Genomic DNA, 113,219 nt, shown 5'->3' with positions numbered 1-113,219 from the left:
CCTGCCGGGCCTGTTCCAGTACCGCCGACCGCAGGGCCGACGGCCACGACCACGTCCGTGTCTCGTCCGCCTCGTCGACGACGAGCAGGCCTCGCGCCTCGAGACGGTCGAGCAGCGCGGCCGGCTCGGGCCGGCCGGTGAGCTCGGCGGCGAGTTCCGCGTCGAGATCGCGGGCGGCGACCACGCACATCGCGAACGCCCGCTCCTCGGCGGTGAGCGTGTCGAGCAGGCCGGACGCGAACCCGGCGATGGCGACGGCCAGGTCGGGGGACGGCCGGCCCTCCTCGTCGACGGGTGCGCCCCGGTGCAGCCGTGCGACGTTCAGGGCGCCCGAGATCAGCTGTGGCAGCCCGCCCAGGGCGCGGCACAGGTCGCCGTACTCGTCGGTCCCGAGTTCCACCCCGGCGGCGCGGAAGAGTTCCGCCGTCTCCCGGGGCGTGAATCGGAGGTCGTGGGCGGAGACGAACGTGCAGTCGAGGCCCGCCGCGGCCACGGCGGCGGACGTGGTGCTGCCGCGAAGACAGACGGCGACGTCCACGGACGGGCAGCGATCCAGCAGCTGCCGGATCGTCGGCAGCAGGTCGTCGAGCGCGGTGCCGGGGAGCCCGTCGAGGACGAGCAGGGACGGCGTTCCGCCGAGGGCCGAGGCGAGCCGGTCGACCGGGTCGCCGGCCACGACATGGTCACCCAGCACCGCGCACGCGTCGGACCAGATGCGGTCCGGTGTCCCGTCGTCCGTCGCCGCCGGCACCCACGCGACGTCGCGCCCGGGTACGCCGCCGCCGTGCAGCCACGTGGCGAGCAGTGTGCTCTTGCCGAACCCGCCCGGTGCGTGGACCACCGTCAGTGCAGACCCGCGGTCGAGCATCTCGAACAGGCGAGAACGGGGCAGGGCGGTGGCCAGTGCCCGCCACGTCGGTACCCCCGTACGGCCGGCGCCGGGGACACTCACGGCAACTCCTCTCGATCGGTCGGTCCACGCAAGCCTGCATGTGCGGTCTCCACCGATACCCCGGTGTCCCCGACAGACCCTTCGGCACGGGCAGACTACCTGGTCTCTTACGGATCGAGGGGAGGGATGTCCGGTATGCGTAGTCCCACCAGGTGATATATGCGACGAGGGGGAGGTTGTCGACTGCGGCACTCGAACGATGCCGCGACAACCTCCCCCTCGGGGCGAGAAGTTCCCTATCGGGTGGCGCTGAGCCGGGCCTTCTCCAGGGCGGCCAGGGTGCGCAGGACGGTGGCCTTCTGCTTCTCGAGGTCACCGCGGCGGGCACGGGCGGCGAGGCCGGACTGCTCGGCGACGAGGGCGAGCTGCGCGTCGATCGCGGAGAGCTGGTCGAGCAGCGCGAGGGCGCGGTTCTGGATCTCGTCGACGTCGACGGCGCCGGTGCGCACCGGCGCGGGGGCCGGCTCGGCGGCGGCGCGCTGCGACGGGCGCGACGAGGACGTGCGCGGCGTGGCGGTCCGGCGCGCCGGGGCGGTCTCGGCGACGACGGCGGCGGCGCGGGGGCGCAGGGCCTTGCGGACGAGGGCGGGGTCGGGCTGTTCGGCGAGCCGGATGTCGTTGAGGACGCGGCGTGAGTCGCGGGCGGCCTTGCGGTGCTCGTACTCCTCCTCGTCGTCCGACTGCAGGGTGCCGCCGATGGGACGCAGCCCGTACATGCCGACGAACTTGCGCGCCTCGTCGATGATCGACTCGTGCGTGCGGCAAGTGGCGCAACGGGGTTCGTTGCGGAACTCCTCGACGGAATCGGTGTCGCCGCACCAGACGCAGGCTCCCGGCCTCCACCGCCGGACGGTCTCGAGTTTCGCGTTTTCGGTGGGGGCCTCGAGGGTTTGAGCGTCGATCACGAGGAGCCACCTTAAGTCAAAGCCGGCCTGGTCGGTCGGGGGGGGTCCTGCACGACCTGCGGCTGAGGGATGTCGGAGTGATGAAGATCATGTTAACCGTCGGCGTCCGGGCGGCAAAGTCTTGTGCCACACGACTTTCCATACCGATCGGTTTGCCGAGGGGGCTCGGAATCGACCGCGATGCGAACGCTTTTCAGGCGGCGGTGGCGGCGGTCAGCCACTCCACGAGCGGCCGGACGTCGCGCCAGGCGGTGCGCACCTCGTCGAGGGTGCGCGGCGTGTCGAGCCACTCGGGCGACGGGTGCTCTCGCGCGGCGGTGAGGGACTTGTGCCGCAGCAGGTCGAGGCGGGGGTGGTCCTCCGCGACGCCGCGCGGACGGGTCTTCAGCCGTTCGCCACCGATCTCGTACCCGGCCCGGCGCAGCCGCCGCACGAGCGTCTCGAGCCGGGGGCCGTGACGCGAATCGTCCACGGTGGCACGGTATGCGGAGACCTGCGCGGACGAGCCCGCGTAGAAGCCGCCGGCGATCCGCAGCCCGGCGGCGTCGATCTGCACGTAGAACCCGACACCGGGCCCGGTCTGCACGAATCCGCCCTGATGAGTCTTGTACGGCGACTTGTCCGCGCTGAAGCGGACGTCGCGATGCGGACGAAACGCCTTGCCCGGGCCGAACTCCGGTTCGAGTTCCGCGAGCAGGGCAAGCATCGGGCCGCGCACGCAGTCGTCGTAGACGGCCTTGTGCGCGGCCCAGAACGGCTTGCTGTTGTCCGCCTCGAGGTCTTCGTAGAAGTCGAGGGCGGCAACGGGGAAGCCGGTGAACATGCCGGGTGTCCTTTCGGTCCTGTGACGGTCCGAAAGTACACCGCCTTCCGCGACTACGCGGAACCGTTGAACAGCGACGTCACCGAGCCGTTCTCGAACACCTCCTGGATGGTGCGCGCGAGCAGCGGCGCGATCGACAGGACGGTGAGCGTCGGGAACCGCTTGTCCTCGTCGATCGGCAGCGTGTTGGTGACGATGACCTCCTCGGCACCGCACGCGGCGAGGCGCTCGGAGGCGGGGTGCGAGAGCACGCCGTGGGTGGCGGCGATGATGACGTCTCCCGCGCCGGCCTCCTTCAGAATCTTCACGGCCCCGGCGATGGTGCCGCCGGTGTCGATCATGTCGTCGATGAGGATGCAGGTGCGGCCCTCGACCTCACCGACCACGCGGTTGGACTTGACCTGGTTCGGGACGAGCGGGTCGCGGGTCTTGTGGATGAACGCCAGCGGGGCGCCCCCGAGGGTGTCGGCCCACTTCTCGGCGACGCGGACGCGGCCGGAGTCGGGGGAGACCACGGCGATGTTCTCGACGCCGTACCTGTCGCGGATGTACTCGGCGAGCTGGCCCTGGGCGTGCATGTGGTCGACCGGGCCGTCGAAGAAGCCCTGGATCTGGTCGGTGTGCAGGTCGACGGTGATGATGCGGTCCGCGCCGGCGGTCTTGAGCAGATCGGCGATCAGGCGGGCGGAGATGGGCTCACGGCCGCGGTGCTTCTTGTCCTGGCGGGCGTACGGGTAGAACGGCAGGACGGCGGTGATGCGCTTGGCCGATCCTCGCTTGAGCGCATCGATCATGATGAGCTGTTCCATCACCCACTGGTTGAGCGGGAACGGGTGGCTCTGCAGCACGAACGCGTCGGAGCCGCGCACGGACTCCTCGAACCGCACGAAGATCTCGCCGTTGGCGAAGTCACGCGCGGTCTGCGGGGTGACCTGGACGTCGAGCTCCTTCGCCACCTGCTCGGCCAGCTCGGGGTGGGCCCGGCCGGAGAAGAGCATCAAGTTCTTCTGGTTGTCGATCCAATTGGAGGTCACTGGTCCTGGCCGTCCTTATGCCGTTCGATCTCTTGCTGCTGCCGTGCAGCAGACGCTGCCTCGGCCGCGGGGGTCCCGGGTCGGTTTCGCTGGACCCAGCCTTCAATATTGCGCTGTGGCGCACCCGACACCGCAAGCGCCCCCGGCGGAACGTTGCGGCGCAGGACCGTGCCGGCGCCGGTGTAGGCTCCGTCGCCGACCGTCACGGGCGCCACGAACATGGTGTCCGACCCGGTCCGGACGTGGGATCCGACGACCGTGCGCGACTTGTGCACGCCGTCGTAGTTGACGAACACGCTCGAGGCCCCGATGTTCGAGTACTCGCCGATGGTGGCGTCGCCGACGTAGGTCAGGTGCGGCACCTTCGAGTGCGCCCCGATCTCGGCGTTCTTGGTCTCCACGAACGTGCCTATCTTGCCGGATTCGCCGAGGTCGGTGCCCGGCCGCAGGTAGGCGAACGGCCCGACGGTCGCGCCCTCGCCGATCACGGAGTCCGACCCGTGGGTGCGCACGACCGACGCCCCGGCGCCGATCCGCACGTTCGTCAGCGTGGTGTCCGGGCCGATCACCGCGTCCTCGTCGACCACGGTCCGGCCGTGCAGCTGCACCCCGGGGTGCAGGGTCACGTCCCGGGCGAGGACGACGTCGACGTCCACCCACGTGCTGGACGGGTCGATCACGGTCACACCCGCGCGCATCCAGTGCTCGAGGGTGCGCCGGTTCAACTGCGCTGCGAGCGCCGCGAGCTGCACCCGGTCGTTCGCGCCGGCGACCTTCGTCGGGTCGGCGAGCTGGGCGGCGAACACCGGCAGGCCGTCCTGCCGGGCGATCGTGACGACGTCCGTCAGGTACAGCTCGCCCTGCGCGTTGTGGGCCCGCAGCCGGGTCAGCGCACTGCGGAGGAACTTCGCGTCGAAGGCGTATATGCCGGCGTTGACCTCGTTGATGGCAGCCTGCTCGGCGTCGGTGTCGGTCTCCTCGACGATCTCGCGGATCTCGCCGTGGCCGTTCCGGACGATGCGGCCGTACCCGGTGGGGTCGTCGGCGAGGAACGTCAGGACGGTCACCGCCGATTGCGCCGGTTCGGCGAGGTGCTCGGCTTCGAGAGCCTCGAGGGTGTGGCCGTCGAGCAGCGGGACATCGGCGTTGGTGACGACGACCACGCCGGAGAAGTCGCCGGGCAGCGCGTCGAGCCCGCACTGCACCGCGTGCCCGGTACCGAGCTGCCGGTCCTGGACCGCGATCGACACCTTGCGGTCGAGCGTCTCGGCGATCTCGGCGGTCGCGGCGGAAACCCGCTCGCGCTCGTGCCCGACGACCACCACCAGGTGGCTCGGGTCCAGCTCTGCGGCCGCGTGCAGCGAATGGGCGAGCATCGTGCGACCACCGAGTGTGTGCAGCACCTTCGGGGTCTTGGATCGCATTCGCGTACCCGCTCCGGCCGCCAAGACGACAACTGCGGTCTGCACTTGCATGAAGCTCCCTCGACGTTCGACATGCGCAGGTTCGGCACCGGCAGGGGAGCTCGCCGGCCCCGACTGCCCCGCTCCGCCGCCAGGACTCGAACCTGAACTATCTGAACCAAAATCAGAGGTGCTGCCGATTACACCACGGCGGACTGCCGCATTCCCGGCGCCGACGCCCCGGTCATGCGTCTGTGATCCTCGCATGCCGCCACACCCGGAGTCGAACGCGGGGCCGGGCGCGTCGCCGCCGCGGATAGGCTGATCGCAACCCGCCGCGCGTCGTCCTCGGTGTTTTCCGGTGGCACAGGGTCCGGCCGGGTGCCGGAAAGGATGTACACGTGTCGAAACCGTCGCAGAACCACACCGACCGCAGCCCCCGGGTCCGGATGACCGGGACCCAGCGCCGGGAACAGCTCATCGAGATCGGGCGGGCGATCTTCGCCGAGCGCGGCTACGAGGCGGCGTCGATCGAGGAGATCGCCCAGCGGGCCCAGGTCTCCAAGCCCGTGGTCTACGAGCACTTCGGCGGCAAAGAAGGTCTGTACGCCGTGGTCGTGGACCGGGAGATGTCGACCCTGATGTCGATGATCAGCGCGAGCCTGACGCAGAACCGCTCGCGCATCCGGGTCGAGCGGGTGGCGCTCGCCCTGCTCACCTACGTCGAGGAACGCACCGACGGCTTCCGCATCCTCGTGCGGGACTCCCCGGTCGCCGCGGAGGAGGGCACGTACTCGTCCCTGCTGAACGAGGCGGTGCGGCAGGTGGCGTACATCCTCGCCGGCGACTTCTCCCGCCGGGGCTTCGACCCGGACCTGGCCCCGCTGTACGCGCAGGCGCTGGTGGGCATGGTCGCGACGGCCGCCACGTGGTGGCTGGACGAGCGCAGCCCGTCGAAGGAGGTCGTGGCCGCCCACCTGGTGAACCTGTGCTGGAACGGCCTCACCCACCTGGAGGCGAATCCGCAGCTCGGGACCGACTGACCGGGCGATGCGAACTCCCGATCGCGCCCCTACCAGGTGGTATCGTTGCCCAGCCGACTCGACGAGCAATTGCGAGGTGATCGTGGTACCCAGCGGAGCGGCGATCGGCGCCGATCGTCCGGGTCGCCGGGCGGCGCCGAGCCCGCATCGAGGGGGATGAATGGCCCGGCAGGTTCGCGCCGAGGTGACGCGCGACTCCGTGTTGCGCGGCGCCGCGGAAGTGTTCATGAATCTCGGCTACGCCAACGCCAGCCTCAACGAGATCATCCAGCAGTCCGGTGTCACCAAGGGCGCGCTGTACTTCCACTTCGCCTCCAAGGAGGAGCTGGCCCGCGCGGTCATCGACGAGGGCTTCGCCCGGCTGGGCTCGGCCGGGCTGAGCGCGATCAGCGACCGGACCCCCGCCCTCGAGACCATGATCGAACTGTCGGTCCTCACGGTCGACGTGTCCCGCGCCGACCCGATCGTGCGCGCCATGTTCCGGCTGGTGATCGAGATCGGCGACTACCGCGGGTCCGGGGAAGGGGTCTTCGCGATCTGGCTCTCGACGGTGCAGGATCTCGCCAAGCGGGCCCTCGCGGAGGGCGACCTGAGCGAGGAGCTCGAACCGGACGCGGTGGGCCTGCTCGTGCTGCAGGCCCTGACCGGGGCTCGCGCGGTCGCGGCGGCACTGAATCGTCGTGACGAGCTCGTCGAGCACCTCGAGAACATGTGGCGCCTGCTGGTGCCCGCGCTCGTGCCCGCCGACAAGGTCGAGTACTTCCGGCAGTTCGTCTCGCGCCGGCTACGGGTGTAGCCGGGCGATTGCGTTCGGTGCCTCCGCCTGACACGATCGCCGCCGTGACCCTGGGACCGTTCGACGCGGACGCGGCCGGTGCGGCACTCGCCCGCACCCTGGACGAGCTCGGCGCCGCCGCCGCCGTGACCATCACCCCGGTGCCGGCGATGCTCACCACCGCCCAGGCGGCGGACGTGCTCGGCGTCGGTCGCCGGCATGTGGGCCGCCTCGTCGACGACGGCACCCTGCCGTCCCGGTTCCGCGGCCTGCACCGCCGCATCCGCCGCGCCGACGTCCTCGCCTATGCCGAGCTGCGCGCCGAGACCCGGACCCGGGCACTGGACACCGTCGCCGACCTGGGCCGCCGCGACGGCCTCTACGACGACGACTTCTAGGGGGAACGGTCGTGCCGATCCGAGCGGTACTCGACGCGCCGGCGCTGACGCCGCCGCGCGTGCGCGACGTGCTGCTCGCCCTGGCCGAAGACGCGCTGTTCCAGCCCTATTGGAGCGACGGCATCGTCGCCGAGGTGGAGCGGCGGCTGCCGTCGCACATGTCGCGCCCGGCGCGGGACTTCCTGTTCGCCGAACTCGAAACCGCCTTCCCCGAGGCCCGGGTGACCTGGCCGGCCACGGTGCTGCGGGAGGTGCCGTACGTCAGCGATCCACGCGACGCGCACCTGACCGCGGTGGCGCTGTTCGCGCAGGCCGACGTCGTCGTCACCACCGACGCCGGTCTCGCTCGCTCGCTCGAGCGAGCCGGGGTCGAGCCGCAGACGCCGGACGCGTTCGTCGCGTACGTGCTCGACGCCGAGCCGCAGCGTTGCCGGCGTGTGCTGCTGCGGATGGCGCGACGGCGGTGGCTCGGGCCCGGCGAGGAGACCACCGACGCCGCCCTGCAGTCCCGGCTGGCCGCGTGGGCCCGTCGCGATCTCGGCGACAACAGCGCCGATCTGCTGGCCGCGGACCCGGTCCGACCGTGACCGGACGCGCCCGGTGGTCCTGGCAGCCCGAACCGGACACCGCATAGACTCGGACGGTCCTCTTCTCGAACCCAGGAGCGCCCTTCCCGTGTCCGACGTGTCCGTCACCCCCCTGTCCGGATTGGCGCGGATCGCGCTGGCCGACGCTCAGCTCGAACGTGTGGCCGCCCTCGCCGGGACCGCCGAACAGGCCCTGGTGGCCCCGCCGTCGGCCCGGCCGTTCGTCGCCGCCGCGCTGGCCGCGAAGACGCCGCTGCTCGTGGTGACCGCGACCGGCCGCGAGGCGGACGACCTGACGGCCGAGCTGCACGAGATGCTCGGTGACGTCGTCGCGCAGTTCCCGTCGTGGGAGACGCTGCCGCACGAGCGGCTCTCGCCCAGCGCCGACACCGTCGGCCGCCGGTTGCAGGTGCTGCGCCGGCTCGCCCACCCCGAGGACCGCGACTACGGCCCCGAGCTGCGGGTGATCGTCGCGACCGTGCGTTCGCTGGTGCAGCCGATGGCCCCGCGTCTGGGCGACATCGAGCCCGTCACCCTGCGGGTCGGCGCGGAGCACGACTTCGACGAGCTGATCGAGCGGCTCGTCGAGCTGGCCTACACCCGCGCCGACATGGTCGGCAAGCGCGGCGAGTTCGCGGTGCGCGGCGGCATCCTCGACGTCTTCCCGCCGACCGCGGACCATCCGGTGCGTGTCGAGTTCTGGGGCGACGAGGTCACCGAGCTGCGCCCGTTCTCCGTCGCCGACCAGCGGTCCATCCCCGAACTCGAGGTGGGCACCCTCATCGCCCCGCCCTGCCGGGAGCTGCTGCTCACCGAGCAGGTCAAGGAGCGCGCGGCCCGGCTGGCGCAGGACAACCCGGCCGATGCGGCGCTGGTGGAGATGCTCGACAAGATGGCCTCCGGCATTCCGGTCGAGGGCATGGAGGCGCTGCTGCCGGTGCTGCAGACGGGCGAGCTGCAGCTGCTGACCGACGTCGTGCCGGCCGGCACGCACGTGCTGCTGTGCGATCCGGAGAAGGTACGCACCCGCGCGGCGGATCTGATGCGCACCGGCCAGGAGTTTCTCGAGGCGTCGTGGACCGCGGCCTCGCTCGGTGGTGCCGCGCCGCTGGACACCGCCAACATGAAGGGCGTGGATCTGGCCGCGTCGGCGTACCGGTCGCTGACCCAGGTGCGGGAGACGGCGGAGGCGGCCGGCCGGCCGTGGTGGACGCTGAGCCCGCTGGCGTCGGGCGCCGACACCGAGGTCGTGCTCGACGTGCAGCCGGCGCCGGAGGTGCGCGGCTCGGAGGAGCTGCTGACGATGCTCTTCGCGAACCTGCGCGCGCACGTCACCACCGGCGGGCGGGCGGCGATCGTTGTCGCGGGTGCCGGCACCGGTCAGCGGGTGCTCGAGCGCCTGCAGGAGAACGACGTGCCCGCCGCGTGTCTCGATCCGGGCGCCGAGCCGGTGCGCGGCAAGGTCGGGGTGCTGTGCGGCGCGCTGCACGACGGCGTGGTCCTGCCGGGCGACGGCGGGGACGTGCCCGGCCTGGTGCTCGTCACCGAGTCCGACCTCACGGGCAACCGGGTGGCCGCCGCCGAGGGGCGCCGCACGCCGGTCAAGCGTCGCAACCAGGTCGACCCGCTGGCGCTCACCGCCGGGGACATGGTGGTCCACGACCAGCACGGCATCGGCCGTTTCGTCGAGATGGTGGAACGGACCGTGGGCGGTGCCCGCCGCGAGTACCTGGTCATCGAGTACGCCCCGAGCAAACGCGGGCAGCCGGGTGACCGGCTGTTCGTGCCGATGGAGTCCCTCGATCAGCTCTCCCGCTACGTCGGCGGCGAGATGCCCGCCCTGAGCAAGCTCGGCGGCTCCGACTGGGCCAACACGAAACGCAAGGCGCGCAAGGCTGTTCGTGAGATCGCCGGGGAGCTGGTGCAGCTGTACGCGGCGCGCCAGGCCGCGCCCGGGCACGCGTTCGCCCCGGACACCCCGTGGCAGAAGGAAATGGAGGACGCGTTCGCGTTCACCGAGACCCAGGATCAGCTCACCGTCATCTCCGAGGTCAAGGCCGACATGGAGAAGGCGGTCCCGATGGATCGCGTCGTCATCGGCGACGTCGGCTACGGCAAGACCGAGATCGCGGTGCGCGCCGCGTTCAAGGCCGTGCAGGACGGCAAGCAGGTCGCGGTGCTGGTGCCCACCACACTGCTGGCGCAACAGCACCTGCAGACCTTCACGGAGCGGATGGCGTCGTTCCCCGTCACCGTCAAGGGCCTGAGCCGCTTCACCGATCCCGCCGAGTCGAAGGAGACGATCGCTGCCCTCGCCGACGGCGAGATCGACATCGTCGTCGGCACCCACCGGCTGCTGCAGACCGGCGTGCGCTGGAAGGACCTCGGCCTCGTGATCGTGGACGAGGAGCAGCGATTCGGCGTCGAGCACAAGGAGCACATCAAGGCGCTGCGCACGCACGTCGACGTGCTGACCATGTCCGCAACGCCGATTCCGCGCACCCTGGAGATGAGCATGGCCGGCATCCGCGAGATGTCGACGATCCTCACCCCGCCCGAGGAGCGGCACCCGGTGCTCACCTACGTGGGCGCCTACGCGGACAAGCAGGTCGCCGCCGCCATCCGCCGCGAGTTGCTGCGCGACGGGCAGGTGTTCTACGTGCACAACCGGGTCAGCTCGATCGACAAGGCCGCCAAGCGGATTCGTGACCTCGTCCCCGAGGCGCGGGTCGCGGTGGCGCACGGGCAGATGAACGAGGACACCCTCGAGAAGACCGTGCAGGGCTTCTGGGAACGTCAGTACGACGTCCTGGTGTGCACCACCATCGTCGAAACGGGCCTGGACATTTCCAACGCCAACACCCTCATCGTCGAACGCGCCGATTCGCTCGGCCTGTCGCAGCTGCATCAGCTGCGCGGGCGCGTCGGCCGGTCCCGCGAGCGGGGTTACGCGTACTTCCTGTATCCGCCGGAGAAGCCGCTGACCGAGACGGCGTACGACCGGCTCGCCACGATCTCCCAGAACTCCGACCTCGGTGCGGGCATGGCCGTGGCCATGAAGGACCTCGAGATCCGCGGCGCGGGAAACGTGCTGGGTGCGGAGCAGTCCGGTCACGTCGCCGGCGTCGGGTTCGATCTGTACGTGCGGCTCGTCGGCGAGGCGGTGGAGGCCTTCCGGGCCGCCGCGGACGGCCGGCCCGTCGCCACGGAGGAGGCCGCCAAGGAGGTGCGCGTGGACCTGCCGGTCGACGCCCACATCCCGCCGGACTACGTGACCTCCGACCGGCTGCGGCTCGAGGCCTACCGCAAGCTCGCCGCGGCGCATGACGACGACGCGATCGCCGCGGTGGTCGAGGAACTCGTCGACCGCTACGGCCCGCTGCCCGAGGAGGTCGGCCGGCTGGTGTCGGTAGCCAAGCTGCGCCTGTTGTGCCGCGAGTACGCCCTCGAGGAGGTCGCGGTCTCCGGCACCCAGCTGAAGATCTCGCCGATGCATCTGCCGGATTCGAAGCAGATGCGGCTCAAGCGGCTCTACCCGGCGGCGCAGTACCGGGCCACGAGCGGCCTTGTGCAGCTGCCGTTGCCGCGGACCGGTGGGGTGGGCTCCGATCGGGTGCGCGACGTCGAGTTGCTGCAGTACATCGCGGACTTCCTGCTCGCCCTCGACGGCAAGGCGCAGGGTTCGGTGGATGTGCGCGTGCCGGCCGTCGCGAGCGTGTGACCGGGGCGAGCGGAGCGACGGGGAATGTGACCGGGGCGAGCGTAGCGACGGGGAATGTGACCGGGGCGAGCGTAGCGACGGGGAATGTGACCGGGGCGAGCGTAGCGACGGGGAATGTGACCGCGGCGAGCGCAGCGACGGGGAATGTGACCGCGGCGAGCGAAGCGACGGGGAATGTGAGGCGACGGCCGTGACGGTGATTCTGCTCGACCCGTACCGGCCCGGATCGGTGCCGCTCGAGGCGGTGCCGCTGCTGACCGGGCCGCTCGCCTGCACCGACGACGTGCCGGCGGCGGTTCGGGAAACGCTCGGCGCGACAGCGGGATCCGATGCCGAGACGTTGGTGGCCGTCGACGCCGGGCACGAGGCGGTGCGTGAACGCGTGCGGCGGGGTGAGCGGGTGATCGCCGCCCCGCCCGCGCCGGGGGAGCGCCTGCTGCGTGCCGTGGACGTGATGGACCGGCTGTGGGGATTCGGCGGCTGGGAGGTCACCCAGACGCACGATTCGTTGCGCCGCTACCTGCTCGAGGAGACCTACGAACTGCTCGACGCGATCGAGGAAGGTGACCCGCACGGCCTGCGCGAAGAACTGGGAGACCTGTTGCTCCAGGTGCTGTTCCACTCGCGGATCGCCCAGGAGTCCGGCACCGACCCGTTCACCGTCGACGATGTCGCCGACACGCTCGTCACCAAGCTCGCGCTGCGCAGCCCGCACCTGACCAACGGTCACACCGGCCCGATCGACGTGGCCGAGCAGGAGGCGGCGTGGGAGGTGGCGAAGGCGGCGGAGAAGGCCCGGCCCTCCTGCCTGGACGGCATCGCGATGGCGCAGCCGGCGCTGGCGCTGACCGAGAAGGTGCTGACCCGCAGCGCCAAGGCGGGATTTCCGTCGGATCTGGTACCGGAATCGCTCGGTTCGGTACGGATCTGCGGTGAGGGCAGCGCCGAGCAGACGCTGCGGACCGCTGTGGTGGCTTTCGCCGGCCGGATCCGCAAAGCCGAAGACGCCGCCGAAGCCGCTCGAGGCGAGCGAAGACCATTGTCGAGCGACGACTGGCGCAGGTATTGGCCGCAGACGTGAGCGGCGACGCCGGTCGGGGTCGCCCGACCGGGTAGGATGCGGCAGCCCGCCGCCCGCGGCCTAACCTGCCTGGCGACGTCCTGCACGTTGGCGGGTCATCAGCGCGAGCTTGCGGCCGACTCGAATCAGCAAGTCCTGCTGGCGCCGTGCATACAATTGGGCCACTGCGCGCCGGGCCCTGCGCCGCTGCTCGGCGCTCAGGTCGTACTCGGCCAGCGATCGCACCATTTCCCTGCACTCCAGTGTGGTCGCGATGTACGCCTGCCACGACGGTACGTCGAGCTTGCGTGCCAGCATCGACGGTGTCGCATGCGTCAGGTGCCGTCGCGCCAGCACCTCCGGCACGTGCCCCCACGGCCCGGCAAGCGCCAGCTTGGCGGCGAACACCTCGTCTTCGCGCAGCATGTTCCGACGCTCGATGCGTACCGCGGGTTCGCGTCGGATCAAGCTGTACAGCGGGTCGACCAGCGGGATGGCCTCGTTCAGCATCCCCAGCATCGCGGTGAACCGCGTAACCGGGTCGTCGGAAGCGAGGGCCGTGCCGTGGTACGGGCTGAGTCGTGTCAGGCCGTCCGGAGCGGTGTACTCGATTCGGTTCGTCACCAGCATCAGCCGGTCGTCGGCTGCGAATGCCTCCAGAGCCCTGGAGACGCAGCGCGGTGCAAGCCAGTCGTCATCGCCTACCCACCGAAAGAAGGTGCCGGTGGCCAGCCGGAGCGCGCTGATGTAGTTGTTGAGCAGGCCCACGTTCACGGGGTGCCGGTGGTAGACGACCCGGCTGTGTTGCTCCGCCAGGCTGCGGCACAGCTCCTCGGTCCCGTCGGTGGAGGCATTATCGCAGATCACGAGTTCGATATCGGTGTGGTCCTGGGCGAGCACCGATTGCACCACGGCCTCGAGGCGATCCGCCCCGTCTCGAACGGGCAACCCGATGGAGACCAGTGTGTCGGTGTGGCCCATCGGGCACCCCCTCGTCGCTCGACTCGTGCATTACACCGCGCCTCCACGCCTCGGACGGAATGCTCGGGCCGGGGCGACGACAGGCCTGGCGGCTTCTTCGATCAGGCCGGTAATCGGTGGACCGGACACCGAGTCCGGCTCTCAGATGCGTTCGAGCCAGATTTCCCGCCAGAAAGGCACGAATTCGCGGGGGCAGTTGGCGTTGTACGCGCCACTGCAGACGACGTCCTCCAGCACGATGCAGGGGTTCTTCATGGTCAGCAACACGCCGGTCTTCTCATCTATACACCTGGTGACCCGGGCCTGCACTCGTGCCGTGCGGCCGCAGTAGCGGGCCATCTCTTCCTCGAAGCCCATGCCCCGGTTCAACCGATCTTCGTTGAGCGTCAACATGATCTGGTCCTTGGTCTTGATGCGTACCATCTCGCCCGGTTGGAGGTTCAGGTGGGCGGTAGGCGTCCTTCCGACCGCCTTGCCCGCGACGAAGCCCCAGGGCAGCCCGTCGCGGAACCACAGCTTGCGCGGTAGCCGCCGCCTGCTGGCGTCCTGCAGGCGATTGAACAGGCTTACGAGAAAGGCCTTGATCGAGTCGATGGGACCGGCGTTTCCGGTCTTCACGTCCGTCACATACTGGCCGAGGTCGCGGAACGGCAGGCACGTCGGCGCGGCGCGCATCAGCTCGGTAGCCTGGCACGAATAGCGTGGTCGGCCGTCCGGTCCCGGTTCCTTGCGGGTGTTGACCTCGAGCAATGGAATCTCGATACGGCCGGAGACGGACGACGTCGGCGTTCCGGGGCCGACGCGTTTGAGCCAGGCTTCCTTCCAGTACAGGGAACACGCTGTCTGGCAGCCCCCGTGCGCGGAGCCGTCACAGCGCGAATCGGTCAGGTGGACCGCATTGTCCATCTTGTGGATGCCGCTGCCCGAAATGGTGTCGCAGAGCTTGTGCGCAACCTTGTGCACGGTCAGCCGACGACCGCAGAACCCGAGCATCTCCGGCATGAAGGGCAGGTTCTCGAGCTCGCCCTGCTCGTCCAGCGTCGCGAGGATCTCTTCGGCGCTTCGGACCTCGACCAGGTCGCCGACGCGCAGGCCCGGAATGGTCGCGGACTTCGTCATCGTGAGTGTTTCCTTCCCTCCCGGGGGCTGCAGCGCGCCCTCCCGGGGGCTGCAGCGCGTCGGATGTCTGGGTGTACGCGGTGGACCACGATTGCAACGATCCGGGACGTCCTCCGCGCTGCGCTACCGGGCGAACGGGCGATTCGTGTTCGGGATCGCCATCGGGACCTGTTCCGTTTCGATGCTACCTCCGGCCGTGCCGTCGAATCTTCGACTCGGACGGAGCGCTCTGTCGGAAAGCACACCAGGATTTCGGGTCGAATCCGGTGTCGGGCGTGGCATCCGTCAGCCCACCGCGATGATCGATTTGGGGACACCCAGTATCCGTTCGCGCAGAATGGTCGCCGTGGGGAAGTAGTCGCGCATCTCTGTGATGCTCACCAGTTCGGTCCACAGAACCTCGTTGCGCGCCTCGTCGATGTTCGCCGGCCTCGTGTGGACCAGGGGCCAGTGGGCGGCAATAGCGACTCGGGCAGCGGCAGGCAGGAACTGCATTCCGGGAAAGAGCCAGTGCGGTTCGAGGGGGAAGTAACGATATGGTGTCTGAATCCAATAGTGCGGCGCGAGGTGGCGGACCTGTCGCGCCAGCTCCGCTCTGCGGGCATGTCCGCCCACGTGCTCGATGAGCGAATTCGAGAACACGATGTCGAAGCGGGAGTCGACGTCCGCTTGTGCAAGGACGCGGGTCGCATCGCACGCGTCACCGAGGACGGGAACGATCCACCCGTCGTCGGACTCACCGGGCTCGAAGAGGTTGAGTACCGTAACGTGCTCGGGCCTGACCGGGGCACGGCGCCATGCCTCGATCGTTCCGCCGAGATCCAGAACCCGCATGTTCTCGATCGCCGGGAATGCCTCACGAAACATCTGCCAACGCCGCATCCTCGTTCTGGCGCCCAGAGATGTCGGAGAATCCACGAGTATGCGTCGCAGTTGGGTGCCGGCCACGGATCCCCCTCCGGTGATCAGGCTCTCGACGTTCGCAAGACGCCTATGCTATCACCGCCGTGCGACGACAGGGCCGATCTCGATCCGGTTCGATGCGCCGTTTGCGTGGTTCACGCGTACTACTCTCGGTTCTCATGACCGGGCCGAAGGTTCGTATCGCGATTCTGGGCATCAACTTCGCCCCAGAGCCGACCGGGATCGCGCCCTACACGACCCTTCTCGCGTCCGGATTGGCCGCGCGTGGGCACGAAGTCGAAGTTCTGACCGGTTTCCCTCATTATCCGCAATGGAAGCGCCTCGACGGAGGTTTCCGGTTCCGATCCGACGAAATCGAGGATCGCGTTCGTATTCGTCGCTTCGGCCACCACGTCCCGCAGGGTGCTACGGCAGCCGGTCGAGCGTTGATGGAGATGAGCTTCGGGCTGCAGCTTCTGCTCGCGCGATGGAACGGACCCGACGTCGTCCTCTGTGTGAGTCCACCATTGCTGGCGGCAGGACTGTCCGTGGTGCGCGCGCGGCTGTCATGGCGGCGACCTGCAATCGGCGTCATCGTCCACGACCTCTACAGCCGAGGGGTCGTGGAGGCGGCGGCGCTGTCGGGCTTGTCCGCCTGCGTGGCACAGGCGGTGGAATCTGCATTTCTTCGGTCGGCGGACGGCATTGTGGTAATCCACGAGGGATTCGCGCAGATCCTCGAGGAGCACCTCGGCGTCGACCGCAGAAGAATACGCACGATCCGGAACTGGAACCATGTCGCACCACCGGATCCCGCGGCCAGCTCCGCATTCCGTGCCGCACACGGCTGGGATTCCGACGAGGTGGTGATCTTGCATGCTGGAAACATGGGCACCAAACAGGGCTTGGAGAACGTTGTCGCGGCGGCCCGGCTGGCAAGTCGCGAAGGCCGCCGTGTGCGGTTCGTCCTGCTCGGTGACGGCAACCAGCGCGTTCGTCTGGAGGCTGCGGGCGCCGGTATCCCCACACTGCAGTTCCTGGCGCCGGTCACAGACGAGAACTTTCCTTCGGCGCTCGGAGCTGCGGATGTGCTTCTCGTGAACGAACGACCCGGCGTCGCGCAGATGGCGGTACCCAGCAAGCTGACGTCCTATTTCAACTCCGGCAAGCCTGTCCTCGCGGCGACCGACGCGGACGGATTCACGGCGACCGAGATCGCCGCATCAGGGGCCGGTATCCGTGTCCCGGCCGACCGACCGGACCTGTTGCTCCGTGAGGCGGTCCGATTGGGCACGGACGGGGCGCTCGCCGCACACATGGGGGAGCAGGGACGTCGCTACTGCGCTACAACCTTGTCCACATACGAGGCCCTGGAGCGCTACGAGGAGTGGATCCGGGATCTCGTGCGCGAGTCGCGCAGGCAGAGGTCGCGCTGATGGTCAAGCGCGCACTCGTGACCGGGATAACCGGACAGGACGGGTCCTATCTCGCGGAGTTGCTGCTGAACAAGGGCTACGAGGTCCACGGAGTCATCCGCCGTGCCTCGACGTTCAACACCCACCGGATCGAACATCTGTATGTGGACTCTCACGTACCCGGCGCGAGGTTGTTCCTGCACTACGGAGAACTCGTCGACGGGGCACGGCTCGCGGCGCTGCTGTCGGCGATTCGTCCCGACGAGGTGTACCACCTGGCGGCGCAGTCACACGTTCGCGTGAGTTTCGACGAGCCGGAATACACCGCCGAAACAACAGCACTCGGAACAATTCGGCTGCTCGAGACGATTCATCAGATCGGACTCGACTGCCGCTTCTACCAAGCGTCGAGTTCGGAGATGTTCGGCGCATCGCCGCCGCCGCAGAATGAGGACACGCCGTTCCATCCCCGCTCGCCTTACGGCACCGCCAAGCTGTTCGCCTACTGGACGGCACGCAACTACCGGGAGGCATATGGTCTCTTCACAGTCAACGGCATCCTGTTCAACCACGAATCACCCAGACGGGGGGAAACCTTCGTCACGCGAAAGATCACCCGTGCGGTGGCTCGCATCCGGGCCGGCCTGGATCGGCATCTGTACATGGGCAACGTCGACGCAGTCCGTGACTGGGGTTACGCACCCGAATACGTCGAGGGGATGTGGCGGATGATGCAGGCCGATACCCCGGACGACTACGTGCTGGCGACGGGAGAAGGCTATTCCGTGCGCGACTTCCTTGCCCTCGCATTCGACCACGCCGGTCTCGACTGGGAGAAGTACGTGCGATTCGACGAACGCTACCTTCGCCCCGCGGAGGTCGACTCGGTGATCGGCGACGCAGCGAAGGCCGGAGCGATCCTCGGCTGGAATCCTCAGGTGCGCACTCCCCAACTCGTGAAGATCATGGTGGACGCCGACCTCTCGGCACTCGAATCTCGAGGCGGTCACTGGATCGACAGACCCGAGCTGCCGGGGTGGGGCACCTCGTCGAACTGACCGCGTCGGATCAGCTGCGATAGGTTCCCTGATGCGCGGCAAACCACTCGTATGTCGTCCGGACGCCCTCCTCGAGCGGGGTCTTCGCGGTCCATCCGAGATCCGTGAGGCGTCGGACGTCGAGCAATTTGCGCGGGGTGCCGTCCGGCTTCGACGGATCCCACCGAATCGCCCCGCGGTAGCCGACCACCTCGGCGACAAGGTGCGCGATCTCGGCGATCGTTATGTCACTACCAGTGCCCACATTGACGGGCCGGCAGTCGTCGTAGTGGTCCAGCAGGAAGTGGCAGGCATCCGCGAAGTCGTCGACATACATGAACTCGCGCCGGGGCCGGCCCGTGCCCCAGCACGTTGCAAGCGGAGCGCTGTTCCGTGCCGCGTCATGGAGGCGACGGATCATGGCGGGCAGGACGTGGCTGTCGTGCGGGCTGAAGTTGTCGCCCGGACCGTAGAGGTTCGTGGGCATCGCGCTGATGTAGGGCAGGCCGTGCTGGCGGCGGATGGCGGTGACGTGCGCGATCCCGGCCAGCTTCGCGACCGCGTAGCTTTCGTTCGTCTCCTCCAAGGGACCTGTGAAGAGTGCCTCTTCGCGAATCGGCTGTTCTGCGAACTTGGGGTAGATGCAGCTCGACCCCAGGAAGAGGAATCGCTTCACGCCACTCGCGACGGCGCTGTCCAGCAGGTTCACCTGTATCCGCACATTGTCGGAGATGAAGTCGGCGGGTCGACGAGCGTTCGCTGCGATCCCGCCGACCCGTGCTGCTGCGGCGATCACCACCTGCGGGCGGGTCGCCTCGAAGAACTCCGCGGTAGCGCGGGCGTCGCGCAGATCCAATTCGGCCGAACTACGTCCGATCAGATTCTCGAATCCGTGCTTTGCGAAGTGGCGCCACAGCGCCGATCCCACCAGCCCCCGGTGACCCGCGATGTAGATCCGGGTGCTTCGAGGTATGGGGTGAGAGTTCGTCCCGGGATCACGACCTCCGACGCGGGGGGCCCGATCGGACAAATCGACATGGACGTTATCCCGTGCAGGGTCGGTATCCGACACGGCCACCTCGATCCTCCGGTGGGGATCCCGAACGCTCCGGTGATGTCCGGGAGAGGGTGGCACATGCACGCACCGCAACTTCCTCCCACCGATCACCCCGAACCGGAACCGGTACCGGGTTCGAAGGTTACCACTTGCTCGTTCGTCGACGCGCGGAGATTCTCAGCGCGTGCCCGGTGTACGGGCAGGACTGCGACTGAGCCGACGGAACGCGACAAGGCCGGCACGTGCCGGCGAGCTCACCGCGTCGTCGGGTGTTCCGATCTGGCCGCGCACGCACGTATCGGGCCCGAACTACATGCAGCTCGGGTAAAATTCAACGGAACAACGACGCCTCGAGGGGTGCGAGTTGGGTGGGACGAGTTGGGATCACGGACAGCGAGACCTGCGCGGTCCGGCGCACCCATGCCCGACGCCGTGGCCTCGAATGGTTGTGGATGCCGTTCCGATCGATCTGGTCGATCGAGAGCTCGCGATGGCCCTGATCGTCGATGCGCTCCGCTTACCGGACCCGCTCGCCGTCGCATCGGCCAACCTTGACCATCTCCATCACTTCGAACGCGACAGCTTCTGGACGGACCGTCCACCTGCGGTTTCCATCGCAGAGCCGTCCAGGGGGCTGCGCTGGCTCACACTGCTCGACGGAGTGCCGCTCGTCCGGAAAGCCGAGGCGCTCAGCGGTCGGCCGTGGCCGAAGCTTTCGGGCAGTGACCTGATCTGGCCGATTCTGGAGTACGCGGCGAAACACGGCACGCGGGTGGGGTTTCTCGGCGGGACCGCCGAGACACACGAGCAACTCCGCAAGACGCTGAGGATGCGCCTTCCCACCCTGCAGGTCGCGGGCACCTGGGCGCCGGCGCGATCCGAGATACTCGACTCCCGAACGTCGGCGGGAATCGCCGCCGACATCCGTTCGGCCGAGGTGGAAATCCTGATTGTGGGGCTGGGAAAGCCCCTGCAGGAGAATTGGATTGCGCGATTCGGCCCGGACACCGGAGCGCGGGTGCTGCTCGCGTTCGGTGCCGTGGTGGACTTCCTTGCCGGCCGCGTGAGCCGGGCGCCGAGGTGGATGGCGGACCACGGCTTCGAGTGGACGTGGCGACTGATGCTGGAGCCACGACGGTTGAGCCGTCGCTATCTCGTGCACGATCCGCCGGAATTGCTGCGGTTGATGCGCCGAGAACCGACCCTCCAGCACGAAGCGGCGATGGCGCATCCCGACAGGAGTGTGGGGCGCGGTGCATTCGTCGGGCCCCGCCGGCGGGCTACCGTTGCCGTGGTGGTTGTGACGTACAACAGTGCGTCCGATCTGCCCGGGCTGATCGACGACCTGCGTATCGCTGCTCGCGACCAGCCGATCCGCGCCGTTGTCGTCGACAACCAGTCGTCCGACGGCACAACCGATGTAGTGCGCTCGCACACCGACATCACGTTGGTCGAGTCCGGGGGGAATCTCGGCTATGCCGGTGGCATCAATGCGGCGATGCCGTTCGTGGAGCCGTGCGAGGCCGTGCTGATACTCAATCCTGATCTGTCGTTGGCCCCTGGAGCGGTGACCCGCTTGATGACATCGCTCCGTGGCGACGACCGAATAGGGGCCGTGGTACCGCTCATTCTCGACGCAGACGGCGCAGTCTACAACTCGATTCGACGCGAGCCCTCGCTCTCGCGTGCGATCGGGGACGCATTGCTCGGCCGCAGACTTCGTAAGAGGCCGTCCTTGCTTTCCGAAATCGATTACTGTCCAGCGGATTACCTCGAAGCTCACGATGTGGACTGGGCAACCGGAGCCGCCTTGCTCATTCGAACCCCGGTTGCGCACGAGGTAGGCCCCTGGAACGAGGAGTTCTTTCTCTACTCCGAGGAGACGGACTACTTCCGTCGCATCCGCGAGCGCGGTCATTTGGTTCGGTTCGAGCCGTCGGCGGTAGTGCAACACCGCCAGGGAGGCTCGGGGACATCGCCGGCTCTCGCACGGCTCATGGCCGTGAACCGTATTCGATACGTGAAACGACACCACGGAGCCGCGTACGCGGTGCTTTTCCGCGGAGCTGTGGCACTGGCCGAAGCGCTGCGCTCCTACGATCGGGAGCGCCGACGTACGCTCGCAGCTGTGCTGAACCGCAGGAAATGGCGAGATCTCCCGCACGCGACCTCACATGGCTGAACGACTGTCGGGACCGCACCGACGCGGCGCAGTGATCGTTCCCGCGTACAACGAAGCCGCGGTGATCGAGCGGACGCTCCTGCCGCTCAGCCACGCTGCAACCGAGGGGTATATCGAGCTGATTGTGGTGCCCAACGGCTGTACCGACGACACCGCCGCGGTGGCCCGACGTATCCCGGGCGTGCACGTCGTCGAGTTGCGGGAGGGGTCCAAACCTGCGGCACTGAATACCGGCGACCGGATCGCCACGATGTGGCCCCGGCTGTACCTCGACGCCGACATCCGGATTTCGGCCGGTGCGGTACTGGCCGTCCTCGATCGACTCGCCCGCGGTGACGTGCTCGCCGCCCGTCCCGAGTTCCGTTACGCGTTCGACCGCTCCGCTCCACTGGTCCGCAGCTACTACCGTGCCCGGCAGCGGATTCCGCAGCGAGAGCCCATACTGTGGGGTGCCGGTATGTACGGCCTGAGCAGAGAGGGGCATGCGAGGTTCGGATCCTTCCCGGATCTCACGGGGGACGATCTTTTCGTCGACTCTCTGTTCGACGCCGATGAGAAATCCGTGGTGCATACGGAGCCGGCCGTGGTCACGACCCCCACCGATGTCGCAAGTCTGCTCGCAATTCTGCGTCGCAGTCATCGGGGCGGCACCGAAGCTCGCGTCGCCGATCGGAGTCGCGTGCGCCGCACCGGCCCGGCCACCGCACGCGCGGTGCTGCGGTCGATCCGGGGACCTGGATCGGCTGGGGATGCAGCGGTGTACATCTCGGTGGCGCTCGCGGCCCGACGGGGTGCACTGCATCCGAACGTGCCGTGGGAGCGCGACGAAAGCAGTCGAGAGCCTCGGTGAAGGGTCATGAGGGGTGCTACTGGAGGTCGCAGTCGGCAGTCCGGTCGATCCGATAAAGATGAACGGCGTTCCCGTCCTCGAATGTGTCGCGGAATGTGTTGCCGGTGATGGGTATGTTCCGACCTTCGTCCAAGACCTCCACCCGGTCCGCATTCCCGCATGCAAGGGTGATCGTGGCGTCTCCGCCTTCGTTCCGCGTGGATCCGGCGAGTACGTAGAGGCTTCCCTCGTGATACTTGGCAGCCAGATCGACGGGTCCGTCGGATCTGGCAAATCCGTCGACGAACGGTGCATTGAGAACTGGGGCCAGTCGGTTGATCTGATCGTTGACTGCCCGGACATCGTCGCGGATGTCGTCCCCGCACCGGTCCCGGAAGATGTTGTACGACAGGCACGACCCGCCGAAGTTGTGGGAGAAGTAGACGATGCCGCGTGCGCCGTTGATGATGCTGCTCCAGACCGCGGCTCGAATCTGCGGGCCCGTGATCGTGCCGCCCGTGTCCTCCTCGAAGGGATGACCCACCTCCACGAAGTTCCACACCGGCATCGCCGCACGCGGCTGGACCAAGGAGCGGACGTATCGTGTTGTCACACCGTAATTGGCCGCCAGATGGCACTCCGCGGGGGAGAGGTCGGCCTGCCCGTCCTTCGTGAGCACACCGCCCTGGTCGGCCTGACAGATCGTCTCGTCGGTGAACCAGTAGTTGTCTGCGGATACGACATCCTGAAAGTCGTTGACGAATCGCTCGGCTGCGTCCCGGGGTTCCCAGAAGGTGACGCCCTTGCCGTAATTCGTGAACGTCATGACGCCCGACGGTACCTTGCTCCTGAACGCATACATCACCGTGTAACCGCACTTGGCTTGTTCGGGTACGCAGATCGGTCGATCGTCAGGCATCCGACCCGTCCACGGCGCATCTCCGGCACCTGCCCACATGTCCGCCTCGTCTGTTGTCAGTTGACCGGACGCGAGCGGGTCCGGTCGGCTGGGAACGGCGAACATCCCGCTGTCACGAATCACCCGCACGTTGCTGTCTTCGGTCAGTTCGACGTAGGTATTGAGTCCGAGGGTCCGATCGGCGGCAGCCTCCTCAGGGGAGGTCACGCGCGCGAACCATACTGCGAGAGGGAAGTAGTCCGGCGACGTTGGTAGCGAATTCTCGAAGGTGTCGTAATATTCCTCTCCGCCGTCGACCGATCGCAGCGACGGACCCGCCGGCTCGAACACGACGTCGACGAAATAGGCGGCACCGTTTCCCGACTGGTCGGGGATTCCCTCGCCGTAGGTGAACCGTCCGTCGCGCGCGGTCAACCATCCGCTCTTCACGGTTGCGCCCAGGTCGAAGGTGTTCGGATCCGTCGGATAGTGCCCATTCGAAGCGCGGTAGGAGATCACGTAACTCCCGTGCGCTTGTATCGGAATCGGTTCGTCGAACGGTATATTCCGCCAGCCGCTCGGGCCGGTGGTGATCGGGACGGTACCCAGGGCGGTGCCGTCGGACGACCACAAGGTGGCGGTGACCGCGCCTGTGTCCTCCGGCCCCTGATAGAACCGCGCGGCGGTGACGACTCCATCGCTCGTCGTCGTGAACTCGGTGCCGACTTCGATGGACCGAGCGGCGGGATCGCCGAAGACCGCCGGGACGGTTTCGTCGGACCACAGGCTTCCTGCCGGCGAGCCGGAACGTTCGGCAGTGTCGGGGGAGCCTTGCGTGCACGATCCCGCAAGCACCATCACCGCCACGAGCAGCGGGGCGACGAGGGAACGTGCTGTCCGGCGCTTATCGAACACTGTCGTCAGCCTGTGGCGCGGATATGTCGCGTTCTGCGTCGTGTCGGTCGGGCGAGTCGATTTCCGGCACCGAAACGCTGAAGGTGGACCACAGCAGGCCGAACACGATGAAGAAGATGAAGGTTGCCTGCTGGTAGAAGAACAGGTCGAAGGTAGTGCTGGAGACCAGAATGCCCACCAACACTGATCCCATCATGTAGGCCTGATCGCGTTCGCGGGGCGAAGTGGCGCGGCGCAATCCCGCCGAGATGCCGAAGATTGCTCCTCCCGTCAGCAGAATCATCGCGACGAGTCCTACGACACCGCCCTGCACGATCGTCCGTAGCCACTCGTTGTCCAGCAATTGGTACGCGCTGGGAGGAGCTCCACCGAGGCCGACACCGAAGACGGGATTCTCGCGAAAAGTCTGCGACACTGCGGCATAGTCGGCTGTCCGCGTCAGGATACTGTCATCCTGTTCCGAACCCGTGATCGTCCTCCACAGCGCATTCAGTGTCTCCGGGAAGGCCACGGCATAGCCCATGATCGCGGCCGCCCCGGCGACGGCGGCCAGGACCAGCTGCCGAACCTGGAACGCGAACATGTAGACGAGCAGGCACGCGAGCAGCGTGAGCACGCCCGTGCGGGAGATGGCGGCGGGCATGGACACCAACGCCACACCGCACGTGGCGACTGCAGCCCAGCGGGCGCTCCGATGCGCGGCGTAGCGCGCAAAGTGGATGGTCATCGGCACGGTCACTGCCGCCAGAACGGAGAATTCGATCGCGTGCTCGGAGGTACCGACAACACGCACGGCGCCTCTCCGCTCGGTGAACTGCAGGTACTCGGGATCGAGGTTCACGACGAAGCCCGGGGGCATGAACAGGAATCGCAGATCGATCGAGGTCAGACTCTGGAGTAGTCCGACCGAACACGCGAATGCCAGACCCACGGTGAGGCAACCGAGAATGATGGTCCGCTGCCGTGTGCTCTCGATTCTTACCAGAACGTAGAGGGACACCCCCACGTTCGCGACCAGGGTAATGATCGCCCGGGTCTTGTTGGCTTCCACCAGGGCATCGCCCGTCCGGAGCAACCCGACTCCGTAGACCAGGGTCAGCAGCAGGAAGAACAGGAGCATGACGACCACCCCAGGGTTCACCGTGGGGCGAGTTGTGGTGCGTCGGACCGTCAGGAATCCGAGGACAACGAGGCCGAACAGCAGGACCGCGGCCATCCGCGCAGGTGAACCGTTGCTCTTGAGCGGGCCCGGCAGGGTGGCGAAGGCCGGCAGGCAGGGGATCAGGAGACACAGGAAGGCGAGAAACCACGTGGTGCGGTCTCGCTGTTCGGCACCGCGGACCGCACCGTCGAAGGGATCGCCCGGCCGTCGGCGCGCAACGAAGACCGTAGTCTTCATCGGGCATCCACGGCACCGTCTGCAGGCACACGTCCGCCTTCGCCGTCGGGGTTGTACGAGGATGTGCCGGGGCGCGGACCTGCCGGCGACGGAGGTTGGGCTCGTGTCTGCCTGCGTGATTTCAGCCGCGTCAGCAGAACGTCGACCAACACGGTGAACAGGATCGATAGTCCGACCCCGGTGGCAAGGATCGCGACGGTCGAGCGTGTGCGGGTGGGCATCGCGGCCGTCGGGACGCCGGGCGGTGTCACGACGAAGGATGTGACCATCTGATCCTCCGGCACACGTGCTTGCTGCTGCAGGGTCCGCAGCGTCACTTCGGCCTGTGCGGCAACAAGCTCCAAGGTCTTCGTCACGTCGGCAGGATCCGACGCCGTCTCCTCGACGAACACCAGCGGCAGCTGCGGGTTGGGAGATGGGGTCGGGAAGGCCTTCGCGCCGTAATCGGACAAGCCACCGGCCGCCACGACCCGGTCCACCACGGACGGTTCCCTCAGCCCGAGTGCGGTCAGATTCGCCAGCAGTGACGCTCCACCGACATCCAGGAGACCATTCCGCCGGATCTCGCCGCCAGTCGAGGGCGTGTCCTGCCGGACACTCGGCGGAGCCAAGCCGATGACCGCGCTTGCGTAGTAGACCGGTTTCACGGAGCTGTAGACGCCGTAGCTGTACCACGCGGTGATCGCCAGAAGTGGAAGTACGACATACCAGCGGCGGAAGCACGACCGCACGACATCGAACAGATCCATGTCAATGCCCCCTCATCATCGGATGAACCGACGTGAGCTACCTGCCGAGGACGAACCGTGCTCGACGACCCGCAGACTCGCCGACCCGAGCAGTTCAACCCTACCGACTGAAACCCGTCGATTGTGACTTTTCTGCTCCATCCGACAGCACCACGCCGGTCACAGGCGCGCCGACAGTGCGCAGGCACTCGACGGCGCGACTCAAATCCCGCCGTCGCGTCACGTCCAATACGGCCGCGAGGAGGATGCCGTCGGCGTGTTCGCCCGCAATCGAGGCCGTACACGTCGACAGGACGGCGGGCGCGGCCACGATGACCTGCGCGTAGTCCGGTCGCAGACGGTCGATCGTGACAGTCGGATCGGTCGCATCGGTCGCGATGGTCGTCGGCGGGTCGGAGGGGTAGCCGGTGAGTCCGGGCGTGGAGTCGGGCAGGCCGGGCGCGCCGTCGCGTTGCGGGGATTCGGTCCACGCCGGCCCCCTCGTCCCGGCTTCCGCCCGGCTCCCTCTCTCGTCGGTATGGACGACGAGCGTGCGATCGCCGGTCGATGCCGTGACACGCCCCAGGTTCGACGCCAGCGTCGCTGTGTCGGCCTCTCCTGCAGCCGACGTCACGACCCAGACCTGTGCCCGATCACCAGGCTCGGCACGAGGGTCGGGGCGCAGCCGCAGCCGGAGCCGCAGCCGGCGATACCCGTCCATATCGCTGTCCGTTGCGGAATCCACCCCGTCCACGCGTCCGAGCACCGGAACTCCCGACACGGTGACGGCGCGGTCGGCGGTTCGCACTATGGGGTCGGTTCGGGATCGGATCCACACCGCGACGGCGCCCAGGAACGGTCCGGCGAGCAGGATGGCGGCAGCAGGACCTGCCCGCTCGACCCACGCCTGCTGTGGCTCGGACGCGGAAGAGGCGATCCTCGTGTTCACTTTCTGACCGTCGTCGCCGGTCGGTGTTTCCAGCGCCTCGACGTACCCGACGAACTCGCGCGCGAGCGCGTCGGCGATGAGCCGAGCACGATCCGGATATCGGTCCGTGACCGTGATGTCGATGATCGACGTTCTCGGCGGCACGACCGTTGCGCTCACCTTGCCGGCCACTTCTCGGGCCGTCTCCGGCAGGCCGAGTTCATCCACAACGAGCTGGTTCACGACGTCGCTGGTCAGCAGGACTACATAGGAGTTGACCCGTCCCGCGACCACCTCGTCGTTCTGGTATGCGGCGGCGGTCGTCGATCCCTCGATCGACACCATCAGCTTGGTGGTCGACACGTACCTGTCCGGGGCCAGGAGAAGCCAGGCGAGACCTGCAACGAACACCACAACGGTGACGACGAGAAACGTCTTCCGGTACAGCTTCAGCTCGGCAAGGAACCTGTCCAGTCTCACTCTGCCGCCTCGGTGTTCCTGTCGGGCTCAGACCTTCCGCCGGGACTCCAGTGGGTGTCCATGTCGAAGACCACGACCGCGTCCCTCGGCAGCAACGCCGAGGCCTGACGTAGCTGCTCCTCTGTCGTCACATTCTTTCCCACCGCGAGCACGACCACGTCCGATTCGGCCCCGATTTCTACTGCTGCCGGCGCCGAGGGACACGTGAGTACCACCCATGTGTACGACGTGCGGAGGGCGTTGACCATCCCCCGCAGCGGGGCTGTGAGCATCCGGTCATCGATGGCCCCCGCTGCGGTGCCTACTCCGATGAAACTGCTGTGGGTGGTTCGCAACGAGACTTCTCTCGCCGCTTCAGCCGGTGTCGTCTCTCCGCGCAGTACGTCGGCAACCCCGGACGCGTGGCGATCCGACAGCGCCTCCGTCAGTTCGGCGGAGCGGAAGTCGAGATCGACCAGTACCACCGAATCGCTGCGCATGGCGAGCGCCGTGGCGAGGAAGACGGACACCGCGGTGACCGTGGATCCGGGACCGGCGCCGGTCACCGTGAACGCGCCGCGTTCCGACCGGTCGACGGCCGCGAGCAGACGGTACAGGATCCCGCGCTCCTCCACCGTGAACTGCTCCGTCGGTTCCCCGCCGATCGAACCGAGAACCGGCCGCCCCGAAATCCGTGCAGCATCGCGGGGGTCGCGGATCGAGTGATCGAAGAGGAAACGCAGCACGGCCCCCGCGGAGCCGAGGAGCGCCCCGATCAGCACCGCGCCGGACAAGATGACCGGGATCGTGGCACGCATGGCGACGACACGAGCTGTCGGCCCCGGGGTATCGACGACGATCAACTCGGCGCGTGGGACGAGCGATCCGGGAACCGACTCCAGAGTGCGCACTGTGGCCGCGAGTTCGGAGAGGAAGACGGTCGCCATCTGTTCGGACTCTTCGGCCGAGGGGGCACGGAACTCGAACTCGATGAGTGCCGTGCCCGGTGGATTGACCGCCTCTACTCGCGCGGACAGCACCTCGGGCGTGAGGCCGAGACCGAGATCGGCGATCACCCGAGCTGCCACGTCGCGGCTGTTCGCCATCGCGGCATAGGTTCGAGCACGGCCCTGCGCGTAGGAGTCGCCCCCGTCGAGAACGCGGCTGACATCACCGGGCGTGCGGACGAACACGGCGGCCTCGCACCGGTACAGCGGCGGACGCAGCAGCAGGAACAGCGTCGTTGCAGCCAGCGTCAGCAGAACTCCCCATACGATCCAGCGCCACCGCTCACGCAGTACACGACCGTACTCGGAAACCGTGTCGTTCATGATCGGACGCCCGGTCCGAGAGCTTCGAGCGAATCGGTCAGCGCCGCACCGATGGCTTGCACACCGAGGGGATTGGGGTGCTTTCGATCCGCAGCCAGCAGCGCGGATGTGTCCGTCCCGCTCAACGGCGCGATGGGATCGACGAACAGGACACCCTCGGCGGCGGGTTCTGCCGCCAGGCGCGCGATGAATTCGTCGTCGAATCCCAGATCGTCGGATGGGTCGGCGAGGAGGCGAGGCCTGACGAAGACGACCGTGGCCGCGGGCCAGGTGCGCCGTACGTCTTCGACGGTCGCGACCATTGCCCGGAAGACGTCCTCGGTGGGTGGAAAGAGATCGTTTCGTCCGCCGTCGAGCACCACGACGTCGGGTGCATAGACGGTGGCCAGGCGCGGGATGCGTTCGGCGAACGACGTCGACCGACCGATGTACTCGTCGACCACGAACCTGTTGGCCGGCCCGCCGCTGATGTAGCCCGTTCCCGGCACGGCTGCGAGGTTGCACAGCCACCCCATCCGGACCGCCGTCGTGCAGGCGTAGGACATTTCCGCAAGACCGGTCCCGGCGGTGTACGAATCGCCGATGAACAGTACGGAAGGCCGACTGTCGTCGGCAACGTTCAAGCGAGTGATCTCTGGGGACGGGCGTGTGGATGGTGTATCTGCGGTGTACGTCGGTCCGGAGACGAATACCAGGCCGATCGCGATTGCCAGGGCCGACACTATCGCGGCCAGATCACACCGAGCGCGTCGAGATGCGGCGGGCTTGCCTCCCTGCCTCCGGCCCGGGGAGTACCGGAAACCGGCGCGGCGAGGTTCCGAATCCGTAGTTCGAGTCTCGAGGGTCCGGCGGCGGGGGGCTGCCGGCGGTGAAGGATGATCTCGTCGATCACGCCGTTTGCGATAGAACACGAACACCGCGCCGCCCGTGATCGCCACGGCTGGCATTATCGCGGCCGTACCCAATAGCCGGGTGCGGTTCATCGGATGACCTGCGTGCGGACCCACGCCGCGATCATGTCGGCGAGCGCCGATTGTCCGGCGTCCGTCGGCCCGCTCAGGTCCGGCCACATCTGATCCCTCGTCAGCAACGGGGGATCGAGTGCATCCAGGTACGGCACCCCCATCTCGTCTGCGGTGCTGCGGAGAGCGTCGGACACCCGGACGGCCGATGCCGGAACCGGCGTCTCGAACCACGTGGGCCCGACCAAGAGGGGGCGCCGGCCACCGACGACGATCTTGTTGATCGCATCGATCGCGCCCACCACGATCGCGTCCGTGTCCGGCAGTCCGGTGTCGCCGAGCCCCCCGACGATCAGGACGACCCGTGGATCGACAGCATCCGCGCGGTCGACCTGATAGGTGAACGCGTGGCCGCCCTGACCGTCGGCGACGAAGCCGGAGTCGGGCAGGGCGAAATTGGCGACGGACCATCCCGTTCGATCGGCCATGAGCGTCGGCCACACCGTTCGGTTGCGGAATCCGGCCGACCATTCGTCGCCCACCACCGCGATGGCGAGTGGGGACGCATCTGCCTCGCTGGTACGTGTCATCGCGAAGACCGAAGTGGCTACGAGGGCACTGACCAAGACGTTGGCCGCGAGGACGGCCATGAGCGTCCGTGGAGCAATGGTGAGTCGCTTCATCGTTCACTCCCGGCCACGTCCGCGTAGGTATCGAGCAGTCGGTCACCGACCGCGTGCATCCCCAGGTCGGTGCGCACAGCACGGCGTCCTCGTTCCCCCATGGCACGCGCGAGAGACCGGTCGGCAAGCAGCGACTCGACAGCGGTGACCAGAGCGCGCACTGCCGGCGCCGTGACGATTCCGCTGCCTGTTCGTTCGATCGTCGGGGCGAGTCCACAGTCGCGGGTCACCACGACGGGAACACCCACGGACATGGCTTCGAGCACCGACATCGGGTAGGGCTCACGCACTGAGGGGAGCACGTACACGGTCGCTGCCGCCATCCGCCGGGGCACGTCGTCCGGGTCGAGCGCTCCCTCCCATGAAATCCGCGGGTCTGCTTCGGCTGCGAGCATGGTGCGCAGCGCCGGGCCCTCGCCCTCGTCCGGTCCCACCAGGGTGAACCGGGCGTCCATCCCGGCGGAGAGCAGAACTTCGGCCATTTCCACGAACGCCGTCGGGCGCTTGCGCGGGTGCATGCGTGCGACGAAGAGCACCTCGGGAGGTTCCGCGCTCGGCCGGCCGGGTGGGTAGTACGGCACGCCGTTGCCGAGCTCCACGAAAGGCAATGACGTCCGTGCGACGGTGGCGAGCTGGTCCTTCTCCAGCGCGGTGAGGTGGAACACGGCTCCGGCGTCGCGCAGCACCTTCCTCGTCCACAGCGCGTCGAGCGGGCCGGCGAGCGGATGATCGGACGGAGTGACCATGCCGTGGGGCTGGAGCACGTACAGGATCCCGTGGCGCCGCGCGCTCACCGCAAGCGGGAGCACGACGAGGTCGCGGCCGAAATGGATGTGGACGACGTCGAACCGAGTCCGGTTGCGGTGGAACCATCGCTGCAATCCGGGCGCACCGACACCGGCGAACCCCGTCCTGGGAACTACGGTTCGGACGGTGAACAGCTTGACCGGTACGTCGTTCAAGCGGGTCGGTACGACCGGGAACCCCCGGGCGCCGGCGCCGAGCGTCACCTCGTGGCCCCGGCGGATCAGCTCCATACTCTGATTGAGCGCGACCCGGGCGGGTCCCCCGTACGCGCCGTCGGGGTCGAGCAGCGTGACCACTTGCAGGATGCGCACGGAATCAACCCGGTGTGACGATCGATCGCGGAGCCCGGACGAGTGAATCGGGAGGAACGTCGGCGGTCACCAGTGCTCTCGCTCCCACGACCGAATTCGCGCCGATGGTCACGCCCCGCAAGACGGTGGAACCGGCGCAGAGCCAGACGCCGTCCTCGATGACGATCGGGCCGTTGTCGAACTCGAAGGTCTTCGACCGCCTGTCGTGACTCCCCGTGCAGAGATAGGTGTACTGCGACACGCAGACATCCGAACCGATCACGATCTCGTCGATGTTGTAGAGATCGGCCCCTGTTCCGATCCACGAATCGTTCCCGACCACCAGCTTCCACGGCCATTGAACGTTGACCCGGTGCTTGATCAGCACCCCGGTGCCGATGCGGGCCCCGAAGCAGCGCAGGATCGTGCACCGCAGGCGCGCCGGACACCATACCTGGGTGAAGATCAGCGTCGACACCGCAACCCACAGGGCTTGGGCGGCGAAGCCGCGACCCTTGTCGTAGGGGCGGCCACGCAGGGATTGCAGCGACCGCTTGGACTGTGCAGCGGACACGCGCACCTCCGCAGGACAACGCACTACACTTCGAGAGGATACGCCGTGTTCGGCTCCGACTGAGGGGCATTTCGTGACAGATCTCGGGTGTGCATCCGTCCCTACCGTGGCCGAACGCCAGCGTGCACACCGTCAGGTGCTGGCCCGAGTGGCCCTGTTCGCTATCGGTGCCACGTCGGGTGTTCAATTGGCGAACTTCACCGTCACCGGGTTGTCGGTGGTCTGTCTGCTGCTGGCACCCGGCTTCCTGCTCATGATGCACCGGGGGATCGACCTGTTGCCGGCCGTACTCGCGGTGGCGGGATCACTCTCCTTTGTCGCGTCGTGTGCGGTGAACGGGGTCACCGCGCTATGGCCCAACGCAATCGCATTTCCTGCATTCCTGCTCTACCTCGTGGGCCTGACCGTGCTCACGGCCCGTGCGGTGGACGCGACCGCCACAGTCCTCGCCGGAATCGCCACCGGCACTCTGGTCTTCTTCCTGACCCAGGGAATCGAACTGACCCGAACCGGGAGCATTCCTGACCTTTGGAAGTACGGAATCGCTCACGCGGTGACGATTCTCGTCCTCTTCGGAATGACGACGGCGCGGATTCATCCGCTGCTGCAATCGGCGGTACTCGTGGCGCTTGGGCTGGCGAGCCTGGGACTGAACTTCCGGTCGCATGCCCTCGTGTGTCTGCTCGCCGGCGCCATCGTCTTCACCCGGCACGTCCTGGGTTCCCGGATCGGACGAGGCTGGCAGTTCCTGGGAGTCGTGGTGTTCGGGTTGGTCTTCGCGCAGGTGATGCCGATCGCCGCGCGGGCGGGACTGTTCGGGGCCGCGCTGCAGCAGAAGACGCTGGAGCAGGACGCCACGAATCTGCCGTTGCTGCTGGTCGGCCGCACCGAGCCCCCGCTGAACATCACAGCCATTCTCGAGCGTCCTTTCCTCGGTTGGGGAAGTGCCTTCAACCTGACTCCGGACGTGTATGCCCGGGCCCAGCACCTGGCGATCCGGATGGGATTCGATCCCACTTTCCCGTTCGACCTCTACTGGCGGCTGCCGCCGAGCGATTACTCCGCAACCCATTCGATCCTGCTGGGTTCCTGGGTCGAGGGCGGCATTCTGGCGGTGCTTCTGCCACTGTGGCTCCTCGTCGCCTGCGTCGGCGTGGTCTGGAACAGCACATATTTCGGCCGCTGGAGTCCGCTCGTGGTGACCCTCGCTCTGCAAGGCATCTGGGACCTGCTCTACGCGCCGTGGACGTACAACATGATCCCGGAGTTTGCCTGCATCACGCTCTTCTTCTGCGCGGTACGCGTTCGCCGGCCGATGGTTGCTGTACGGGACTCGTCATGAGACCGAATGTGACCGTCGTGATCCCCACGCTCGGTCGGCCTTCCTTGTACGGCGCTGTGCAATCCGCTCTCGAGCAGACGTATCCGGTCGCCGAGATCATCGTGGTCGCGGACACCGATCTGGCCGTGTCCCTGCCGCCGGACGACCGCATCGTGGTGCTGCGCAGCGAAGGTCGGGTCGGACCCGCCAGATGTCGGCAACTGGGGATCGATGCCGCGCACGGGAGCGTGATCGCTCTGCTCGACGACGACGACGAGTGGCGCCGGGTCAAGCTCGAACGACAGTTGGCGGCCGTCGAACACGAGGCGGCTTTCGGAAAGGCCTGGATCGCATCGTCGCGTATGGCGGTCGTCGGACCGGGGACCCGACGGCGAGTCTGGCCGCGGCGCCTCATCGGCTCGGAGCAATCCATCGCGGAGTATCTGTTCCGGTTCACCGGATTCACGGTCGGTGGCGCGACTTTGCAGACCTCGACACTGTGCTTCCCCGTGGATCTCGTGGGCGCCGTCCCGTGGGATGCCGACGCGGACGCGCCGCACGAGGAGGCGAGCTGGCTGCTGCGGGTCCGACGCGCCGTCCCTGATGTCTGCCTCGTCCACCATCCGGACGTGTTGAGTACCTACCACGTGGGGAATTCGTCCCTGTCCCACAGCTCGTTGGACCGGGCCGATGAGTACATCGCCTGGGGGCTGGAGTATCTCGGTGAGGAATCGCCGCGCGTTCGTGGTGATTACCTCTGCACGAGCCCGGTGAGCGCGGCGGTGTCCGCGCGGTCGCTGGCAGGTGTGCGGCGCTCGATGTGGTCGGCGGTACGTCATGGCAGGCCGGGTCCGTTCGCCGTCGTATACGCAGCTCTCAGCGCCGCGCGGATACTTGTGCGCACAGCACACGCATCGGTCCGTTGATGGAAGTGGCGCACGATCAGCTCACGCCGGAGGAGCGTCGAGCATTGTTCCGGGGCACGCTGTACCGCATTCTCGGTACTCCGGTGGTTGCTGTCCTGGGACTCGCCAACACGGCCGTCATCGCGCACGAGACGGGAGCGGCGGTCTTCGGGTTGGTGTCCTTGATCGCAACGATCACTCTTCTTGTGCCATTCGTCGACTTCGGGATCGGCGCGACGGTGCTGAGCGCCAGTGCGACGCTCCATCAGCATGAGGGGGATTCGAGTGCGGCCGATGTCGTCCGACGTGCCTATCGCGTTCTGTTCGTGGTCGCCGCCGCAGTCGTGTCCGGGGCCTTGGTCGTCATGGCATTCGACGGCTGGACCGTGCTCGTCGGCATGTCCAGTGGTCCCGCGGACCGGTGGGCGATCACTCTTGCCGTGTGTGTCTTCGCGCTCACGATTCCTGCCGGCCTCGGTTTCCGGATCCTCATCGGGATCGGACGGATCCCTGAGGCGACGCTGGTGCAGATGAGCTGTCCGGCTGTCGCGCTGGTGATCACCCTCGTGCTGTACGTGACCGGGGTGAACGAGATCTGGTACGCAGTATCGGCGCTCGGTGGTCTGCTCGGCGGACAGATTCTCGGTACCGTCTTGGCTTTGCGACTGAGCGGGCTCGGATGGTCGGCGTTTGCACGGACGTCCGCACCGACGACCGGAGCCAGGCTGCTGGCGGGCAGCGGATGGTTGTTCGTCGTCGGCGTGGGGCTGCCCATCGGGCTCCAGTCCGGACGGGTTCTCCTGGCGCATCTGTCAACACCCACGGAACTGTCCGAGTACGCCGTGATGGCGCAGATCTACGGCGTGGTCTGGTCGGTTCTCTCGACGGCGGGATTGGCCTATTGGCCGATGTTCGTGCAAAGACGGTCCGCCCCTGACGAGACGATCCGGATGTGGTGGCGGCTCACGGCTGTACTCGTCCTGTGCGCAGCGATCGGGGCCATCGGAATCGCGCTGCTCGGCCCATGGGCCGCGTCCGTGCTTTCGGGCGGTCAGATCGACGTGTCTGCGTTGCTCGCGCTCGGATTCGGTGTGCTGATGGTCGCACAAACCGCACATCTCCCGGCGAACGTGCTGCTGGTCGGTCCCGGCGAGGCGCGGTGGCAAGCGCTGTGGACGGTCGTCATGGCCGCACTCAGTCTCGGCCTCGGGTTCGCGTGGGCGGGACCGTTCGGAGCAGTGGGCGTGGTGTGCGCTTCTGTGCTGGGCATTTGCCTGGCGCAAGTTCTCCCGGATCTTCTGTGGGTACCTAGCCTGGTTCGTCGCCGGTCACTCGTCGGCCCCTGAGTTCGGTGGCCAACGGGGCGACTACGGTCGTCCCTGCAGGCACATCACGGATCACCGTCGCGTTTACGCCGACGGTCGCCCCGTCGTGCAGGGTGATCGGACCGATCACGATCGCGCCGGCGCCGACGCGGACTCCGTCACCGAGGGTCGGCCTTCCCCGCGCGTCGTGACCGATGGTGACCTGCTGGTTGATCCAGCAATGACGCCCGATGGATTCGGCCGTGACGATCGTGCCGACGCCGTGCTGAATGAAGAGACCAGGGCCGATTCGGTCCGCTTCGAGAGTCAGCGTGGCGGCGGGTCGGTACAGCGCGCGAAGCAGCATCCGTAGGACCGGCGGCGCGGAACGGAGACGGTAGTGCACGAGCGTACGAAACTCGGTGAGCGCCCCGGCCAGATAGGCGAATCTCGAGTACCTGTCGAGTGACGCCAGGTCCGCGTCCCCGATGCACCGACTCCACCAGTCGACGTCCTCCGCGATCGCATCCGTCGAGTCCCAGCGGGTGGAGATCCACCACAGCGGAAACGCCCAGATGCGTGCACCCTGGAGCAGTGCTGCTCGATTGCCTCGCATCGTCCGCCTTTCAACATCCCGGTTCCAGTTCGGCCTTCAGATAGCCCGCGGTCTGGTATGCGTACTCGGACGCCCATCCCCAGAGCGAGAGCTCCGCTGGGCTTGCCACCATGATCAATTCGCCGTCGAAGCACCGCTGCAGGACGAATCGAGCTCGGGAGATGTGCGGTGTGTACGTCACGACGATCACCCGGTTCCAACCGTACTGCTCGGCCCGGCGGCGCACTTCTCGCGCTTCGCCTCGGGTCGTCGATGGATCGGGGAGGAAACAGTCCACTTCGAATCCGGGATACGCCTTCCCGCAGTTCTCCGAGGCCCAGTTGTCACCCGGCCCGTCGGGATGGGAGAGAACCACCTTCGGCGCCCAGCCTGCGATGCCGAGCTCGATGCCGAGCGAGTGGCGGCGCCAGTCCTCCCCGCCGAGGACGAAGATCGCGTCGGCAGGGCGCAGCGAATCAGTCTGTGGCCGGACGTAGACCGGCAACCCGGTAACCAGTGCTGCGATCACCAGTATGCATATCGACGCCACCACCATACGGATGGAAGGCCAGTTGTTTCGAAGCCTCACCCACGTGTTCTCCGTTTCGAGCCGAGGGTGCCGTGACTACCGGCCAGTGTATGGGACGCAACTCTGTCGGATCGTGCGGTCGGCGTCGAAATCGATACGGACGAGATTTTGCCTTGCGGTCGGGCCTGACCGGCACGCGAGGACGTCGATATCGCGGATCCCGATCGGCGACCTTCCCTGCACCGATCGACCTAGGATCTGGAGGTATGGAGCGAAGCCCTTCGGCGTCTCCCCGGCCCGACGTGGTGTTCGGGTTCTCGTACGAGATGTTCGACGATGCAGTCGGTCGTGAATTCTGCCGACCGCCCGACCAGACGCTGCTTGCCCTTGCCCACGACGATCGGGTCGGCAGACTGATCGTGGCCGATCCGTGGCGTTCCTACGTCGTATCTGCGGCGCGCCGTCGGCCTGTCCGGCTCGTCGAGGACATCACAGTCGCCGGGCGAAACGCGGTCCGCGTCCGGCCTCACCGATTGCGGACGGGCGATCCCACCGATCTCGGCAGGGTGGAACGGTCCTATCGCCGCTACGGCGCAGTGCTCGGGCGCGCGCTGGCTCGGACTCGCGGCGAACGGAAACCGCGTCCGAGGTCGGCGGCCCTGGTCACCTACAACCCCTTCGTGGCGGCATTCTGTGATTCTCCGTGGATCAGCAAGGTCGTGTACTTCGGCCAGGACGATTGGGCGACAGGGGAGGGGGTGGTTCGATGGTGGGATCTCTACCGCGAAGCCTACCGGCGCATCGAGGAACGCGGAGCCGCGATATTCGCAGTGTCCGAGGAACTCGCAGAGCGTATTTCGCCGCGCACCACAGTCGTGCCCAACGGGGTGATCGCCGACGTGTGGCGTCCGCGGCATCCTGAACCCGATCGAATCGCGGCGCTGCCGCGACCTCGCGCCGTCTACACCGGCACGATCGACGACCGTCTCGAAGCGGATCTGGTCGAGACCACGGCGAGCATGGTGGGTTCGCTGGTCATGATCGGCTATCCAGGAGATGCGCGGACCGTCGAGTGGCTGCGTTCGCTCGACCGCGTGCATGTGTTCGACCCAGTCGGGCAGCATGAACTCGCAGCATTGGTGCAAGCCTGCGACGTCGGATTGATTCCGCACCGCGATCAAGCCTGTATCCGCGCGATGTCGCCCCTCAAACTCTACGAGTATCTCGCTGCCGGGCTCCCCGTGCTGTCGGTTGATCTGCCCCCCATCCACGGAGTCGACGACGAGCGGGTGTGTATCTGCCGGCGCGAGGAATGGGCGAGTGGCGTGAAGCGGGTCCTCGACATGGGGAGCGCACCGGAAGGCCGGCGACAGCAGTTCATCGACGCGGTTTCGTGGGAGCGTCGGATGCAGCCCGTGGTCGAGGCCGCTGTCGATTAGTGCGCGACGTCGGTGCGACCCTCGGAGGAAACGGGCGGACCGCCCCCGCGGCCGAGTACCCGGTCGGCCATGTGCCGAAGTTCGGCGAAGAGTGTGGGATGTGCGAGTCGCAGAACGGTTGCACCCGCAACGGCCGCTCCCGGCATTCCGATTACGAGCACGACCACAGTGCGATCCGGCACGATGACGGCGACCAGAAGGTAGGTCGCCGCCGCCCAGAGCGCCACGTGGAGACCCGGCAGCAACAAGGCGACCTGGCTGCGCAGAGTTACGCCGAGGAGTCGCCGCCGGATGAGCCACTCGACGGGGACGAGCAGTCCGGTCGCAAGGCTGTAGCCGACAGCCACGCCGAACGGGCCGAACGGCAGACCGGCGACGATGCCCGTGGTGGACACGACGGTGGTGAGCCACGCATAGCGCAGGTTGAGCCCTGCGTGCCCGAGCCCGAGCATCAGGGGAGCTGTCGACGGCTGGTAGATCGCCTGTATGGCGCCTGCCATGGCGAGTACCTGAATGATGGGGATCGCAGGTTCCCATTGGGAGCCGAACAGTAGGGCCATGAATTGGGGCGCTGCTACGGCGGCCGTGGCCATGACGGGCAGCGCGAGGACGGCATTGGCGCGCGTTGCACGCGCCAGTTCCCTACGGAGTGCATCGAGGTCGTGCGCCAGTCGGGCGAACGCGGGAAACAACACCGCGCCGACGGTGGTGCATGCCAGCTGAACCGGCAAGAGCAGCAGCCGATACGCCAAGCCGTAGAAGGCTAGAGCTTGAGGGCCTTGAAACCGTCCTACCAACAGGTTGTCGATATTCCGGGACACCGAGTTGATCAGCAGTCCGGCGGTGAACGCTCGCCAGGAAAAGGCGGCGATTTCGCGCAGGTGCCTCAGACGCAGATTCGGCGACCGTCCGGCTCCCGCCGCCAGCAGCATCAGCAGCAGCACCGAGTCGGTGGTGACAATCTGTGCCACCAGTCCCCAATAACTTCCCCCTGCCAGCGCGACACCCAATCCGACCAACCCGCCGACCATTGCGGCCGTGATGTCGGCGAGGCCGATCTCGCGGAACCGCATATCGCGCTGGAGCAGCGCCCGCGGCGTGATCGACGCGGCTCGGATGAGCAAGCTGGGTGAAAGCACCACGAGTACGAGGGTGAGGTCGGGGGAGTGCATGAAGGAGGCCCATGCCGAGGCGACGGCGCAGGTCAAGGCGGTGAGCGCCCCCCCGACGGCCAGGTTGACCGTGACGACCGCACCGGGCATGTCGGGTTCGATGCGTTCGCGCTGGATCAGCGCGCTGGAAAAGCCCTGGTCCAGCAGAAGTGCGACGATGCCGATATAGACCAATGCCTGCGCGACGATGCCGAATGCTTCGGGACCGATCAACCGGGCAAGCACGATCGTGAACCCGGCTCGGGACACCTCCCTACCGATCACGGAAATGCCGCTCCAGCGGATTCCCGAGGACAGACTGCTGTCAGCCATGGGGGGCCCGTGCCCGGGATCGCAGCGGGAGCCCTCGGTGCGTGACGAATCGCCGAAGGCCCCGGCGTAGCGGAGTATCGGGTGCAGCTGATGTACTCACGGCTGATGTACTCACGGCGCAGCCGTCCGGACCGAAACGGACTGTACAGCCATTTCTTCGATGATCCGAGCAGCGCTTTCGACGTCCTGACCCAAGTGCCAGTATGTGATTCCGTATCGGTCTCGCCACTCGAGCAGTTGCGCAGCACATTCCGACGCTGTGCCGACAAGTATCGCCGGCGAGCCCTTCAACGTGTCGCCGGCCGCCTCGATGTGCCCCGACCACGATGAACGTGGCACGGAACCGCAAGGCGCGTCCGTCACGCGGACGTAGTAGCAGTTGAACTGGAGGACGGGGCAGGGCCGTCCCGCGGCGTCGGCGGCGGCCCGGACTCTCCGGATCTTGGCCTCGATGCGATCGGGCGTGAGGTCGGCGATCGCCGCTTCGTCGATCGTGTTGGCGCGCATGCTCGGGTGTATCCCGACGATGTCGGCGGCACGTCCGGCCAGGTCGAGCATCCGGGGCCCTCCGGCGCCGACGAGAATCGGCGGATTCGGTTGCTGTACGCACCGTGGAAGGGCTTCCATGTGGCCGATTCGATAGTGTTCTCCCTCGAAATCGACGAACTCGGCCGTGAAGTAACGCCGCAACACCGTCAATGCTTCGTCCAGCCTCGCGATCCGCCGGCCGGTGGTGTCGAATCGGAGGCCGAGGGCCGCGTAGTCGTCCGGCTGCCAGCCGGCGCCGATCCCGACTTCGACTCGTCCGCCTGAGAGCACGTCGATCGTCGAGATGTCTTTGGCGAGCAACGCCGGGTGGTGAAGATCGTTCGGCAACACGAGGGACAGGACCCGTAACCGGGTGGTGCCGGCCGCGGCGTATGCCATGGCGACCAGTGGAGCAAGTTGCCAGCCGTGGCTGACGTGCTGGGAGACGGCTACCGTGTCGAACCCCAGGGATTCGAGCCGGCGCACGTCGGCGATCCATCTGGCGCCGTCGGCCTGGAGCCGAGGCATGGGCGCGATCATGCGCATCGCGGGAGGGGCTTGTCCGATCGAGCTCATGAACCGTCGACCTTCCATCGTCCGGCTAGTGCGGGATACCTCCGATCGACTTCCGGTAGCAGATCCGGAAGTGTCAGCAGCACCCGGTCCGGCTCAGCGGCAACGAGTTCCTCCGGCGAGATGATCGGCACGTCGGTGCCGGGCATTCGGCGCCCCTGTTTAGCCGGTGAGGCGTCGGCTACCGCGGCCACCAGCCTCCGGTCGACGGCCGCGAGGCTGAACAACGCCACCGCACGGGACGCCGCGCCATATGCGTACACGCGTTCGCCGGAACGGTATTCGTCCTCGAGCCAGGTGCGCAGTGAGCGCACATGGTCGTCGGCAGCACGTTGCAGTGAACCTACGGTGCGTGGATCGGTCATGCCGGTTTCGTCGGCGAAGACCCTCCGCACCGATTCGTCCGGTTCGACCTGCCCGTGCATGGCCGCGACGAGGACCGTGCCGCCGTAGAGGTCGAACGTCCAGGCAGCCACCGGACCCATGCCGACGTCATCGAGGAGGCGGGTCAGCGCCGTCATCGAGTAGTACGCGAAGTGGCCATGGCGAAGCGCGTTCCACTGGCCCCGGCAGACGATGGTGGCCAGGGAATGGAACTGGACGAGCAGCACCCCCTCCGGAGCTGTGGCAGCGGCTCGCTCGACCAGGGCCTTCGACTGGTCCGGTTCGTGCATCAGGCCGAAACAGTCGAGCACGACGTCGCAGGTACCGTCGGCTACGGTGAAGCCACGCTCGAGGAGCAGCGGAAGCCACGTCCCTCCGTGGGGACTGCCGAACTCCCGTACCGTCGAGCCCCGTAACCGCTCGGATCGAGCGACGCTCCGTACCGCACAAGCGGCCTGTTCTCTCAGGGCCTGCGGTTCGACGCCGCGTGGCTCCTCGATGATCGTGTCGTCCTCGGCGAGTTGCGCGAGGCCGCACGTCGCACACAGATCCATGGCAAGGGGATGCGAGACCTCGTCGTCGCTGATGACGTCGTCGGCCGGGGGAAAGTGATCGGCGGCCGGCACCTTTCCGAGATCGAGTACTCGATCCAGATCGGGCATTCCGCACGCTCGGCACACACTCATGGGAGCATTTCCTCGTGCGCATCGAGGAAGCCGAGTTGGCCGACGTGATCGTGCTGATTCCGCAGCCCTTCCGCGACGAACGGGGGCTGTTCACGCGCACGTTCGACGCGGAGACGTTCGATGACCATCTCGGCAGGCCGGGAACTGCCGCGGCGTTCGTGCAGGACTCCCAATCCCGGTCGGTCCGCGGCGTCGTCCGGGGAATGCACGGCAGGTCCGGCCGTGGCGAAGCCAAACTCGTGCGCTGTGCGAACGGCGCGGTGCACGACGTCCTGGTCGACATCCGGCCCGACTCGCCGACGTTCGGACGAAGCCAGGTGTTCCGGCTCGACGACGAAGAATTTCGCCACCTCTACGTTCCGCCGGGATTCCTGCACGGGTTCCAGGCACTGACCGCGACGGCGGACGTCTGCTACCGGATCGATCGGCCGCACGACCCGGCGGAGGACATCGGCGTCGCCCACGACGACGCGGATCTCGGGATCGACTGGCCGCTGCCGGTAACTGCCGTGTCCGCGAGGGACGCGAAGGCCGGAAGCTGGCGGGAGTTGCTCACGCGATTGCATTGACAAACCGCATCGATTCGTCCAGGACTCCTGTTCCCTGTAGCTCCTTCAGGTGTGAGAGCCGGGTGAACCGCTCGTGGAAGTCCTCCGCTTTCAAGCTGAAGGCGGTGTACTTCTCGTACAGTTCCGCGGCGCCTTCGGGAACTGTCCATTTCGCCTCGTAGCCGAGCCGATCCCGAGCAGCAGAGAAGTCGACCCGGTACGAGCGAGGGTCGGGGCCGCTCTCCCCGGTGATCACGAGTTCGGAGCCAGGGACAACGTCCACCACGGCAGCGGCGATGTCGGCCACCGTCAGGTTGTTGGTTTCGGTGCCGATATTGAATGCGTTGCAGTGGATGGCGTCTACGGGCGCCACAAGGCAGCGCGCGAACGCTTCCGCGATGTCCCGAGCGTGCACCAACGGTCGCCAAGGGGTTCCGTCCGACAGCACACGCACCTCACCGGTGAGAACGGCATACCCCACCAGGTTGTTCAGAACAATGTCCGCTCGCAGTCGGGGGGAGAACCCGAATGCGGTGGCGTTGCGGAGAAACACCGGAGAGAAGCCAGGGTCTGCGATCGCAGCCACGTCGTCCTCGACGCGCACCTTGCTCTCCGCGTACGGCGTGAGCGGGCGCAGCGGTGCACTCTCGTCGACGGCTTCTTCCCCGCCGGCGCCGTAGACAGAGCACGTGGATGCGTAGAGGAAGCGACGCACACCAGCCGCCTTGGCGCATCGAGCGAGCCGCACGGAGGCCTGGTGATTGATCTCGTAGGTGATTCTCGGTTCGAGCGCGCCGAGGGGATCGTTGGACAGGGCCGCGAGGTGGATCACGGCGTCGAATCCCGTCAGGTGCGATGCGGTGATGTCCCGTAGATCGAGCCGGATCGCGGGAGGATCCTGCGGAGCGGGCCCGAGAATGCAGTCGGCGAAGAGGCCGGAATCCAGGCCGATCACCTCGTGACCGTACGAGCAAAGGACCGGCACCATGATCGACCCGAGGTATCCCTGATGACCGGTGACGAGGACACGCATGTCATACCTTTCCGAAGTGGACGGTGGCCTTCTCCACGACGAAGGCCTCGGCGTGCGGCCGTCGGCATTGCACGCCGCGGAGACGGGAAAGACCCAGGAATGCCTGTTCGTCGAACCAGTCGTGGTCGGTCTGGGACGGGTAGTGCTTGAGCAGGATCCGTGCCTTCTCCTCGGCGATCCTGCGGGTCAGCGGATGGTAGATCGTCGGTCGTGGCGTATCCGTTTCCCATTTGAGGATCTCGTACCCCAGGACCAGGTGGTCACGGAAAACGGTGGGCACCAGCTCGGCCAGTATTCGATGATCCTGATGCGCGTCGTCGCGATGCGGCGCGAACACCACGTCGGGTTCGCAGGTGTGCCGGAACGATTCGAGTGCGTTCTTGATGGGCTCCCAGTATCCAGGGGCGTGGCCGTCGGGAACGTCGAGGACCCTCACCTCGACCTCGGCACCGGGACACAGCGCCGCCAGAGCGTGCCGCTCCTCGATCTCGCGCCGCGAGTCCTCACCGGAAAGTACGAAGGCATGCACGCGCAGCGGGGACGAGACCCGAGCCGACAGCGTCAGCAATGTGCCGCCGACGCCGATGGCGATGTCGTCGCAGTGCGCACCGAGCACTGCAATCTCTCGGACGTCGCCGGCGCAGAGCTCGATCATGATTGCACCGCCACGGCGGTCGGTTCCCACAGCATCCACGGGCGGATCCCTCGCGCGTAGTTGTCGTCGAGCTCCGCACGTTCCTTGAACGTATCCGCCGGCTTCCAGAAGCCGTCGTGCCGATATCCGAACAGGCGGCCGCGGCCCGCAAGGGTGCCGCACACGTCGGTGACAAGGTCACCCCCTGGCGGCAACAGCTCGAAAATCTCCCGATTCAGCACGAAGTAGCCGCCGTTCTCCCAGATGGGGAAGTGGCTGACCGGCACGATTTCCTTGATTTCCCCGTTCTCGGCCAGATCCACACAGTGGAACGAGGACTGTGGGGGTACGACCAGCAGTGCGGCGGTCGCGCCGGACTCGTGGTACCGCTCGATCATCCGATCGAGTGGCGCGTCTGTGAGCACGTCCGCGTAGTTGGCCAGGAAGTGCTGGTCGCCTCCGAGATAGTTCCGTACGCGGCGAAGCCGCTCGCCGATCGAGGATTCGAGACCGGTGTCGACGAAGGTGATCGACCAGTCGCTGATATCCGTGTGGAGCAGTTCGACCCGGTTGCGGTGCATGACGAAGTCGTTGGATGCCTCCTCGTGGTAGTCGAGGAAGAACTCTTTGATCTTGGTTCCCCCGTAGCCCAGACACAGGATGAACTCGGTGTGGCCGAAGTGCGCGTAGTACTTCATGATGTGCCACAGCAGCGGCCGCGGTCCCACCATCTGCATGGGCTTGGGGATTTCGTCGGTGCGGTCGCTGCGCATCCGCATGCCGTAGCCGCCACAGAACAGAACGACTTTCATACCGTGATCCTCCTGACGAAGTCGGCGGGGCCGATGGTGGTGTGCAGAGTGGGCAGCGGGAAGACGAGCCGGCCGCCCCAGGCGGAGATGTACTGCAGCTGGGTCGTCAGTTCCGCCGCCAGGTTCCACGGCAGGGCGACGACCACGTCGGGCCGGTCCTTCTCGATCTGCTCCGGCGGCAGGATCGGGATCCGGGCTCCGGGCGTGTAACGCCCGTGCTTGTACGGATTCCGGTCGACGGTGTACGCCATGAGGTCGGGGCGGATGCCGCAGTAGTTGAGCAGGGTGTTGCCCTTGCCCGGCGCGCCGTAACCGACGACGGACAGGCCCTGATCGTGGCAGTCGAGGAGGAAGCGCAGGAGGGTTTGGCGGACGGAACGGGCGCGGGCCTCGAGTTCGCGGTAACCCGCCGTCGTGTGCAGACCCGCCCGGCGTTCCTCCTCGAGCACGGCTTCCACCCGTGACCCGGGGGGATCCGCGACCTCGTCCGGCCGGGCCCAGAGCCGGATCGATCCGCCGTGGGTGCCGAGAAGTTCCACGTCGACGACCGACAGGCCGCCGGTGGCGAGCGCCCGCATCGCGGACAGCACCGTGTAGTACTGGAAGTGCTCGTGGTAGACGGTGTCGAACTGCGCTTCGCGCACGAGGTTCAGTGCGTGGTGCACCTCGATGGAGATCCAGCCGTCGTCGGCGACGAGGGTGCGCAACGATCGGGTGAACCCGAGCAGGTCCGGGATGTGGGCGTAGACGTTGTTCGCCACGACCAGGTCCGCGGGCCCGTACTCCCCGCGGATGTCCTCGGCGAGGCTTTCGTCGAGGAAAGCGGTGACGGTGGGAACCCCGATGGCACGAGCCGCGGAACCGACATTCACCGACGGTTCGATGCCCAGGCACGGGATGCCGGCCGCGACCGCGTGCCGCAACAGATAACCGTCGTTGCTGGCGACCTCCACGATCGACGAGCCCGCGCCGAGATGCAGATCCCGGATGGCGGCTTCCACGAACTGCCGCGCGTGGTCGACCCAGGAGTCGGAGAACGACGAGTAGTAGGCGTATTCGGTGAAGGTGTCCTCGGGTGTGATCAGCGCAGGGATCTGCAGCAGCAGGCAGTCCTCGCACAGCCGCAGATGCAGGGGGTAGGTGGTTTCGGGCAGGTCGAGCTCGTCGGCGGCCAGGAAGCGTTCGCACGGCGGTGTGGCGCCGAGATCGAGCACGCTGAGGAGCCGTTCCGATTCGCACAGGCGGCACTTCATTGATGGCACCCCTCGGGGCAGTCGGTGGGAACCGTGCCGACGAGATATTCGCAACATCAGGTCCGACTCGATTAGATAATCATACTGAGAGGATGAATGGAACCCTGAAACAATCTTCGAGATTGTTTTGCCTGCTGTTTGGTGCCAATTGGTAGACACCCCTAGACTCGAATCACTCACACCCCACACGTGGGTCGGGCACGCCGGGGGTGTCGAGGCGTACGGTGAGATCCTGGGGAGGTCGCCCGATGTCGTTTCAGATTGTTCAGCGCGAACAGACGCTCGTCGCCGGCCTGCCCGTGCGCAGTCCGCGCCGGGCCCTCGGCAAGGTTCGCGACCGGGCGCTCGAACGGGCGTGGTCGGCGGTGCTGAAGCAGGAACTCGGCGGGCCCCTGGCCTCCGCCTACACCGATCACGCGGTGGATATCGACTCCTACTACACCCAGACGGTCGGCTATCAATGTGAGTCGCTGGACCAGGTGACCGAAGGCCACCTCGTGGCCTGCCTGCCCGCCGGGACCTACGCGAAGTTCTCCTCGACCGGTACGTTTCCCGGCGTCTTCATCGACCTGTGGAACCAGATCCGTGCGGCCGAGGAGGCGGGTGAGATCGTCCGGTCGTTCACCGGCGACTTCGAGTTCTATCCCCACGCGTACCGCATCGACATGTACGTGGCGATCAGAACCACGGAAAAGGCTGGTGCGCAATGACTTTCGAACTCACCAAGCTGCACGACCATTGTGTGGGGGGACTCGTTCTGCCCGGACTCGAGCCGGGGGCGACCGGGCAGCGGTCCGAACTGCTGACCTTTACGGAGGATCGCATCCGCGCGCGCGGCATCGGCGAGGTGGTCGTGGTCTACATCTGCCACCCCGAGGTCGGATGGAACGCGGTGGTCGGCTATCGCTGCGACGGCCTGTCCGACCTGACGATCGGAGACTCGCTGGTGCGGGTCCCCACCGGATACTTCGCCCGCTTCGTTCCGGGCGGCGATCACTCCGATCCCGTCGAGGACGTGTGGCACCAGGTCGAGATTGCCGAAAAGGAGGGGCGGATCGAACGGGCGTATCGTGAGGAGGTGGCTGTCATCGGCCCGTCGGGAGTAACGGAACTTTACATTTCTTTGGCTTGAAGACCTTGTGAAACACCCGAATACTGCATACTCGACCCATACAGCCACATGTATGCCCCGTGCCGTCCCAGGTCGACGATCACGACGGCGGTGAGCGAGAGGGCCTGATGTGGTCCGCCGGGTGACTCCGATCGGGGTCACCCGCAAGGTCGGAGGCCGACAGTGGATCGAGCAGTGCGGGTCGCATCGGACTCGGTGCGCGAGCGCGTCTCGACCTACAGGGATCCTGCCTCCGGTTATTCGTTCGTCGCTGCCGCACCGAGTGCGGCGCCGGATCTGTGGAACGAATATCTCGCCCGGGCATTGGGGGCCTATCGCAGATTCGGCGTCGAGTGCGCACTCGAGTACGAGAATGTGCGAAGCGGGGAGAACACGGCGATGTTCTGCGCAGGGCTCGATCGAAGGGGGGTCGTCGTGGGTGGGGTACGAGCTCAGGGGCCTTTTCGCAGTGCGGACGAGTCCCATGCCGTGACCGAGTGGAGTGCTCCGGAGCACGTCGATCACCTCCGCAGCATGATCGAGAGCCGAATCCCGTTCGGTCTGATCGAGGCGAAGGCCGCATGGGTGTCCGAGGATGTGCCCCAGCGTCGAGAGCTCACCCTTGCGATAGCCCGGATGGGCGCGAAGTTCATGGACCTGCTCCAATCCCGGTACATGATGGCCACGGCCGCCGACAACCTTCTGGATCTGTGGAAGACCTGCGGGGGAGTGGTGGACGAGAGCATGCCGGCCACCCCGTACCCGGACGCCCGCTATCGGACCCGGCTCATGTGGTGGGACCGTCTGCGCGCCGATCCGCTCGGCGACGAACTCCGACGAGAAGTGGGTGGTTTTCCGTTCGACGGGGAGCCGGCGTGATGCCCGACGGCGAGGCCGGATGGATGGCTTCCGTGTTTGCGGAAGACCGGCCGGAGGATATGGAGGAATTCCGGCGCGTTCGTACCGAACCCGGCCTCGTGGTCGTCGACCGTCTCGCCGATCAGGTGAGAGGACTGCGCGAAGTGCTCCCGCCGCCGGGGAGCGAATTGCTCGACGAACCGGCACGGTGGGTCCACTACCCCTGGCGCCGGACCGTCGTCCGCGTGCTCGGCCCGCACTCGTTCCGGCGGCTACGGCTGGACCGTAACCGGAACAAGGTGACGTCGGCCGAACAGGACCGGCTGCGCGGATTGACGGTCGGGATCGTCGGATTGAGCGTCGGCTTCTCGGTCGCGCAGGCGCTGGTGCTCGACGGGGTGTGCGGCGAACTGCGGCTCGCCGACTTCGACCCGATCGAGCTGTCGAATCTCAACCGGGTGCCGGCCTCCCTCGTCGATCTGGGCACGAACAAGGCGGTCGTGGCCGCGCGACGACTCTCGGAGCTGGATCCGTACCTGTCCCTGTCGGTGTGGCCCGACGGGGTCGGACCGGAAACGATGAGCGAGTTCCTGGACGGACTCGACGTCGTCGTGGACGAGTGCGACTCCCTGGACGTCAAGGTCGTGTTGCGCGCGGAAGCGGCCCGGCGAGCCGTCCCGGTGGTGATGGAGACGAGTGACCGGGGGTTGATCGACGTCGAGCGCTTCGACCTGCGGCCGGGACCCCCGTTTCACGGATTGCTGGGAGAGATCGACCCGCAGCGGCTCGCCGCCCTGTCGGGTCGGGAGAAGATTCCGTACGCTCTGCGCCTGCTGGGACCGGAGCGGATCTCGACCCGGATGGCAGCCTCCCTCCTGGAGGTGGAGCGGACGCTGGTCACCTGGCCTCAACTGGGGAGCGAGGTGATGCTCGGCGGCGCGACGGTCGCCGCGGTCGTGCGCCGGCTGGGCCTCGGGCAGCCGCTGAACTCGGGGCGAGGCCGCGTGGACGTCGAGGCCTGCCTCGACGCCCTGACCCTACCTCCGGACCCGGGGAACCGGGCCGTCGCGGAAGCCCCCCTGCCCGCGGAATCGGGCGATCCGATCGACCGGGTACTGCATGCCGCGAACAGAGCCCCCTCGGGAGGTAACAGCCAACCCTGGTCCATCACGGCCGGCGGCGGGATGCTGGAGATCGACATCTCGGACGACTTCGTGCCGACCGCGATCGACATCCACTGTCGGGGCAGCTACGTGGCGCTCGGCGCAGCCCTGCAGAACGCGCGCATCGCCGCGGCGGCACACCGGATACTCGGTCCGGTTCGAGTGCTCGCGCGGGACGGCGGCGAGCCGCCGCGCGAGGTGATCGCGACGATGCGGTTCGCCGACGACACCGACCCGGTGCTGGCCGCTCAGTACGAGTCCATGCTCTCGCGCGGCACCAATCGGCAACCCGGTGACGGATCGCCACTGTCCGATGCCGAGACGGCTGCCCTGCACGCGGCGGCCGCGCGGGAGGGCGGCCGGATCCGGGTCGTCACGGACGCCGATCGCCTGGCCGAGACCGCGGAGCTGCTCGCGGAATCGGACAGGATCCGCTACCTGACTCCCGTCCTGCGCCGGGAGATGCTCGCGGAACTGCGGTGGCCGCACTCCGAGGACATCGACAGTGGCATCGACGTCGGAGCACTCGGGATGGACGACGCGGAGCGCACGATGCTCGACCTGACGGTGCGAAACGATGTGCTCGATCAACTCGGGGAGTGGGACCTCGGGCACGGCCTGGGGCGTCTGACCGGAACGCGGGTGCGAAGCAGCTCGGCACTCGTAGCGGTGTTCGCGGCGGGACCGCGGCCGGCCGACTACGTCCGAGCGGGAATGGCGGCCGAGAGCGTGTGGATATGCGCCCACGGCATGGGCCTGGCGGTCCAGCCGGCGTCACCGGTGTTCCTCTACGCCGAGGACGACACCGACCTCACCCGGCTCTCGGAGGTCCGGTTCGGCGCTCTCGGAAAACTGCAGTCGACGTTCGACGACGTGTTCGACAGACCGATCGGACGACGCTTCGCCCTCCTGCTCCGGGTGGCGCGGGCGCGGCCGGAACGGGTTCGCAGTGCGCGCCGCTCGGATAGGGTTCGAAGACATCCCTGATGCGGTCACGGTCGCGTCGGATGTGCTGCTCACAAGGGGTTTGGGATGGCGGAGAAGAGCTTCGAGAACATTGTCACCCGGGTCGCTTCCCGCCTCATGCCGGCGGACGCCGCGTCTCATCACTCGGTGATCGAAAGGGTGCTCCAGGACCTCGTCGAGCACTTCGAGGTCGACACCTGCTTTCTTCGCTACAACGACCACGACATCCACGCGACGGTGCTCGTCGCCGAGTGGCCGCCGCGGGAGTTCGTGCCGAGCCCGGATCCCCTGGGCGTGGTGCACTTCCGCGACGCCGACCCGATCTTCGCCATGACCGAGACCATGAAGGAACCGGCGGTCAGCCGTCCGGCGCAGTCGGGTGCCGAATACGCGAACCGGGTGCGCGCGGGTTCGGGAGTGCCTGAGGTCTCGGTCGCGGCGGTGCCGCTGATCTCCGGCAGCGTCACCACGGGCACCCTGGGCTTCATCAAGGCCGGTGATCGTGACTGGAGCGAGGACGAGATCAACACCTTGATGATGATCGCGGCGTTGCTGGCCCAGGTGCAGGCCCGGGTCCGCGCGGAACAGGACCTGCGCGACGCCGCCTATCACGACGACCTCACCGGCCTGGCGAGCCGGCGGGCCCTCCTCGAACACCTCGAGGAGCGGTTGAAGCGGGGGCAGCCGGGACCGGTCGCCGTCCTGTTCCTCGATCTGGACCGCCTCAAGCCGCTCAACGACTTCCTCGGTCACGCGGCCGTCGACGTGTTCCTGTGCCGCACCGCGCAGCGGCTGTCGCGGGTGTGCGATCCGAAGGACATGGTGGCGCGCCTCGGCGGTGACGAATTCGTCATCGTGCTCGACGGGGCGGTGTCGCTCGAGGTGGCCCGGGAACGCGCCGAGGCACTGCGGTGGGCGGTCGGGATGTCGGTGCAGCTGGGCAGCCAGGTCGTCGGTCGCGGCGGCAGCCTCGGTGTCGCCGTAGGCGAGCCCGGACGGATCACTCCGGTGGCGTTGCTCGGGCGCGTCGACGAGGCGATGCTGATGGCCAAGAGCAAGGGCGGCAACAGCGTCGTCGCGTACACCGACGACATGCGGGGTGCGAGCGAACGCCGCAACCTCATCGAGCTGAGCCTGCGGACGTCGATCGACGACGAGCACCTCACCCTCGAATATCAACCCGAGTTCGACCTGCGCGACGGCAGCATTCTCGGTGTCGAGGCCCTGGTGCGGTGGAATCACCCGGTGCTGGGCAAGCTGCAGCCGGCCGAGTTCATCGAGGTGGCCGAGTCGACGAACCTTGCGGGCGAACTAGGGCGCTGGGTGCTGCGGACGGCGTGCGGGCAGCTGGCCGAGTGGCGGCGCCGGATCCCGGGGTTGAACCTGCAGATGAGCGTGAACGTCTCGCCGGTGCAGCTGGTGAGCCTGGACTTCGTGGAGACGGTGGAGAGCACGCTGGAGGAGTTCGGCCTGGGCAGCTCGTGCCTGTGCCTGGAGATCACCGAGTACGTGGTCGTCAGCGATCTGGAGCGCTCCCGCAAGACGCTGCGCCGGCTCGAGCGTCTGGGCGTGTGCTGCGCGATCGACGACTTCGGCACCGGCTACAGCTCGCTCGCCCACCTGAAGTCTCTGCCGGTCCACACACTCAAGATCGACAAGGCGTTCGTGCTCAATCTGCAGCGCAGCGAGAGCGACCGCGTCATCGTCGAATCGATCATGGGGCTGGCCTCTGCGTTCGGGCTGGACGTCGTGGCCGAAGGGCTCGAGTCCGTGGCGGCGGCGATGAAGCTGCTGGAACTCGGGTGTCGACGCGCGCAAGGATTCCTCCTCAGCCGGCCCCAGCCGCCCGAGCAAATCGCCGAGATGCTGCGTCACGGCAGGATCGAACTCCCGTGGAGACTCCCGGCTTCGCTCCCCGAATGAACTGCCAGTCCGTTATTGCCGGGTAAACAATCTCCGAGTATGTTTTAGGGGTCCGAGAGTCGTGCGACTCCGAAATGGGGCGGGCCCTGATGCAAAACCGGGAAACGGCGAGAACCTTCGCTGAGGCGGGAAACGCCGCAGAAGGCTCGTCCGTGGAGCGAAGGGGCGGGGACCGAACAGGAGTGGTCCGGAGCCTGCCCGGGCTGTGTGCTCCGGAAGCCGTGCCGCGGCCGGCCTGGGAACGACGCTATGCGATTCTTGTCTTCTGCATCGACCTCTTGTGCGTGCTGATTGCGGACCTGGCCGTCACCTTCGGCTACCACCGGGGGGAGTTGCCCAGTGGTAAGACGCTCGCGCTCGTGATGGTCGTACCGTTCGCTGCCGTGCTCGCCCTGGCGGTGCAAAAGGCATGGGATGCCAGGGTTCTCGGGGCGGGGGTCGAGGAGTTCCGGCGTGTCGGCCGTGCCTACGTCCTTGCGGTCGCGGTCCTGGCGGGGGCCGGATACGCGTGGGGGACGGCAAGCGGCCAGTCCTGGATCTTCGGTGCCTTGCCCCTGGCCGGCGCTGCAACGCTGGGTGCCCGCCTGCTGTTGCGGCGATTCGTCCGCATGCGCCGCCGCCGGGGACGCCTCGTGCGGTCGGTGCTCGTCGCGGGTGACTCGATCGAGGTGCACGAGCTGCTGGCCCGGGCGGGGGAGCTGCGCGATGCGGGCTGGCAGGTGGACGGGATCTGCCTGCCCGCCAGGACGTCAGGAGTGGTGCTGCCCCTCGCCGTCGACGATGTGCCGGTGCTGGGGACCGAGGACGACATCGTCGGAATCACGCAGCTGCACGGGTTCCAGGCGGTGGCGCTGCTGCCGTCGAGCGGTTGGACGCACTCGAAGACCCGCAGACTCAGCTGGGATCTGGAGCACACGGGCGCCGATCTCCTCATGGCTCCGGTTCTCATGGACCTGGTGGGGCCGCGCCTGCACATGGCACCCCTCGCCGGGCTGCCGTTGCTCCAGCTCAGTGCCCCGCGCTACGCCGGCCCGGCGTGGTTGGTGAAGAACATCTTCGACCGTGTGGCCGCCCTGATGATCGTGGTGCTCCTGGCGCCGTTGCTGCTGGCCATTGCCCTCGCCGTCCGGCTCACGAGCCCGGGTCCCGTGCTCTTCCGGCAGACCCGGGTCGGCAGGGACGGGCGGACGTTCACGATGTTCAAATTCCGCAGCATGGTGGTCGATGCGGAGGATCGTCTCGCGGACCTGACCGACTGCAGCGACGGCAACGGGATCCTGTTCAAGATGCGGGAGGACCCCCGTGTCACGCGGGTCGGCCGCTTCATCCGCCGGTACTCGCTCGACGAGCTGCCGCAGCTGTTCAACGTGGTCACCGGCGACATGTCGCTGGTCGGCCCACGTCCCCCGCTGGAATGCGAGGTGGCCCGGTACGGAGAGGACGGCGCCCGCCGGCGGCTGTTCGTCAAGCCGGGACTGACCGGGTTGTGGCAGGTCAGCGGACGAAGCAATCTGAGCTGGGAGGAGTCGGTGCGCGCCGATCTGCGTTACGTCGAGAACTGGACCTTCGCCCTCGATCTGTCGATTCTGCGCAGGACCCTCCGGGCCGTCCTGCACCGCGACGGCGCCTACTGAGCCCCGCTCGGCCTCACCGATCTCGTTCCGGGACGGTTCACGCCTCGAAGAGCGCCTGCCCCCAATACTCGCCCGGTGCCGGCCCGGGCGGGCACGCGAACACCGCCGACCCGACGTGCTGGATGTACTCGTTGAGCGCGTCGCGCCGTGCCAGTTCGCGCTGCATCGGCACGAACTGCTCGAGAGGGTTGCGGCAGAACGCGATGAAGAACAGGCCCGCGTCCAGGTGGCCGAAGCCGTCGGAGCCGTCGGTGAAGTTGTAGCCCCGGCGCAGGATCTTCAGCCCGCCGAGGTGCTGGGCCGACGCGAGGCGCACGTGTGCGTCGACGGGGACGAACGGCCCGTCCGGCCCCCTGGACTCGAGGTCGAGTTCGTCGAACTCGCCGGTCTTCCCGAGCGGAGCGCCGTCGCGTTTGGTGCGGCCGATCACCTGCTCCTGCTCCTGCAGCACCGCTCGGTCCCACTGCTCGATGAGCATGCGGATCCGCCTCGCCACCAGGTAGGTGCCGCCGGCGAGCCAGGCCTGGTCGTCGCCGGGGCCGACCCACACCGACTCGGTGAGCGCGCCGGGGTCCTCGGCCTTGAGGTTGTTGGTTCCGTCCTTGAATCCGAACAGGTTCCGCGGCGTCTGCTGCGACGTCGAGGTGGACGAGGTGCGGCCGAAGCCGAGCTGCGACCAGCGCACCGACGCGGTGCCGAACGCGACCCGTGCCAGGTTGCGGATGGCGTGCACCGCCACCTGGGGATCGTTGGCGCACGCCTGGATGGCGATGTCGCCGCCGCTGCGGGCCGGATCGAGGTTGTCGGCGGGAAAGTGCGGAAGTTCCTCGAGTGCAGACGGTCTGCGGTCGGCGAGACCGAACCGGCCGTCGAACAGCGACGGGCCGAACCCGATGGTCAGGGTCAGCTGGGAGGCGTCGAGGTCCAGGGCCTCGCCGGTGTCGGTGGGCGGACGGTAGGGGCCCTCGCCGGTGGCGCCGTCCTCGGTGGCCTCGAGCCCGGCGGTCATCCGCTCGGCCATCTCGGTCCACGTCTTCAGCAGCGCGACGAGTTCGTCCCGGTCGTCGGTGGTGACGTCGAACGCCACGAAGTGCATGCGGTCCTGGGCGGGGGTGACGATCCCGGCCTGGTGTTCGCCCCGGAACGGGACGGCGCCGGCGTGGCCGGTGTCCGCGCCGGGTGCGGTGACCCGGCCGACCACCGCGCCCGCTCCGGCGAGCGCGGCGCCGGCACCGACCGCACCGAACAGGCGGCGACGGGAGATGCCCCCGCGGGAGGCGGGGGCCGCGGCGGTGTCCGGGGTCCCGCTCATGCGCCCGCAGCCCCCGCGACGACACCCTGCACCTTGCTCACCTCGGCCGAGAGTGCGTCGATCAGGCGCGAGAGTTCCTGCCGCTGCGGCTCGGTCACGGTGTCGTAGGAGACGAAGCCGTCGCCCTGCCGGTACCGGGCGAGCGCGGCGTCGAGGTCGGCGAACCGGGCGTCGATGGCTTGCGCCAGCTCGGGATCGTTCGCGTCGAGGATCGGGCGCAGCGCGGCGACCGCGGCCTGCGAGCCGTCCACGTTGCCCTGGAAGTCCCACAGGTCGGTGTGGGAGAAGATGTCCTCCTCACCCGTGATCTTCGAGGTGGCGATCTCGTCGAGCAGGCCCTGCGCGTTGCCGGCGATCTTGGTCGGGTCGACCGTGTAGTCGGCGGCGTTCACCAGGTCGGCCAGCTCCTGGACGTCGACCGCGAGCTGATCGGCGATCGCGCCCGTGTCGGGCTGGGCGCCCTGCACCCACAGGTCCTTCTCGAGCCGGTGGAATCCGGTCCAGGCCTGGCCGGGCTCGAGATCCGCCTCGCGCAGGTCGATCCGCGGGTCGAGGTCGCCGAAGCTCTCCGCCTCCGGCTCGATGCGTTCGAAGTAGGTGCGGCTGACGGGGAACAGCCGCTTGGCTTCGTCGACGTCGCCGGCCTTCACGGCGGCGACGAACTCGCCCGTGGCGGTGACGAGGGCTTCGGTCTGGCTGCGGATGTACCGGCGGTAGCCGTCGCCCGCCTCGGCGAGCTTGCCGTCGGCGTCGGTGGCGGCCTGGGAATCGCCCGTGACCACGAACTCCTGACGGATCCCGTCGCCGACCATGCCGGGGCGGCAGGACAGCTCGTAGGTGCCGGCCTCGGGCAGGTTCACGATCAGCTGCCGGGTGAGTCCGGGGCCGATGTTCTCGATCTCGCCCATCACCCGGTCGCCGTCCGCGAACACGTAGAACTCGGTGACCTTGGTGCCGTTGTTGGTGATGCTGAACGTCGAGTGCCCGGTCGCGCCGTCCGCCGCCGCCACGTCGCAGGCGGTGTCGGTGGCGGTGACCGCGATCGTGTCGTCGCCGGCGGTCGACTTCTCGGTGCAGCCCGCCAGGGCGAGGGGCAGGGCCGCTGCCGCCGCGAGGGCGTACGTGGATCGACGCATGGATCGGTGCCTTTCGAACAGGGAGGGGCGGGGTCAGACGGCGACGGCCGGTTCGGGTGTGCGGGCCGGCGCGACGGGACGCAGGAACAGGTACAGGACGACGACGAGATAGCTCACCCACGCGACGGCCTGGAGGACGGTGGGGTCCGGACGGAGGTTGAAGATCCCGGCCAGCACGGTGCCGTACCAGCTGCCGGCGTCGTAGTGGGCCGAGACGTCGAAGGCGAGGTTCGAGCCCCCGGGCAGGACGCCGCCGGTCTGGAGGGCGCGCAGGCCGTAGGCGAGAATCCCGGCCGCGACCACGATCAGGAAGGCGCCGGTGTACCTGAAGAAGCGGGCCATGTCGATCCGGATCGCCCCGAGGTACATCAGTACCGTGAGCCCGGCGGCCACGCCGATGCCGAGGAGCAGGCCGAGGAGCGGCCAGGCGCTGCCGGCGGTGTTCTCCGCGTACCCGACCATGAGCAGTGCGGTCTCGAGGCCCTCACGGCCGACCGCGAAGAACGACAGGGTGAGCACCGCCGCCGGTCCCGCGAGCAGTGCCTTCTCCATTCCGGAGCGCAGGTCCCCGGAGATCGACCGCGACGCCTTGCGCATCCACAGCACCATGGCGGTCACGATCACGACCGCAGCGAGCGACGCCAGACCCGCGGCCACCTCGGCGGCGAGGCCGGTGAGGGTGGTGGTGCCGAAGTGGATGATCCCGAATGTCGCGGCGACCATGGCGACGGCGGTGCCGACGCCGAGCCATACCCACCTCAGGGCGTCGCGGCGCTGGGCCTTGACGAGGAAGGCGACCAGGATCATCACGACGATGCCCGCTTCGAGGCCCTCACGGAGCCCGATGAGGCCGGAGCCGAACAGCTGGGTGGCGATCGACGGGGCCCCGGAGCTCGCGGCGAGTGCGGACATGGGCATGACTCCAACGGTTAGGTGAGGCGAACCTCTCTTAGGTGATGCAAGCCGAAAACATACACCCGGTCGGGACCCCGTCAACAGGGACCTTGGTCTCTTTACCTGCGCTTTGCCAGGGGTATGGATGATGGGAACCATGCCCCCTGCCGCCTCGCGCCGACGCTCACCCTGGCCGCGCGCCGTGTTCGGCGCCGTCGCCGCGGTGATCCTCGTGGTCGTCGGCATTGCCGTCTGGAGCCCGCGTGAGCCGCGCATCCCGATCCCCGACGGCGTCCCGCCCGCCCCCGGAACCGCGGTCCCGGCGATCGACGTCGACGCCCCCGGCCGCACCGCCGACCAGTTGCGGGACTGGGCGGCACCGCAGGCCGAGGCGCTCGGCATCCCCCGCACAGCGCTCGAGGCCTACGGTCACGCCGCAGCCGTGCTCGCCGCCTCGCGCCCCGACTGCGGGCTCGCATGGACGACGCTCGCCGGCATCGGGAGCGTGGAGAGCCGGCACGGCCGGTACAACGGCGCGAGCATCGCCCCCGACGGACGCGTCGACCCGCCCATCCGCGGCGTGCCCCTCGACGGTGGTCCCGGGCTGGCCGAGATCCGGGACACCGACGGCGGCCGGCTCGACGGCGACCCCGTTCTCGACCGGGCGGTGGGGCCCATGCAGTTCATCCCCGAGACCTGGTTCCGCTGGGGCGTGGACGCGAACGGCGACGGCGTCGCCGACCCCGACAACATCGACGACGCGGCCCTGACCGCCGGCCGCTACCTGTGCGACCGGGGCGGCGACCTCACCACCGCCGAAGGCTGGACGCGGGCGCTCACGGCCTACAACCTCTCGGGCGAATACCTCGCGCTGGTGCGCGACCGCGCCGCCGCGTATGGGGTGGGCCGTCGGCCCTGACGCGGCTGCCCGATCCGTCCGCCTCCCAGCCGGGCGAGCGGCCGGTGGCCGCCACCGCGGGGCGCGCCGTGCTTCGGGCGCAGGTCGGGGCGGTTAGGCTGTTCCCAGCGTGCAGACCCCGCAGCGTGAAGTCCATCGAAGGAGAATCAGCCAGTGGCCATCATTGAGCAGGTAGGAGCCCGCGAGATCCTCGATTCGCGTGGTAACCCCACGGTCGAGGTCGAGGTGCTGCTCGACGACGGAAGTTTCGCCCGCGCTGCGGTGCCCTCCGGTGCGTCCACCGGTGAGCATGAGGCCGTCGAGCTGCGCGACGGTGGCGAGCGCTACCTGGGCAAGGGCGTCGAGCAGGCCGTCGAGGGCGTCCTCGGCGAGATCGCCCCGGCCATCATCGGCCTCGACGCGACCGAACAGCGCACCGTCGACCAGGCCCTCCTCGACACCGACGGCACCCCCGACAAGGGCCGGCTCGGCGCCAACGCCCTGCTCGGCGCGTCCCTCGCCGTCGCCAAGGCCGCGGCCGAGTCCTCGGGACTCGAGCTGTTCCGCTACCTCGGCGGCCCGAACGCCCACATCCTGCCCGTGCCGATGATGAACATCCTCAACGGCGGCGCCCACGCCGACACCGGCGTCGACGTGCAGGAGTTCATGGTCGCCCCGATCGGCGCCCCCACCTTCAAGGAGTCCCTGCGCTGGGGCGCCGAGGTGTACCACGCCCTCAAGTCCGTGCTCAAGAGCCGCGGCCTGGCCACCGGCCTCGGTGACGAGGGCGGCTTCGCGCCCGACGTCGCCGGCACCAAGGAGGCCCTCGACCTCATCAGCGAGGCCGTCGCCAAGACCGGTCTGAAGCTCGGCACCGACGTCGCGCTCGCGCTCGACGTCGCCGCCACCGAGTTCTACACCGAGGGCACCGGCTACAAGTTCGAGGGCAAGGACCGCACCGCGGACGAGCTGGCCGACTTCTACAACGAGCTGCTCTCGGCGTACCCGCTCGTGTCCATCGAGGACCCGCTGAGCGAGGACGACTGGGACGGCTGGGTCGCGCTGACCGACAAGATCGGCAACAAGGTGCAGCTCGTCGGCGACGACCTGTTCGTCACCAACCCCGAGCGCCTCGAGGAAGGCATCGTCAAGGGCGCCGCCAACGCGCTGCTGGTGAAGGTCAACCAGATCGGCACCCTCACCGAGACCCTCGACGCCGTCGACCTCGCGCACCGCAACGGCTACAAGTCGATGATGAGCCACCGCTCCGGCGAGACCGAGGACACCACCATCGCCGACCTCGCCGTCGCCGTGGGCAGCGGCCAGATCAAGACCGGTGCCCCGGCCCGCTCCGAGCGCGTCGCCAAGTACAACCAGCTGCTGCGCATCGAGGAGTCGCTCGGCGACGCCGCCCGGTACGCCGGCGAACTGGCGTTCCCGCGTTTCAACATCGAGGGCTGAGCGCACCCGCATGAGCCAGCGCGGTAGGTCCCGGCCCGGTGCCCGGCGCACCCGCACCGAGGGTGCGCCGGGCGTCCGGCGGCCCGGGCGGGCCCGCCCGGCCGGACCTACCGCCTCGACGGAACCGCCCGCCGACGCCCCCGGTGCCCGCACCGGTGGCGCATCGGGGCGGGCCCGGCCCACCCGCGTCGGAACGCCGCGCGAATCCCGGCCCGCCCGTGCCGAGCGCTCCTTCTTCGGCCTGTCCACCGGCCGCGCCGTCGTCCTCGCCCTCGTGGTGTGCGGGCTCGCCCTGACCCTCGCGGTTCCGTTGCGCACGTACGTCAGCCAGCGCTCCGAGGCCGAGCGGGTCGCCGCGGAACGGGCGCAGCTCGAACAGGAGATCGCGGCGCTCCGCGAACAGAAGGCACAGATCGAGGACCCGGCGTGGATCCGCGCCCAGGCCCGCGAACGGCTGCGGTTCGTCATGCCCAACGAAACTCCCTACCAGGTGCAGCTGCCCGGCGACTACCAGGAACCGGTCACCGAGCAGACCGAGGAACTGCCCTCCACCGGCGCCTGGTACAGCGACCTGTGGCAGTCGGTGTCCGTTCCCGCGCCAGAACCCGAACCCGCCCCGGTGCCGCGGCAGATGCCGGTGGCGCCCCCAGAACCAGGAGAACCGACCGGGTGACCGATCCCGTCGCACAGGAAGACCTCGACGCCGTCGCCGCCCAGCTCGGGCGGGCCCCGCGTGGCGTCCTCGCCATCGCCTACCGCTGCCCGGACGGAGCCCCCGGCGTCGTGAAGACCGCGCCCAAACTCCCCGACGGCACGCCGTTCCCGACGCTGTACTACCTCACCGATCCGCGGCTCACCGCCGAGGCCAGCCGGCAGGAGTCCGGCGGGGTCATGAAGGAGATGACCGAGCGGCTCGCCGCCGACCCCGACCGTGCGGCCGCGTACCGGCGGGCCCACGAGTCCTACCTCGCCGAACGCGACGCCATCGAATCGCTCGGCACCGACTTCAGCGGCGGCGGCATGCCCGACCGCGTCAAGTGCCTGCACGTGCTCATCGCGCACTCCCTCGCCAAGGGGCCGGGCGTGAACCCCTTCGGCGACGAGGCCGTCGCCCTCGCCGCCGACGCCGGCCTGCGCGGCACCGCCGTCCCCGCCGACTGGCCCACCTACGCCGAGCTGCGCGGGGAGACCGAGTGACGGCCGTCGGCGCCGGCCGCGTCGCGGCGATCGACTGCGGCACCAACTCCATCCGCCTGCTCATCGCAGACCTCGGCGACGACGGCCGGCTCACCGACGTCACGCGGCTGATGCGCATCGTCCGGCTCGGGCAGGGCGTCGACGCCACCGGCCGGCTCGCCCCCGAGGCGATCGAACGCACCCGCGTCGCCCTCGTCGAATACGCCGGCCTCATCCGGGAGACCGGCGCGCAGGCGGTGCGGATGGTCGCGACCTCCGCCACCCGCGACGCCGCCAACCGGGACGACTTCTTCGCGATGACCCGCGAGGTCCTCGGTGCGGTGATCCCCGGTGCCGAGGCCGAGGTCATCACCGGCGACGAGGAGGCGCGGCTGTCCTTCACCGGCGCCGTCGGCGAACTCGACCCCACCCGGGGGCCGTTCGTCGTCGTGGACCTCGGCGGCGGCTCCACCGAGGTGGTGCTCGGCGACGCCGACGGTGTACATGCCGCCTACTCCACCGACATCGGCTGCGTGCGGCTCACCGAGCGGTGCCTGCACGACGACCCACCCACGGCCGAACAGATCGCGGCGGCCCGAGAGTTCGCGGGGGAGAAGATCGCCGAGGCGCTCGCACACGTGCCGGTCGAGCAGGCCCGCACCTGGGTCGGCGTCGCCGGCACCATGACCACGATTGCGGCCCTCGCGAACGACCTCGCGGAGTACGACCCCGAGCGCGTGCACCTGTCCACCGTCGGTTTCGACCGGCTGCGCGAGGTGTGCGACGGCCTGCTCGCCGCCACGCACGACGAGCGCGCGGCGCTCGGCCCGATGCACCCCGGACGGGTCGACGTCATCGGCGGCGGGGCCATCGTCACGACCGTGCTGGCCGACGAACTCGGTCGTCGCGCGGGCATCGGCGAGCTCGTCGTCAGCGAGCACGACATCCTCGACGGGATCGCGCTGTCGATCGCGTAGGTCGCCGTGGTGTCCTTCCGGACCTGCCCGGGTCCGGAAGGACACCACGCACTACCCTCTTCTTGCGCCCCCATAGCCCAATTGGCAGAGGCAGCGGACTTAAAATCCGCCAAGTGTCGGTTCGAGTCCGACTGGGGGCACTCGATCTGTACTATTCGGCGACCAATTCGCGGCCGTAGTAAATGACCCGCACCACCGGGTGCGTCGTCGGGTGAACAGCAAGAGGTGCCCAGCATCGACGGCGGTGATCCCTTCAGATCTCCGCTTCTTCGATCTCCCCGGGGCGCCAGGACTTGTCGAAGAACGGTTGCAGCGGGCTGTAGGAGACGCAGGCACACACACCATCCCCTGCCCGGCGTCGTCTGGATCCAGTTGCCATCGGGTACGCCGTCGGGGAGTTCGGGCGCGAAGTGCACCGTCGTCGACCCGTCGGGATCGGCGGTCGCAGCCAGGCGAGGGTAGCCCTGGCTGCCGACTTTCGAGAATCGTTGCGGTGTGTCGAGCATGGACCGGGTCTGGTTGTCCCACGCGGTCAGGGACCAGAACCTGGCGGCCGGGATTCCAGGGGGAAGCGACACCGTGTAATGCCTGCCGCCGTCGAGGGTTCGGCCTCCTTTGTCCGCGGCCGCGACGAGGTACTGCGAACCGAGGTTCGTGATCCGCATGCACATCGCCGGGCTGATTCCCCAGGCGAGGTAGAAGAACTGGGTGCGAAGATGAAGCTTCCGTGCGCCGTCGGACGGGTACGGCCCGATTCCCGTGTCGGAAACCTCCGCGGGCGGGGTCATGAAGTCGTAACCGCCCGCGAGCAGGCCGTTGACCCATTGCGACGCCTCCCCGTAGTAGTGGACCCCGTCTTCTGTGCGCGGGCGGAAGGTGAGGGTGCGTGCGATCGCATTGCCCACGGCGGCTGCCTCGGTCAGGATCTCCCGCATCCGCGCGTCCGGCTCGAAGGCCTTGCCCTTGACGATCCCGATCGCGGCGAGTTCGCCGGCAATCTCGGCATCGAGTGCCTCGGCGGGCTGGTCGCTCACCAGGTCACTCGCGAACTGGTAGAACGAACTGTCGTTGGGATTGACGGTGTTCATGGGGAGACCGGTTCCCTCGACGAACCGTGGAGCAGGTGGCTTCTCGATCCGGGGAGCCCAGGTCTCTGCAGTCCAGGGGAGCGCGGAGCCGGACCGCCGGTCACGATGGTTCCGATGCTCGTGCCGTACCCTCCCGGCGTGTAAGGGTAGATTCGCATCGTCTCCTTGATCCGCTCGACCCCCGGCTTCGGGTCGTCGTTCTCGAGGAACGCCCGTCCCCACACGAAGACCCGGGTCGTCCTGCAGCGGCTGACGAAGAACCCACCCTCCGGAAGCGGACCCTCGTAGCCCGGCGGCAGCAACAGGTACCGCCCGCCGGCGCCGCGGTCCGGGCCGCCCATGCCGGAGTCGGTCACCCACCGTGCCCACATGTCGTTCATGAATGTGAGTGTGAGCGGCGGACTCTCGACCACCAGTGGACCGCCGGTCAGGTCCGCGAACGTGGAGAAGTAGAGAGAGAGTCGGAACTTCCCCCGAGCAGGATCGTCCTGGAGTCCAGCATCCCCGACCACACGACGACGTCGTTGTCCCGGATACCCGCCTCGAGATACCCCTTGCGCATCGCCCAGGTGTTGACTCCGGGAAGTGCATTCAGGAACGCATTGACGGCATGCAGGTAGTCGAGATGGTCGTAGATCCGTTTCGTGGTCTCCTCGGTCGGCCTGCCGAGCGGGAACTCCAGTTTGCCGAAGGCTGTCTCAACTTCCACGGGTGTCGAGATCGAATTCAGAACCTGCTCCGAAGGCCGCGCGGTTTCGTCCATGATGTCGGTCCTCGCTCGGAATCAGTGGACTCGCAGGATGAGCCCCGGATGCGCTGCCCAGTCGTCGGCCGCCGATCGAGTAGCTCCCTTCACCTGCAAGGGATGAGGAGCGCGGGCCCCGCCTTCTCCCAGCCCCTTCCTCGGTCGGGAAGCGTCCGCGGGTGCGTGCGTGCCCACGCGGCCGCCTCGTCCTGGGTCGCGAACGGCTGCTCGTCGACGACGGCGCCGTCCTTGTGCCCGATCCGGAAGTGCTTCCAGTGGGCATCGTCCCAGACAAAGGCCCTGGTCGCGGCGCATTCGTCCAATTCCGCAGCGCCGAGGCTCGTGCTGACGTGGGCGAAGCGTCCGGAGGGCCGAATCCACCGCCCGAGCAGCCCGGTCCGCTGCGGTCAGGTCCGCTCGGAGTTCTCCCGCTTCTCCCAGCCGGCGTCGACCTGCTCCTCCAGGGTCCATCCCGGGGTTCCCGACCGCGGATGCGTGTGCGCCCACGCCAGGGCCTCGTCCTCGGTCTCGAACGGCTGCTGGTCGACGACGGACCCGTCTTCGTTGACTATCCGAAAGTGCTTCATATCCAAAATCGTTGCAGGCCCTCGCCCCGATCGGGCCGCATTCGGCCGAACCCGGTCGCGCGAACATCGCGTGAAAGCGCTCCCTTCGCGCAGGCCCCGGCGGGAGAATGAGGAGACACAGCCGGGTTCCCGAGGAGGCGGAGCCATGGACTACGCCGAATACCGCCGGTTCGACGCCGTGGGACTTGCCGGGCTCGTCGCGAGCGGGCAGGTCGACGCGGGGGAGCTGCTCGCGGCGGCGCTGAGCCGACTCGACACTGTGGAGCCGACTCTGAACACGGTGGTGTACCGGCTCGACGAGCGTGCCCGTGCCCGGACCCGCGAACCGCTCACCGGTCCGTTCGCCGGGGTGCCGTTCCTGGTCAAGGACCTGTTGCAGGACGTCGCCGGGACGCCCACCGGAAGTGGCAGCCGCGCCCTTGCGTCACTGCCCGCCGAGCGCAACGCGCTGGTCGTGGACCGGTGGCTCGGGGCGGGACTGGTGATCTTCGGGAAGACCAACACACCCGAGTTCGGAGCGAAGGGCATCACCGAGCCGGAGGTCAACGGTCCCACCCGTAATCCGTGGAATCCCGCGCACACCCCGGGCGGATCCTCCGGGGGTTCGGCCGCCGCGGTGGCAGCGGGGGTGGTGCCGGCGGCGGGTGCGAACGACGGCGGCGGTTCGATCCGTATCCCGGCGGCGTGCTGCGGGCTGGTCGGCCTGAAACCGGGACGTGGCGTGGTTCCGAGTGGTCCCGCGTTCGGTGAACTCCTGCACGGAGCCGTCACCCACGGGGTGGTGACTCGCACGGTCCGGGACACGGCGGCGATGCTGGACGTGCTCGCCGGTCCGGACCCGGCGGGGCCGTATCTGGTTGCCATGCCCGAGTATTCGTACTCCTCTGCGGCGTCGGTAGAACCCCGCAGGCTCCGCATCGGATTCGCGACGGAATCGCCGCTCGGTACGCCGGTGGATCCGGAGGCCGTCGCGGCCGTCGCCGATGCGGCGAGCCTGCTCGGCGAACTCGGGCACCACGTGGAACCGGCGGCCACCGGAGTCGACGAACGTCGCCTCGCAGTGGATTTCCTGACGATGTGGTTCGCGGGGGTGGCCGTCGAGATCCGGCGGGCCCGTCGGCTCACCGGGTGTGGTCCCGAGGGATTCGAGATGGACACCCGCCTTCTCGCCGCCCTCGGGGACTCGGTGCGGCCGTCCGAGTACCTCGCCTCGCTCGAGCGGTGGAACGGATACGCCCGCCGGTTGGCGGCCTTCCATGAGACGTACGACTTGTTGCTGACTCCAACGCTCGCGTTCCCGCCGGCGCGGATCGGTGAGTTGACCACCCCCCGCGTCGTCCGCGCCGCCGGTCGCATCCTCCTCGCGGCACATCTGGGAGGGGTCGTCCGCCGGGTGGGCGTCATGGACCGCATCGTGGACGAGAACCTCGGTCGGACGCCCTACACCCAGTTGGCGAATCTGACCGGAAGGCCGGCGATTTCGTTGCCGCTGCACTGGACGACGACGGGCTTGCCGCTCGGGGTGCAGTTCGTGGCGCCCCTGGGCGAGGAGGGTTTGCTGCTGTCCCTGGCGGCCGAACTCGAACGGGCGCGACCGTGGTTCGACCGGCAACCGCCGTTGTCGGCGGCGGCTGCCTGACGGAGTGTCTGCCACGCGTCAGGGCAGCGGCGCGCCCGCCGTCAGCAACAGCACGGCCCCCACCGCGACGACGACCGCGATCATCACGACGATCGCGGCCGTGCCACGAGGCTCTTCGGGGTCTCCGAAGAACGGCTCTTCCTTGTTCCACTTCCACGGCCGGCGCACCCCTACATGAAACCGGGTGACCGGTATGTCCGCAATGTGACGCCCCGTGCACCGGCTCGGTCATGGCGACAAGCGTCGCCGCTCGGGTCGAGATCAGTTCTTCGTCGCCTCGACCACCCGCTCCGCCACCTCACGCGACGACGCCGGGTTCTGCCCGGTGTAGAGGCGGCGGTCGACCACGACGTGCGGTTGCCACGCCGGTCCCGCGGAGAACCGGGCGCCGCTCTCGCGGAGGCGATCCTCGAGCAGCCACGGCGCCTTCTCGGCCAGCCCGGCCTGCGTCTCCTCCTCGTTCGTGAAGCCGGTCATCCGGTACCCGTCGAAGAGCCAGCCGCCGTCGGCGCGTCGGGCCGGCAGCAGTGCGGCGGGGGCGTGGCATACGACGGAGACGAGCTTGTCGGCGTCCAGGAAGTTCCCGAGCAGCCGGCCGAACGGTTCGGACACGGCAAGGTCCTCCATCGGGCCGTGCCCACCCGGGACGAACACGAGGTCGTAGTCCTCGGCGCGCACGTCCTCGAGCACGGTGGGGGAGTCGAGGACCGGCTTCAGGTCGGTGAGGGCCTGCCGCAGTTCGTCGCTGCGCTCCTCGCCTCCGGCGGCGTCGGGCGCGAGACTGGCTTCGTCCACGACCGGGGTGCGGCCACCCGGTGTGGCGAACGTGATGTCGAATCCGGCGTCGGTGAACACCCGGTACGGCTCGATCAGCTCCTCGGCCCAGAACCCCGTGGGGTGTTGCGTCCCGTCGGCCAGCGTCCAGTGATCGGCTCCGGTGACGACGAACAGCACCTTGGTCATGATTGAAGTCCTTCCGGTCGGGAAAGGATCGTGGGCGACCCTCGGACTGCGTTCCCGTTCCCGGCCGATTCCAATCGTCGACCGAACGGCGTCCGGAATGACGAACGCCCCGGCGCGGGGCCGGGGCGTTCGCGTGGCCGGGTCTTCCCCACCGGCCGCCGTCCACTGTACGCCCTCCGGACGGCGGCCCTGTCGCACGGGCCTCCAGGGCAGAGACCGCCGGGATCGTCTGGCGGGCTTGTCATCCCGCAATCCGGTCCGGCAGTGAGGCGGGTCAGGCCCGGGCGGAGAAGATGCCGTGGTAGTCGTACGGACCGCTCGGCGGCTGCGAGGTCGCGACGGGCTCGGTGTTCCCCTCGTCGCCGGGAGTGGTGGGTTCGACGAAGAGCGGCGTCTGGAACTCGGTTTCGTTGTGCATGATGTCCTTTCGGGTCGGCGAGCCGGGTCGGGGCGGCGGAGCCGCAGCTGTGGTACCCCGACGCTGCCGCCGCTACACCCGTACCCGGTATGCGGGTACGACGGTCACGGGACAGGGCTCGGTTGGTGGTGCTCGACCGAAATCACGCTGTACTCGCCCGATCGGAAGCGATCGACCGAGACGTGTCGTCGATGCCGTCACCCTACACGGCGGGAGGTGGCCGATGCGTTACGCGCATGGAACCTGTGCGTGACGTGTCGCGGGGTCCGGCGCGACGAGGTGGGGCAAAGTCTTGTTCGTCCTGTTCGGTGGCGTCTACGGTGAGTGCGGACCGCGTGTACGACACTGCGAATCGGAGGCCGATATGAAGGCCGGCAAGATCGTCATGTTCGTTGTAGGCGTCCTGCTGTCGATGCTCGGCCTGGCGTTGCTCGTCGCCGCCGGAGTGCTCGGCTGGGGATACTTCGCCCAGCGCGACGACGGCTGGTTCACCGCTCCCACCGAGCGTTACCGCACCGACTCGAGTGCGCTCGTCTCCGAGCGCATCGACCTGGTCTTCGACGACGCGCCGACAGGTTTCGGCGCCGAGGACCTCGGCCGGCTCAGATTGCGTGCGGCGTCGGAGGATCCCGGCCGGCCGGTGTTCGTCGGCATCGGCCCGCAGGCGGAGGTCGACGCCTTCCTGTCCGGCGTCGCGCACGCCGAACTCACCGACGTCCGCTTCGAGCCGTTCCGCGCCGAGTACCGCGAGATCCCAGGCGACGACCCCGCCCGGGTGCCCGGTGACGAGGACTTCTGGGCCGCGTCGGCCTCCGGCCCGGGAACCCAGGAGCTGCGCTGGGAATTCCAGGAAGGGGTGTGGTCGATCGTCGTGATGAACGCCGACGCCACCCCGGGCGTGGCGGTGGACCTGCAGGCGGGCGCCCAGTTCCCGTTCCTGGGACCGCTTGCGCTGTGGCTGCTGATCAGCGGGCTCGTGCTACTGGTGATCGGGGTGCCGCTGCTCGTCCTCGGAGCGGTGGGACTCGGCCGGCACGGCCCGCCCTCGGCGCACGCTCCGCCTCCCGCAGTCGTCGCCCCGGGCGCCTATCCGGTGATGCTGCGCGGCGATCCGGACGCGCCGTCGCGCGGGCTGTGGCTCGTGAAGTGGCTCTTGGCGATCCCGCACTACATCGTGCTCTTCTTCCTCGCGATCGCGCATTTCGTCACGACGATCGTCGCGGGCTTCGCGATCCTGTTCACCGGCCGCTACCCACGGCCGCTGTTCGACTTCAACGTCGGCGTGATGCGGTGGTGGTGGCGCGTCGGGTTCTACACGTACGCGGCCCTGGGCACCGACCGGTATCCGCCCTTCACGCTGCACCGCACGGACTATCCCGCCGATTTCGACGTCCCCTACCCGGAACGCCTCTCCCGGGGACTGGTGCTGGTCAAGTGGTGGCTGCTCGCCGTCCCGCACTATCTGATCCTCGCCGTGCTCGTCGGGGGTGGGGCCACAGCGGCGTCGGGGAACGGCGACGACTGGGACGACGCGGTGTGGACCTACTCGTGGTCGCTGCTCGGCATTCTCGTGCTCGTCGCGGCGATCGCCCTGCTGTTCACCGCCCGTTACCCGGGCGGGTTGTTCGATCTCGTCGTGGGCATCAACCGCTGGCGGTTCCGCGTGTGGGCCTACGCGGCCCTGCTGCGCGACGAGTACCCGCCGTTCCGGCTCGACCAGGGTCCCCGGGAGTTGCACGAGTACGCGGCACCGGAGGGGCCGCGCGACGACCTCTCGCCCGAACACGGCCCTACCCGAACGCAGGTCCCGCTCTCGAAGGAGCAGTACGGCGACCCGGCCTCCGGGGAGCAGACCCGCCCGGGGGAGGGGCGCTGACGGTCCCGGACATGAGACGTGGCCTCGTCGACAGGGTCGACGAGGCCACGCGCGTGCGTGCGTGCCGCGGCACTATTTCTTGAACGAGTCCTTGACCTTGCCGGCGGCGTCGGAAATCTTGTCGCCGGCCTGCTTGAGGCTGCTCGACGCCTGGTCGCCCCGGCCCTCCGCCTCGAGGTCGCGGTCACCGGTCGCGCGGCCCGCTCCCTCCTTGGCCTGACCGGACACGTCCTCCGCCTTGTGCTTGGCCTTGTCGATGAAATCAGCCATGTTTCCTCCTTCGTCCGTGGTCGCTTCCGCTGCCGGATACCCCACAGCGCGACAGCTCAATCCCCCGCGCCGCGGGGACGGCTCAATCCCCCGCGCCGCGGGTTTGGCCGCCGCGTCACCGGGGAAAGCCCCGGGCATGGCTACTTACCGAGTGATCGACCCCAAGGGCGAAGTGGTGGCGACCAAGGACATCGAGAGCGCGGACGACGCGCACGCCTGGTTCGTGGACTCCAAGGCCGACAACAGCGAGCTGGGCTGGCGCATGGAGGTCAGGGTCGAGGGCGACCACGACTGGCGGTTCTTCGACGACACCGAAGGAACCTCGTAGCACGGCCGGACGCGGGCCGCGCCGGTCACAACCAGTTGCGTTGCTTGAACACGATGTAGAGCATCCCCGCCGATCCGGCGATGATCGCGGTGCTCGACAACACCCCGCTCCACTGCCCGAAGCCGGGGTACGGCACATTCTGGCCGTACCAGCCCGTCACCGCGGTGGGCACGGCGATGATCGCGGCCCACCCCGTGAGCTTCCTCATCACCGTGTTCAGCCGCGCGTCCTGCAGCGAGAGGTTGGTCTCGAACACCGTGGTGACCATGTCGCGCAGCGACTCGGTCCACTCCGTCGCGCGGATCACGTGGTCGTACAGGTCGGTGTACCAGCCGTCGAGCTCGACGGAGTTACCCCGTTCGGCCCGGTGCCGCATCACCGCGGCCACCACCTCCCGCATCGGCAGCACGACCCGGCGCAGCTGGACGAGTTCCTTGCGTACCCGGTAGGTGTGACGCTGGAGCGCGCGAATGTGCGCGCGCTCGTCGAACAACCCGTCCTCCAGTTCTTCGATCGCGTCGTCGAGCCCCTGAATGGTCTCGAACTGGCCGTCGACGACGACGTCGAGCAGCCCGTGCAGCAATGCGGCGGTGCCGTGCCGGAGCAGATCGGAGTTGTCGTCCCAGCGCCGCATCACCTCGCCGACGTCCAATCCGGTGCCCCGGTGCACCGTGACCAGGCCGCGGGGGACCACGAACACCGAGACCCGCGTGGTCCTGAGCCGTGACCCGTGCGCGTCGGCCGGCTCGCTCTCGTCCGCCAGCGACGTGGCGTAGATCGTCATGAAGGTGTGGGTGGCGTAGCGGGTGACCTTCGTGCGTTCCGCGTGCGCCACCACGTCCTCGACGGCATGCGGATCGAAATCCAGCTCGTCCGCGACGTCGGACAGCTCGCGGTGCGTCGGATCGTGCAGGTCCACCCACACCAGGGCCCCTTCTTCCTGAAGGTGCTCGGAGACCTCGGCCAGCGGATAGTTCTGGGCGACGAGCCGTCCGTCGCGCCAGAGCCGGGTGCGGACGTGGTCGGGAACAGCAGCGGTCACGTTCGCAGTCTGCCCTACCCTGCCGTCGACGCGTGCCCCGACGGCCGGTACTCGGAGGGCGGTGCTCAGAGCGCGGTGCTCATGCCGCCGGACTCCGCCAGCCGCAGCATCTCGTCGAGAAAGGCCTCGTCCACCGCCGGCCAGTCCGGGGGCCACAGCAGAGTCCGCAGCCGGTCGCGGAGCAACGGGAGGACCGGCACCACATGGGCCCCGCCGTCGACGAGATAGCGGAGCATGCCCAGCCGCCCGCACGTGGCCACCGCGGGGGCCAGCACGTGCTGGGCCTCCTCGAGACGTCCGGCCGCGTGCAGGCACGCCACCAGCAGCCGCGCCGCCTGCAGTTCGGCGCGGTACCGGCCGCGGCCGGAGACCCGGCGATGCCACAGCCGGGCCCAGTCGCAGGCCCGGGCCACGTTCTCGGCCCGGCCCGTGCCGTAGAGGAGACGGATGGCGGTGGCGTCCTCCACCTGCGCGGTGATCTCCGCGATGCCGTCCGGATCCGGGGCGTCGGAATCCGGCATCTCCCGCGGGACGGGCTGCGGAACCGGCAGGCCGAGCCGCACGCGTTCGTTGATCACCCGGGCACGCAGCCGCGGCAACCGGTAGTCGTCGGCGGCCCGCGCTCCCTCGTCGAGCAGTGCCGCCGCGGCGGCGCGGTCGCCGCGCAGCGCCTTGAGCCGCGCGGCCGTGACGAACCGGGCGATCATGAAGTCCGGTACGCCGCCCTCGGTTCCGAGTTCGTGACTTTCGTCGAGCAGGGCTTCGGCCTCGGCGATCCGGCCCTGTTCGTAGAGCAGCTCCCCGAGCATGGCGGCGGCCAGGCGCGCGGCATGGGTGTGGACGCCGCCCCCCTTGCGGGCGGCCCGCAACCCCGCGCGGAAGTGCCTTTCGGCCGCGGCGAGGTCGAGCTGCTCGTTGGCCGCGATGCCGAGCAGGCACAGCCCGTACACGAGGCTGAAGGGGCCGTTGGTGGCCCGGTGGTACGGCTCGGCCCACCGTTGCCGCCGCCGCGCCGCCTCGAAGTCGAACCGGTAGACGTCCACGAAGGTCGCCACGTTCGCCGCGACGGACACCACCCAGGGCCGGAAGGTGTCCGGGTCGTCCAGGCACGGCGCGACCTTGTCCGCGACGCCGGCGGTGTGGTCGGTGGAGGCGGCGATGACACCGTCGACGACGTCGGCCTCGACCTGCAGGACCGCGATGTCCTCCTCGGGCGCGTTGCAGCAGCTCAGGCATCCCCGTGCCGCGGCGAGGGCGACGCGGGCCTGGTCGGCCCGTTGCAGCAACGCGTTCGCCCACGCCACGGTCATCTGCAGCTGCGGATGTGCCGCCACCACACGTGGCGGCAGTTTCGCGACCAGCGCCAGCAGCGTCGTCATGTGGGAGTGCTCGACCAGAAGCATCCCGTCGGCGGCGACCATCTCGACCGCGAGTTCCGGCTCGTCGGCGCTGAGCGCATGGTCCACGGCCTCGCGCAGCATGTGCTGGCGCGCAAACCATTCCGCGGCGGTGCGGTGCAGCGCGCCCACGCGTTCGGGGTGATCGCGTTCGAGCCGGCGGCGCAGGAAGTCCGCGAACAGCCGGTGGTAGCGGAACCAGCGGCCCTCGTCGTCCACCCGGCGCAGGAACAGGTCCCGCTCCTCGATCTGCTCGAGCATCGCCTGCCCGTGCGGTTCGCCGGTGAGCGCGGTGGCGAGGCTGCCGGTGATCTCCTCCGTGATCGACGTCGCGAGCAGGAACTCGTACAACTCCGGCTCGAGGGTGTCGAGCACGTTGTCCGCGAGGAACTCACCGATGGCGTGGTGCCGGCCGGAGAGGTTCTCGATCAGCCCGGTCGGATCCTCACTGTCGCGCAGCGACAACGACACCAGTTGCAGCGCGGCGACCCAGCCGTCGGTGACGTCGGTCAGGTCGCGGACGTCCTCGGGCTCGAGGTCCAGGCCGCTCACGTCGCGCAGAAAGGCATCGGATTCCTCGGCGTCGAAACGCAGGGCGTCCGAGTCGATCTCGATGAGTTCGTCGAGGACCCGCATCCGGCTGAGCGGTAAGCCGGCCTGGCTCCGGCTGGTCACCACGATCTGCAGGTGATGGCACCCGCGGTCGAGGAGGAAGTCCAGTGCGGCGACGGTCCCCGGGGCGGTGACGAGGTGCCAGTCCTCGATCACCAGGGCCATCGGCGCCTCCTCCCGGTGGATCTCGTCGATCAGGGTGGACAGCACGTACCGCTCGGCGTCGTCGCCGTGGGCCTCGAGCACCTGCCGCAGCTGACGGGCGAACTGCGGACGCACCTGCCGGAACGCCTCGATCAGGTGGGTGAGGAACCACACCACGTTGTTGTCGTCCCGATCGACCGCGAGCCACGCCACCGCAACACCCTCGGCGGTGAGGACCTCTCGCCACTGGGCGGCCAGCGTCGACTTCCCGAACCCGGTCGGGGCGTGGATCGCGACGAGGCGGCGGCGCCGGCCGAGGCGCAACCGGTCGATGAGCCGGGTGCGCTTCACCAGCGGCCGGCTGGGTGCCTGCGGCCGGAACCGGGTCACCGGCACCGGCGGCGTGGTGATCGCGGTGGGCGTGGGGTGCGGTCCGGTGGTGTGCGTGGTCCCCGCGACCGGCAGTGGCCCGAGCCTGTCCGGACCCACGGGCAGCGCCATCTCGTCCACGTCGCAGCCGCCGCGCTCCTGCGCCTGCTGCAGCAGCTCCCCGAACTCCGCGGCGGACTGCGGACGGGCATCCGGCTCGGTGGCCATGCCGCGTTCGAGGGCCGAGCACACGTCGTCCGGGACGCCGGTGCTACGCAGATCCGGGACCGGTTCGGTCGTGATCCGCAGGAACTGCGTGACGACCTGCTCGCCGCGGCGCCGCTCGAACGCGGCGTGCCCGGTCAGCGCACAGAACAGGGTGGCGGCCAGGCCGTAGACGTCGGCGGCCGGGGTGGGCGGCGTGCCGGCCAGGATCTCCGGCGCGGTGAACGCCGGGGAGCCGGTGATCGCGCCCGACGAGGTGCGGAAGCCGTCGCCGATGCGGGCGATGCCGAAGTCGGTCAGCTGCGGTTCGCCGTACTCGGTGAGCAGGATGTTCGCGGGCTTGACGTCGCGGTGCAGCACGTCGGCCCGGTGTGCCGTCTCGAGCGCCCCGGAAAGCTTGACGCCGATGCGCAGCACGTCCGGCCACGGCAGCGGTCCGTAGCGGCGGATGCGGGCCTCGAGCGAGTCGTGCGGGTGGTAGTGCATCACCAGGTAGGGCCGGCCGCTGCCGGTCGTGCCGACCTGCAGCACGGTGACGATGTGCGGATGCCCGGAGAGCCGGCCCATCGCGCGCTGCTCGCGGAGGAACCGTTCGAGGTTGTCGGCGTCGAGCGTGGCGGTGAGCACCTTCACCGCGACGGTGCGGTCGAGTGCCGTCTCCCGGCACCGGTACACCACCCCGAAACCGCCGCGGCCGATCTCCACGGCGTCCGCGAACCCCGCGAGGCGCAGATCTTCGACGGTCTCGTCCTCCGCCGCGCCGGCGGGGGAGACCGGGGCTCGCCGGGTGGCGAGCGGATCGTTCTCTGCCATCGGGGCACTCACCTCACGTGGATTCCTCCAGGATAGTCCCGGGTGTGGCGGGCACGACACGGATCGATCGCCGGTTCTCCATTACCGTTGTCCGGCCGGGTCTCCCGGCAACGACGGCCGGAAACTCCGGGAAACGACACTGCGATCGGAATTGGGAAACGATGAAGAAGACTCTCGCGGCGCTGTTCGGTACGGGTGCGGTGCTGCTCGCGGCGGCCTGCGGATCGTCCGGCGACTCCGGCTCCGCAGGTGAGGGGACCACCGAGTCCACCACCGCCGCGCCGAGCACGAGCCAGGTCACCGGAAGCACCGGCATCGAGCTGGGCCAGAGCTACGACCAGATCTGCAGCGCCCTGGTGCCGTACTTCGACCAGCTCGAATCCTGGGGGCAGGACCGCACCCAGGCCGCGACCTCCGTCGCCGACGCGCAGACGTCGCTGCCGGGTTGGGCGGAGCTGAGCGAGGAACAGCAGGCCGAAACGCTGCGCGCCATCGAGAACGCCGGCAAGGGGCAGTGCTGACCGGCGACTCTGCTGCCGGCGACGAGCTGTTCGGCCGGTTGCGGCGCCTCCCGGACGTGGAGGCGCCCAACCTGGTCGCCGTCGACGCCGCCGACAGGTTGATCCTCGACGAAGCCGACGCCGCGCTCGCCGCGGCGCCGGCCGGGACCGTCGCGGTGATCGACGACCACTACGGCGCCCTCACCCTCGGCGTCGCCGTGCGGTACTCCACGGCGGGGATCCGGGTGCACCAGGACTCGGTGGTGGGGGAGCGGGCCCTGGCCGCGAATGCCGCGCGCGAAGGCCTGTCCGACCGCTTCACCGTGCACGGTCTCGGGGCCGATCTGCTCACCGGTGCCCGGGTGGTGCTGCTGCAGTTGCCGCGGTCGCTTGCCGCGCTCACCGAGATCGCCGAGACCGTCGCCCGGCATGCCGACCCCGGCGTGACGGTGTTCGCCGGTGGCCGCGACAAGCACATCACGCCCGCGATGAACGAGGTGCTGGCCCGGAGCTTCACCGAGGTCCGTGCCTCCCGGGGCCGGCAGAAGTCGCGGGTGCTCACCGCCCGCGGCCCGATCGCCGCCGAGCCGACCTACCCGGTGACCGAGACGGTGACCGACGTCGGACTCACCGTCGTCGCGCACGGGGCCGCGTTCGCCGGTTCCCGCCTGGACATCGGCACCCGCTTCCTGCTGGACTTCCTGCCCCGGCTGCCACGCGACGCGAAGACCGCCGTCGACCTCGGCTGCGGCACCGGCATCCTCGCCGTCGCGGCGGCCCGGCGGTTCCCCGGGCTGCGGGTGATCGCCACCGATCAGTCGGCCGCGGCGGTCGCGTCGGCCGCCGCCACCGCCGCCGCGAACCACGTCGCCGACCGGGTCGAGGTACTGCGCGACGACGTCGCCGGGTCGCTGCCGGACGCCTCCGTCGACGTGGTGCTGTGCAATCCGCCGTTCCACGTCGGCGCCGCCGTGCACACCGGCGCGGCCGTGAAGATGTTCGACGCGGCCGCCCGGCTGTTGCGCCCGGGCGGTGAACTGTGGACCGTCTACAACACCCACCTGAACTATCGTGGGATGCTGCAGCGGACGGTCGGCCGCACAGAAGTTGCAGGACGCAACCGTAAGTTCACCGTGACCCGCTCCGTGCGCACCCGGTAGAGTCCGGTTTGTCCGTGCTCGGCTCCGGTCCGGGGAACTCCCGGCGTCCGCGGATCGTTGAACGGACAGAACCGACCACGAGAAGGGATGTGCACGGTGCGCACCACCAGTAACCCGGTGTTCCGCAACCTGCCCAAGCAAGAGGGCGGCGGATACGCCACGTTCGGCTCTGCGACGGCGGGCGCCGCGCAGGTCACCCAGCAATTCGGCCAGCCGCAGTACGCGCAGGCGGACCCCTGGGCCCGGCCCACCACCGAGCGGTCGATGACGATCGACGACGTCGTCACCAAGACCGGCATCACGCTCGGCGTGCTGGCGATCTCGGCGCTGATCTCCTACGTCCTCGTCAACGGCAACGTGAACCTCGCCGCGCCGTTCGTCATCGGCGGTGGTCTCATCGGCCTGGTCCTGGTCCTCGTGGCCACCTTCGGCCGCAAGATGGACAACCCGGCCATCGTCCTGGCCTATGCCGTCGCCGAGGGCTTCTTCCTGGGTGCGCTGTCGTTCATGTTCACCGACATCACCTTCGGTGGCGCCGGCGGCGGAACCCTGATCGTCCAGGCGGTGCTCGGCACGTTCGGCGTGTTCTTCGGCATGCTCGTCGTCTACCGCACCGGGGCGATCCGCGTGACCCCGCGCCTGACGCGCATGATCGTCGGCGCGCTGATCGGTGTCCTCGTCCTGGCGCTGGGCAACCTGGTGGCGAGCTTCTTCGTCGACGGCGGCCTGGGCCTGCGCGACGGCGGCACCCTGGCGATCGTCTTCAGCCTCGTCTGCATCGGTATCGCCGCGTTCAGCTTCCTGCTGGACTTCGACGCCGCCGATCAGCTCATCCGCGCCCAGGCGCCGGAGAAGGCCGCGTGGGGCGTCGCCTTCGGTCTGACCGTCACCCTGGTCTGGCTGTACGTCGAGATCCTGCGCCTGCTGTCGTACTTCCAGAACGACTAGCCGATCTCTCCGGCCACCGTGCCGACCGCGGGCCCCGGGAACAGCCGTTCCCGGGGCCCGCGGCGTGTCCGGGGCAGCCACAGCCGGGCCGCCGCCGACGTCAGCGGCGGCTCCGGCACCGGACCGCCCGCCCAGTGGCCCAGCGCGGCGGCCAGCACCGGCAGCAGGTGGCCGGCCGCCAGCTCGTATCCCGCGGCCGAGGGATGGAACCCGTCCGCGGAGAACAGGCGGTCCGGCGCGGAGAGGAACTCGGGCGTCAACAGGTCGGCCAGCGGCACCGGATGCCCACCGGCCGCGCACGTCGCCGCGGCCTGTGCGCGGGCCAGTTGCCGCCCCCACGTCCGTACCACCGTGCGCAGCGGCTGGGGGATCGCGCCGACCACCCCGAGGTCGGGGCACGTGCCGACGACCACGACGGCGCCGCCGGCGCGCAGCCGGTGCACCGCCGAGCCCAGCCGCTGCGCCGAACGATGCAGCGACTGCTTCGCGGTCACGTCGTTGGCGCCGACCAGGATCACGGCCGCGTCCGGCGGCGGGCCCGCCACGTACATCGCGTCGACCTGCCCCGCCAGGCCCCGCGAGGTGGCCCCCGCGATCGCCTTCGTGCTGAGCCGGACCCGGCGACGGGACTCGTCGGCCAGGGCACGGGCCAGCAGCACCCCGGGCACCTCGGCGGCGCTCACGCAGCCCAGGCCGGCCGCCGTCGAATCCCCGAAGATCATCAGGTGCAGGTCGAACGGCACGGCGCGGCGCCACGGCACCGGGGACTGCGCTCCGGGCAGGTACACCCCGTCCGCCTCGGGCGGCTTCGCCCAGGTGCGGCCGATGGCGCCTCTCGCTTCCGTCGCCTGGCGCATCAGGTAGGTGTACGTCAGCCACGAGGCGCCGCCGGCGCCGGAGCCGGCGGCGACGGCCGTCGCGCCGGCCAGCGCCGCGGCGCGCCAGGACGTTCGGGGCACGGGAGAACACCTTTCCGACGGGACGACCACACCCTGGAGTTGCCGTGTCCAGTGTGCATCGTATGCGTCGCTCGAGCAGCCGGAACGGCGTTGCGCAGAGGCATCTGAGACCATGGAGGAATGCGCATAGCGGATTCCGTCGTCGGTCTCATCGGAAACACGCCGCTGGTCAAGCTCAACTCGGTGACGAAGCCGGGTTCGGGGCTGGTCGCGGCGAAGGTCGAGTACTTCAACCCCGGTGGCAGTTCCAAGGACCGCATCGCGGTCAAGATGGTCGACGCCGCCGAAGCCTCGGGTGCGCTGAAACCGGGCGGCACCATCGTCGAGCCGACCTCCGGCAACACCGGCATCGGCCTCGCGCTCGTCGCGCAACAGCGCGGCTACAAGTGCGTGTTCGTGTGTCCCGACAAGGTCAGCGAGGACAAGCGCAACGTGCTCCGCGCGTACGGCGCCGAGGTCGTGGTGTGCCCGACCGCGGTGCCCCCGGAGCACCCCGACAGCTACTACAGCGTCTCCGACCGGCTCGCCCGGGAACTGCCCGGCGGCTGGAAGCCCGACCAGTACTCCAACCCGGCCGGCCCGGAGAGCCACTACGAGACCACCGGCCCGGAGATCTGGCGCGATACCGACGGCAAGGTGACCCACTTCGTCGCCGGCGTCGGCACCGGCGGCACCATCACCGGCACCGGCCGCTACCTCAAGGAGGTTTCCGGCGGCAAGGTCAAGGTGATCGGCGCCGACCCGGAGGGCTCCGTCTACTCCGGCGGCACCGGTCGCCCGTACCTCGTCGAGGGTGTGGGCGAGGACTTCTGGCCGAGCGCCTACGATCCCTCGATTCCCGACGAGATCATCGCCGTCTCCGACGCGGACTCGTTCGACATGACCCGGCGACTCGCCCGCGAGGAGGGCCTGCTCGTCGGCGGGTCGTGCGGCATGGCCGTCGTCGCCGCCCTGAGGATCGCCGAGCGCGAGGGACCGGACTCGCTCGTCGTGGTTCTGCTTCCCGACGGTGGGCGCGGCTACATGTCGAAGATCTTCAACGACAAGTGGATGGCCTCGTACGGTTTCCTGCGGGCCCCGCTCGACGGCAAGCCGGACGATTCGACCGTCGGCGACGTGCTGCGCAGCAAGTCGGGGGAGCTGCCCGCCCTCGTGCACACGCACCCGTCGGAGACGGTCCGCGACGCCGTCGAGATCCTGCGCGAGTACGGGGTCTCGCAGATGCCGGTCGTGGGTGCCGAGCCGCCCGTCACCGCCGGTGAGGTCGCGGGCAGCGTCAGCGAGCGTGAGCTCCTCAGCGCCGTCTTCGAGGGCCGCGCGAGGCTGGCCGACCCCGTCGCGAAGCACATGAGCCCGTCGCTGCCGCTGATCGGTGTCGGCGAGTCGATCGCCGCCGCCACGAAGGCGTTCGGCGACACCGACGCGCTGCTGGTCATCGACGACGGCAAGCCCGTCGGGGTGATCACCCGCCACGACCTGCTCGGGTTCATCAGCGCCGGCTCGTAGCGGCCGCGCCGGTGGCCCGGGGAGTGTTCCCCGGGCCGCCGTCGTTAGCCCCCGACTAGGCTGAGCCGCATGAGTGAGCAGCGCAGCCACGGCTTTTCCACCCGAGCGATCCACGCCGGATACGATCCCGACCCGGCGACCGGCGCCGTCAACGTCCCCATCTATGCGAGTTCGACGTTCGCGCAGGACGGCGTCGGCGGGATGCGCGGCGGATTCGAGTACGCCCGCACCGGAAACCCGACCCGCAAGCCGCTCGAGGCGAACCTCGCGGCCATCGAGGCGGGCACCTTCGGCCGGGCCTTCAGCTCCGGCATGGCCGCCACCGACTGCCTGCTGCGTTCGGTGCTGCGGCCCGGCGATCACCTCGTCATCCCCAACGACGCCTACGGTGGCACCTTCCGGCTGATCGACAAGGTGTTCACGCAGTGGGGCATCGAGTACACGCCCGCGCCCATCTCGGACGTCGACGCCGTGCGTGAGGCGATGCGGCCCACCACCAAGCTGGTGTGGGTCGAGACCCCGACGAACCCCCTGCTCAACATCGGTGACATCGCGGCCCTCGCCGACGTCGCGCACACCGGTGGGGCGAAGATCGTGGTCGACAACACGTTCGCGTCGCCGTACCTGCAGCAGCCGCTGGCCCTGGGGGCCGACGTCGCACTGCATTCGACCACCAAGTACCTCGGCGGCCACTCCGATGTGGTCGGCGGCGCGCTGGTCACGAACGACGAGGAACTCGACACCAGGTTCGCGTTCCTGCAGAACGGTGCGGGCGCCGTCCCGGGCCCGTTCGACGCGTACCTGACGTTGCGCGGCATCAAGACGCTGGCACTGCGGATGGAACGGCACAGCGACAACGCCGAGAAGATCGTCGAGCTGCTCGACGGGCATCCCGCCGTCGCCCAGGTGATCTACCCCGGCCACGAGGCGCACCCCGACCACGCCGTCGCGTCGAAGCAGATGCGCCGGTTCGGCGGCATGGTCTCGCTGCGCCTGGCCGGCGGCAAGCAGGCCGCCCTCGACTTCTGCGCACGCACCGAGATCTTCACCCTCGCCGAGTCCCTCGGTGGTGTCGAGTCGCTGATCGAGCACCCGGGCGCGATGACGCACGCCTCGACCGCCGGGTCGCTGCTCGAGGTCCCGGAAGACCTGGTACGCCTGTCCGTCGGCATCGAGGATGCCGCCGACCTCGTCGCGGACATCGAGCAGGCGCTGGAGGCGTAAACCCGGAGGTGGCTGCGGCGAGGGGGCGGATGTGGCCGCCTCCTCTCGCATGTCGCCGCCGGGAACCGCCCCCTCGACCCCCGAACCTCCCGGTCGATCGCGCTGACGACGCGGTGACCCGAGCGCCGCCCTCCCTGTTGATGTAACTTCGAGTTCGCTGTGTGGCGCGTCACAACAGCGAAACTGAAACAGGTTCCTACCTGTGCGTGATATCCAAGTAACGAAACCGCACCGGTGACGGAGATCACAAGTACGGTGAAGTCGGTCGTCAGAGGGATGGGGGAGTTCGCGTATGTCAGTTGACCCGTCGGCAGTGATTGTGGCGGTGGCCACGGCGGCGAGTGCCCTGGTACAGGGAGCGGACATCCCGGATCAGATCAAGGAACAGGTGACGCAGGCGGTCGAGTCGTTCCAGGCATCGGCCGAAGCCTCCGCCGCGACCACGGACCGGCAGGTCGCCGATCTGGTGGCGGGGTTGCCCGAGCCGATGCGTCCGGCGGCGGAACAGGCCGTGGCGGACGCGACGTCGGCGGCGAAGGACGCGCTGCTGCCGCACCTGCCGGCGGAGGCGGCCGCGGTGCTCGAACCGCCGCCGGCGCCGGTGGAGAATCCGGTGCAGGCCGTGCTCGAACAGGTGCCGTCGGTGCTGGCGCCGGCCGCGCCGGCGGGACGGCCGTCGGTGTTCGGGGCGCCGGCGACCGGGGCAACGGGCGGCGGCGGGTGGGCGCCGGGTCCGGCGTGGGGTGGCGGCGCGGTGACGTTGCCGTCGATCCCGGCGATCCTGCCGGGCACGAACCTGGCGCCGATCGGAGCGATCGCGGTGTTCGCGCCGTGGCTGCGCAAGGCCGGCCAGCTGTGCGACGGGGTCGGCGCGCCGGTGCTGGCGGCGCTGTACTCGGCGGAGAACGGCTTCCGGTACGGGCCCGGCGCCCCGGTCTCGCCGGTGGGGGCGAAGGGGCCGGGACAGTTCATGCCCGGCACCTGGGATGCCTACGGCAAGGACGCCGACGGGGACGGGCGGGCCGATGTGCTGGGCATCGCCGACCCGGTGATGGCGTCGGGGAATCTGTTGTGCGACAACTACCGGCAGATCGAGCAGTGGAAGGCGCAGGGGGTGGTGCGCGGGGACACCCTGGACCTGACGTTGGCGGCGTACAACGCCGGGCTGGGGGCGGTGCGCCGGTCCGGGGGGATGCCGTCCGGGTCGCCGGACTACGAGAACCAGACCAAGCCGTACGTGGCGAAGATCCGGGCGACGGAGATGGTGTTCGCGCGGCTGCTCTCGCCGTTCTTCGGGCTCGGGTTGCCGGGGATGACCGAGACCGGCAACCGGGTGGTGGACCTGGCGTTCCGGTATCTGGGGCTGCCGTACGTGTGGGGTGGCGGCAACGTCAACGGTCCGTCGGGGGGCGGGTTCGACTGCTCGGGCCTGACGTCGTACGCGGTGTACGCGGCGACCGGGGTGAGTTTGCCGCGCACCTCGCAGACGCAGTGGCGGGTCGGCACCGAGATCCCGATCCAGCTGGCCCGGCCGGGGGATCTGGTGTTCGGCAACTGGCAGTCCGACGGGCCGGGGCATGTGGGCATCTACATCGGCGGTGGCCAGATGGTGCACGCCCCGACGTTCGGGGACGTGGTGCGCGTCGGGGCGGTCTTCCCCGACATGAAGGCCCGGCGCCTGCTCTGAGCCGCCTGCCCAGGGCGCGCGAGAAGGGCCCGACCGGAGACCGGTCGGGCCCTCACGTCGTGCCGGCCGAGCCGCGAGGCGGCTGCCGCCGATCAGCTGTGGTACGGCTCCGCGCTGACGAGCGTCACCTTCATGGTGCTGCCGTTGGGGAGCGTGTACTCGCGGGTCTCGCCGACCTTCGCGTCGATCAGGGCACCGCCCAGCGGGGAGCTGGGGGAGTAGATCTCGATCTCGTTGCCCCGGGCGCCTTCCTCACGGGTGGCGATGAGGAACGTTTCCTTGTCGCTTTCGTCGCCGTCGTAGTACACCGTGACGACCGAGCCGGGCAGCGCGACGCCGGACTGCGTGGGCGCAACACCGACCTTCGCGTTGTTCAGCAGTTCCTGCAGCTGACGAATCCGGGCCTCTTGCTGACCCTGCTCCTCGCGAGCGGCGTGGTAGCCGCCGTTCTCCTTGAGGTCGCCCTCTTCACGGCGCTCGTTGATCTCGGCCGCGATGACGGGACGATTCGCGATGAGCTGGTCGAGTTCTGCCTTGAGTCGGTCGTACGACTCCTGTGTCAGCCAGGTCACCTGGGTCTCGGTCATCCTCGATCACTTCCTTCGGGTTGGAGCCCCCGGCTCCGTCGACTGGTCGCCGCACTCGCAGCGACGACGGCAACGCGGATCCCTCGAACGTTCCCCCCAAGCCAGTGGCGAACAGGACCGCACTGCTTCCTATGCAGCAATACACGGCCCCAAAGGGTGGAACCGTGTATCCGGCGATTCTAGCACCAACGTGGTCTCCACCACGGAATCCGCAGCGTGCGGTCAGTGTGCGCGCAGGTATTCGGGCACGTCGAAGCTGCAGCCGTACATGTCCGCCATGCCCGGGCGCTGCGACGTCACCACCGGGGCGTCCATCAGCAGGGTGCCGGACTCGGACGAGGGGATCAGCACCTCGCGGCGGCCCGTCTCGGACCCGTCCTTCGACCGCGAGCGGATGATGCACACCGCCTCCTGCGACGGATCCTTCCGCGTCACGGTGAACTGCACCTGGACGGTCGAGTCGTCGACGACGGTGTAGGTGACGACGTCGCTCTCGATCTCCGGGGTGCCGAACTTCTGGTAGAGCAGGAACGCCCCGACCACCCCGACGACGAGCCCGACCGCGACCAGCGCCCACAACCAGGTGCGGCGGGATCCGCCCGTCGCCGGGTAGCGGCCGGTCGGATAGCGGTCGATCGGGGTGGTGTCGGTCATCACATTTACTTTCGTGCACCCGCGAAGGCCGCGGGGGCGTGGCTGACGATGGACGTGTCAGGTGGAACTATAGGGGAGGAACCCAGGACGCCGGCTCGCAGTGCCGGTGGTCCGGGCAGCGACGATGCAGCCGACGGCGAGGTGGAGGAAAGACGTGAGCGGACTACGGCTCATGGCCGTGCATGCCCATCCCGATGACGAGTCGAGCAAGGGTGCCGCCACGACGGCCCGCTATGCCGCGGAAGGGCACGACGTGCTGGTGGTCACCCTCACCGGGGGTGAACGCGGCGACATCCTCAATCCCGCCATGGACATCCCCGGGATCCAGGACCGCATGCCCGAGGTCCGGCGCGAGGAGATGGCCGCGGCCGCCCGCATCCTCGGCGTGCAGCACCGCTGGCTCGGCTTCGTGGACTCCGGACTGCCGGAGGGCGACCCGAAGCCGCCGCTGCCCGAGGGCTGCTTCGCGCTGGTGCCCCTCGAGGAACCGACCCGCAAGCTCGTCGAGGTGATCCGCGAGTTCCGGCCGCACGTGATGACCACGTACGACGAGAACGGCGGCTACCCGCACCCCGACCACATCCGCTGCCACGAAGTATCCGTCGCGGCGTACGAGGCGGCCGGCGACCCGGATCGGTTCCCCGAGGCCGGACCGGCGTGGAAGGTGCAGAAGCTGTACTACTCGCACGGGTTCATCCGCAAGCGCCTGGAATTGTTCCGCGAGGAGTACGAGCGGCGCGGCGAACCGTTCCCCATGGAGGAATGGCTCAAGCGGTGGCGCACCGAGCAGGGCGACATCATGGCGCGGGTGACCACGCAGATCACCTGCAGCGACTACTTCCCGAAGCGGGACGACGCACTGCGCGCCCACGCGACGCAGATCGACCCGAACGGCTCCTTCTTCGCCGTGCCGCTGGACATCCAGCAGAAGGTGTGGCCGACGGAGGAATTCGAATTGGCCAAGACCCGCGTGCACACGGCGATCCCCGAAACGGATCTGTTCGCGGGCCTCGAGGACGGACAGGTGAGATGACGGTAGGCATGCTGGCGGCCGAGGTTCTGGCCCAGGACCCCACCGGCCCCGAATTCGGCAAGGCGTCGCCGCTCGGTCTCGCGCTCATCGTGATCCTGCTCGTGGCGACCGCCCTGCTGATCCGCTCGATGAACAAGCGGCTCGGCAAGCTGCCCGAGACGTTCGAGCCCGAGCATCCGGAGCCGGACCAGGCCGCGGACGAGGGGACCGATCGCGGGGCCGCGGAGAGCCGCAAACCCGACCAGCCCCAGCCCCCGATGGCCACCAACTGACGGGCGTGTCGTGACACCCCCGGAGCCGTCGGTGCCCGACATCCGCAACCGGAACACCCTCGGCGAGGCGACCAGCCCCTACCTGCGGCAACACGCCGGCAACCCGGTGCACTGGCACCAGTGGGGTGACGAGGCGCTGGCCTGGGCTCGGGAGCGGGACGTGCCGGTCCTGCTGTCCGTGGGGTACGCGGCGTGCCACTGGTGCCACGTGATGGCGCACGAGTCGTTCGAGGACGAGGCCACCGCCGCGCTGATGAACGAGCACTTCGTGTGCATCAAGGTGGACCGGGAGGAACGCCCGGACATCGACGCGATCTACATGAACGCCACCGTCGCGATGACCGGGCAGGGCGGCTGGCCGATGACGTGCTTCCTCACCCCGGATGGCGCCCCGTTCTACTGCGGCACCTACTACCCGAAGATGCCGCGCGGCGGCATGCCCTCGTTCACCCAGCTGCTCGAGGCGATCGCCGAGACCTGGCGTAATCGTCGCGCCGACGTGCACCGGTCCGCCGTCGCCATCGTCTCGGAGCTGCGCCGCGGCAGCGGCGGCCTCGCTCCCGGCGAGCGCCCGGTGGACGCCGTGCTGCTCGACGCCGCCGACGCCGCCGTCGCCGCCGACGAGGATGCGGTGCACGGCGGGTTCGGGGGCGCCCCGAAGTTCCCGCCGTCCGCACTGCTCGAGGGTCTGCTGCGCGGATACGAGCGCAGCGGGGACCCGGCCGTGCTGTCCCTCGTCGAGCGGACGGCCGAAGCGATGGCGCGGGGCGGCATCTACGACCAGCTGGCCGGCGGCTTCGCCCGTTACAGCGTCGACGCCGGGTGGGTGGTCCCGCACTTCGAGAAGATGCTCTACGACAACGCGCTGCTGCTGCGGATGTACGCGCACCTCGCGCGACGGACGTCGGCGCCCTGGGTGCGACGGGTCACCGAGGAGACCGTCGAGTTCCTGCTGCGGGACCTGCGCACGGCCGGGCGTTGCTTCGCCTCCGCACTCGACGCCGACACCGACGGGGTCGAGGGCCTGACCTACGTGTGGACCCCCGGGCAGCTGGCCGAGGTCCTCGGCGACGACGCGCAGTGGGCGGCCGAGCTGTTCACCGTGACCGACGCCGGCACCTTCGAACACGGCTCGTCGGTGCTGCAGCTGCTCGCCGACCCGGACGATGACGAGGGCTACGAGCGGGTGCGGGCCGAGCTGTTCGCCGCCCGGCTGCAGCGGCCGCAGCCCGGCCGCGACGACAAGGTCGTCACGGCGTGGAACGGTTTCGCGATCACCGCGCTGGCCGAGGCCGGTGCCGCGTTCGGCCGCACCGACTGGGTCGACGCGGCCGTCGACTGCGCCCGGGCCCTGCTGGACCTGCACCTGGTGGACGGACGGCTCCGGCGGGCCTCCCTCGGCGGCACGGTCGGCGCCCCGGCGGGTGTGCTCGAGGACTACGGCGCCCTCGTCACCGCCCTGCTGGCGGTGTACCAGGCGACGGGCGACGCCGCGTGGCTCGACCCGGCCCGGGCCCTCGCCGACGTCGCGTTGACGCACTTCCAGGATCCGGCGCGGCCCGGAAGCTGGTTCGACACCGCCGACGATGCCGAAACCCTGGTGGCGCGGCCTCGTGACCCGATCGACGGCGCCACCCCGTCGGGGGCGGCGCTGATCTCCGAGGCCCTGCTCACCCTCGCCGCGGTCGTGCCCGAGGACCCGCGGTACGCAGACGCGGCGGACGCGTCGCTGCGGTCGGCGGTGGTGCTGCTCGAACGGGCGCCGCGCTCGGCCGGGCACTGGCTGACGGTCGCCGAGGCGGCGGTGCGTGGCCCGATCCAGGTGGCCGTGGTCGGCGGCGGCGAGCTGCTCTCCGTCGTGCGGCAGGCGGCCCCCGGCGGCGCCGTCGTGGTCGGCGGGGACCCGGACTCGTCACCGTTGCTGGCCGACCGCCCGCTGGTCGACGGAGGGCCGGCGGCGTACGTGTGCCGCGGATACGTGTGCGACAGGCCGGTCACGACGGAGGCCGAACTGCGCGCGGTGCTCTCGGCCTGAGCGGGCCGGGGCTCAGCCGGCGCGGGACGGGGTGAGCAGCGCCGGCAGCGGAGCGTCGATGCCGTTGCCGTCGAACGCCTCGAGCACTGCGCGGGCGATCGCCCGCTGCACGGCCCACTGCTTGCCGGCACGCGTGCGCACGGTGATCCGCAGCGTCACCGACTCGGGGGTGACGGAGTTGACGCCGAGCATCTCGGGCGGCTCGAGGATGTCGCCGGCCAGGTCGTCGCGTTCGACCGTCTCGAGGGCCGCGCGCAGGGCCACCTCGCAGGCCCGGTGCACGTTGGCGGCGTGGGCGATGGGGGCGTCGACGACGGCGACGGCGTAACCCTGGCTCATGTTGCCCACGCGCAGGATCTCGCCGTTGCGGCAGTACCAGAGGGTGCCGCTGATGTCGCGGACGGTGGTGACCCGCAGGCCGACGGATTCGACGGTGCCGACCGCGTCGCCCAGGTCGACCACGTCGCCGACGCCGTACTGGTCCTCGAGCAGCATGAACATTCCGGAGATGAAGTCACGCACCAGGTTCTGCGCACCGAAACCGAGGGCCACGCCGACGATGCCGGCGGACGCGATGAACGGCGCGACGTTGAGTCCGAGCGTGCCGAGGATCTGCAGGACGCACCAGACGAGAACCACGACGGAGACGCCGGACTTCAGTACCGAGCCGATCGTCTCGGCGCGCTGCGTGCGCCGCTCGTTGACCAGCACGCCCGGCAGGCCCTTGGGGGCGCGTTCCTGGAAGGGCCGGAGCAGTCCGGGTTTGCCGTTCTGGTGCCGCGGCTTCGTCATCCGGTCGATGAACCGGTGCAGCACATACCTCAGGATCAGCGCTGCCACGAGGTATCCCGCGATCGTCAGCGGCCGCTCGACGAGCCACTCCCGGTTGGTTTCGGTCAGTTCGAATGCCAGTCGCTGAACAGTCATCCCGGCCGAGTCTACGGATCCGTGCCGCGGCTGCCACCGATGTGATCTTCGTCCGAACGGGTTTACCCGAACACCACCAGCCACACGGCAACGGCATGGCACAGCGCGGCGAGCACGGTCGCCGCGTGGAAGAACTCGTGGTAGCCGAAGACGTGCGGCCACGGGTCGGGCCACTTGGTGGCGTAGAGGATCGCGCCGATGCTGTAGAGGATGCCGCCGACGAGCAGCAGCACCATCGGGACGATGCCCGCCTCGTCGATCAGCTGACCGGCGACGGGGACGATCGCCCAGCCGAGCAGCAGGTACAGCGGGACTCCCACCCAGCGCGGCGCGGTGGGCCAGAGCATCTTCAGCGCGACCCCCGCGAGGGCGCCGGCCCACACCACGAACAACAGGGTGCGGCCGGTCTCCGGCGGCAGGGCGAGCGTCGCGAAGGGGGTGTAGCTGCCGGCGATGAACAGGAAGATCATCGAGTGGTCCGCACGCTTCATCCACGTGCGTGCCCGCGGATCGTGCCAGTGGACGCGGTGATAGAGGGCGCTCACGCCGAACACACCGCAGACGGTGAGGCTGTAGATCACCGTCGACCAGCCCGCGGGCGGATCGGCCACGGTCTGCGACAGGACCACCAGCGCGATGCCGGCCACCACTGCGACGCCGAACGCCCACAGATGGATCCAGCCGCGCATCCGCGGCTTCACGGGCAGTTCGTCGATCCCGAAAACCGTCATGGTCGGGGCCTCCCTTCGGTACCGAAGAGTAACCTACGCTTCCGTAACTTTCGCGGTGTGCCGGATCCGCGGCGGGGCGGAGGCCGGCGCACGGGCGTCGGCCACGACCGCCGCTGCGACCGGAGACGACCGTGAGCGTAATGTGACCCGCGTGGTGATCTCGGGGTGAACGCGCGCGGCCTGCTGTATCAGCTCTACGAACGACGGCTGCTGAGCAAGCTGGACGGCGCGCAGCACCCCCGGCACGTCGCCGTGATGTGCGACGGCAACCGTCGCTGGGCCCGCGAGAACGGGTTCACCGACGTCAGTCACGGGCACCGCATGGGCGCACTCAAGATCGCCGAACTGCTGAGCTGGTGCGACGCCGCCGGCATCGAGCGGGCCACCATCTACCTGCTCTCCACGGAGAACCTGCAACGTGAGCCCGAGGAGCTCGAGGCGCTGCTCGAGATCATCACCGACGTCGTCGAGGAGATCTCCGGACCGGAGCAGAACTGGAGCGTCAAGATCGTCGGCACGCTCGACCTGTTGCCGGACGAACTGGGCCGGCGGCTGAGCGAGGCCGCCGAGCGCACGCAGGGGCGCACCGGCACCCACGTCAATGTCGCGGTCGGCTACGGCGGCCGGCAGGAGATCGCCGACGCCGTGCAGGCCCTGCTCCGGGCCAAGCAGGCCGAGGGGCTCGACGGCGAGGGCCTGGTCGAGGCCGTCACGGTCGAGGCCATCAGCGATCACCTCTACACCTCGGGGCAGCCCGATCCCGACCTCGTCATCCGGACCTCCGGCGAGCAGCGGCTCTCGGGCTTCCTGCTCTGGCAGAGCGCGTACTCCGAGATCTGGTTCACCGAGGCCTACTGGCCGGAGTTCCGCCGCGTGGACTTCCTTCGCGCCCTGCGCGACTTCGCGGCGCGGCACCGCCGGTTCGGGACGTAGCCGCGGTGCGTCCTTCGGGCTGTTCCCACCGCCCGAAGGACACACCGGCGGCGAAGCCGCCTACAGCTTCCGCAGGCGCAGGCGGTTGACCGAGTGGTCGGAATCCTTGCGCAGGACCAGCGTTGCGCGTGGCCGCGTCGGCAGGATGTTGTCCACCAGGTTCGGCCGGTTGATGGAATGCCAGATCTCCTTCGCGGCACCCACGGCGTCGCGGTCCGAGAGGTTCGCGTAGTGGTGGAAATGCGCTTCGGGATCGGAGAACGCCGTCTTGCGGAGCGCGAGAAACCGCTCGACATACCACTTCTCGATGTCCTCGAGGCGGGCGTCGACGTAGATCGAGAAGTCGAACAGATCCGACACCATCAGCCGCGGACCGGTCTGCAGGACGTTCAGGCCCTCGATGATGAGGATGTCCGGTTGCCGCACCACGTGGTACTGGCCCGGGATGATGTCGTAGGAGATGTGCGAGTACACCGGGGCGGCCACCTCCGCGGCGCCGGACTTGACCTCCGTGACGAACCGCAGCAGCTTGCGACGATCGTAGCTCTCCGGAAAGCCCTTGCGGTGCATGATGTTCCGCCGCATCAGCTCCCGGGAGGGGTACAGGAAGCCGTCGGTGGTCACCAGGTCCACCCGGGGATGGTGCTCCCACCGCGCCAGCAGTGCCTGCAGCACGCGCGCCGTCGTCGACTTGCCGACCGCGACCGACCCGGCCACCCCGATCACGAACGGCACCTGCTGGTCCGGGTGCTTCTCGCCGAGGAACGTGGCGGTCGCGGCGAACAACCGCTGCCGCGCGGCGACCTGCAGGTGGATCAGACGGGCCAGCGGGAGGTACACCTCCGCCACCTCCGCCAGATCGATCTGCTCGCCGAGGCCGCGCAGGCCGCGCAGTTCCTCCTCGGTCAGCACCAGCGGCGTCGACTTGCGCAGCGTCCGCCACTGCTTGCGATCGAACTCGACGTACGGACTCGGCTCGCTCAGACGCGCCACCGGCACACTCCCGACTCGACGACGGGCCCGGCGGCATACCCCGGGTATGGCTGGCGGCGAAGGATGTCCATATCGGCCGATTGTGCTCGCTGACACATCCGCTCGCCGCGCGGGGTCCGGTTTCCGGGTTCGCCGGCAGGCGCGGGGCCGATCCGGGGGACTAGGGTGCCAGGGCATGGACCCGGACTCGTTGGTGCGCGAATATCTCCTGCTCGGCCTGGCATTCGACCGGCTCGAGGAGGGTTTCGTCGATGCCTTCACCGGCGACCCCGCCCTGCGCGGCCGGGTGGCGAACGCGCCGGCCCCCGATCCTCGTGACTTATCCCACACCGCGCGCACGCTGCGGGCCGCGCTGCCCGCCTCCGGGCTCTCCGACGAGCGCACCCGCTTCCTCGACGTGCACCTGCGCGCCCTCGACTGCTCGGCCCGCAAGTTCGCCGGCGAGGACATCGCCTTCGTCGATGAGGTCGAGGCCTACTTCGACGTGCGTATCGACATGGGCGACGAGGACGCGTACCGCGAGGCCCACCGCCGCATCGACGCGCTGCTGCCCGGCAGCGGCCCGCTCGCCGAGCGAGTGCAGGCCCACCGCAAGTCCGAGATCGTCCCCGCCGACCGCCTCGCCGAGTGCGTCGACGCCTTCTCGAGCGCCCTGCGTGACAAGGTCCGCGCGGTGTTCCCGCTACCCGAGACCGAAACCGTCGAATACGAGGTGGTCGGCGACAAGCCGTGGTCCGGGTTCAACTACTACCTCGGCAACTATCGCTCCCGCGTCGCGATCAACTCCGACCTCGAACAGCACATGTCCCACCTGCCGCGGCTGATCGCGCACGAGTCCTACCCCGGCCACCACACCGAACACTGCCGCAAGGAGGCCGGACTCGTCGCCGGCGGCCACGACGAGCAGACCCTCTTCGTCGTCAACACCCCGCAGTGCCTCATGGCAGAGGGGCTCGCAGACCTCGCCCTCGAGACGATCGTCGGGCCCGGCTGGGGACAGTGGGCGCAGGACATCTATGCCGACCTGGGCCTGCGGTTCGACGGTGAACTCGCCGAGCAGCTGCACGAGGCGTCCGCCGACCTGCTCGGCGTCCGCCAGGACGCCGCCCTGCTCCTGCACGACCGCGGCCGCACCGGCGACGACGTCGTCGCCTTCCTGCGGCGCTGGTCGCTGTCGAGCCCGGAGCGGGCCCGGCAGTCGCTGCGCTTCCTGTCGTCGCCGTTGTGGCGCGCCTACATCAGCACCTACGTCGAGGGTTACCGCCTGCTCGGTGGCTGGCTGGCGCAGGCACCTGCGGGCGCGGAACGCATCGAACGGTTCCGTCGCCTGCTCGACGAACCCCTGGTGCCCAGCGCCCTGCGGTAACGAGCAGGCGTGAGCTGGGCCATTGCCGGAGGGGACCGGGTTCCTGGACCGGGGGTGAGGTTCGTAGACTGGTAGGTGAATTCCTGCCGTCCCCAGCTTGGAGAATCCTCGATGACCGTTGTGCCCGGCACCGACGTCAACACCGCCTCGCTCTCAGACCTCGACCCCGAGCTGGCGCAGGCCATGGCCGGCGAGCTGTCGCGCCAGCGCGACACGCTCGAGATGATCGCGTCGGAGAACTTCGTGCCGCGCGCGGTGCTCCAGGCGCAGGGCAGCGTGCTCACCAACAAGTACGCCGAGGGCTACCCGGGGCGCCGCTACTACGGCGGCTGCGAGAACGTCGACATCGTCGAGGACCTCGCCCGCGCCCGCGCCAAGGAACTGTTCGGCGCCGAGTTCGCGAACGTCCAGCCGCACTCGGGCGCGCAGGCCAACGCCGCCGTGCTGATGGCGCTGATGAACCCGGGCGAGAAGCTGCTGGGGCTCGACCTCGCCCACGGCGGGCACCTGACCCACGGCATGAAGCTGAACTTCTCCGGCAAGCTGTACGACGTCGCGTCCTACGGGGTCAGCAAGGACGACCACCGCGTCGACATGGACGAGGTCCGCTCGATCGCGGTGGCCGAGAAGCCGAAGGTCATCGTCGCCGGATGGTCCGCGTACCCGCGGCACGAGGACTTCGCCGCGTTCCGCTCCATCGCCGACGAGGTCGGCGCCTACCTGTGGGTCGACATGGCGCACTTCGCCGGGCTCGTCGCCGCGGGCCTGCACCCGTCGCCGGTGCCGTACGCCGACGTCGTGTCCACCACCGTCCACAAGACCCTCGGCGGCCCGCGCTCGGGTCTGATCCTCGCCAAGCAGGAGTGGGCCAAGAAGATCAACTCCGCGGTGTTCCCGGGCCAGCAGGGTGGCCCGCTCATGCACGTCATCGCCGCGAAGGCCGTCGCGCTGAAGATCGCCGCGAGCGAGGAGTTCAAGGACCGGCAGCGCCGCACCGTCTCCGGTGCGCAGATCCTCGCCGAGCGCCTGATGCAGTCCGATGTCACCGACAAGGGCATCACCGTGCTGACCGGCGGCACCGACGTGCACCTTGTCCTCGTCGATCTGCGCAACTCGCAGCTCGACGGCCAGCAGGGCGAGGACCTGCTGCACGAGATCGGCATCACCGTCAACCGCAACGCGGTTCCGTTCGACCCGCGTCCGCCGATGGTCACGTCCGGTCTGCGCATCGGCACCCCGGCACTGGCCACCCGCGGCTTCGGGGACGAGCAGTTCACCGAGGTCGCCGAGATCATCGCGGCCGCGTTGACGGGGTCGTCCGACACCGCGACGCTGCGCGGCCGGGTGAGCAAGCTTGCCGCCGACGCTCCGCTGTACCAGGGTCTCGAGGACTGGAACCTGATCTAGGCGCGACGCCCGGCAATCTGTCCGGATCGTCTCGTTTACCCAATCTTCACCGACACGCCTCGTCGCTCATCGAGCGAACGGGGCGTGTCGGCGTTAGCGTCGGGGGTGTAGACGGCGCAGTTGCCGGCTACGCGGGAGGTCCTGATCGTGACTGTGACAGGCAGAGCGAGGGGCCGGCACCCGGCCCTCGTGTCCCTCGTGGACACCAGGTTCGACCGGCCCATCGAACGAAGTCTGTGTGGTGCTGCACAGATCTAGGAGCCTCACGTGACTGCAACACGCTCCGTCCCCGCCCGCCGCTCCGGCAGGACCCCGGCGAAGAAATCCGATGTACGCACCTTCGTGCTGGACACCTCCGTGTTGCTCTCCGATCCGTGGGCGGTGACCCGCTTCGCTGAGCACGAAGTGGTGCTGCCCCTCGTCGTGATCGGCGAACTCGAAGGCAAACGGCACCATCACGAACTGGGTTGGTTCGCGAGGGAATCGTTGCGGCTGCTCGACGACCTGCGCCTGCAGCACGGCCGGCTCGATCAGCCCATCCCCATCGGGACCGCGGGAGGCACCCTGCACGTCGAGCTCAACCACACCGACCCGGAGGTGTTGCCGGCCGGATTCCGCACCGACACCAACGACTCCCGGATCCTGGCGTGCGCGCTGAACCTCGCCGGCGACGGCCGCGACGTGGTGCTGGTCAGCAAGGACATCCCGCTCCGGGTCAAGGCCGGGGCCGTCGGGCTGACCGCCGACGAGTACCACGCCCAGGACGTGGTGACGTCGGGCTGGACCGGCATGACCGAGCTCGAGGTGGACAGGGCGCTGATCGACGACCTGTTCGCCGAGGGGCTCGTCGACCTCGACACCGCGAGGGATCTGCCGTGCCACACCGGGATCCGCCTGCTGGGCGGCTCGTCCAGCGCCCTGGGCCGGGTCACGCCGGACAAGCGGGTGCAGCTGGTGCGCGGGGATCGGGAGGCGTTCGGGTTGCACGGGCGTTCCGCGGAACAGCGGGTGGCGCTGGACCTGCTGCTCGACGAGTCCGTCGGCATCGTCTCGCTCGGCGGGAAAGCGGGGACGGGCAAGTCGGCGCTGGCGCTGACCGCGGGCCTCGAGGCCGTGCTCGAGCGTCGCACCCAGCGCAAGGTCGTGGTGTTCCGGCCGCTGTACGCCGTCGGCGGCCAGGAACTGGGCTATCTGCCGGGCAGCGAGAGCGAGAAGATGGGCCCGTGGGCGCAGGCCGTGTTCGATACCCTCGACGGTCTCGCGAGCCCGGAGGTGATGGACGAGGTCATCAGCCGGGGCATGCTGGAAGTGCTTCCGCTGACCCATATCCGGGGCCGGTCCCTGCACGACTCGTTCGTCATCGTCGACGAGGCCCAGTCCCTCGAGCGCAACGTGCTGCTCACCGTGCTGTCCCGGCTCGGCGCCGGCTCGCGGGTGGTGCTCACCCACGACGTCGCCCAGCGCGACAACCTGCGGGTGGGCCGCTACGACGGCGTCGCGGCGGTGATCGAGAAGCTCAAGGGACATCCGCTTTTCGCGCACGTCACCTTGACCCGCAGTGAGCGCTCGCCGATCGCGGCGCTGGTGACCGAGATGCTCGAGGAGTTCGCCCCGGGCGCCTGACGCCGTCGGTCCGGTGGGCCGAATGTCACACCGGTTCGATGTGATCGACCCGATGTGACATTCGGCCACCGCCCCGCGCGAGCGGGTCAGTCCTGCGAGGGACGCGGGCCGAGTTCGGCCTCGAGGACCTCCTGGACGACGCGCATCGCGGCCAGGCCGGCCGGGGCGCCGCAGTAGGCGCCCGCGTGGATGACCGCCTCGACGATCTCGGTGCGGGTCAGACCGTTTCGCAGGGCGCCGCGCACGTGCCCGCGCAGCTCGTTCTCCGCGCGCAGCGCGATCAGCATGCCCAGGTTGAGCAGGCTGCGGCTGCGACGGTCGAGTCCCGGCCGGGTCCACACCGAGCCCCACACGTGCTCGGTGACGAACTCCTGCATCTCCTCGGAGTCGGTGCCGCGGGCGCGGTCGAAGGCCCGCTCGACGAAGTCGGCGCCCATCACCTCGCTGCGGACCTGAACTCCGGCCTCGAACGCGGGCGTCCGGTCGGCGTCGGTCATCGTCGTGCTCCCTGCCTCGTCGCCGTCGAACGGTTCGGCGGCCGGGGCGATTCTACGACCGGCGCAGCACCGCCCGGAGCGCGCCGGCGCCCAGGGCGCCGACGAACGTGCCGACGTTGTAGTGGTCGTCCCACACCGCGATCTTCCCGTCGCGCAGTTCGAACGTGCCGCACACCCAGAACCGGGCGGAGACGGGGCCGAGGCGCAGGACGTCGGTGCGCTCGGTGAGCACCACGTTTCCGGTCGCGGCGATGTGATGGATGGTGACGTCGAAGCCCAGCGACGGCCGGCGCAGGCCCTCGAGGATGCGCCGCACGCGGGGCAGGCCCCGCACGGTCGGCAGCGACGTGTTGTGCCAGGCGATGTCCGGGTCGACGAGGGCGGCGGCGCGCTCGACGTCCTCGGCGACCATCGCGTCGAGGAACTCGCGGACGACGGCGACGGACTTCTCGTCCACGGAGGTGTGCGGCTCGGTCATGACGCTCCTGTTCGGGTGAAGGTTCCCAGGCCGTTCTCGTTCCAGTACTCGAACGTGACGCCGTCGGGGGTGAAGGTGGCCGTGGAGATCGTCCCGTCCGGGGCGTTCTCACCGCCGTCGATCGGGAAGGTGAATACGTCGCCGTCCCAGTGGTCGAGCCGGTAGGTCTGCCCGGCGGGACCGATGGTGAGCACCAGTGTGCCGTCGCGATCGTCGATCCGCGCGGGACCGTAGTACTCGCTGGTGTAGGCGCCGGTGTACTGCCCGAGGGGGCGGGCCGGAGCCGGATTCGTGGGAGCGGGGCGTCCGACGAGCGAGCCCTTCGGATCGTCGAACGATGCGAACGCCCCCTCGTAGAGGGCGAACCAGTCCTCGCGGATCTCGCCGAACTGCACGAGATCGGCGAACTCGGCGGCGAGGGTCTCCGGCACGCCGATCGGGGCGGCGTTGGTGAGCGCGACGATCGCGACGTCCGCCGACGGCAGCGCCGTGAACGCGGTCGCGGCACCCAGCGAGAACGCCCCGGAATGGCTCAGCGTCACCCGTCCGGCCGGGCTCGTGCCCACGTTGAACCCGTACCCGTAGAACCCCGCCCGGCTGTCGACGGTGCCCGGCGGGCTCGACACGGCCTGCGGGGACACCGCCGGCAGCAGGGCGTCCGCGTCGACGATGCGCCGGCCCTGGTACTCGCCGTCGCCGAGCAGCATGGTCAGCCACCGCGCGACGTCGGTGACCGAGGCGCTCACCCCGCCGGCCGGGGACTGGGCGTCGGGATCGCGGACGGCGCGCGCGACGTAGTCGCCGTCGACGAGCTGATGACCCACGGCCCGGTTGGTCCGGGCCTCGTAGTCCTCGAATCGTGAACTGGTGGAGGTCATTCCGAGGGGTTCGTACAGCACCCGCGCCGACAGGTCCGCCCAGTCGGCCCCGGACGCGTCGGCCACCGCCTGCGCCGCGGCCGTGAGCCCGAAGTTGGTGTACTCGTAGGAATCCCGGAACGGCCCGAGCGGCAGCAGGCGGAACCGGTCGAACACCTGCTCGCGGTCGAAACCGAGGTCCTCGAGCTCGTCGCCGGCGTGGTCGGGAAGCCCGGAGCGATGGGCGTAGAGATCGCCGACGGTCACCCGGCTCGTCACGTACGGGTCCGCGAGGGCGAAGCCCGGCAGGCGTTCGATCACCGGGGTGTCCCAGCCGATCACGCCCTCGCCGACCTGGTGTGCGACGACGGTTGCGCCGAGCGGCTTCGACATCGACGCCAACTGGAAGACGGTGTCCGCGTCCACGGCGGCGTCGCGGCCGGCCTCGCGCACACCGAACCCCTTCGCGTACACGATCTCACCGCGGTGCACGACCGCGACGGCCATCCCGGGGATGGCGGTCCGATCCATCAGCTCGCGTGCGAGGTCGTCGAGGCGGGCGACGGCGTCGTCGACCTGTCCGTCCGGGATGTCGACGCCGGCGACCTGCGGGGGAGTGAGCGACCGGGACTCCGGCGAGGCCGGTGCCGAGGACGTCGGGGAATCGGTGTCGACCGAGACGCACCCGGCCGACAGGGTCGCCACGAGGGCGAGGGCGGCGCCGATCCGGCGACGACGGGGTGCGCGCATGTCACGGCCTTTCTCGTCCGTCGCATGGTAAGCCCTGCGTCCGTGGCGCGGAAGCGTTCTGTTTCCGCGTCACGGATGCCGGTGACGGTGGCGGCCGCCGGTCGCAGCCTCGTTCGCCGATCGTTGTGCGACTGTGACGAGGGGAGCGGGCCGGGGCGGTCGAACCGACGCACCGGGCACGACCTGCGCCGATGCTGCGATTGCCGCGGGGCGCGGACGAGCACCGGCCGCGCGGTCCGGTCCGGCGCGCGGAAACCGCCGCACACGACGGCACGGGATGGTTAGCGTCGAGAGGCCGGTGTTCGGATCCCAACGAGGAGTGATCCCATGAATCGAATCCCGCGTCGTTCTGCCACTGTCGCCGCGGCCGTCGCGGCTGCAGGGCTGGTACTGGCCGGCTGCAGCAGCGACGACGGCACCACCGCAGAGGATGTCGTCGGCAGCGCCACGAGTGCAGCGCAGTCCGCGGTCGAGGGTGCAACGTCCGCCGCCCGGTCAGCGGTCGAAGACGCCACCGGAACCGGAGGCCCCACGGAACCGGGCGCCTCCGTCGAGGAGACGACCACGCTGCCGGGTGCGGGCGGCGCCGAGTACACCATCAGCGGGCCGATTCTGGCGAAGTACAACGAGATCGGCGGTGCGAACAGCCCGCTCGGGGCGCCGACCGCGGATCAGCAGGACGTCGGCGACGGCTACATCGCGGAGTTCGAGGGCGGCATCATCGCCTGGAGTCCCGACACCGACTCGCACGTGGTGTGGGGCGAGATCCGCACCGCCTGGGAGGCCCAGGGCGGCGCGGAGGGTGAACTCGGCTTCCCGATCAGTGACGAGCGCCCGATCCCGAACGGCCTGGAGAGCGAGTTCGAGATGGGCACCATCACCTACGTCGCGGGTGCGACGCAGGTGATCCCGAAGTAACCCGTCCCGATGTAGCCCGCGCCGGCTACGGCTGGAACACGAGCCGGCCGACGGTGTGCCCGTCCCCGAGGCGGGCCACCCCGTCGGCGACGTCGTCGAGGGAGAGCCGCTCGCTGATCAGCGGCTTGATGGAGCCGTCGTCGGCGAGGCGGCACAGTTCCTCGTGGCAGGCCTCGATCGCGGCACGGTTGTACTGCCGGTACAGGCCCCAGTGCAGGCCGATGATCGAGTAGTTCTTGATGAGCGCGTGGTTCAGCGCCGGTTGCGGGATGGTGCCCCCGGCGAACCCGATCACCAGGATGCGGCCCTCGAACGCGATGCACTTGGTGGAGCGGTTGTACGAGTCGCCGCCGACGGGGTCGTAGATCACGTCCGCGCCGCGGCCGGCGGTGACGTCCTTGACGACCTCGACGAAGTCCTCCCGGTGCCGGTCGACGACGACGTCGGCGCCGAGAGCCCGGCAGTAGTCGGCCTTCTCGGCGCCGCCGACGACACCGATCACGGTGGCCCCGGCGGCCTTGCCGAGCTGCACTGCGGCACTGCCGACCCCACCGGCGGCAGCGTGCACGAGCAGGGTCTCCCCGGCCCGCAACTGCGTACGGCGGTGCAGGGCGAACCACGACGTCTGGTATCCGATCGACAGCGCCGAGGCCTCGGCGTCGTCGAGGGACGACGGGGCGCGGTAGGCGTCCTCCTCCGGAACCACGGCGAGCTCGGCGAATCCGCCGAAGGGGAACTCGGGATTGCCGATGATCCGGTCGCCGACGGCGAAGCGGGTGACGCCCTCGCCGGCCGCGACGACGGTCCCGGCGAGTTCGACGCCCGGCGTGAAGGGCAGTTCCGGCTTCAGCTGGTACTGCCCGCGGCACAGCAGCACGTCGGGGAAGTTGGCCGGCGCCGCGGCGACGCGCACGACGAGTCGTCCGGGCCCCGCCTCGGGGTCGGGGACGTCCATCAGCTGCAGCGCTTCCTTGGGCTCGCCCACTTCGTGAATTCGCCAGGCCTTCATAGGGTTACCTTTCGCTCGAGTTCGGTGTGCGGAGGTGCGCTCAGCGGGCGGCGACGCCGGCCTCTGCTGCGGCGGCGGTACCGAGCATCGCTCCACCGTCGACGACGAGGGTCTCGCCGGTGATCCAGCTCGCCGCGTCGGAGGCGAGGAAGGCCACCGCCGAGGCGATGTCGGCCGGCTCGCCGATCCTGCCGAGCGGCAGGGCCGCGTCGAGCCGGTCCTCGTGGTCCTTCCAGAGGGCCTCGGCGAGGCGGGTGCGCACGACGCCCGGGGCGACGGCGTTGACCCGCACCCGCGGCGCCAGCTCCAGGGCGAGCTGGCGGGTGAGGTGGATCAGCGCCGCCTTCGAGGCGTTGTAGAGGCCGATGTTCGCCTCGGGTGCCATCCCGCCGATGGAGGCGGTGTTGACGACCGCGCCCCCGTGCTCGCCCATCCACTCCTGCACGGCCAGGGAGGTCCACAGCACCGGACCCCACAGGTTGACGTCGAAGGTCTTGGCGAACCGGGCGTGGTCCTGGGCGATCACCGGGCCGAACGCGGGGTTGGTGCCCGCGTTGTTGACGAGGATGTCCAGGCGCCCGAACCGCTCGACGGTGAGCTCGACACACCGCCGGGCCGCGTCCTCGTCGACCGCGTGCGCGCCGACACCGAGTGCGGTGCCCCGCACCCCGGCCGCGGTGACGTGCGCGGCCGCGGCGTCGGCCGCGTCCTGCTTGCGGGAGGTGAGCACCACGTTCGCGCCGGCCGCCGCGAGGTCCCGGGCGACGGCCAGGCCGATGCCACGGGACGCTCCGGTGACGATCGCGGTGCGGCCGGTCAGATCGAGTCCGGTCATGGGTCAGCCCACCGTCACCTTGTGGCCGTTGACCGACGGGGCGCCGGCGGGAGCGGTGCGGTACTTGCGCAGCTCGGCGACGGCGATGGAGCGCTTGTGCACCTCGTCGGGGCCGTCGGCGAGGCGCAGCGTGCGCATGTGTGCGTACATCATCGCGAGCGGGAAGTCGTCGGTGACGCCGCCGCCGCCGTGCACCTGGATGGCGCGGTCGATGATCTTCAGCGCCATCGTCGGGGCGGCGACCTTGATGGCCGCGATCTCCATGCGTGCCTGCTTGTTGCCGACGGTGTCCATCAGGTGCGCCGCCTTCAGGGTGAGCAGCCGGGTCATCTCGATCTCGATGCGGGCCTCGGCGATCCAGTCCTGGATGTTGGCGCGCTCGCTGAGGGGCTGACCGAACGTCACCCGGCTCGCCGCGCGCCGGCACAGGAGCTCGAGGGCCCGCTCGGCCATGCCGATGGCGCGCATGCAGTGGTGGATGCGGCCGGGTCCGAGCCGGGCCTGGCTGATCGCGAAGCCCTCGCCCTCGCCCGCGAGGACGTCCTTGCTCGGCACCCGCACATTCTCGAAGGTGATCTCGGCGTGGCCCTCGCGGTCGGCGTACCCGAAGACCGGGAGGTTGCGCACCACGGTCACGCCGGGGGCGTCGATCGGCACGACCATCATCGACTGCTGGCGGTGCGGGGCGGCAGTGGGATCGGTCTTGCCCATCACGATGAGCACCTTGCAGTTCTTGTGCATCGCGTTGGAGGCGAACCACTTACGCCCGTTGAGGATGTACTCGTCGCCGTCCCGGACCATGGACAGCTCGATGTTGGTGGCGTCGGAGCTGGCGACGGCGGGTTCGGTCATCGCGAACGCCGAGGCCATCGTGCCCTCGAGCAGCGGGCGCAGGTACTTCTCCTTGTGCTCGTCGGTCCCGAAGAGGGTGAGCACCTCCATGTTGCCGGTGTCGGGGGCGTTGCAGTTGCACGCCTCGGAGGCGATGTGGCTGCGGCCCATGATCTCGGCGAGGGGCGCGTACTCGAGGTTGGTCAGGCCCGGGCCCCAGTCGGGGTGGGGGTGGAAGAGGTTCCACAGGCCGCGCCGGCGGGCCTCGGCCTTGAGCTCCTCGAGGATCGGGGGCTGGAAGTGCGGATCCCCGGAGGCGCGCATCTGCTCCTCGTACACCGCCTCGGCGGGGTAGACGTGCTCGTCCATGAAGGCGAGCAGGGTGTCGCGGTACTGCACGGTGCGCTCGGACATTTCGTAGACCGACATGGTCACTCCTGGCGGAAGGGGGGCAGGGCTGGGATCGCCCGTCGTCGAAGGCGGTGCGTCGCGAAGAGGATGGTGACGGACGTCTCCCTCTCTGTATAGTTGAACGCGGTTTCAACTTCAAGTTTCGATTCGGCGCGAGTCGTTCCGGCCGCGCGGAGAGGAAGCATCCATGACCGACGACATCACCACCCTGCCCGTGCGTCCCACGGGCCTCGACGACCTCCAGGCCCTGGTGGGACGGGATATCGGGCCGACGGACTGGGTGCCGGTCACCCAGGAGCTCGTGAACGCCTTCGCCGAGGTCACCGACGACCACCAGTGGATCCACGTCGACCCCGAGCGCGCCGCGACGAGTCCGCTGGGCACGGCGATCGCGCACGGTCTGCTCGTGCTCTCGCTGGGGCCGGGATTGTCCTACAAGCTCATGAGCTTCGACGGATTCGCCCACGGGCTCAACTACGGCTACGACAAGGTGCGCTTCGTCTCGCCGCTGCCGGTGGGCTCCCGCATCCGGATGCGTATGCAGGTTCTCGGGGCCGAGGCCGCCGGCGGCGGCATCCAGATCCGGACGCTGCAGACGTTCGAGCGCGAGGGGCAGGAGAAGCCGGTCGCGGTGGCCGAGTCGCTCGCCCGCGTCGTCGCCTGAGCGGTATACGGCAAAGATGCTGCCGGCCTCCACGAGTGATCGTGGAGGCCGGCAGCACCCGTTCCGGTTACTGTGCGTGGGCGATGCCCGGGACGGCCTTCGGGTCGCGGCGCACCGCGGCGGGGTTGGTCTCCTTCAGCACCCACGCCGAGAACAGCGTGAGGGCGCCCATCAGGGCCACGAACACCGAGACCCACGTCGTCGTGCCGGTGTTGGCGATCAGGGCGGTCATGATGAACGGCGTGCCACCGCTGACGGTGACGGCGGCGAGCTGGTAGGCGAGCGATGCGCCCGAGAGCCGGACGTTCGGTTCGAAGAGCTCGCCCAGGTACGCCGCCAGCGGGCCGTACGTCATGGACTGGAAGATCGAGCCGACCGTGACGGCCACCGCGAACAACACGAGATTCGCGGTGTTGACGAGCCAGAAGTAGGGGAATGCCCACAGCACGAGCGCCGCGGCCCCGATCATGATCATCGGCCGGCGGCCGACGCGGTCGGAGATCCACCCCGACCACAGGATGAACCCGAGGCCCACCAGCGAGCTGGCCAGCGACACGGCCAGGATCGAGTTGCGGTTCATGCCGAGTTCGGTGGTGCCGTAACTCAGGACGCCGGCGATGCTGATGTAGAACAGCGAGTTCGTCGCGGCGAGCAGGCCGCAGCCCAGCAGGATCTTGCGCCAGTGGGTGCGGATCGCCTCGGCCAGCGGGGCCTGGACGACCTGCTGCTCGGGCCGGGTGGCTGCGACTTCGGCCTGCAGTTCCCGGAATTCGGGGGTGTCCTCCACCTTGGTCTGGATGTAGAGGACGACGGGGAACAGCGCCGCGCTGGCGAGGAACGGTATCCGCCAGCCCCAGTCGAGGAACACCTCGTTCGGCATCGCGGCCGTCGCCGTCAGGAAGGCGACGTTGCCCAGGATGACGCCGCACGGCACACCCATCTGCCCGAACGTGCCGGCGAAGCCTCGCCGCTTGGGATCCGCGGACTCGGTGAGCAGCAGGACGATTCCGCCCCACTGTCCGCCGCAGGCGATGCCCTGCAGGAAGCGCAGCGTCACCAGGAGGATGGGGGCGAGGACGCCGATGGAGGCGGCGGAGGGCAGGCAGCCGATGAGGAACGTCGCCAGGCCCATGAGCAGCAGGGAGACCACGACGACGGGTTTGCGGCCGTAGCGGTCACCGAAGTGGCCGGCCACGAGTCCGCCGATGGGACGGGCCACGAAGCCGGCCCAGAAGGTGCTGAAGGACAACAGCGTTCCCATCAGGGGTGAGCTGTCGGGGAAGAACACGTGCGGGAAGACCAGCGCCGCGGCGGTGCCGTAGAGAAAGAAGTCGTACCACTCGATCGAGCTGCCGATCAGCCCGGCGGCGAGCAGCTTACGATGAGCGCGCGTGTGGTGCGACGTGCCGGCGGGCGCGATGCCGGTCGGACTCACGGATGACGATGTCACAGATCAATTCCTCCGGTCGGACGGGCCGAGAAACAGCACTCAAACATGAATTCGGGTTCAGGCTGTGGTGCTAGTCTGGGGCATCGGTCATGTGATGTCAATCACGAGCCGGCCTCCCCCCAAAATGTCACTCGACGAAGGGAAACCAGTCATGGCCAGTGTTCTCGACCCCGTCCTCGCCCATGCGGACGCGGCGCCGGAACGCATCGCCCTGCGCGCGCAGGACGGGCAGCGAAGCTATCGCCGGCTCCGCGACGACGCGCTGCGCTACGGCGCACTGCTCCGCGGTCGCGGCGTCACCACCGGCGACCGGGTGCTCCTGCTCGCCCCGTCGGTACCCGAATTCGTGGTGGCCTACCTGGGCATTCAGGCGGTCGGCGCCGTGGTGGTTCCGGTGAACACCATGTCCACCGCGGCCGAGCTGAGCTATACGCTCGGGGACTCGCGGGCCGTGCTCGCGATCGCCTGGCACGGCGCCTCCGCCTCGGTGGCCGAGGCCGCGGAGGGTCTCGGCGTGCCGTGGCTGCCGCTGGAGCCGGGCGCCGCGGTCGAGGAAGACCCCATCGACCCCGTCGACCGTGCCGACGGCGACATCGCGGCGGTGCTGTACACGTCGGGCACCACCGGCCGCCCCAAGGGCGCCCAGCTCACCGTCTCGAATCTGCTGTCCGCGGGCCGTATTTCGTGCACATTGTCCGGATCGGGACCCGAGGACCGCGTGGGGACCGGATTGCCGCTGTTCCACATCTTCGGCCAGGCCTCGGTGATGATGTCGGCGTTCACCGCCGGATCCTCCCTGTCCCTGCTGTCCCCGTTCGACCCGGCGGCGATGCTCGATCTCGTGGTCCGGGACCGGCTGACGGTGGTGTGTGGGGTGCCGACCATGTGGAACGCGATGCTGCATGCCGAATCGCCTTACGGCCCGGCGGATTTCGAGGGGCTGCGGCTGGCGGTCTCGGGGGGAGCGTCGCTTCCGGGTGAGGTGGCCCGCGACTTCGAGCAGCGCTTCGGCTGCACCATCCGGGAGGGCTACGGCCTGACGGAGACCACGGCCATGGCGACCTTCTCGTGGGGGGACGTCCCGGCGCGCATCGGGTACAGCGGCACCGCGGCCCCGGACATCGAGGTCGAGGTCTACGGACCGGACGGCGCCCCGTGCGGGCCCGGTGAGGTGGGGGAGGTGTTCGTCCGCGGACCCGTCGTCATGGCCGGCTACTGGCAGCGCCCGGCCGACACCGCGGCCGTGCTCGACGAGCAGGGCTGGTTCCGCACCGGCGACCTAGGGGAGTTCGACGAGCAGGGCCGGTTGCGCATCGTCGACCGGGTCAAGGACCTCGTCATCCGCGGCGGCTACAACGTGTACCCCAGCGAGGTGGAGGAGGTGCTCTACGAGCATCCCGACGTCGTCGAGGCCGCCGTGGTGGGCGTGCCGGACCGGCACTACGGCGAGGAGATCGCCGCGGTGGTCGTGCTGCGCGACGGCGGCGGCGCCGACGCCGAGGACGTCGTGCGATGGTGCCGGGAGCGGTTGTCCGCCTACAAGGCACCCCGCATCGTCCGCTTCGTCGACGCACTGCCGAAGGGGGCGTCCGGGAAGATCCTCAAGCGGGCCATCGACCGGGACGAGTTGTCCCGGTTCGTCGTACGCCGCTCCGAGTCGACGGTGTGATCCGCGCCGTCCGCTGCTGGGTGCCACGCCCGGCAGCGGACGGCACCCGGCTCAGTACGTGTCGCGGCGTTCGAAGATCTCGCGCGGGTTGTCGATCAGCATCCGGTCGATGTCCGCCTCGCTCACCCCGGCCTCCCGCAGGGCGGGCAGCACGTCGTTGTGCAGGTGCATGTAGCTCCACCGCGGCGTCTCCACGGCGAGCATCTTCGGATCGAGCCAGTCGTTGAGGGTGGCGTAGTCCTGCGACAGCAGCATCCGGCCGGCGTAGCCGCGCTCGACGAGGGTCGCGATGGTCTTCACCCGCTGCTCGAAGCCGAGGTAGACGTCGACGCCGCAGCGGTCCATGCCGATGTACGACCCAGCGTCCATCAGCGCCGTGAGGTAGCCGATGTCGTCGGAATCGCCGCTGTGGCCGACGATCACACGGGAGAGGTCGACGTCCTCCTCGGTGAACAGGCGCTGCATCACCCGCCCCGACTCGGAGTGGGCGTGGGTGTGCACGGTGATCGGCACGCCGGTGCGGCGGTGGGCGACCGCCACGGCCCGGGCCGTGCGCTCGACGCCTGCGGTCAGGCCCGGGGCGTCGATGGCGCACTTGAGCATTCCGGCGCGCACTCCGGAATCGAGGATGCCCTCCTCGATGTCGCGGACGAAGAAGTCCACCAAGGGTTCCGGGCCACCGAACAGGGTGTCGGGGCCGCGGTAGTGGAAGTAGTGCGGCAGGTCCATGTAGGTGTAGAGACCGGTCGCCACGACGATGTTCATGTCGGTGGCCTCGGCGACCCGCCGGATCAGGTCGATGTTGCGGCCCGTGCCGACCACGGTGAGGTCGACGAACGTGTCGAAGCCGGCCGCGTGCACCTCCCGGACGCGGTCGATCGCCTCGGCGACCGCCGCGTCGAGGTCGACGCCGATGTCCCAGTTGCCGTGCAGTTCGGGGGAGAGGACGAACAGGTGCTCGTGCATCAACGTCCGGCCGAGGCTGCCGCTGTCGACGGTGCCGGTGACGGTGGGGACGGTGGTCATGGCGTCTCGCTTCCTGAAGACCTGAATTAGAATTCGGCTTCATATGAGACCACGATGAGACGCCTGTCACAAGACCCCCTCCGGCGTCGAGCGCAGTCAGTCCTGCGGCTCGACCCGCGTCATCGCCAACACGTCGAGCCGCCGGTCCAGCTCCTCCTCGCTCAGGCCGTCGCCGATCAGGCCCCGGTCGATCACCGCCTGCCGGATCGTCTTCTTCTCCCGCAGCGCCTCCTTCGCGACCGCGGCGGCCTCCTCGTATCCGATCGCCGAGTTCAGCGGTGTCACGATCGACGGCGACGATTCCGCCAGGGTGCGCAGGTGCTCGGTGTTCGCCACGAGACCGTCGACGCACCGCTCGGCGAACAGGCGCGAGACGTTGGCCAGCAGGCGCAGCGACTCGAGCAGGTTGCGGGCCATCATCGGGATGTACACGTTGAGCTCGAATGCGCCCGCGGCGCCGCCCCACGCCACGGCCGCGTCGTTGCCCACGACCTGCGCCGCCACCTGGGTCACCGCCTCCGGCAGCACGGGGTTCACCTTGCCCGGCATGATCGAGCTGCCCGGCTGCAGGTCCGGCAGCTGGAGCTCGGCGAGACCCGTCAGCGGACCCGACCCCATCCACCGGATGTCGTTGGCGATCTTCGTCAGCGAGACCGCGATGGTCCGCAGCGCCCCGGACGCCTCGACCAGACCGTCGCGCGCGGCCTGCGCCTCGAAACTGTTCTTCGCCGGCGTCAGCGCCTCCACCCCGGTCGCGCGCACCAGTTCGGCGACGACGCGGGGGCCGAACCCCTCGGGGGCATTCAGGCCCGTGCCGACGGCGGTGCCGCCGATGGCCAGCTCGCCGAGCCGCGGCAGCGTCGCCTGCACCCGCTCGATGCCGGCCTCGATCTGCCGGGCGTAGCCCCCGAACTCCTGCCCGAGCGTGACCGGCACGGCATCCATCAGATGGGTCCGGCCGGACTTGACGACCCGCTTCCACTCCTCCGCCTTCGCGGCGAGGGACGCCCGAAGCTGGTCGAGGGCCGGGATGAGGTCCATCACCGCCGCCTCGGTGGCGGCGACGTGCGTCGCGGTGGGGAAGGTGTCGTTCGACGACTGCGACATGTTGACGTGATCGTTGGGATGCACCGTCACCCCGCGCTGTGCGGCGAGGCTCGCGATGACCTCGTTGGCATTCATGTTCGAGCTCGTGCCCGAACCGGTCTGGAACACGTCGATGGGGAACTGGTCGTCGTGCAGGCCCTCGGCGATCTCGGTAGCGGCGGCGACGATCGCGTCGGCCTTCTCCGCGTCGAGCAGGCCCAGGTCGTGGTTGACCCGGGCGCACGCCGCCTTGAGCAGGCCCATCGCGCGGATCTGGGTGCGTTCGAGGCCGCGGCCGGAGATCGGGAAGTTCTCCACGGCCCGCTGGGTCTGAGCCCGCCACAGGGCCTCGGCCGGGACCCGGACCTCACCCATGGTGTCGTGTTCGATTCGGAACTGCTGCTCGGGATTTTCGGCCATGGCTTCACAGTAGGCGGCTCGCGCCGCAGTGGCGCCCCTTCGGACCGGCGGAGATCCGAAAGGACACCACGACCGCGAAGCGGGTCACGGCATGGGAGGAACGGCCCCCGCGACGCCGTGGAAATCGATCGACGTGAACTCGCTGAGCTTCTTCAGACGGTGGTACGCCTCGACCATCCGGACGGTGCCGGACTTGCTGCGCATCACGATCGACTGCGTCGTCGCGCCGCCGCCGTAGTAGCGGACACCCTTGACGAGTTCGCCGTCGGTGACGCCGGTCGCGCAGAAGAAGATGTTCTCGCCCTTGACCAGGTCCGTGGTGGTCAGCACGCGGCCCGGTTCGTGGCCCGCGTCGATCGCCTTCTGCCGCTCCGCGTCGTCCTTCGGGGCCAGCCGGCCCTGCAGCGCGCCACCCATGCAGCGCATCGCGGCTGCGGCGATGATGCCCTCCGGGGTGCCGCCGATGCCGAGCAGCATGTCGACACCCGAACCCGGGCGCGCCGCGGCGATCGCGCCGGCGACGTCACCGTCGGAGATCAGGCGGATGCGCGCGCCGGTCGCGCGCACATCGCTGATGAGCTGCGCGTGCCGCGGACGGTCGAGGATCGTGACGGTGATGTCGGAGATCTCCGAGTGCTTCGCCTTCGCGACCCGGCTGATGTTCTCGGCGACGGGCGCGGTGATGTCGATGACGTCCGCCGCCTCCGGGCCGACGGCGATCTTGTCCATGTAGAACACGGCGGACGGGTCGAACATGGCGCCGCGCTCGGCGACGGCGAGCACCGCGATGGAGCCGGGCGCACCCTTCGCCATCAGGGTGGTGCCGTCGATCGGGTCGACCGCCACGTCGCACAGCGGGCCGTCGCCGTTGCCGACCTCCTCGCCGTTGTAGAGCATGGGCGCCTCGTCCTTCTCGCCCTCACCGATCACGACGACGCCGCGCATCGACACCGAGCTGACCATGTGACGCATGGCGTCGACGGCGGCGCCGTCGCCGCCTTCCTTGTCACCGCGGCCGACCCAGCGGCCCGCAGCCATCGCCGCGGCCTCGGTGACACGCACCAGCTCGAGGGCGAGATTGCGGTCCGGGGCCTGGCGGCGGGTCGGGGTGCTGGCCGTCATGGGCTACTGCCTCCTGATGCAGTCGGTCGGCGCGGACGCCGACGCGGGACGGCCGCCGAGGGGACAGCCGCCGGGTTCCGATGGTTTCGAGTGGTAATTCTCTCATCACCGCCCCGTGGGCGGGGCTCGGACCCGGCCACGTGCGGGTATCGGTGCGGACGGCTGTCAGACTGGAAGCGTGGCCTCCCAGAAACCCCGCATTCTCCACGACACGCGCGACATGGCGTGGTCGCTGATCCCGCTTCTGCTGATCATGGTCGTCGTGGCCGCGATCGCCAGCCAATGCTCCTTCAGCCCCGGCGGCCCCACGGCGGGGCCCGTGCCCAGCTTCGACGTCGACGCCGGCCTGAAGTACGACGCCCGCGAGCTGGACTTCCCGATCCGGCAGCCGAAGGTGCCCGAGGACTGGCAGGCCAACTCCGGCAGCCGCAGCATCATCACCGGCGAGCAGGGTGGCGATTCGAGCACCGTCGGATTCATCACCCCTGACGGCCGGTACGTGCGGTTCACCCAGTCGAATGCGGGGGAGGACGAGCTGGTGCGGTTCGTCGCCGGGGAGCCGCGCACCGCGACGGGGGCGCAGAGCCTCGCCGGCCGCGACTGGGTGGTCTACGGCGGCGAGGGCGTCGAACCGCTGTGGGTGTCCGACTTCGGCGACGTCCGGATCCTCATCGGCGGCTCCGGCGACGAGGCCGAGTTCCGCGAGCTCGCGACCGCCGCGGGTGCGGCCGAGCCGCTGCAGCCCTAGCAGCCGCGCCGCTCACTCCTCGTCGTCGTCGGCGTGCGACAGCGCGGTCTCCACGCGCTGCCGGGCGCCGGCGAGATGCTCCTCGCAGCGCCGCGCGAGCGCCTCGCCCCGCTCCCACAACGCCAGCGAATCGTCCAGGTCCAAGCCACCCTGTTCGAGCATCTTGACCACGTTGACCAGTTCGTCGCGCGCACGCTCGTAGCCGAACTCCGCCACGTCGTCGTTCGGGCCGCTCGCGGCCGTGGTCTCCGGGCCGCTCGCGGCCGTGTCCTTCGTCTCGCTCATCCGTTCCCCGTCACTTCTCTCGTCCGATGACCGCGGCGCGCAGCGCCCCGTCGGTGACCCGCACCCGCAGCTGGGTGCCGGGCGGTGCGTCGCCGGCCGACCGCAGCACCTCCGGATCCCCGTCGGGGACCACCCGCTGGACCACCGCGTAGCCGCGGGCGAGGGTGGCGGCGGGACCGAGGGTCGCGAGCCGCGCGCCGAGGTGCTCGATCCGGGCGGCCTCGGCGTCGATCGCGCGGGTCACGTCGCGACGGGCGCACTGCCGCAGCCGCTCGATCTCCTCGCCTCGCCGGTCGACGGTGCGCAGCGGGTCTGCGAGCACCGGTCGGCTGCGCAACTGCTCGATCACGTGTTCCTCCCGGCGCACCCAGTTGCGCAGCGCCGCCGCCGACCGCCCTCGCAGCTCGTCCACCAGGTCCTGTTCGGCCACCGCGTCCGGCACGATCCGTTTGGCGGCGTCGGTGGGGGTTGCCGCCCGCAGGTCGGCGACGTGGTCGGACAGCGGGCTGTCCGGTTCGTGCCCGATGGCGCTGACCACCGGCGTCGTGCACCGGACGATCGCACGGCACAGCGCCTCGTCCGAGAACGGCAGCAGGTCCTCCACGCTGCCGCCGCCGCGCGCGAGCACGATCACGTCGACGGACGGGTCGGCGTCGAGTTCCTCGAGCGCATCCAGGATCTGCGGGACCGCGGTGGGCCCCTGGACGGCGGTGTTGCGGATCTCGAAACGGACGGCCGGCCATCGGCGCTGCGCGACGCTGAGCACGTCCCGCTCGGCGGCGCTCGCGCGCCCGGTGATCAGACCGATCCGCTGCGGCAGGAAGGGCAGGGGCCGCTTGAGCCGAGGGTCGAACAGTCCCTCGGCCGCGAGCAGCGCACGCAGCCGCTCGATGCGGGCGAGGAGTTCGCCGATACCGACGGCGCGGATCTCGGTGACCCGCAGGGCGAGGGTGCCGCGGCCGGTCCAGAACGACAGCTTGCCGAACATCACCACCCGGCTGCCCTCGGTGAGCGGTACGGGGGAGCTCTGCACCAGTTGCGGCGGGCACGTCACCGACAGCGACATGTCCGCCGAGGGATCCCGCAACGTGAGGAACGCGGTGCGGGTGCCGGGACGCACGTTGAGCTGGGTGATCTGGCCCTCCACCCAGACCGAACCGAGCCGGTCGATCCAGCCGGCGACCTTCTGCGAGACGGTCCGGACCGGCCACGGATGCTCCGCGGAGTTGGACGGGGTGGCCGTGGGCGCAGAGGTCACTTGGTGCTTGCGTTCGCGATCCGGTTGGACAGCATGGTCTCGAAGGGGTCGCGTGCGCGCGTGCCGCTCTCGTACTCGAGCAGCGCCCGCAGGTCCTCGACCGACAGGGTGCGCATCCGGGCCCGCAGTTGCGCCAGGGTCAGCGACGGGTAGTCGAGCAGTTCGACGATCTCGGGCACCTCGGATCCGGCCGCGCTCGAGGCGGCCGTCTTCTTGGCCGTCTTCTTCGCGGGTGCCTTCGCGGATTTGCCCCCGGCCGCGTCGGCGCCGCCGACGGCGGTCTTGCCGGCGCTGATCTTCGCGGCGGTGGACTCGGCGGGCGACCCGGTCTCGGGGGCGCTCTCCGTCTCGGCGGCGGTGGACTTCCCCGCCTTCGGGCCGGCGGCCACCGGCACCGCGGCCTCCGCGGCGGGCGGCATCGAGTAGAGCGCGAACCGTCCCGGCGCCGCGGCGGTCGACATCTCGGCAGTGCCCGCCGGCACCTCGGCGTCGTCGTCGAAGGTCGCCCACGACGGCTCCTCGGCGGGGGGCGCGCCGAGCAGTTCGAACAGCTGGTCACCCTTGATGGCGAGCGACGTCATCGTCTGCTGGATCCGCATCGTTGTCTGAAGGATCTGGCTGACCGTGGTCATCGGCAGTGCGACCGCGGTGGACGGCAGCTTGAGGGTCTCTTCGTACGCGGTGACGGCCAGCCCGGCCGCCACCCGCGCCATGAACGGTGGACGGATCATGAGAAACAGACTGCCTCACGTGCCGCTCGATTGGTAGCCGAGGAGGGCCGACCCCGCGAACGGCCCGTACCCTGGAGGCATGTCTGCGCCCGTTCCCCTCGAAGTCGGAATCACTCGGTCGGCCGGTTCACCGGCTGCCGGCAAGCGCGTCCTGCTCGCCGAGCCGCGCGGGTACTGCGCCGGCGTCGACCGGGCCGTCGAAACGGTGGAGAAGGCACTCGAGAAGCACGGTGCCCCGATCTACGTCCGCAAGGAGATCGTCCACAACCGTCACGTGGTCGAGACCCTCGCCGAGCGTGGCGTGGTCTTCGTCGACGAGACCGACCAGGTGCCGGCGGGCGCGGTGCTGGTGTTCTCGGCGCACGGTGTCTCGCCCGCGGTGCACGCCTCCGCCGCCGAACGCAACCTGCGCACCATCGATGCCACGTGCCCGCTGGTGACGAAGGTGCACCAGGAGGCCAAGCGCTTCGCCCGCGACGACTTCGACATCCTGCTCATCGGTCACGAGGGCCACGAGGAGGTGGAAGGCACCGCCGGCGAGGCTCCCGACCACGTCCAGCTCGTCGACGGGCCCGAAGCGGTCGACCGGGTCACCGTGCGCGACGAGGCCAAGGTGATCTGGCTGTCGCAGACCACCCTCAGCGTCGACGAGACCATGGAGACGGTCCAGCGGCTGCGCGAGAAGTTCCCCCTGCTGCAGGACCCCCCGAGCGACGACATCTGCTACGCCACCCAGAATCGGCAGGTGGCGGTCAAGGCGATGGCGCCCGAATGCGACCTCGTCATCGTCGTGGGCTCGCGCAACTCGTCGAACTCGGTGCGGCTCGTGGAGGTGGCGCTGGGTGCCGGTGCCCGAGCCGCGCATCTCGTCGACTACGCCCGCGAGGTCGACCCGGCCTGGCTCGAGGGCGTGCAGACCGTCGGGATCACCTCGGGCGCGTCGGTGCCGGAGGTTCTGGTGCGCGGCGTGATCGACCTGCTCGCCGAGCACGGCTTCGCCGACGTGCAGTCGGTGACCACGGCCAACGAGACCCTGGTGTTCGCGCTGCCCCGGGAACTGCGCTCCGCGCGGCGCGCCTGATCCGGCTCGTTCAGTCCTCGTACCGGTCCCGGTAGCGCACCCGGGGCCGCCGGTATTCCGGGGTCTCCGGAACCGGGGACTGCCTGCGGGGCGGCGGGGGAACATCGCCCCGCTCGTAGGGCCGGTCGGTGCGCGTCCGGTGGTCGCCGCGCCGGTCGTATTCCAGGCGGGCCTCGGCGGCCCGTCGCGGTGCCGCTTCGCTGCGTCGCGGCCGGTCGGCGACGTCGCGTGCCGCGGCCGGCTCGGTTGCGCCGCGACGGACCGCGTCCGGGGCCGGGGCGGTGGGGGGGGGGAGAA

The 113,219-nt window shown here is 69.1% G+C and carries 105 protein-coding genes, 2 tRNA genes and 2 pseudogenes (1 of these 109 running past the window's edge); 48 read left to right on the top strand and 61 right to left on the bottom strand.

Translation table 11 applies throughout. The features are described from left to right. From ACWPOB_RS11955 to ACWPOB_RS11930, 6 genes are all read right to left on the bottom strand, one after another. On the bottom strand, positions 1-952 hold the start of the coding sequence (locus ACWPOB_RS11955) for a LuxR C-terminal-related transcriptional regulator (protein WP_455400942.1). 1,607 nt of this gene lie to the left of the window's left edge; the window shows 952 of its 2,559 coding nt (coding positions 1-952); the start codon lies at positions 950-952; its stop codon lies off the left edge, out of view. A 236-nt stretch (positions 953-1,188) separates the two neighbouring features. After that, positions 1,189-1,857, bottom strand: a complete 669-nt coding sequence (locus ACWPOB_RS11950; protein ID WP_455400941.1) for a hypothetical protein — start codon at positions 1,855-1,857, stop codon at positions 1,189-1,191. Between the two features lie 193 nt (positions 1,858-2,050). Then, entirely contained in the window at positions 2,051-2,680 is a 630-nt protein-coding gene (locus tag ACWPOB_RS11945) for a DUF2461 domain-containing protein (RefSeq protein ID WP_029542126.1), read from the bottom strand. A gap of 53 nt (positions 2,681-2,733) precedes the next feature. Continuing rightward, on the bottom strand, positions 2,734-3,714 hold the full coding sequence (locus tag ACWPOB_RS11940) for a ribose-phosphate diphosphokinase (protein ID WP_100058070.1): 981 nt from the start codon (positions 3,712-3,714) through the stop codon (positions 2,734-2,736). Continuing rightward, on the bottom strand, positions 3,711-5,189 hold the full coding sequence (glmU, locus tag ACWPOB_RS11935) for a bifunctional UDP-N-acetylglucosamine diphosphorylase/glucosamine-1-phosphate N-acetyltransferase GlmU (protein ID WP_455400940.1): 1,479 nt from the start codon (positions 5,187-5,189) through the stop codon (positions 3,711-3,713). The genes ACWPOB_RS11940 and glmU overlap by 4 nt, the downstream gene beginning before the upstream one ends. A gap of 71 nt (positions 5,190-5,260) precedes the next feature. Then, positions 5,261-5,332 (bottom strand) — tRNA-Gln (locus tag ACWPOB_RS11930). Positions 5,333-5,566: 234 nt separating this feature from the next. Here ACWPOB_RS11930 and ACWPOB_RS11925 point away from each other — a divergent pair. From ACWPOB_RS11925 to ACWPOB_RS11900, 6 genes are all read left to right on the top strand, one after another. Further along, positions 5,567-6,160, top strand: coding sequence for a TetR/AcrR family transcriptional regulator (locus ACWPOB_RS11925; protein ID WP_100058072.1), 594 nt, complete (start codon positions 5,567-5,569; stop codon positions 6,158-6,160). A 160-nt stretch (positions 6,161-6,320) separates the two neighbouring features. Then, positions 6,321-6,956 (top strand): ScbR family autoregulator-binding transcription factor, encoded by a 636-nt coding sequence (locus tag ACWPOB_RS11920; RefSeq protein WP_029542131.1) that lies wholly within the window; start codon positions 6,321-6,323, stop codon positions 6,954-6,956. A 44-nt stretch (positions 6,957-7,000) separates the two neighbouring features. Then, on the top strand, positions 7,001-7,333 hold the full coding sequence (locus tag ACWPOB_RS11915) for a helix-turn-helix domain-containing protein (protein ID WP_455400939.1): 333 nt from the start codon (positions 7,001-7,003) through the stop codon (positions 7,331-7,333). Between the two features lie 11 nt (positions 7,334-7,344). Further along, a complete protein-coding gene (locus ACWPOB_RS11910; RefSeq protein ID WP_100058148.1) occupies positions 7,345-7,920 on the top strand; it encodes a PIN domain-containing protein in 576 nt (191 codons plus the stop codon). Positions 7,921-8,008: 88 nt separating this feature from the next. Continuing rightward, entirely contained in the window at positions 8,009-11,641 is a 3,633-nt protein-coding gene (mfd, locus tag ACWPOB_RS11905; RefSeq protein ID WP_455400938.1) for a transcription-repair coupling factor, read from the top strand. Positions 11,642-11,831: 190 nt separating this feature from the next. Then, on the top strand, positions 11,832-12,722 hold the full coding sequence (locus ACWPOB_RS11900; protein ID WP_455400937.1) for a MazG family protein: 891 nt from the start codon (positions 11,832-11,834) through the stop codon (positions 12,720-12,722). 60 nt (positions 12,723-12,782) lie between these two features. On the opposite strand, the gene ACWPOB_RS11895 is transcribed toward ACWPOB_RS11900, so the two are convergent. The 3 genes from ACWPOB_RS11895 to ACWPOB_RS11885 form a co-directional block, all read right to left on the bottom strand. Next, on the bottom strand, positions 12,783-13,682 hold the full coding sequence (locus ACWPOB_RS11895) for a glycosyltransferase family 2 protein (protein WP_455400936.1): 900 nt from the start codon (positions 13,680-13,682) through the stop codon (positions 12,783-12,785). Positions 13,683-13,823: 141 nt separating this feature from the next. Continuing rightward, a complete protein-coding gene (locus ACWPOB_RS11890) occupies positions 13,824-14,801 on the bottom strand; it encodes a hypothetical protein (RefSeq protein WP_455400935.1) in 978 nt (325 codons plus the stop codon). Between the two features lie 285 nt (positions 14,802-15,086). Continuing rightward, positions 15,087-15,749, bottom strand: a complete 663-nt coding sequence (locus ACWPOB_RS11885; protein WP_455400934.1) for a methyltransferase type 11 — start codon at positions 15,747-15,749, stop codon at positions 15,087-15,089. 134 nt (positions 15,750-15,883) lie between these two features. On the opposite strand from ACWPOB_RS11885, the gene ACWPOB_RS11880 reads away from it, so the two are divergent. After that, positions 15,884-17,140 carry a glycosyltransferase family 4 protein gene (locus ACWPOB_RS11880; protein ID WP_455400933.1) on the top strand — a complete coding sequence of 419 codons (1,257 nt, stop codon included), beginning with the start codon at positions 15,884-15,886 and terminating at the stop codon, positions 17,138-17,140. Then, entirely contained in the window at positions 17,140-18,177 is a 1,038-nt protein-coding gene (gene gmd, locus ACWPOB_RS11875; protein WP_455400932.1) for a GDP-mannose 4,6-dehydratase, read from the top strand. The genes ACWPOB_RS11880 and gmd overlap by 1 nt, the downstream gene beginning before the upstream one ends. A gap of 10 nt (positions 18,178-18,187) precedes the next feature. On the opposite strand, the gene ACWPOB_RS11870 is transcribed toward gmd, so the two are convergent. After that, positions 18,188-19,129, bottom strand: coding sequence for a GDP-L-fucose synthase family protein (locus ACWPOB_RS11870; RefSeq protein ID WP_455400987.1), 942 nt, complete (start codon positions 19,127-19,129; stop codon positions 18,188-18,190). Positions 19,130-19,655: 526 nt separating this feature from the next. On the opposite strand from ACWPOB_RS11870, the gene ACWPOB_RS11865 reads away from it, so the two are divergent. Further along, positions 19,656-21,395, top strand: a complete 1,740-nt coding sequence (locus ACWPOB_RS11865; RefSeq protein ID WP_455400931.1) for a WecB/TagA/CpsF family glycosyltransferase — start codon at positions 19,656-19,658, stop codon at positions 21,393-21,395. Further along, complete coding sequence (locus tag ACWPOB_RS11860) at positions 21,388-22,245, top strand: glycosyltransferase (RefSeq protein WP_455400930.1); 858 nt, start codon at positions 21,388-21,390, stop codon at positions 22,243-22,245. The genes ACWPOB_RS11865 and ACWPOB_RS11860 overlap by 8 nt, the downstream gene beginning before the upstream one ends. Before the next feature lie 16 nt (positions 22,246-22,261). On the opposite strand, the gene ACWPOB_RS11855 is transcribed toward ACWPOB_RS11860, so the two are convergent. From ACWPOB_RS11855 to ACWPOB_RS11815, 9 genes are all read right to left on the bottom strand, one after another. Beyond that, complete coding sequence (locus ACWPOB_RS11855; RefSeq protein WP_455400929.1) at positions 22,262-24,037, bottom strand: DUF4082 domain-containing protein; 1,776 nt, start codon at positions 24,035-24,037, stop codon at positions 22,262-22,264. Next, on the bottom strand, positions 24,027-25,436 hold the full coding sequence (locus ACWPOB_RS11850; protein ID WP_455400928.1) for an O-antigen ligase family protein: 1,410 nt from the start codon (positions 25,434-25,436) through the stop codon (positions 24,027-24,029). Before ACWPOB_RS11850 ends, ACWPOB_RS11855 begins: the two co-directional genes overlap by 11 nt. Further along, positions 25,433-26,185 (bottom strand): hypothetical protein, encoded by a 753-nt coding sequence (locus tag ACWPOB_RS11845; protein ID WP_455400927.1) that lies wholly within the window; start codon positions 26,183-26,185, stop codon positions 25,433-25,435. The genes ACWPOB_RS11850 and ACWPOB_RS11845 overlap by 4 nt, the downstream gene beginning before the upstream one ends. 100 nt (positions 26,186-26,285) lie before the next feature. Next, positions 26,286-27,386: a hypothetical protein gene (locus ACWPOB_RS11840; RefSeq protein WP_455400926.1), complete on the bottom strand. Its 1,101-nt coding sequence runs from the start codon at positions 27,384-27,386 to the stop codon at positions 26,286-26,288. Positions 27,387-27,568: 182 nt separating this feature from the next. Further along, entirely contained in the window at positions 27,569-28,882 is a 1,314-nt protein-coding gene (locus ACWPOB_RS11835; protein WP_455400925.1) for a Wzz/FepE/Etk N-terminal domain-containing protein, read from the bottom strand. Next, complete coding sequence (locus ACWPOB_RS11830) at positions 28,879-29,820, bottom strand: SGNH/GDSL hydrolase family protein (RefSeq protein ID WP_455400924.1); 942 nt, start codon at positions 29,818-29,820, stop codon at positions 28,879-28,881. Before ACWPOB_RS11830 ends, ACWPOB_RS11835 begins: the two co-directional genes overlap by 4 nt. A 41-nt stretch (positions 29,821-29,861) precedes the next feature. Then, entirely contained in the window at positions 29,862-30,527 is a 666-nt protein-coding gene (locus ACWPOB_RS11825) for an SGNH/GDSL hydrolase family protein (protein ID WP_455400923.1), read from the bottom strand. After that, positions 30,524-31,645 (bottom strand): glycosyltransferase, encoded by a 1,122-nt coding sequence (locus tag ACWPOB_RS11820; protein ID WP_455400922.1) that lies wholly within the window; start codon positions 31,643-31,645, stop codon positions 30,524-30,526. Before ACWPOB_RS11820 ends, ACWPOB_RS11825 begins: the two co-directional genes overlap by 4 nt. A gap of 4 nt (positions 31,646-31,649) precedes the next feature. Next, positions 31,650-32,198, bottom strand: a complete 549-nt coding sequence (locus ACWPOB_RS11815) for an LbetaH domain-containing protein (RefSeq protein WP_346772766.1) — start codon at positions 32,196-32,198, stop codon at positions 31,650-31,652. A gap of 106 nt (positions 32,199-32,304) precedes the next feature. On the opposite strand from ACWPOB_RS11815, the gene ACWPOB_RS11810 reads away from it, so the two are divergent. Genes ACWPOB_RS11810 through ACWPOB_RS11800 form a run of 3 tightly spaced genes read left to right on the top strand, consistent with a single transcriptional unit; the run spans position 32,305 to position 35,770 of the window. Then, positions 32,305-33,540 (top strand): hypothetical protein, encoded by a 1,236-nt coding sequence (locus ACWPOB_RS11810; RefSeq protein ID WP_455400921.1) that lies wholly within the window; start codon positions 32,305-32,307, stop codon positions 33,538-33,540. After that, the gene (locus tag ACWPOB_RS11805) at positions 33,537-34,445 is read left to right on the top strand and encodes a glycosyltransferase family 2 protein (RefSeq protein WP_455400920.1); all 909 of its coding nucleotides are present in this window, start codon (positions 33,537-33,539) and stop codon (positions 34,443-34,445) included. The genes ACWPOB_RS11810 and ACWPOB_RS11805 overlap by 4 nt, the downstream gene beginning before the upstream one ends. Beyond that, positions 34,340-35,770 (top strand): lipopolysaccharide biosynthesis protein, encoded by a 1,431-nt coding sequence (locus ACWPOB_RS11800; protein ID WP_455400919.1) that lies wholly within the window; start codon positions 34,340-34,342, stop codon positions 35,768-35,770. Before ACWPOB_RS11805 ends, ACWPOB_RS11800 begins: the two co-directional genes overlap by 106 nt. On the opposite strand, the gene ACWPOB_RS11795 is transcribed toward ACWPOB_RS11800, so the two are convergent. After that, positions 35,733-36,344: a serine acetyltransferase gene (locus tag ACWPOB_RS11795; protein WP_455400918.1), complete on the bottom strand. Its 612-nt coding sequence runs from the start codon at positions 36,342-36,344 to the stop codon at positions 35,733-35,735. The two genes, ACWPOB_RS11800 and ACWPOB_RS11795, sit on opposite strands and share 38 nt — an antisense overlap. 10 nt (positions 36,345-36,354) lie before the next feature. Continuing rightward, a complete protein-coding gene (locus tag ACWPOB_RS11790) occupies positions 36,355-36,879 on the bottom strand; it encodes a YdcF family protein (protein ID WP_455400917.1) in 525 nt (174 codons plus the stop codon). A gap of 239 nt (positions 36,880-37,118) precedes the next feature. Between ACWPOB_RS11790 and ACWPOB_RS11785 the strand changes: the two genes are divergently transcribed. Then, positions 37,119-38,291, top strand: coding sequence for a glycosyltransferase (locus ACWPOB_RS11785; protein WP_455400916.1), 1,173 nt, complete (start codon positions 37,119-37,121; stop codon positions 38,289-38,291). On the opposite strand, the gene ACWPOB_RS11780 is transcribed toward ACWPOB_RS11785, so the two are convergent. From ACWPOB_RS11780 to ACWPOB_RS11770, 3 genes are all read right to left on the bottom strand, one after another. Further along, complete coding sequence (locus ACWPOB_RS11780; RefSeq protein WP_455400915.1) at positions 38,288-39,775, bottom strand: lipopolysaccharide biosynthesis protein; 1,488 nt, start codon at positions 39,773-39,775, stop codon at positions 38,288-38,290. The genes ACWPOB_RS11785 and ACWPOB_RS11780 overlap by 4 nt on opposite strands. Positions 39,776-39,886: 111 nt before the next feature. Then, the gene (locus ACWPOB_RS11775; protein WP_455400914.1) at positions 39,887-40,879 is read right to left on the bottom strand and encodes a TIGR03621 family F420-dependent LLM class oxidoreductase; all 993 of its coding nucleotides are present in this window, start codon (positions 40,877-40,879) and stop codon (positions 39,887-39,889) included. Then, positions 40,876-41,946 carry a class I SAM-dependent methyltransferase gene (locus tag ACWPOB_RS11770; protein WP_455400913.1) on the bottom strand — a complete coding sequence of 357 codons (1,071 nt, stop codon included), beginning with the start codon at positions 41,944-41,946 and terminating at the stop codon, positions 40,876-40,878. The genes ACWPOB_RS11775 and ACWPOB_RS11770 overlap by 4 nt, the downstream gene beginning before the upstream one ends. 14 nt (positions 41,947-41,960) lie before the next feature. Between ACWPOB_RS11770 and rfbC the strand changes: the two genes are divergently transcribed. Continuing rightward, the gene (gene rfbC, locus ACWPOB_RS11765; RefSeq protein WP_455400912.1) at positions 41,961-42,515 is read left to right on the top strand and encodes a dTDP-4-dehydrorhamnose 3,5-epimerase; all 555 of its coding nucleotides are present in this window, start codon (positions 41,961-41,963) and stop codon (positions 42,513-42,515) included. Here rfbC and ACWPOB_RS11760 read toward each other — a convergent pair. The 4 genes from ACWPOB_RS11760 to ACWPOB_RS11745 are packed head-to-tail and all read right to left on the bottom strand — an operon-like array spanning position 42,499 to position 46,226. Continuing rightward, entirely contained in the window at positions 42,499-43,527 is a 1,029-nt protein-coding gene (locus ACWPOB_RS11760) for an NAD-dependent epimerase/dehydratase family protein (protein WP_455400911.1), read from the bottom strand. The genes rfbC and ACWPOB_RS11760 overlap by 17 nt on opposite strands. A 1-nt stretch (position 43,528) precedes the next feature. After that, on the bottom strand, positions 43,529-44,182 hold the full coding sequence (locus ACWPOB_RS11755; RefSeq protein ID WP_029542156.1) for a PIG-L deacetylase family protein: 654 nt from the start codon (positions 44,180-44,182) through the stop codon (positions 43,529-43,531). After that, entirely contained in the window at positions 44,179-44,973 is a 795-nt protein-coding gene (locus ACWPOB_RS11750) for a glycosyltransferase family protein (protein WP_029542158.1), read from the bottom strand. Before ACWPOB_RS11750 ends, ACWPOB_RS11755 begins: the two co-directional genes overlap by 4 nt. Further along, positions 44,970-46,226: a class I SAM-dependent methyltransferase gene (locus ACWPOB_RS11745; RefSeq protein WP_455400910.1), complete on the bottom strand. Its 1,257-nt coding sequence runs from the start codon at positions 46,224-46,226 to the stop codon at positions 44,970-44,972. The genes ACWPOB_RS11750 and ACWPOB_RS11745 overlap by 4 nt, the downstream gene beginning before the upstream one ends. 248 nt (positions 46,227-46,474) lie before the next feature. Between ACWPOB_RS11745 and ACWPOB_RS11740 the strand changes: the two genes are divergently transcribed. The 6 genes from ACWPOB_RS11740 to ACWPOB_RS11715 all read left to right on the top strand — a co-directional run bounded on the left by ACWPOB_RS11740 (position 46,475) and on the right by ACWPOB_RS11715 (position 53,881). Next, a complete protein-coding gene (locus ACWPOB_RS11740; protein WP_165037020.1) occupies positions 46,475-46,936 on the top strand; it encodes a GyrI-like domain-containing protein in 462 nt (153 codons plus the stop codon). Beyond that, positions 46,933-47,358, top strand: coding sequence for a hypothetical protein (locus ACWPOB_RS11735; protein WP_455400909.1), 426 nt, complete (start codon positions 46,933-46,935; stop codon positions 47,356-47,358). The genes ACWPOB_RS11740 and ACWPOB_RS11735 overlap by 4 nt, the downstream gene beginning before the upstream one ends. A gap of 513 nt (positions 47,359-47,871) precedes the next feature. After that, positions 47,872-48,216, top strand: coding sequence for a hypothetical protein (locus ACWPOB_RS11730; protein WP_263507555.1), 345 nt, complete (start codon positions 47,872-47,874; stop codon positions 48,214-48,216). After that, entirely contained in the window at positions 48,213-50,345 is a 2,133-nt protein-coding gene (locus ACWPOB_RS11725) for an Rv1355c family protein (protein WP_455400908.1), read from the top strand. Before ACWPOB_RS11730 ends, ACWPOB_RS11725 begins: the two co-directional genes overlap by 4 nt. A gap of 45 nt (positions 50,346-50,390) precedes the next feature. Continuing rightward, on the top strand, positions 50,391-52,247 hold the full coding sequence (locus ACWPOB_RS11720) for a putative bifunctional diguanylate cyclase/phosphodiesterase (RefSeq protein WP_455400907.1): 1,857 nt from the start codon (positions 50,391-50,393) through the stop codon (positions 52,245-52,247). A 74-nt stretch (positions 52,248-52,321) separates the two neighbouring features. Continuing rightward, complete coding sequence (locus tag ACWPOB_RS11715) at positions 52,322-53,881, top strand: sugar transferase (RefSeq protein ID WP_455400906.1); 1,560 nt, start codon at positions 52,322-52,324, stop codon at positions 53,879-53,881. A gap of 37 nt (positions 53,882-53,918) precedes the next feature. Here the strand turns inward: ACWPOB_RS11715 and efeB are convergent, their stop codons facing one another. The 3 genes from efeB to efeU are packed head-to-tail and all read right to left on the bottom strand — an operon-like array spanning position 53,919 to position 57,241. Then, positions 53,919-55,193 (bottom strand): iron uptake transporter deferrochelatase/peroxidase subunit, encoded by a 1,275-nt coding sequence (gene efeB, locus ACWPOB_RS11710; RefSeq protein WP_455400905.1) that lies wholly within the window; start codon positions 55,191-55,193, stop codon positions 53,919-53,921. After that, positions 55,190-56,329, bottom strand: a complete 1,140-nt coding sequence (efeO, locus tag ACWPOB_RS11705) for an iron uptake system protein EfeO (protein WP_455400904.1) — start codon at positions 56,327-56,329, stop codon at positions 55,190-55,192. Before efeO ends, efeB begins: the two co-directional genes overlap by 4 nt. A gap of 33 nt (positions 56,330-56,362) precedes the next feature. Next, on the bottom strand, positions 56,363-57,241 hold the full coding sequence (efeU, locus tag ACWPOB_RS11700) for an iron uptake transporter permease EfeU (protein WP_455400986.1): 879 nt from the start codon (positions 57,239-57,241) through the stop codon (positions 56,363-56,365). Positions 57,242-57,380: 139 nt separating this feature from the next. On the opposite strand from efeU, the gene ACWPOB_RS11695 reads away from it, so the two are divergent. The 6 genes from ACWPOB_RS11695 to ACWPOB_RS11670 all read left to right on the top strand — a co-directional run bounded on the left by ACWPOB_RS11695 (position 57,381) and on the right by ACWPOB_RS11670 (position 61,875). After that, on the top strand, positions 57,381-58,142 hold the full coding sequence (locus ACWPOB_RS11695; RefSeq protein WP_455400903.1) for a lytic transglycosylase domain-containing protein: 762 nt from the start codon (positions 57,381-57,383) through the stop codon (positions 58,140-58,142). Between the two features lie 153 nt (positions 58,143-58,295). Continuing rightward, positions 58,296-59,582 carry a phosphopyruvate hydratase gene (eno, locus tag ACWPOB_RS11690; RefSeq protein WP_455400902.1) on the top strand — a complete coding sequence of 429 codons (1,287 nt, stop codon included), beginning with the start codon at positions 58,296-58,298 and terminating at the stop codon, positions 59,580-59,582. A gap of 10 nt (positions 59,583-59,592) precedes the next feature. Beyond that, positions 59,593-60,255, top strand: coding sequence for an FtsB family cell division protein (locus ACWPOB_RS11685; protein ID WP_455400901.1), 663 nt, complete (start codon positions 59,593-59,595; stop codon positions 60,253-60,255). Continuing rightward, positions 60,252-60,779, top strand: a complete 528-nt coding sequence (locus tag ACWPOB_RS11680) for a DUF501 domain-containing protein (protein WP_455400900.1) — start codon at positions 60,252-60,254, stop codon at positions 60,777-60,779. The genes ACWPOB_RS11685 and ACWPOB_RS11680 overlap by 4 nt, the downstream gene beginning before the upstream one ends. Then, positions 60,776-61,735 (top strand): Ppx/GppA phosphatase family protein, encoded by a 960-nt coding sequence (locus ACWPOB_RS11675; protein ID WP_455400899.1) that lies wholly within the window; start codon positions 60,776-60,778, stop codon positions 61,733-61,735. Before ACWPOB_RS11680 ends, ACWPOB_RS11675 begins: the two co-directional genes overlap by 4 nt. A gap of 66 nt (positions 61,736-61,801) precedes the next feature. Next, a tRNA-Leu gene (locus ACWPOB_RS11670) sits at positions 61,802-61,875 on the top strand. Between the two features lie 231 nt (positions 61,876-62,106). Here ACWPOB_RS11670 and ACWPOB_RS11665 read toward each other — a convergent pair. The 4 genes and pseudogenes from ACWPOB_RS11665 to ACWPOB_RS11650 form a co-directional block, all read right to left on the bottom strand. Continuing rightward, a pseudogene (locus tag ACWPOB_RS11665) lies at positions 62,107-62,400 on the bottom strand (DUF1214 domain-containing protein); the annotation flags it as partial. Positions 62,401-62,819: 419 nt separating this feature from the next. Beyond that, entirely contained in the window at positions 62,820-63,236 is a 417-nt protein-coding gene (locus ACWPOB_RS11660; protein ID WP_455400898.1) for a DUF1254 domain-containing protein, read from the bottom strand. 14 nt (positions 63,237-63,250) lie between these two features. After that, the gene (locus ACWPOB_RS11655) at positions 63,251-63,586 is read right to left on the bottom strand and encodes a hypothetical protein (RefSeq protein WP_455400897.1); all 336 of its coding nucleotides are present in this window, start codon (positions 63,584-63,586) and stop codon (positions 63,251-63,253) included. A gap of 389 nt (positions 63,587-63,975) precedes the next feature. Continuing rightward, positions 63,976-64,155, bottom strand: coding sequence for a hypothetical protein (locus ACWPOB_RS11650; protein ID WP_100056381.1), 180 nt, complete (start codon positions 64,153-64,155; stop codon positions 63,976-63,978). A gap of 145 nt (positions 64,156-64,300) precedes the next feature. On the opposite strand from ACWPOB_RS11650, the gene ACWPOB_RS11645 reads away from it, so the two are divergent. Continuing rightward, positions 64,301-65,794 (top strand): amidase, encoded by a 1,494-nt coding sequence (locus ACWPOB_RS11645; RefSeq protein WP_455400896.1) that lies wholly within the window; start codon positions 64,301-64,303, stop codon positions 65,792-65,794. A gap of 18 nt (positions 65,795-65,812) precedes the next feature. On the opposite strand, the gene ACWPOB_RS11640 is transcribed toward ACWPOB_RS11645, so the two are convergent. From ACWPOB_RS11640 to ACWPOB_RS11630, 3 genes are all read right to left on the bottom strand, one after another. Beyond that, positions 65,813-65,962: a hypothetical protein gene (locus tag ACWPOB_RS11640; RefSeq protein ID WP_165036986.1), complete on the bottom strand. Its 150-nt coding sequence runs from the start codon at positions 65,960-65,962 to the stop codon at positions 65,813-65,815. Between the two features lie 93 nt (positions 65,963-66,055). Continuing rightward, complete coding sequence (locus tag ACWPOB_RS11635) at positions 66,056-66,757, bottom strand: type 1 glutamine amidotransferase domain-containing protein (RefSeq protein WP_455400895.1); 702 nt, start codon at positions 66,755-66,757, stop codon at positions 66,056-66,058. Between the two features lie 274 nt (positions 66,758-67,031). Continuing rightward, a complete protein-coding gene (locus ACWPOB_RS11630; RefSeq protein WP_006935784.1) occupies positions 67,032-67,175 on the bottom strand; it encodes a hypothetical protein in 144 nt (47 codons plus the stop codon). Between the two features lie 364 nt (positions 67,176-67,539). Between ACWPOB_RS11630 and ACWPOB_RS11625 the strand changes: the two genes are divergently transcribed. After that, the gene (locus ACWPOB_RS11625; protein ID WP_455400894.1) at positions 67,540-69,051 is read left to right on the top strand and encodes a DUF4389 domain-containing protein; all 1,512 of its coding nucleotides are present in this window, start codon (positions 67,540-67,542) and stop codon (positions 69,049-69,051) included. A gap of 72 nt (positions 69,052-69,123) precedes the next feature. Here the strand turns inward: ACWPOB_RS11625 and ACWPOB_RS11620 are convergent, their stop codons facing one another. Next, positions 69,124-69,321 (bottom strand): CsbD family protein, encoded by a 198-nt coding sequence (locus tag ACWPOB_RS11620; protein WP_006935789.1) that lies wholly within the window; start codon positions 69,319-69,321, stop codon positions 69,124-69,126. 136 nt (positions 69,322-69,457) lie between these two features. On the opposite strand from ACWPOB_RS11620, the gene ACWPOB_RS11615 reads away from it, so the two are divergent. Beyond that, the gene (locus ACWPOB_RS11615) at positions 69,458-69,649 is read left to right on the top strand and encodes a hypothetical protein (RefSeq protein ID WP_029542193.1); all 192 of its coding nucleotides are present in this window, start codon (positions 69,458-69,460) and stop codon (positions 69,647-69,649) included. 25 nt (positions 69,650-69,674) lie between these two features. Here the strand turns inward: ACWPOB_RS11615 and ACWPOB_RS11610 are convergent, their stop codons facing one another. Both ACWPOB_RS11610 and ACWPOB_RS11605 read right to left on the bottom strand, forming a co-directional pair. Next, the gene (locus ACWPOB_RS11610) at positions 69,675-70,691 is read right to left on the bottom strand and encodes a magnesium transporter CorA family protein (RefSeq protein ID WP_100056384.1); all 1,017 of its coding nucleotides are present in this window, start codon (positions 70,689-70,691) and stop codon (positions 69,675-69,677) included. Between the two features lie 65 nt (positions 70,692-70,756). Next, complete coding sequence (locus ACWPOB_RS11605) at positions 70,757-74,251, bottom strand: protein kinase domain-containing protein (protein ID WP_455400893.1); 3,495 nt, start codon at positions 74,249-74,251, stop codon at positions 70,757-70,759. Between the two features lie 161 nt (positions 74,252-74,412). Between ACWPOB_RS11605 and ACWPOB_RS11600 the strand changes: the two genes are divergently transcribed. The 3 genes from ACWPOB_RS11600 to ACWPOB_RS11590 all read left to right on the top strand — a co-directional run bounded on the left by ACWPOB_RS11600 (position 74,413) and on the right by ACWPOB_RS11590 (position 76,859). Further along, positions 74,413-74,772: a hypothetical protein gene (locus ACWPOB_RS11600; protein WP_455400892.1), complete on the top strand. Its 360-nt coding sequence runs from the start codon at positions 74,413-74,415 to the stop codon at positions 74,770-74,772. Next, entirely contained in the window at positions 74,766-75,911 is a 1,146-nt protein-coding gene (locus tag ACWPOB_RS11595; RefSeq protein WP_455400891.1) for a class I SAM-dependent methyltransferase, read from the top strand. The genes ACWPOB_RS11600 and ACWPOB_RS11595 overlap by 7 nt, the downstream gene beginning before the upstream one ends. 96 nt (positions 75,912-76,007) lie before the next feature. Then, a complete protein-coding gene (locus ACWPOB_RS11590; RefSeq protein WP_029542200.1) occupies positions 76,008-76,859 on the top strand; it encodes a Bax inhibitor-1/YccA family protein in 852 nt (283 codons plus the stop codon). Here the strand turns inward: ACWPOB_RS11590 and ACWPOB_RS11585 are convergent. Then, a complete protein-coding gene (locus ACWPOB_RS11585) occupies positions 76,856-77,818 on the bottom strand; it encodes an SGNH/GDSL hydrolase family protein (RefSeq protein ID WP_455400890.1) in 963 nt (320 codons plus the stop codon). The genes ACWPOB_RS11590 and ACWPOB_RS11585 overlap by 4 nt on opposite strands. 120 nt (positions 77,819-77,938) lie before the next feature. On the opposite strand from ACWPOB_RS11585, the gene ACWPOB_RS11580 reads away from it, so the two are divergent. The 3 genes from ACWPOB_RS11580 (at position 77,939) to ACWPOB_RS11570 (ending at position 82,235) form a co-directional block, all read left to right on the top strand. Further along, a complete protein-coding gene (locus ACWPOB_RS11580) occupies positions 77,939-79,324 on the top strand; it encodes a cystathionine beta-synthase (protein WP_455400889.1) in 1,386 nt (461 codons plus the stop codon). Between the two features lie 69 nt (positions 79,325-79,393). Next, positions 79,394-80,548: a cystathionine gamma-synthase gene (locus ACWPOB_RS11575; RefSeq protein ID WP_100058573.1), complete on the top strand. Its 1,155-nt coding sequence runs from the start codon at positions 79,394-79,396 to the stop codon at positions 80,546-80,548. 292 nt (positions 80,549-80,840) lie between these two features. Continuing rightward, the gene (locus ACWPOB_RS11570) at positions 80,841-82,235 is read left to right on the top strand and encodes an NlpC/P60 family protein (protein WP_455400888.1); all 1,395 of its coding nucleotides are present in this window, start codon (positions 80,841-80,843) and stop codon (positions 82,233-82,235) included. A 92-nt stretch (positions 82,236-82,327) separates the two neighbouring features. Here the strand turns inward: ACWPOB_RS11570 and greA are convergent, their stop codons facing one another. Both greA and ACWPOB_RS11560 read right to left on the bottom strand, forming a co-directional pair. Further along, positions 82,328-82,822: a transcription elongation factor GreA gene (gene greA, locus ACWPOB_RS11565; RefSeq protein ID WP_003935085.1), complete on the bottom strand. Its 495-nt coding sequence runs from the start codon at positions 82,820-82,822 to the stop codon at positions 82,328-82,330. Between the two features lie 222 nt (positions 82,823-83,044). Beyond that, positions 83,045-83,476: a DUF4307 domain-containing protein gene (locus ACWPOB_RS11560; RefSeq protein ID WP_029542204.1), complete on the bottom strand. Its 432-nt coding sequence runs from the start codon at positions 83,474-83,476 to the stop codon at positions 83,045-83,047. Between the two features lie 154 nt (positions 83,477-83,630). Between ACWPOB_RS11560 and mca the strand changes: the two genes are divergently transcribed. From mca to ACWPOB_RS11545, 3 genes are read left to right on the top strand one after another with little or no spacing between them, the layout of a single operon-like run. Further along, positions 83,631-84,509, top strand: a complete 879-nt coding sequence (mca, locus tag ACWPOB_RS11555; protein ID WP_455400887.1) for a mycothiol conjugate amidase Mca — start codon at positions 83,631-83,633, stop codon at positions 84,507-84,509. After that, entirely contained in the window at positions 84,506-84,781 is a 276-nt protein-coding gene (locus ACWPOB_RS11550) for a hypothetical protein (protein WP_455400886.1), read from the top strand. Before mca ends, ACWPOB_RS11550 begins: the two co-directional genes overlap by 4 nt. A 10-nt stretch (positions 84,782-84,791) precedes the next feature. Continuing rightward, a complete protein-coding gene (locus ACWPOB_RS11545) occupies positions 84,792-86,816 on the top strand; it encodes a thioredoxin domain-containing protein (RefSeq protein ID WP_455400885.1) in 2,025 nt (674 codons plus the stop codon). A 12-nt stretch (positions 86,817-86,828) separates the two neighbouring features. Here ACWPOB_RS11545 and ACWPOB_RS11540 read toward each other — a convergent pair whose 3' ends face one another. Together ACWPOB_RS11540 and trhA are read right to left on the bottom strand one after the other, a co-directional pair. Beyond that, positions 86,829-87,743, bottom strand: coding sequence for a mechanosensitive ion channel family protein (locus tag ACWPOB_RS11540; protein WP_100056697.1), 915 nt, complete (start codon positions 87,741-87,743; stop codon positions 86,829-86,831). A gap of 62 nt (positions 87,744-87,805) precedes the next feature. Further along, entirely contained in the window at positions 87,806-88,474 is a 669-nt protein-coding gene (gene trhA, locus ACWPOB_RS11535) for a PAQR family membrane homeostasis protein TrhA (RefSeq protein WP_100056698.1), read from the bottom strand. 165 nt (positions 88,475-88,639) lie between these two features. Between trhA and ACWPOB_RS11530 the strand changes: the two genes are divergently transcribed. After that, a complete protein-coding gene (locus ACWPOB_RS11530) occupies positions 88,640-89,407 on the top strand; it encodes an isoprenyl transferase (RefSeq protein ID WP_006940394.1) in 768 nt (255 codons plus the stop codon). Positions 89,408-89,467: 60 nt separating this feature from the next. Here the strand turns inward: ACWPOB_RS11530 and coaA are convergent, their stop codons facing one another. After that, positions 89,468-90,400, bottom strand: a complete 933-nt coding sequence (gene coaA / locus ACWPOB_RS11525) for a type I pantothenate kinase (protein WP_100056704.1) — start codon at positions 90,398-90,400, stop codon at positions 89,468-89,470. Between the two features lie 175 nt (positions 90,401-90,575). Between coaA and ACWPOB_RS11520 the strand changes: the two genes are divergently transcribed. The 3 genes from ACWPOB_RS11520 (at position 90,576) to ACWPOB_RS11510 (ending at position 94,796) form a co-directional block, all read left to right on the top strand. After that, positions 90,576-91,766, top strand: coding sequence for a DUF885 domain-containing protein (locus ACWPOB_RS11520; protein WP_455400884.1), 1,191 nt, complete (start codon positions 90,576-90,578; stop codon positions 91,764-91,766). Positions 91,767-91,877: 111 nt separating this feature from the next. Further along, positions 91,878-93,173, top strand: coding sequence for a serine hydroxymethyltransferase (gene glyA, locus ACWPOB_RS11515; RefSeq protein ID WP_100056699.1), 1,296 nt, complete (start codon positions 91,878-91,880; stop codon positions 93,171-93,173). Between the two features lie 267 nt (positions 93,174-93,440). After that, complete coding sequence (locus ACWPOB_RS11510) at positions 93,441-94,796, top strand: PhoH family protein (RefSeq protein ID WP_455400883.1); 1,356 nt, start codon at positions 93,441-93,443, stop codon at positions 94,794-94,796. A gap of 86 nt (positions 94,797-94,882) precedes the next feature. Here the strand turns inward: ACWPOB_RS11510 and ACWPOB_RS11505 are convergent, their stop codons facing one another. From ACWPOB_RS11505 to ACWPOB_RS11495, 3 genes are read right to left on the bottom strand one after another with little or no spacing between them, the layout of a single operon-like run. Then, positions 94,883-95,293 (bottom strand): carboxymuconolactone decarboxylase family protein, encoded by a 411-nt coding sequence (locus tag ACWPOB_RS11505; protein WP_006940401.1) that lies wholly within the window; start codon positions 95,291-95,293, stop codon positions 94,883-94,885. 52 nt (positions 95,294-95,345) lie between these two features. Continuing rightward, the gene (locus tag ACWPOB_RS11500) at positions 95,346-95,771 is read right to left on the bottom strand and encodes a limonene-1,2-epoxide hydrolase family protein (RefSeq protein ID WP_100056701.1); all 426 of its coding nucleotides are present in this window, start codon (positions 95,769-95,771) and stop codon (positions 95,346-95,348) included. Continuing rightward, complete coding sequence (locus tag ACWPOB_RS11495; RefSeq protein WP_100056702.1) at positions 95,768-97,378, bottom strand: serine hydrolase; 1,611 nt, start codon at positions 97,376-97,378, stop codon at positions 95,768-95,770. Before ACWPOB_RS11495 ends, ACWPOB_RS11500 begins: the two co-directional genes overlap by 4 nt. Positions 97,379-97,705: 327 nt before the next feature. Between ACWPOB_RS11495 and ACWPOB_RS11490 the strand changes: the two genes are divergently transcribed. Then, a complete protein-coding gene (locus ACWPOB_RS11490; RefSeq protein ID WP_029542213.1) occupies positions 97,706-98,296 on the top strand; it encodes an LGFP repeat-containing protein in 591 nt (196 codons plus the stop codon). Positions 98,297-98,321: 25 nt separating this feature from the next. On the opposite strand, the gene ACWPOB_RS11485 is transcribed toward ACWPOB_RS11490, so the two are convergent. The 3 genes from ACWPOB_RS11485 to ACWPOB_RS11475 are packed head-to-tail and all read right to left on the bottom strand — an operon-like array spanning position 98,322 to position 101,400. Beyond that, entirely contained in the window at positions 98,322-99,305 is a 984-nt protein-coding gene (locus ACWPOB_RS11485; RefSeq protein ID WP_455400882.1) for an NADPH:quinone oxidoreductase family protein, read from the bottom strand. A gap of 40 nt (positions 99,306-99,345) precedes the next feature. Next, positions 99,346-100,140 carry an SDR family oxidoreductase gene (locus ACWPOB_RS11480; RefSeq protein ID WP_455400881.1) on the bottom strand — a complete coding sequence of 265 codons (795 nt, stop codon included), beginning with the start codon at positions 100,138-100,140 and terminating at the stop codon, positions 99,346-99,348. Positions 100,141-100,143: 3 nt separating this feature from the next. Next, on the bottom strand, positions 100,144-101,400 hold the full coding sequence (locus ACWPOB_RS11475) for an acyl-CoA dehydrogenase family protein (protein ID WP_100057192.1): 1,257 nt from the start codon (positions 101,398-101,400) through the stop codon (positions 100,144-100,146). A 169-nt stretch (positions 101,401-101,569) separates the two neighbouring features. Between ACWPOB_RS11475 and ACWPOB_RS11470 the strand changes: the two genes are divergently transcribed. Continuing rightward, positions 101,570-102,046 (top strand): MaoC family dehydratase, encoded by a 477-nt coding sequence (locus ACWPOB_RS11470; protein ID WP_100057193.1) that lies wholly within the window; start codon positions 101,570-101,572, stop codon positions 102,044-102,046. A 67-nt stretch (positions 102,047-102,113) separates the two neighbouring features. Here the strand turns inward: ACWPOB_RS11470 and ACWPOB_RS11465 are convergent, their stop codons facing one another. Next, the gene (locus ACWPOB_RS11465; RefSeq protein WP_455400880.1) at positions 102,114-103,496 is read right to left on the bottom strand and encodes an MFS transporter; all 1,383 of its coding nucleotides are present in this window, start codon (positions 103,494-103,496) and stop codon (positions 102,114-102,116) included. 151 nt (positions 103,497-103,647) lie between these two features. Here ACWPOB_RS11465 and ACWPOB_RS11460 point away from each other — a divergent pair, with 151 nt between their 5' ends. Then, a complete protein-coding gene (locus ACWPOB_RS11460; RefSeq protein ID WP_100057195.1) occupies positions 103,648-105,165 on the top strand; it encodes a class I adenylate-forming enzyme family protein in 1,518 nt (505 codons plus the stop codon). Between the two features lie 51 nt (positions 105,166-105,216). On the opposite strand, the gene ACWPOB_RS11455 is transcribed toward ACWPOB_RS11460, so the two are convergent. The 3 genes from ACWPOB_RS11455 to glpX all read right to left on the bottom strand — a co-directional run bounded on the left by ACWPOB_RS11455 (position 105,217) and on the right by glpX (position 108,819). Further along, positions 105,217-106,191, bottom strand: coding sequence for a phosphotriesterase family protein (locus ACWPOB_RS11455; RefSeq protein ID WP_100057196.1), 975 nt, complete (start codon positions 106,189-106,191; stop codon positions 105,217-105,219). Positions 106,192-106,287: 96 nt separating this feature from the next. Beyond that, positions 106,288-107,697 (bottom strand): class II fumarate hydratase, encoded by a 1,410-nt coding sequence (locus ACWPOB_RS11450; RefSeq protein ID WP_455400879.1) that lies wholly within the window; start codon positions 107,695-107,697, stop codon positions 106,288-106,290. 84 nt (positions 107,698-107,781) lie between these two features. Then, the gene (gene glpX / locus ACWPOB_RS11445) at positions 107,782-108,819 is read right to left on the bottom strand and encodes a class II fructose-bisphosphatase (protein ID WP_006932905.1); all 1,038 of its coding nucleotides are present in this window, start codon (positions 108,817-108,819) and stop codon (positions 107,782-107,784) included. Between the two features lie 178 nt (positions 108,820-108,997). Between glpX and ACWPOB_RS11440 the strand changes: the two genes are divergently transcribed. Next, positions 108,998-109,567 (top strand): DUF4245 domain-containing protein, encoded by a 570-nt coding sequence (locus ACWPOB_RS11440; RefSeq protein WP_072634681.1) that lies wholly within the window; start codon positions 108,998-109,000, stop codon positions 109,565-109,567. Positions 109,568-109,579: 12 nt separating this feature from the next. Here the strand turns inward: ACWPOB_RS11440 and ACWPOB_RS11435 are convergent, their stop codons facing one another. Genes ACWPOB_RS11435 through ACWPOB_RS11425 form a run of 3 tightly spaced genes read right to left on the bottom strand, consistent with a single transcriptional unit; the run spans position 109,580 to position 111,841 of the window. Then, on the bottom strand, positions 109,580-109,852 hold the full coding sequence (locus ACWPOB_RS11435; protein WP_455400878.1) for an exodeoxyribonuclease VII small subunit: 273 nt from the start codon (positions 109,850-109,852) through the stop codon (positions 109,580-109,582). 10 nt (positions 109,853-109,862) lie between these two features. Continuing rightward, the gene (gene xseA, locus ACWPOB_RS11430; protein WP_455400877.1) at positions 109,863-111,110 is read right to left on the bottom strand and encodes an exodeoxyribonuclease VII large subunit; all 1,248 of its coding nucleotides are present in this window, start codon (positions 111,108-111,110) and stop codon (positions 109,863-109,865) included. Continuing rightward, entirely contained in the window at positions 111,107-111,841 is a 735-nt protein-coding gene (locus ACWPOB_RS11425) for a lipid droplet-associated protein (protein WP_455400876.1), read from the bottom strand. The genes xseA and ACWPOB_RS11425 overlap by 4 nt, the downstream gene beginning before the upstream one ends. Positions 111,842-111,920: 79 nt before the next feature. Here ACWPOB_RS11425 and ACWPOB_RS11420 point away from each other — a divergent pair, with 79 nt between their 5' ends. Then, complete coding sequence (locus ACWPOB_RS11420; RefSeq protein ID WP_100059092.1) at positions 111,921-112,922, top strand: 4-hydroxy-3-methylbut-2-enyl diphosphate reductase; 1,002 nt, start codon at positions 111,921-111,923, stop codon at positions 112,920-112,922. 10 nt (positions 112,923-112,932) lie between these two features. Here the strand turns inward: ACWPOB_RS11420 and ACWPOB_RS11415 are convergent. Continuing rightward, a pseudogene (locus ACWPOB_RS11415) lies at positions 112,933-113,219 on the bottom strand (DUF6542 domain-containing protein); the annotation flags it as partial.

The sequence above is a fragment of the Rhodococcus sp. 2H158 genome (assembly GCF_053764755.1).
The sequence above is the reverse complement of the archived record's forward strand: the minus strand, read 5'-3'. Positions and strand labels throughout refer to the sequence as shown.

Excerpts from the sequence above, each read along its gene's own strand:
- ACWPOB_RS11945 (WP_029542126.1), bottom strand. The coding sequence starts at position 2,680 with ATGTTCACCGGCTTCCCCGTTGCCGCCCTCGACTTCTACGAAGACCTC.
- glmU (WP_455400940.1), bottom strand. The coding sequence starts at position 5,189 with ATGCAAGTGCAGACCGCAGTTGTCGTCTTGGCGGCCGGAGCGGGTACG.
- ACWPOB_RS11925 (WP_100058072.1), top strand. The coding sequence starts at position 5,567 with ATGACCGGGACCCAGCGCCGGGAACAGCTCATCGAGATCGGGCGGGCG.
- ACWPOB_RS11920 (WP_029542131.1), top strand. The coding sequence starts at position 6,321 with ATGGCCCGGCAGGTTCGCGCCGAGGTGACGCGCGACTCCGTGTTGCGC.
- ACWPOB_RS11895 (WP_455400936.1), bottom strand. The coding sequence starts at position 13,682 with ATGGGCCACACCGACACACTGGTCTCCATCGGGTTGCCCGTTCGAGAC.
- ACWPOB_RS11890 (WP_455400935.1), bottom strand. The coding sequence starts at position 14,801 with ATGACGAAGTCCGCGACCATTCCGGGCCTGCGCGTCGGCGACCTGGTC.
- ACWPOB_RS11880 (WP_455400933.1), top strand. The coding sequence starts at position 15,884 with ATGACCGGGCCGAAGGTTCGTATCGCGATTCTGGGCATCAACTTCGCC.
- gmd (WP_455400932.1), top strand. The coding sequence starts at position 17,140 with ATGGTCAAGCGCGCACTCGTGACCGGGATAACCGGACAGGACGGGTCC.
- ACWPOB_RS11865 (WP_455400931.1), top strand. The coding sequence starts at position 19,656 with ATGGTTGTGGATGCCGTTCCGATCGATCTGGTCGATCGAGAGCTCGCG.
- ACWPOB_RS11860 (WP_455400930.1), top strand. The coding sequence starts at position 21,388 with ATGGCTGAACGACTGTCGGGACCGCACCGACGCGGCGCAGTGATCGTT.
- ACWPOB_RS11850 (WP_455400928.1), bottom strand. The coding sequence starts at position 25,436 with ATGAAGACTACGGTCTTCGTTGCGCGCCGACGGCCGGGCGATCCCTTC.
- ACWPOB_RS11845 (WP_455400927.1), bottom strand. The coding sequence starts at position 26,185 with ATGGATCTGTTCGATGTCGTGCGGTCGTGCTTCCGCCGCTGGTATGTC.
- ACWPOB_RS11835 (WP_455400925.1), bottom strand. The coding sequence starts at position 28,882 with ATGAACGACACGGTTTCCGAGTACGGTCGTGTACTGCGTGAGCGGTGG.
- ACWPOB_RS11825 (WP_455400923.1), bottom strand. The coding sequence starts at position 30,527 with ATGAAGCGACTCACCATTGCTCCACGGACGCTCATGGCCGTCCTCGCG.
- ACWPOB_RS11805 (WP_455400920.1), top strand. The coding sequence starts at position 33,537 with ATGAGACCGAATGTGACCGTCGTGATCCCCACGCTCGGTCGGCCTTCC.
- ACWPOB_RS11795 (WP_455400918.1), bottom strand. The coding sequence starts at position 36,344 with ATGCGAGGCAATCGAGCAGCACTGCTCCAGGGTGCACGCATCTGGGCG.
- ACWPOB_RS11790 (WP_455400917.1), bottom strand. The coding sequence starts at position 36,879 with ATGGTGGTGGCGTCGATATGCATACTGGTGATCGCAGCACTGGTTACC.
- ACWPOB_RS11785 (WP_455400916.1), top strand. The coding sequence starts at position 37,119 with ATGGAGCGAAGCCCTTCGGCGTCTCCCCGGCCCGACGTGGTGTTCGGG.
- ACWPOB_RS11780 (WP_455400915.1), bottom strand. The coding sequence starts at position 39,775 with ATGGCTGACAGCAGTCTGTCCTCGGGAATCCGCTGGAGCGGCATTTCC.
- ACWPOB_RS11775 (WP_455400914.1), bottom strand. The coding sequence starts at position 40,879 with ATGAGCTCGATCGGACAAGCCCCTCCCGCGATGCGCATGATCGCGCCC.
- ACWPOB_RS11770 (WP_455400913.1), bottom strand. The coding sequence starts at position 41,946 with ATGAGTGTGTGCCGAGCGTGCGGAATGCCCGATCTGGATCGAGTACTC.
- ACWPOB_RS11760 (WP_455400911.1), bottom strand. The coding sequence starts at position 43,527 with ATGCGTGTCCTCGTCACCGGTCATCAGGGATACCTCGGGTCGATCATG.
- ACWPOB_RS11755 (WP_029542156.1), bottom strand. The coding sequence starts at position 44,182 with ATGATCGAGCTCTGCGCCGGCGACGTCCGAGAGATTGCAGTGCTCGGT.
- ACWPOB_RS11750 (WP_029542158.1), bottom strand. The coding sequence starts at position 44,973 with ATGAAAGTCGTTCTGTTCTGTGGCGGCTACGGCATGCGGATGCGCAGC.
- ACWPOB_RS11745 (WP_455400910.1), bottom strand. The coding sequence starts at position 46,226 with ATGAAGTGCCGCCTGTGCGAATCGGAACGGCTCCTCAGCGTGCTCGAT.
- ACWPOB_RS11740 (WP_165037020.1), top strand. The coding sequence starts at position 46,475 with ATGTCGTTTCAGATTGTTCAGCGCGAACAGACGCTCGTCGCCGGCCTG.
- ACWPOB_RS11735 (WP_455400909.1), top strand. The coding sequence starts at position 46,933 with ATGACTTTCGAACTCACCAAGCTGCACGACCATTGTGTGGGGGGACTC.
- ACWPOB_RS11730 (WP_263507555.1), top strand. The coding sequence starts at position 47,872 with ATGATCGAGAGCCGAATCCCGTTCGGTCTGATCGAGGCGAAGGCCGCA.
- ACWPOB_RS11720 (WP_455400907.1), top strand. The coding sequence starts at position 50,391 with ATGGCGGAGAAGAGCTTCGAGAACATTGTCACCCGGGTCGCTTCCCGC.
- ACWPOB_RS11715 (WP_455400906.1), top strand. The coding sequence starts at position 52,322 with ATGGGGCGGGCCCTGATGCAAAACCGGGAAACGGCGAGAACCTTCGCT.
- efeB (WP_455400905.1), bottom strand. The coding sequence starts at position 55,193 with ATGAGCGGGACCCCGGACACCGCCGCGGCCCCCGCCTCCCGCGGGGGC.
- efeO (WP_455400904.1), bottom strand. The coding sequence starts at position 56,329 with ATGCGTCGATCCACGTACGCCCTCGCGGCGGCAGCGGCCCTGCCCCTC.
- efeU (WP_455400986.1), bottom strand. The coding sequence starts at position 57,241 with ATGTCCGCACTCGCCGCGAGCTCCGGGGCCCCGTCGATCGCCACCCAG.
- ACWPOB_RS11695 (WP_455400903.1), top strand. The coding sequence starts at position 57,381 with ATGCCCCCTGCCGCCTCGCGCCGACGCTCACCCTGGCCGCGCGCCGTG.
- ACWPOB_RS11685 (WP_455400901.1), top strand. The coding sequence starts at position 59,593 with ATGAGCCAGCGCGGTAGGTCCCGGCCCGGTGCCCGGCGCACCCGCACC.
- ACWPOB_RS11655 (WP_455400897.1), bottom strand. The coding sequence starts at position 63,586 with ATGGACGAAACCGCGCGGCCTTCGGAGCAGGTTCTGAATTCGATCTCG.
- ACWPOB_RS11650 (WP_100056381.1), bottom strand. The coding sequence starts at position 64,155 with ATGAAGCACTTTCGGATAGTCAACGAAGACGGGTCCGTCGTCGACCAG.
- ACWPOB_RS11645 (WP_455400896.1), top strand. The coding sequence starts at position 64,301 with ATGGACTACGCCGAATACCGCCGGTTCGACGCCGTGGGACTTGCCGGG.
- ACWPOB_RS11635 (WP_455400895.1), bottom strand. The coding sequence starts at position 66,757 with ATGACCAAGGTGCTGTTCGTCGTCACCGGAGCCGATCACTGGACGCTG.
- ACWPOB_RS11630 (WP_006935784.1), bottom strand. The coding sequence starts at position 67,175 with ATGCACAACGAAACCGAGTTCCAGACGCCGCTCTTCGTCGAACCCACC.
- ACWPOB_RS11625 (WP_455400894.1), top strand. The coding sequence starts at position 67,540 with ATGAAGGCCGGCAAGATCGTCATGTTCGTTGTAGGCGTCCTGCTGTCG.
- ACWPOB_RS11620 (WP_006935789.1), bottom strand. The coding sequence starts at position 69,321 with ATGGCTGATTTCATCGACAAGGCCAAGCACAAGGCGGAGGACGTGTCC.
- ACWPOB_RS11615 (WP_029542193.1), top strand. The coding sequence starts at position 69,458 with ATGGCTACTTACCGAGTGATCGACCCCAAGGGCGAAGTGGTGGCGACC.
- ACWPOB_RS11605 (WP_455400893.1), bottom strand. The coding sequence starts at position 74,251 with ATGGCAGAGAACGATCCGCTCGCCACCCGGCGAGCCCCGGTCTCCCCC.
- ACWPOB_RS11600 (WP_455400892.1), top strand. The coding sequence starts at position 74,413 with ATGAAGAAGACTCTCGCGGCGCTGTTCGGTACGGGTGCGGTGCTGCTC.
- ACWPOB_RS11580 (WP_455400889.1), top strand. The coding sequence starts at position 77,939 with ATGCGCATAGCGGATTCCGTCGTCGGTCTCATCGGAAACACGCCGCTG.
- ACWPOB_RS11575 (WP_100058573.1), top strand. The coding sequence starts at position 79,394 with ATGAGTGAGCAGCGCAGCCACGGCTTTTCCACCCGAGCGATCCACGCC.
- ACWPOB_RS11570 (WP_455400888.1), top strand. The coding sequence starts at position 80,841 with ATGTCAGTTGACCCGTCGGCAGTGATTGTGGCGGTGGCCACGGCGGCG.
- greA (WP_003935085.1), bottom strand. The coding sequence starts at position 82,822 with ATGACCGAGACCCAGGTGACCTGGCTGACACAGGAGTCGTACGACCGA.
- ACWPOB_RS11560 (WP_029542204.1), bottom strand. The coding sequence starts at position 83,476 with ATGACCGACACCACCCCGATCGACCGCTATCCGACCGGCCGCTACCCG.
- ACWPOB_RS11550 (WP_455400886.1), top strand. The coding sequence starts at position 84,506 with ATGACGGTAGGCATGCTGGCGGCCGAGGTTCTGGCCCAGGACCCCACC.
- ACWPOB_RS11540 (WP_100056697.1), bottom strand. The coding sequence starts at position 87,743 with ATGACTGTTCAGCGACTGGCATTCGAACTGACCGAAACCAACCGGGAG.
- trhA (WP_100056698.1), bottom strand. The coding sequence starts at position 88,474 with ATGACGGTTTTCGGGATCGACGAACTGCCCGTGAAGCCGCGGATGCGC.
- ACWPOB_RS11520 (WP_455400884.1), top strand. The coding sequence starts at position 90,576 with ATGGACCCGGACTCGTTGGTGCGCGAATATCTCCTGCTCGGCCTGGCA.
- glyA (WP_100056699.1), top strand. The coding sequence starts at position 91,878 with ATGACCGTTGTGCCCGGCACCGACGTCAACACCGCCTCGCTCTCAGAC.
- ACWPOB_RS11505 (WP_006940401.1), bottom strand. The coding sequence starts at position 95,293 with ATGACCGACGCCGACCGGACGCCCGCGTTCGAGGCCGGAGTTCAGGTC.
- ACWPOB_RS11500 (WP_100056701.1), bottom strand. The coding sequence starts at position 95,771 with ATGACCGAGCCGCACACCTCCGTGGACGAGAAGTCCGTCGCCGTCGTC.
- ACWPOB_RS11495 (WP_100056702.1), bottom strand. The coding sequence starts at position 97,378 with ATGCGCGCACCCCGTCGTCGCCGGATCGGCGCCGCCCTCGCCCTCGTG.
- ACWPOB_RS11490 (WP_029542213.1), top strand. The coding sequence starts at position 97,706 with ATGAATCGAATCCCGCGTCGTTCTGCCACTGTCGCCGCGGCCGTCGCG.
- ACWPOB_RS11485 (WP_455400882.1), bottom strand. The coding sequence starts at position 99,305 with ATGAAGGCCTGGCGAATTCACGAAGTGGGCGAGCCCAAGGAAGCGCTG.
- ACWPOB_RS11480 (WP_455400881.1), bottom strand. The coding sequence starts at position 100,140 with ATGACCGGACTCGATCTGACCGGCCGCACCGCGATCGTCACCGGAGCG.
- ACWPOB_RS11475 (WP_100057192.1), bottom strand. The coding sequence starts at position 101,400 with ATGTCGGTCTACGAAATGTCCGAGCGCACCGTGCAGTACCGCGACACC.
- ACWPOB_RS11470 (WP_100057193.1), top strand. The coding sequence starts at position 101,570 with ATGACCGACGACATCACCACCCTGCCCGTGCGTCCCACGGGCCTCGAC.
- ACWPOB_RS11460 (WP_100057195.1), top strand. The coding sequence starts at position 103,648 with ATGGCCAGTGTTCTCGACCCCGTCCTCGCCCATGCGGACGCGGCGCCG.
- ACWPOB_RS11455 (WP_100057196.1), bottom strand. The coding sequence starts at position 106,191 with ATGACCACCGTCCCCACCGTCACCGGCACCGTCGACAGCGGCAGCCTC.
- ACWPOB_RS11450 (WP_455400879.1), bottom strand. The coding sequence starts at position 107,697 with ATGGCCGAAAATCCCGAGCAGCAGTTCCGAATCGAACACGACACCATG.
- glpX (WP_006932905.1), bottom strand. The coding sequence starts at position 108,819 with ATGACGGCCAGCACCCCGACCCGCCGCCAGGCCCCGGACCGCAATCTC.
- ACWPOB_RS11435 (WP_455400878.1), bottom strand. The coding sequence starts at position 109,852 with ATGAGCGAGACGAAGGACACGGCCGCGAGCGGCCCGGAGACCACGGCC.
- ACWPOB_RS11425 (WP_455400876.1), bottom strand. The coding sequence starts at position 111,841 with ATGATCCGTCCACCGTTCATGGCGCGGGTGGCGGCCGGGCTGGCCGTC.
- ACWPOB_RS11420 (WP_100059092.1), top strand. The coding sequence starts at position 111,921 with ATGTCTGCGCCCGTTCCCCTCGAAGTCGGAATCACTCGGTCGGCCGGT.